The organism is Kosakonia sp. YIM B13588, assembly GCF_042788165.1.
Taxonomy (GTDB): Bacteria; Pseudomonadota; Gammaproteobacteria; order Enterobacterales; family Enterobacteriaceae; genus Kosakonia; species Kosakonia sacchari.
In genome coordinates this window covers 1-115343 of the sequence record NZ_JBHZPO010000007.1, presented here as the reverse complement: position 1 = coordinate 115343, position 115343 = coordinate 1, and the positions used below count along the sequence as shown (strand labels likewise).

Annotated in this window: 99 protein-coding genes and 5 pseudogenes (1 of these 104 running past the window's edge); 43 read left to right on the top strand and 61 right to left on the bottom strand. The window is 52.9% G+C overall.

Annotated elements, in window-relative coordinates:
* The 3 genes in view from betA to betI are tightly spaced (at most 26 nt apart) and all read right to left on the bottom strand, a layout consistent with a single transcriptional unit that may run on beyond the window.
* A protein-coding gene (betA, locus tag ACFX4U_RS13760; RefSeq protein ID WP_313506552.1) for a choline dehydrogenase crosses the window boundary here: on the bottom strand, positions 1-1542 show its 5' portion. The gene continues 138 nt to the left of window position 1, outside the view; 1542 of the gene's 1680 nt are visible here — the first part of the coding sequence; its start codon is at positions 1540-1542; its stop codon lies beyond the left edge, outside the window.
* Between the two features lie 26 nt (positions 1543-1568).
* Positions 1569-3041: a betaine-aldehyde dehydrogenase gene (gene betB, locus ACFX4U_RS13755; RefSeq protein WP_349350607.1), complete on the bottom strand. Its 1473-nt coding sequence runs from the start codon at positions 3039-3041 to the stop codon at positions 1569-1571.
* A 12-nt stretch (positions 3042-3053) separates the two neighbouring features.
* Positions 3054-3650, bottom strand: coding sequence for a transcriptional regulator BetI (gene betI / locus ACFX4U_RS13750; protein ID WP_044489591.1), 597 nt, complete (start codon positions 3648-3650; stop codon positions 3054-3056).
* A 239-nt stretch (positions 3651-3889) separates the two neighbouring features.
* Between betI and ACFX4U_RS13745 the strand changes: the two genes are divergently transcribed.
* A complete protein-coding gene (locus tag ACFX4U_RS13745) occupies positions 3890-5920 on the top strand; it encodes a choline transporter (protein ID WP_313506550.1) in 2031 nt (676 codons plus the stop codon).
* A 28-nt stretch (positions 5921-5948) separates the two neighbouring features.
* Here ACFX4U_RS13745 and ACFX4U_RS13740 read toward each other — a convergent pair whose 3' ends face one another.
* Entirely contained in the window at positions 5949-6539 is a 591-nt protein-coding gene (locus ACFX4U_RS13740; RefSeq protein WP_313506549.1) for a TetR/AcrR family transcriptional regulator, read from the bottom strand.
* A 205-nt stretch (positions 6540-6744) separates the two neighbouring features.
* Here ACFX4U_RS13740 and ACFX4U_RS13735 point away from each other — a divergent pair, with 205 nt between their 5' ends.
* Positions 6745-7434, top strand: coding sequence for an SDR family NAD(P)-dependent oxidoreductase (locus tag ACFX4U_RS13735; RefSeq protein WP_380218179.1), 690 nt, complete (start codon positions 6745-6747; stop codon positions 7432-7434).
* A 120-nt stretch (positions 7435-7554) separates the two neighbouring features.
* Here ACFX4U_RS13735 and ACFX4U_RS13730 read toward each other — a convergent pair whose 3' ends face one another.
* From ACFX4U_RS13730 to entC, 7 genes are all read right to left on the bottom strand, one after another.
* Positions 7555-7752, bottom strand: coding sequence for a YbdD/YjiX family protein (locus tag ACFX4U_RS13730; protein ID WP_017455812.1), 198 nt, complete (start codon positions 7750-7752; stop codon positions 7555-7557).
* Positions 7753-7772: 20 nt separating this feature from the next.
* Positions 7773-9878: a pyruvate/proton symporter CstA gene (gene cstA / locus ACFX4U_RS13725; protein ID WP_200551510.1), complete on the bottom strand. Its 2106-nt coding sequence runs from the start codon at positions 9876-9878 to the stop codon at positions 7773-7775.
* Positions 9879-10046: 168 nt separating this feature from the next.
* A complete protein-coding gene (gene entH, locus ACFX4U_RS13720) occupies positions 10047-10460 on the bottom strand; it encodes a proofreading thioesterase EntH (RefSeq protein ID WP_271064285.1) in 414 nt (137 codons plus the stop codon).
* Entirely contained in the window at positions 10461-11216 is a 756-nt protein-coding gene (gene entA / locus ACFX4U_RS13715) for a 2,3-dihydro-2,3-dihydroxybenzoate dehydrogenase EntA (protein ID WP_305736814.1), read from the bottom strand.
* Positions 11216-12067, bottom strand: coding sequence for an isochorismatase (locus ACFX4U_RS13710; RefSeq protein ID WP_313506547.1), 852 nt, complete (start codon positions 12065-12067; stop codon positions 11216-11218). The genes entA and ACFX4U_RS13710 overlap by 1 nt, the downstream gene beginning before the upstream one ends.
* A 10-nt stretch (positions 12068-12077) precedes the next feature.
* The gene (entE, locus tag ACFX4U_RS13705) at positions 12078-13688 is read right to left on the bottom strand and encodes a (2,3-dihydroxybenzoyl)adenylate synthase EntE (protein ID WP_313506546.1); all 1611 of its coding nucleotides are present in this window, start codon (positions 13686-13688) and stop codon (positions 12078-12080) included.
* A 9-nt stretch (positions 13689-13697) separates the two neighbouring features.
* Entirely contained in the window at positions 13698-14873 is a 1176-nt protein-coding gene (entC, locus tag ACFX4U_RS13700; RefSeq protein WP_305736817.1) for an isochorismate synthase EntC, read from the bottom strand.
* 186 nt (positions 14874-15059) lie between these two features.
* Here entC and fepB point away from each other — a divergent pair, with 186 nt between their 5' ends.
* Positions 15060-16019 carry a Fe2+-enterobactin ABC transporter substrate-binding protein gene (gene fepB / locus ACFX4U_RS13695; protein ID WP_313506545.1) on the top strand — a complete coding sequence of 320 codons (960 nt, stop codon included), beginning with the start codon at positions 15060-15062 and terminating at the stop codon, positions 16017-16019.
* Here fepB and entS read toward each other — a convergent pair whose 3' ends face one another.
* The gene (gene entS / locus ACFX4U_RS13690; RefSeq protein WP_313506543.1) at positions 16020-17261 is read right to left on the bottom strand and encodes an enterobactin transporter EntS; all 1242 of its coding nucleotides are present in this window, start codon (positions 17259-17261) and stop codon (positions 16020-16022) included.
* A gap of 112 nt (positions 17262-17373) precedes the next feature.
* Here entS and fepD point away from each other — a divergent pair, with 112 nt between their 5' ends.
* Genes fepD through fepC form a run of 3 tightly spaced genes read left to right on the top strand, consistent with a single transcriptional unit; the run spans position 17374 to position 20164 of the window.
* Positions 17374-18378 (top strand): Fe(3+)-siderophore ABC transporter permease, encoded by a 1005-nt coding sequence (gene fepD / locus ACFX4U_RS13685; RefSeq protein WP_313506542.1) that lies wholly within the window; start codon positions 17374-17376, stop codon positions 18376-18378.
* Positions 18375-19367, top strand: a complete 993-nt coding sequence (gene fepG / locus ACFX4U_RS13680; RefSeq protein WP_313506541.1) for an iron-enterobactin ABC transporter permease — start codon at positions 18375-18377, stop codon at positions 19365-19367. Before fepD ends, fepG begins: the two co-directional genes overlap by 4 nt.
* Positions 19364-20164, top strand: coding sequence for an iron-enterobactin ABC transporter ATP-binding protein (gene fepC / locus ACFX4U_RS13675; RefSeq protein WP_305736822.1), 801 nt, complete (start codon positions 19364-19366; stop codon positions 20162-20164). Before fepG ends, fepC begins: the two co-directional genes overlap by 4 nt.
* A 137-nt stretch (positions 20165-20301) precedes the next feature.
* On the opposite strand, the gene entF is transcribed toward fepC, so the two are convergent.
* The 3 genes from entF to fes are packed head-to-tail and all read right to left on the bottom strand — an operon-like array spanning position 20302 to position 25643.
* Positions 20302-24189 (bottom strand): enterobactin non-ribosomal peptide synthetase EntF, encoded by a 3888-nt coding sequence (entF, locus tag ACFX4U_RS13670; RefSeq protein ID WP_313506539.1) that lies wholly within the window; start codon positions 24187-24189, stop codon positions 20302-20304.
* Between the two features lie 10 nt (positions 24190-24199).
* Complete coding sequence (locus ACFX4U_RS13665) at positions 24200-24403, bottom strand: MbtH family NRPS accessory protein (protein ID WP_020456925.1); 204 nt, start codon at positions 24401-24403, stop codon at positions 24200-24202.
* A 28-nt stretch (positions 24404-24431) separates the two neighbouring features.
* Positions 24432-25643 carry an enterochelin esterase gene (gene fes / locus ACFX4U_RS13660; protein ID WP_313506537.1) on the bottom strand — a complete coding sequence of 404 codons (1212 nt, stop codon included), beginning with the start codon at positions 25641-25643 and terminating at the stop codon, positions 24432-24434.
* A 253-nt stretch (positions 25644-25896) separates the two neighbouring features.
* Between fes and ACFX4U_RS13655 the strand changes: the two genes are divergently transcribed.
* Complete coding sequence (locus tag ACFX4U_RS13655) at positions 25897-28170, top strand: TonB-dependent siderophore receptor (RefSeq protein WP_305736825.1); 2274 nt, start codon at positions 25897-25899, stop codon at positions 28168-28170.
* 159 nt (positions 28171-28329) lie between these two features.
* On the opposite strand, the gene ACFX4U_RS13650 is transcribed toward ACFX4U_RS13655, so the two are convergent.
* The 3 genes from ACFX4U_RS13650 to ACFX4U_RS13640 all read right to left on the bottom strand — a co-directional run bounded on the left by ACFX4U_RS13650 (position 28330) and on the right by ACFX4U_RS13640 (position 32503).
* Entirely contained in the window at positions 28330-30009 is a 1680-nt protein-coding gene (locus ACFX4U_RS13650; RefSeq protein ID WP_313506536.1) for a methyl-accepting chemotaxis protein, read from the bottom strand.
* 282 nt (positions 30010-30291) lie between these two features.
* Positions 30292-31005 (bottom strand): GNAT family protein, encoded by a 714-nt coding sequence (locus tag ACFX4U_RS13645; RefSeq protein WP_313506535.1) that lies wholly within the window; start codon positions 31003-31005, stop codon positions 30292-30294.
* A gap of 160 nt (positions 31006-31165) precedes the next feature.
* Entirely contained in the window at positions 31166-32503 is a 1338-nt protein-coding gene (locus tag ACFX4U_RS13640; protein WP_305736828.1) for an aspartate aminotransferase family protein, read from the bottom strand.
* A gap of 183 nt (positions 32504-32686) precedes the next feature.
* Between ACFX4U_RS13640 and ACFX4U_RS13635 the strand changes: the two genes are divergently transcribed.
* From ACFX4U_RS13635 to ACFX4U_RS13625, 3 genes are all read left to right on the top strand, one after another.
* Positions 32687-33451, top strand: coding sequence for an SDR family NAD(P)-dependent oxidoreductase (locus ACFX4U_RS13635; protein WP_313506533.1), 765 nt, complete (start codon positions 32687-32689; stop codon positions 33449-33451).
* A 597-nt stretch (positions 33452-34048) separates the two neighbouring features.
* Complete coding sequence (locus ACFX4U_RS13630; RefSeq protein ID WP_305736830.1) at positions 34049-35284, top strand: EAL and HDOD domain-containing protein; 1236 nt, start codon at positions 34049-34051, stop codon at positions 35282-35284.
* A 93-nt stretch (positions 35285-35377) separates the two neighbouring features.
* Positions 35378-35791, top strand: a complete 414-nt coding sequence (locus ACFX4U_RS13625) for a winged helix-turn-helix domain-containing protein (protein ID WP_313506532.1) — start codon at positions 35378-35380, stop codon at positions 35789-35791.
* Between the two features lie 10 nt (positions 35792-35801).
* Here ACFX4U_RS13625 and ACFX4U_RS13620 read toward each other — a convergent pair whose 3' ends face one another.
* Positions 35802-36692: a LysR family transcriptional regulator gene (locus ACFX4U_RS13620; protein WP_313506531.1), complete on the bottom strand. Its 891-nt coding sequence runs from the start codon at positions 36690-36692 to the stop codon at positions 35802-35804.
* A gap of 682 nt (positions 36693-37374) precedes the next feature.
* On the opposite strand from ACFX4U_RS13620, the gene ompC reads away from it, so the two are divergent.
* Entirely contained in the window at positions 37375-38502 is a 1128-nt protein-coding gene (gene ompC, locus ACFX4U_RS13615; protein ID WP_313506529.1) for a porin OmpC, read from the top strand.
* Positions 38503-38566: 64 nt separating this feature from the next.
* Here the strand turns inward: ompC and ACFX4U_RS13610 are convergent, their stop codons facing one another.
* From ACFX4U_RS13610 to ACFX4U_RS13595, 4 genes are all read right to left on the bottom strand, one after another.
* Positions 38567-38914: a helix-turn-helix domain-containing protein gene (locus ACFX4U_RS13610; protein WP_313506527.1), complete on the bottom strand. Its 348-nt coding sequence runs from the start codon at positions 38912-38914 to the stop codon at positions 38567-38569.
* A gap of 233 nt (positions 38915-39147) precedes the next feature.
* Positions 39148-39456 carry a YciI family protein gene (locus tag ACFX4U_RS13605; protein ID WP_313506526.1) on the bottom strand — a complete coding sequence of 103 codons (309 nt, stop codon included), beginning with the start codon at positions 39454-39456 and terminating at the stop codon, positions 39148-39150.
* A gap of 17 nt (positions 39457-39473) precedes the next feature.
* Entirely contained in the window at positions 39474-40100 is a 627-nt protein-coding gene (locus tag ACFX4U_RS13600; RefSeq protein WP_313506525.1) for an NAD(P)H-dependent oxidoreductase, read from the bottom strand.
* 27 nt (positions 40101-40127) lie between these two features.
* Positions 40128-40901 (bottom strand): alpha/beta hydrolase, encoded by a 774-nt coding sequence (locus ACFX4U_RS13595; protein WP_313506524.1) that lies wholly within the window; start codon positions 40899-40901, stop codon positions 40128-40130.
* Positions 40902-41030: 129 nt separating this feature from the next.
* Here ACFX4U_RS13595 and ACFX4U_RS13590 point away from each other — a divergent pair, with 129 nt between their 5' ends.
* The 3 genes from ACFX4U_RS13590 to ACFX4U_RS13580 all read left to right on the top strand — a co-directional run bounded on the left by ACFX4U_RS13590 (position 41031) and on the right by ACFX4U_RS13580 (position 43658).
* The gene (locus ACFX4U_RS13590; protein WP_313506523.1) at positions 41031-42011 is read left to right on the top strand and encodes a helix-turn-helix domain-containing protein; all 981 of its coding nucleotides are present in this window, start codon (positions 41031-41033) and stop codon (positions 42009-42011) included.
* 144 nt (positions 42012-42155) lie between these two features.
* Positions 42156-42794, top strand: a complete 639-nt coding sequence (locus tag ACFX4U_RS13585; protein ID WP_313506522.1) for a DsbA family protein — start codon at positions 42156-42158, stop codon at positions 42792-42794.
* Positions 42795-42806: 12 nt separating this feature from the next.
* Positions 42807-43658 carry a Vmh family MBL fold metallo-hydrolase gene (locus ACFX4U_RS13580; RefSeq protein ID WP_313506521.1) on the top strand — a complete coding sequence of 284 codons (852 nt, stop codon included), beginning with the start codon at positions 42807-42809 and terminating at the stop codon, positions 43656-43658.
* A 291-nt stretch (positions 43659-43949) separates the two neighbouring features.
* On the opposite strand, the gene yjbE is transcribed toward ACFX4U_RS13580, so the two are convergent.
* Complete coding sequence (yjbE, locus tag ACFX4U_RS13575; RefSeq protein WP_305736839.1) at positions 43950-44198, bottom strand: exopolysaccharide production protein YjbE; 249 nt, start codon at positions 44196-44198, stop codon at positions 43950-43952.
* Between the two features lie 304 nt (positions 44199-44502).
* Between yjbE and ACFX4U_RS13570 the strand changes: the two genes are divergently transcribed.
* Positions 44503-45069, top strand: coding sequence for a helix-turn-helix transcriptional regulator (locus ACFX4U_RS13570; RefSeq protein ID WP_313506520.1), 567 nt, complete (start codon positions 44503-44505; stop codon positions 45067-45069).
* A 471-nt stretch (positions 45070-45540) separates the two neighbouring features.
* Here the strand turns inward: ACFX4U_RS13570 and ACFX4U_RS13565 are convergent, their stop codons facing one another.
* On the bottom strand, positions 45541-46428 hold the full coding sequence (locus tag ACFX4U_RS13565; protein WP_313506519.1) for a LysR family transcriptional regulator: 888 nt from the start codon (positions 46426-46428) through the stop codon (positions 45541-45543).
* 1342 nt (positions 46429-47770) lie between these two features.
* Here ACFX4U_RS13565 and ACFX4U_RS13560 point away from each other — a divergent pair.
* The 3 genes from ACFX4U_RS13560 (at position 47771) to ACFX4U_RS13550 (ending at position 49107) form a co-directional block, all read left to right on the top strand.
* Positions 47771-48250, top strand: coding sequence for a hypothetical protein (locus ACFX4U_RS13560; protein ID WP_313506518.1), 480 nt, complete (start codon positions 47771-47773; stop codon positions 48248-48250).
* A 420-nt stretch (positions 48251-48670) separates the two neighbouring features.
* A complete protein-coding gene (locus ACFX4U_RS13555) occupies positions 48671-48904 on the top strand; it encodes a KTSC domain-containing protein (protein WP_200551465.1) in 234 nt (77 codons plus the stop codon).
* Positions 48905-49008: 104 nt separating this feature from the next.
* A complete protein-coding gene (locus ACFX4U_RS13550) occupies positions 49009-49107 on the top strand; it encodes a YoaK family small membrane protein (RefSeq protein WP_017455774.1) in 99 nt (32 codons plus the stop codon).
* Here the strand turns inward: ACFX4U_RS13550 and ACFX4U_RS13545 are convergent.
* Positions 49104-50345, bottom strand: a complete 1242-nt coding sequence (locus ACFX4U_RS13545) for an MFS transporter (protein ID WP_380218150.1) — start codon at positions 50343-50345, stop codon at positions 49104-49106. The two genes, ACFX4U_RS13550 and ACFX4U_RS13545, sit on opposite strands and share 4 nt — an antisense overlap.
* A gap of 200 nt (positions 50346-50545) precedes the next feature.
* Between ACFX4U_RS13545 and ACFX4U_RS13540 the strand changes: the two genes are divergently transcribed.
* Genes ACFX4U_RS13540 through ACFX4U_RS13530 form a run of 3 tightly spaced genes read left to right on the top strand, consistent with a single transcriptional unit; the run spans position 50546 to position 53348 of the window.
* Positions 50546-51556, top strand: coding sequence for an ABC transporter substrate-binding protein (locus ACFX4U_RS13540; RefSeq protein WP_313506516.1), 1011 nt, complete (start codon positions 50546-50548; stop codon positions 51554-51556).
* The gene (locus ACFX4U_RS13535; protein WP_313506515.1) at positions 51553-52593 is read left to right on the top strand and encodes an iron chelate uptake ABC transporter family permease subunit; all 1041 of its coding nucleotides are present in this window, start codon (positions 51553-51555) and stop codon (positions 52591-52593) included. The genes ACFX4U_RS13540 and ACFX4U_RS13535 overlap by 4 nt, the downstream gene beginning before the upstream one ends.
* On the top strand, positions 52590-53348 hold the full coding sequence (locus ACFX4U_RS13530) for an ABC transporter ATP-binding protein (protein ID WP_313506514.1): 759 nt from the start codon (positions 52590-52592) through the stop codon (positions 53346-53348). Before ACFX4U_RS13535 ends, ACFX4U_RS13530 begins: the two co-directional genes overlap by 4 nt.
* A gap of 45 nt (positions 53349-53393) precedes the next feature.
* Here ACFX4U_RS13530 and ACFX4U_RS13525 read toward each other — a convergent pair whose 3' ends face one another.
* Entirely contained in the window at positions 53394-53798 is a 405-nt protein-coding gene (locus tag ACFX4U_RS13525) for a hypothetical protein (RefSeq protein ID WP_313506513.1), read from the bottom strand.
* Between the two features lies 1 nt (position 53799).
* Complete coding sequence (locus ACFX4U_RS13520) at positions 53800-55101, bottom strand: hypothetical protein (protein ID WP_313506512.1); 1302 nt, start codon at positions 55099-55101, stop codon at positions 53800-53802.
* Positions 55102-55456: 355 nt separating this feature from the next.
* On the opposite strand from ACFX4U_RS13520, the gene ACFX4U_RS13515 reads away from it, so the two are divergent.
* On the top strand, positions 55457-56389 hold the full coding sequence (locus ACFX4U_RS13515) for a nucleoside recognition domain-containing protein (protein WP_313506511.1): 933 nt from the start codon (positions 55457-55459) through the stop codon (positions 56387-56389).
* A 40-nt stretch (positions 56390-56429) separates the two neighbouring features.
* Here the strand turns inward: ACFX4U_RS13515 and ACFX4U_RS13510 are convergent, their stop codons facing one another.
* Genes ACFX4U_RS13510 through ACFX4U_RS13490 form a run of 5 tightly spaced genes read right to left on the bottom strand, consistent with a single transcriptional unit; the run spans position 56430 to position 61719 of the window.
* Positions 56430-57944: an ABC transporter substrate-binding protein gene (locus ACFX4U_RS13510; RefSeq protein ID WP_313506510.1), complete on the bottom strand. Its 1515-nt coding sequence runs from the start codon at positions 57942-57944 to the stop codon at positions 56430-56432.
* Positions 57925-58962, bottom strand: coding sequence for an ABC transporter ATP-binding protein (locus ACFX4U_RS13505; protein ID WP_313506509.1), 1038 nt, complete (start codon positions 58960-58962; stop codon positions 57925-57927). Before ACFX4U_RS13505 ends, ACFX4U_RS13510 begins: the two co-directional genes overlap by 20 nt.
* Positions 58962-59942 (bottom strand): ABC transporter ATP-binding protein, encoded by a 981-nt coding sequence (locus tag ACFX4U_RS13500; protein WP_313506508.1) that lies wholly within the window; start codon positions 59940-59942, stop codon positions 58962-58964. The genes ACFX4U_RS13505 and ACFX4U_RS13500 overlap by 1 nt, the downstream gene beginning before the upstream one ends.
* Positions 59939-60784, bottom strand: coding sequence for an ABC transporter permease (locus ACFX4U_RS13495; RefSeq protein ID WP_017455763.1), 846 nt, complete (start codon positions 60782-60784; stop codon positions 59939-59941). The genes ACFX4U_RS13500 and ACFX4U_RS13495 overlap by 4 nt, the downstream gene beginning before the upstream one ends.
* Positions 60781-61719, bottom strand: coding sequence for an ABC transporter permease (locus ACFX4U_RS13490; protein WP_045508744.1), 939 nt, complete (start codon positions 61717-61719; stop codon positions 60781-60783). Before ACFX4U_RS13490 ends, ACFX4U_RS13495 begins: the two co-directional genes overlap by 4 nt.
* 265 nt (positions 61720-61984) lie before the next feature.
* On the opposite strand from ACFX4U_RS13490, the gene ACFX4U_RS13485 reads away from it, so the two are divergent.
* A complete protein-coding gene (locus ACFX4U_RS13485) occupies positions 61985-62740 on the top strand; it encodes a LuxR family transcriptional regulator (RefSeq protein ID WP_234455575.1) in 756 nt (251 codons plus the stop codon).
* 84 nt (positions 62741-62824) lie between these two features.
* Positions 62825-63718 (top strand): proline iminopeptidase-family hydrolase, encoded by an 894-nt coding sequence (locus tag ACFX4U_RS13480; RefSeq protein ID WP_313506507.1) that lies wholly within the window; start codon positions 62825-62827, stop codon positions 63716-63718.
* A 52-nt stretch (positions 63719-63770) separates the two neighbouring features.
* On the opposite strand, the gene ACFX4U_RS13475 is transcribed toward ACFX4U_RS13480, so the two are convergent.
* A complete protein-coding gene (locus ACFX4U_RS13475) occupies positions 63771-64307 on the bottom strand; it encodes a helix-turn-helix transcriptional regulator (RefSeq protein WP_305736855.1) in 537 nt (178 codons plus the stop codon).
* Positions 64308-65118: 811 nt separating this feature from the next.
* On the opposite strand from ACFX4U_RS13475, the gene ACFX4U_RS13470 reads away from it, so the two are divergent.
* From ACFX4U_RS13470 to ACFX4U_RS13455, 4 genes are all read left to right on the top strand, one after another.
* Positions 65119-65820, top strand: a complete 702-nt coding sequence (locus tag ACFX4U_RS13470; protein WP_200551450.1) for an oligogalacturonate-specific porin KdgM family protein — start codon at positions 65119-65121, stop codon at positions 65818-65820.
* Positions 65821-65893: 73 nt separating this feature from the next.
* Positions 65894-67603 (top strand): pectate lyase, encoded by a 1710-nt coding sequence (locus ACFX4U_RS13465; protein WP_313506505.1) that lies wholly within the window; start codon positions 65894-65896, stop codon positions 67601-67603.
* A gap of 575 nt (positions 67604-68178) precedes the next feature.
* Positions 68179-69843 carry a methyl-accepting chemotaxis protein gene (locus tag ACFX4U_RS13460; RefSeq protein ID WP_313506504.1) on the top strand — a complete coding sequence of 555 codons (1665 nt, stop codon included), beginning with the start codon at positions 68179-68181 and terminating at the stop codon, positions 69841-69843.
* A 162-nt stretch (positions 69844-70005) separates the two neighbouring features.
* Complete coding sequence (locus ACFX4U_RS13455; RefSeq protein ID WP_305736858.1) at positions 70006-70203, top strand: hypothetical protein; 198 nt, start codon at positions 70006-70008, stop codon at positions 70201-70203.
* 51 nt (positions 70204-70254) lie between these two features.
* Here ACFX4U_RS13455 and ACFX4U_RS13450 read toward each other — a convergent pair whose 3' ends face one another.
* The 6 genes and pseudogenes from ACFX4U_RS13450 to ACFX4U_RS13425 all read right to left on the bottom strand — a co-directional run bounded on the left by ACFX4U_RS13450 (position 70255) and on the right by ACFX4U_RS13425 (position 74960).
* Positions 70255-71346 (bottom strand): NADH:flavin oxidoreductase/NADH oxidase, encoded by a 1092-nt coding sequence (locus ACFX4U_RS13450; RefSeq protein ID WP_313506503.1) that lies wholly within the window; start codon positions 71344-71346, stop codon positions 70255-70257.
* A 158-nt stretch (positions 71347-71504) separates the two neighbouring features.
* Positions 71505-72320 (bottom strand): annotated as a pseudogene (locus tag ACFX4U_RS13445) (phosphate/phosphite/phosphonate ABC transporter substrate-binding protein); the annotation flags it as partial.
* Positions 72286-73251, bottom strand: a complete 966-nt coding sequence (locus ACFX4U_RS13440; RefSeq protein ID WP_305736861.1) for a fatty acid desaturase — start codon at positions 73249-73251, stop codon at positions 72286-72288. The pseudogene ACFX4U_RS13445 and the gene ACFX4U_RS13440, both read right to left, overlap by 35 nt.
* Positions 73252-73363: 112 nt before the next feature.
* The gene (locus ACFX4U_RS13435) at positions 73364-73747 is read right to left on the bottom strand and encodes a putative quinol monooxygenase (RefSeq protein WP_305736862.1); all 384 of its coding nucleotides are present in this window, start codon (positions 73745-73747) and stop codon (positions 73364-73366) included.
* Positions 73748-73790: 43 nt separating this feature from the next.
* Entirely contained in the window at positions 73791-74156 is a 366-nt protein-coding gene (locus ACFX4U_RS13430; protein ID WP_313506501.1) for a nuclear transport factor 2 family protein, read from the bottom strand.
* 54 nt (positions 74157-74210) lie between these two features.
* Complete coding sequence (locus ACFX4U_RS13425) at positions 74211-74960, bottom strand: glucose 1-dehydrogenase (protein WP_305736864.1); 750 nt, start codon at positions 74958-74960, stop codon at positions 74211-74213.
* 162 nt (positions 74961-75122) lie between these two features.
* Between ACFX4U_RS13425 and ACFX4U_RS13420 the strand changes: the two genes are divergently transcribed.
* The 5 genes from ACFX4U_RS13420 to ACFX4U_RS13400 all read left to right on the top strand — a co-directional run bounded on the left by ACFX4U_RS13420 (position 75123) and on the right by ACFX4U_RS13400 (position 81417).
* Positions 75123-76028, top strand: coding sequence for a LysR family transcriptional regulator (locus ACFX4U_RS13420; protein WP_313506500.1), 906 nt, complete (start codon positions 75123-75125; stop codon positions 76026-76028).
* A 386-nt stretch (positions 76029-76414) separates the two neighbouring features.
* The gene (locus ACFX4U_RS13415; protein ID WP_313506499.1) at positions 76415-78676 is read left to right on the top strand and encodes a TonB-dependent siderophore receptor; all 2262 of its coding nucleotides are present in this window, start codon (positions 76415-76417) and stop codon (positions 78674-78676) included.
* A gap of 795 nt (positions 78677-79471) precedes the next feature.
* Positions 79472-80410 (top strand): hypothetical protein, encoded by a 939-nt coding sequence (locus tag ACFX4U_RS13410; protein WP_313506498.1) that lies wholly within the window; start codon positions 79472-79474, stop codon positions 80408-80410.
* 9 nt (positions 80411-80419) lie between these two features.
* Positions 80420-80710 carry a hypothetical protein gene (locus ACFX4U_RS13405; RefSeq protein WP_200551438.1) on the top strand — a complete coding sequence of 97 codons (291 nt, stop codon included), beginning with the start codon at positions 80420-80422 and terminating at the stop codon, positions 80708-80710.
* Between the two features lie 302 nt (positions 80711-81012).
* A complete protein-coding gene (locus tag ACFX4U_RS13400) occupies positions 81013-81417 on the top strand; it encodes an H-NS family nucleoid-associated regulatory protein (RefSeq protein ID WP_017455745.1) in 405 nt (134 codons plus the stop codon).
* A 109-nt stretch (positions 81418-81526) separates the two neighbouring features.
* Here the strand turns inward: ACFX4U_RS13400 and ACFX4U_RS13395 are convergent, their stop codons facing one another.
* Positions 81527-83074, bottom strand: coding sequence for a carbohydrate porin (locus tag ACFX4U_RS13395; protein WP_313506497.1), 1548 nt, complete (start codon positions 83072-83074; stop codon positions 81527-81529).
* 237 nt (positions 83075-83311) lie between these two features.
* Positions 83312-85198, bottom strand: a complete 1887-nt coding sequence (locus tag ACFX4U_RS13390; RefSeq protein ID WP_313506496.1) for a beta-glucoside-specific PTS transporter subunit IIABC — start codon at positions 85196-85198, stop codon at positions 83312-83314.
* A 442-nt stretch (positions 85199-85640) separates the two neighbouring features.
* Here ACFX4U_RS13390 and ACFX4U_RS13385 point away from each other — a divergent pair, with 442 nt between their 5' ends.
* A complete protein-coding gene (locus ACFX4U_RS13385) occupies positions 85641-85826 on the top strand; it encodes a hypothetical protein (protein ID WP_313506495.1) in 186 nt (61 codons plus the stop codon).
* A 52-nt stretch (positions 85827-85878) separates the two neighbouring features.
* On the opposite strand, the gene ACFX4U_RS13380 is transcribed toward ACFX4U_RS13385, so the two are convergent.
* The 4 genes from ACFX4U_RS13380 to ACFX4U_RS13365 all read right to left on the bottom strand — a co-directional run bounded on the left by ACFX4U_RS13380 (position 85879) and on the right by ACFX4U_RS13365 (position 89748).
* Complete coding sequence (locus ACFX4U_RS13380) at positions 85879-87276, bottom strand: 6-phospho-beta-glucosidase (RefSeq protein ID WP_313506494.1); 1398 nt, start codon at positions 87274-87276, stop codon at positions 85879-85881.
* Between the two features lie 28 nt (positions 87277-87304).
* Complete coding sequence (gene licT, locus ACFX4U_RS13375) at positions 87305-88135, bottom strand: BglG family transcription antiterminator LicT (RefSeq protein WP_313506493.1); 831 nt, start codon at positions 88133-88135, stop codon at positions 87305-87307.
* A 369-nt stretch (positions 88136-88504) separates the two neighbouring features.
* Entirely contained in the window at positions 88505-89041 is a 537-nt protein-coding gene (locus tag ACFX4U_RS13370) for a FlhC family transcriptional regulator (protein WP_313506492.1), read from the bottom strand.
* A gap of 281 nt (positions 89042-89322) precedes the next feature.
* Positions 89323-89748, bottom strand: a complete 426-nt coding sequence (locus ACFX4U_RS13365) for a GNAT family N-acetyltransferase (protein WP_313506491.1) — start codon at positions 89746-89748, stop codon at positions 89323-89325.
* A 207-nt stretch (positions 89749-89955) separates the two neighbouring features.
* On the opposite strand from ACFX4U_RS13365, the gene ACFX4U_RS13360 reads away from it, so the two are divergent.
* A complete protein-coding gene (locus ACFX4U_RS13360) occupies positions 89956-90633 on the top strand; it encodes a hypothetical protein (RefSeq protein WP_305736875.1) in 678 nt (225 codons plus the stop codon).
* Positions 90634-90799: 166 nt separating this feature from the next.
* Complete coding sequence (locus ACFX4U_RS13355; RefSeq protein WP_313506490.1) at positions 90800-91729, top strand: LysR family transcriptional regulator; 930 nt, start codon at positions 90800-90802, stop codon at positions 91727-91729.
* Here ACFX4U_RS13355 and ACFX4U_RS13350 read toward each other — a convergent pair.
* From ACFX4U_RS13350 to ACFX4U_RS13325, 6 genes are all read right to left on the bottom strand, one after another.
* The gene (locus ACFX4U_RS13350; protein WP_313506489.1) at positions 91700-93178 is read right to left on the bottom strand and encodes a succinate CoA transferase; all 1479 of its coding nucleotides are present in this window, start codon (positions 93176-93178) and stop codon (positions 91700-91702) included. The two genes, ACFX4U_RS13355 and ACFX4U_RS13350, sit on opposite strands and share 30 nt — an antisense overlap.
* 15 nt (positions 93179-93193) lie before the next feature.
* Positions 93194-93979 (bottom strand): methylmalonyl-CoA decarboxylase, encoded by a 786-nt coding sequence (scpB, locus tag ACFX4U_RS13345; protein ID WP_313506488.1) that lies wholly within the window; start codon positions 93977-93979, stop codon positions 93194-93196.
* A 12-nt stretch (positions 93980-93991) separates the two neighbouring features.
* Entirely contained in the window at positions 93992-94990 is a 999-nt protein-coding gene (gene meaB, locus ACFX4U_RS13340) for a methylmalonyl Co-A mutase-associated GTPase MeaB (protein ID WP_313506487.1), read from the bottom strand.
* Complete coding sequence (gene scpA / locus ACFX4U_RS13335; RefSeq protein WP_313506486.1) at positions 94983-97127, bottom strand: methylmalonyl-CoA mutase; 2145 nt, start codon at positions 97125-97127, stop codon at positions 94983-94985. Before scpA ends, meaB begins: the two co-directional genes overlap by 8 nt.
* A gap of 165 nt (positions 97128-97292) precedes the next feature.
* Positions 97293-97490 carry a hypothetical protein gene (locus ACFX4U_RS13330; RefSeq protein WP_305736880.1) on the bottom strand — a complete coding sequence of 66 codons (198 nt, stop codon included), beginning with the start codon at positions 97488-97490 and terminating at the stop codon, positions 97293-97295.
* Positions 97491-97641: 151 nt separating this feature from the next.
* A complete protein-coding gene (locus tag ACFX4U_RS13325) occupies positions 97642-97866 on the bottom strand; it encodes a hypothetical protein (protein WP_200551424.1) in 225 nt (74 codons plus the stop codon).
* Positions 97867-98799: 933 nt separating this feature from the next.
* On the opposite strand from ACFX4U_RS13325, the gene ACFX4U_RS13320 reads away from it, so the two are divergent.
* The 4 genes from ACFX4U_RS13320 (at position 98800) to ACFX4U_RS13305 (ending at position 101319) form a co-directional block, all read left to right on the top strand.
* Complete coding sequence (locus ACFX4U_RS13320) at positions 98800-99267, top strand: Hsp20 family protein (protein WP_305736881.1); 468 nt, start codon at positions 98800-98802, stop codon at positions 99265-99267.
* 271 nt (positions 99268-99538) lie between these two features.
* Positions 99539-99709: a YnfU family zinc-binding protein gene (locus ACFX4U_RS13315; RefSeq protein WP_216848957.1), complete on the top strand. Its 171-nt coding sequence runs from the start codon at positions 99539-99541 to the stop codon at positions 99707-99709.
* A gap of 542 nt (positions 99710-100251) precedes the next feature.
* Positions 100252-100578: an anti-adapter protein IraP gene (iraP, locus tag ACFX4U_RS13310; RefSeq protein ID WP_017455729.1), complete on the top strand. Its 327-nt coding sequence runs from the start codon at positions 100252-100254 to the stop codon at positions 100576-100578.
* A 510-nt stretch (positions 100579-101088) separates the two neighbouring features.
* Positions 101089-101319: a hypothetical protein gene (locus ACFX4U_RS13305; protein ID WP_086871229.1), complete on the top strand. Its 231-nt coding sequence runs from the start codon at positions 101089-101091 to the stop codon at positions 101317-101319.
* A gap of 610 nt (positions 101320-101929) precedes the next feature.
* On the opposite strand, the pseudogene ACFX4U_RS13300 reads toward ACFX4U_RS13305, so the two are convergent.
* The 3 pseudogenes from ACFX4U_RS13300 to ACFX4U_RS13290 form a co-directional block, all read right to left on the bottom strand.
* Positions 101930-102218, bottom strand: a pseudogene (locus ACFX4U_RS13300) (IS3 family transposase); the annotation flags it as partial.
* 351 nt (positions 102219-102569) lie between these two features.
* Positions 102570-102686 (bottom strand): annotated as a pseudogene (locus tag ACFX4U_RS13295) (transposase); the annotation flags it as partial.
* Positions 102683-102925 (bottom strand): annotated as a pseudogene (locus ACFX4U_RS13290) (ArdC-like ssDNA-binding domain-containing protein); the annotation flags it as partial. The pseudogenes ACFX4U_RS13290 and ACFX4U_RS13295, both read right to left, overlap by 4 nt.
* Before the next feature lie 643 nt (positions 102926-103568).
* On the opposite strand from ACFX4U_RS13290, the gene ACFX4U_RS13285 reads away from it, so the two are divergent.
* Together ACFX4U_RS13285 and ACFX4U_RS13280 are read left to right on the top strand one after the other, a co-directional pair.
* A complete protein-coding gene (locus tag ACFX4U_RS13285; RefSeq protein WP_380218163.1) occupies positions 103569-104222 on the top strand; it encodes a hypothetical protein in 654 nt (217 codons plus the stop codon).
* Complete coding sequence (locus ACFX4U_RS13280; protein WP_380218165.1) at positions 104219-105475, top strand: hypothetical protein; 1257 nt, start codon at positions 104219-104221, stop codon at positions 105473-105475. The genes ACFX4U_RS13285 and ACFX4U_RS13280 overlap by 4 nt, the downstream gene beginning before the upstream one ends.
* A 126-nt stretch (positions 105476-105601) precedes the next feature.
* Here ACFX4U_RS13280 and ACFX4U_RS13275 read toward each other — a convergent pair whose 3' ends face one another.
* The 4 genes from ACFX4U_RS13275 to ACFX4U_RS13260 all read right to left on the bottom strand — a co-directional run bounded on the left by ACFX4U_RS13275 (position 105602) and on the right by ACFX4U_RS13260 (position 109536).
* Complete coding sequence (locus ACFX4U_RS13275) at positions 105602-106579, bottom strand: hypothetical protein (protein ID WP_380218167.1); 978 nt, start codon at positions 106577-106579, stop codon at positions 105602-105604.
* Entirely contained in the window at positions 106576-107685 is a 1110-nt protein-coding gene (locus ACFX4U_RS13270) for a DUF3696 domain-containing protein (RefSeq protein WP_380218169.1), read from the bottom strand. Before ACFX4U_RS13270 ends, ACFX4U_RS13275 begins: the two co-directional genes overlap by 4 nt.
* The gene (locus ACFX4U_RS13265; RefSeq protein ID WP_380218171.1) at positions 107678-108805 is read right to left on the bottom strand and encodes a DUF262 domain-containing protein; all 1128 of its coding nucleotides are present in this window, start codon (positions 108803-108805) and stop codon (positions 107678-107680) included. Before ACFX4U_RS13265 ends, ACFX4U_RS13270 begins: the two co-directional genes overlap by 8 nt.
* A gap of 128 nt (positions 108806-108933) precedes the next feature.
* A complete protein-coding gene (locus ACFX4U_RS13260; protein WP_380218173.1) occupies positions 108934-109536 on the bottom strand; it encodes a site-specific integrase in 603 nt (200 codons plus the stop codon).
* 285 nt (positions 109537-109821) lie between these two features.
* On the opposite strand from ACFX4U_RS13260, the gene ACFX4U_RS13255 reads away from it, so the two are divergent.
* Positions 109822-110850, top strand: coding sequence for a hypothetical protein (locus ACFX4U_RS13255; protein ID WP_380218175.1), 1029 nt, complete (start codon positions 109822-109824; stop codon positions 110848-110850).
* A 227-nt stretch (positions 110851-111077) separates the two neighbouring features.
* On the opposite strand, the gene ACFX4U_RS13250 is transcribed toward ACFX4U_RS13255, so the two are convergent.
* Together ACFX4U_RS13250 and ACFX4U_RS13245 are read right to left on the bottom strand one after the other, a co-directional pair.
* Positions 111078-114701, bottom strand: a complete 3624-nt coding sequence (locus ACFX4U_RS13250) for an AAA domain-containing protein (RefSeq protein WP_380218181.1) — start codon at positions 114699-114701, stop codon at positions 111078-111080.
* Positions 114702-115031: 330 nt separating this feature from the next.
* A pseudogene (locus ACFX4U_RS13245) lies at positions 115032-115343 on the bottom strand (hypothetical protein); the annotation flags it as partial.

Genomic DNA, 115343 nt, shown 5'->3' with positions numbered 1-115343 from the left:
ACCGGTGATGATCAGCGGCATGATCGAGGCATCCACCACGCGCAAGGCTTCCAGCCCGTGAACACGCCCTTCGCCATCGACCACCGCCATCTCATCGCTGCCCATTTTGCAGGTGCCGCACGGGTGATACGCGGTTTCCGCATGGTTACGCACAAACTCATCCAGTTGCTCATCGCTCTGGCACTCAATGCCCGGGCTGATTTCCCGCCCGCGATATTTGTCCAGCGCCGGTTGGTTGATGATTTGCCGGGTAATGCGGATCGCATCGCGGAACTCGTGCCAGTCCTGCTCATGGGCCATGTAATTAAACTGAATGGCCGGATGCTGGCGCGGATCGCGCGATTTCAGGCGCACAAAACCCCGGCTTGGCGAACGCATAGAGCCCACGTGGCACTGGAAGCCGTGCGCTTCAACCGCATTTGAGCCGTTGTAGTTAATCGCCACTGGCAGGAAGTGGTACTGAATATTCGGCCAGGCGAACTCCTCGCGGCTGCGGATAAACCCACCGCCCTCAAACTGGTTGCTGGCACCAATGCCGGTGCCGTTAAACAGCCACTCCGCACCGATTTTCGGCTGGTTCCACCACTTCAGCGCCGGATAGAGCGACACCGGCTCTTTGCACTCATATTGCAGGTACATTTCCAGGTGATCCTGCAAGTTTTCGCCCACGCCCGGTAAATCATGCACCAGCGGAATATCAAACTGTTTGAGCAGCTCAGCGGCACCGACGCCGGAGCGCTGCAAAATTTGCGGTGAAGCAATCGCCCCAGCGCAGAGCAGCACTTCCCGGCGCGCATGCACTTCATGCAGCGTGTCGCTGGAACCGTGCAAATAGGCCACGCCAGTCGCGCGTTTGCCGTCGAACAGAATGCGATCGGTGGTGGCATGAGTAATGATTTTCAGGTTCGGCCGCGTTTTCGCCATGTCGAGATAGCCGCGCGCGGTGCTGGAGCGGCGGCCTTTCGGCGTGACAAAGCGATCCATTGGACCAAAACCTTCCTGCTGATAGCCGTTAAGATCGTCAGTGCGTGGGTAACCGGCCTGTACGCCCGCCTCGATCATCGCGGCAAATAACGGATTATTGCCCGGTTTGCAGGTGGTGATGCTAACCGGCCCGTCGCCGCCGTGGTAACCGTTGGCGCCGATATCGCGCGTTTCCGATTTACGGTAATAGGGTAAACAATCCAGATAGGTCCAGCGCTCAAGACCCGGCTGCTGCGCCCAGTTGTCGAGATCCATCGCGTTGCCGCGTACGTAGCACATGCCGTTAATCAGCGATGAGCCGCCCAGCCCTTTACCGCGCCCGCACTCCATGCGGCGATTATTCATGTGCGGCTCAGGTTCCGTTTCATAGGCCCAGTTGTAGCGTTTCCCCTGCAAAGGGTAAGCCAGCGCCGCAGGCATCTGCGTACGAAAATCAAAACGGTAATCGGGACCGCCCGCTTCCAGCAGCAGGACATTCACATCGCTGTCTTCGGTCAGTCTTGTTGCCAAAACGTTCCCTGCGGATCCGGCTCCAATGATGATGTAATCAAATTCCATTCGTCGCTCCTCAGGTTAAAACTTTTTCAAAATACGGACTGAAAACGGCTCAGCTCGAGCTGGACGGATTTGACCTGCGTATAGTTTTGCAGCGTCATCAGGCCATTTTCGCGCCCGACACCGGAGTGCTTGTAGCCGCCCACCGGCATTTCGGCAGCGGATTCGCCCCAGGTGTTGATCCAGCAGATACCCGCTTCAATCTGGTGAATGACGCGGTGCGCGCGGTTAAGATCCTGCGTCACCACCCCCGCCGCCAGGCCGTAATCGGTAGCATTGGCGCGGCGCACCGCTTCCTCTTCGCGCTCATAGGTCAGAATCGACATCACCGGGCCGAAGATCTCTTCGCGCACGATGGTCATCTCGTCGCGGCAATCGGTAAATACAGTGGGTTCTACCCACGCACCGTGGTCAAACTCATCGCCGGTCAGACGCTTACCGCCGCACAGCAGGCGTGCGCCTTCGTTGATGCCGCTTTCGATATAACGCATCACGTTGTCGCGGTGCGCGAAGCTGACCAGCGGCCCGAAATTGGTGTTCAGATCGTTGACATCACCGGCTTTAATGCGCGCCACGCGCTCAACAATTTTCGCTTCGAATGCGGTCTGCAAGGCCGCCGGAATAAACACGCGCGTGCCGTTGGTACACACCTGGCCGGAGCTGTAGAAGTTCGCCATCATGGCGATATCGGCGGCGAGATCGAGATCGGCGTCGTCAAAGATAATCAGCGGCGATTTCCCGCCCAGCTCCATGGTCACCTCTTTCAGCGTCGAGCCAGCCGCATTCGCCATCACTTTCTTACCGCTGGCAACGCCGCCGGTGAAAGAGACTTTGTCGATGCCCGGATGGTCAGTCAGCAACTGTCCTGTTACCGCGCCGCTGCCGTTCAGCACGTTAAATACGCCATCGGGAACGCCCGCTTGGCTGTAAATCTCCGCCAGTTTCAGCGCGGTGAGCGGTGTGACTTCGCTCGGTTTGAAGATCATCGCGTTTCCGGCCGCCAGCGCAGGGGCGGATTTCCACAGCGCAATCTGAATCGGGTAGTTCCACGCGCCAATCCCGGCCACCACGCCAAGCGGCTCGCGGCGGGTGTAGACAAATGAGGTTTCACGCAGCGGAATTTGCTGACCTTCAAGCGAGGGGATAAGCCCCGCGTAATACTCCAGCACATCCGCACCGGTGACGATATCGACGGCCTGGGTTTCACTCAGCGGTTTACCGGTGTCCAGCGTTTCCAGCGCCGCCAGTTCATCATTGCGTTCACGCAGAATATCCACGGCGCGGCGCAGAATCCGCGAGCGCTCCATGGCGGTCATCGCGGCCCAGATTTTCTGTCCTTTTTGCGCGCTGGCAACGGCGCGATCGACATCGGCCTGCCCGGCTTCGTGCACCTCGGCCAGCACCTCGCCGGTCGCCGGGTTGATGGTCTGGAATCTGTTACCCGCCGCAGCCGGGACGTATTGACCATGGATATAGAGCTGCTGTTCTGCGAATCGGGACATACTTCCTCCTTCTCAGTGATTCGTCGCGCCAGCCAGTTGCTGGCGAATGAATTGGGTGGTGAGCGTTCTGGCAATGTCCAGGTTAAAGGGCTTGCCGCTCAGCGCCGCGCGGAGCCAGAGGCCATCGATCAACGAGGCAAGGCCATGCGCCGCCAGCCGTGCCTGTTCACGCGGCAGATCGCGGCGAAACTCCGCCGCCAGCGTGGAAAACAGCCGGCGGCTGCTAACGCGCTCCAGGCGACCAAGCTGCGGCTGATGCATGCTGCTGGCCCAGAAATCGAGCCAGGCTTTCATCGCCGCGCTGTGCACCTGGCTGTCGTCAAAATTGCCTTCGACAATCGCCAGCAAACGCGTTTCGGTACTGGCCTGCGCGAGCGGTTTTAATCGCTGTGCCACGGCGTCGCGCAACTGGCGGGTGATATCGCGCATGGTCGCTTCCAGCAGACCATTTTTGTCCCTGAAGTAGTGGCTGATGATGCCGGTCGATACGCCAGCGCGGCGCGCAATCTGCGCAATCGTGGCATCGTTAATGCCCACTTCGTTAATGGTACTCAGTGTCGCATCAATCAGCTGCCGACGGCGTATCGGCTGCATTCCCACCTTTGGCATGGCTCCATCTCCACCACAATGTAAGGGCCTTATTTAATCTTTTTTTGATTGCACGTTCAATATAAAAAAGGATTTTGTTAGGATACTGTGCTTCAATTGTTAAAAAAACGAAGCAGGAATGTGTAAGCTGAACACGGCGAAACAAACCGCGAGAAAAGAGAGGAACAAGCGCGATAAAACAACCTATGTTATTAAGTTAATCTTTTGAAAAATTACAGGAAATTAACCAGAGGTAACCGATGATTAATCCACCTGCCAGTGAAAAAGACAGAATCAATCCCGTGGTGTTTTACACCTCTGCCGGACTGATTCTGACATTTTCACTGGTCACCATTTTGTATAGCGATTTTGCCGCTGCCTGGATCCAGACTACCGTTAACTGGGTGTCATCCACTTTTGGCTGGTATTACATGCTGGCCGCGACGCTGTATATCGTCTTTGTGGTCTATATGGCCTGCTCACGCTACGGCGCCATCAAACTCGGGCCGGAGCAGTCCAAGCCGGAGTTCAGTTTGCTGAGCTGGTCGGCGATGCTGTTTGCCGCCGGGATCGGTATTGATTTGATGTTTTTCTCCGTGGCGGAGCCGGTCACGCAGTATATGCAGCCACCGGAAGGCGCAGGCCAAACGATGGAAGCCGCGCGTCAGGCAATGGTATGGACACTGTTCCACTACGGTTTAACCGGCTGGTCGATGTATGCGCTGATGGGCATTGCGCTGGGCTACTTCAGCTATCGCTATAACCTGCCGCTCACTATTCGTTCGGCGCTGTATCCTATTTTCGGCAAACGCATTAACGGCCCGATTGGTCACACGGTGGATATTGCTGCGGTGATCGGCACCATTTTTGGTATCGCGACCACGCTCGGCATTGGCGTGGTACAGCTGAATTACGGTTTAAAAGTGCTGTTCGATGTGCCGGAAGGACTAACCGCGCAGATGGCGCTGATTGTGCTGTCGGTAGTGATCGCCACCATTTCGGTCACCTCCGGTGTGGATAAAGGTATTCGCATCCTGTCGGAGCTGAACGTAGCGCTGGCGCTCGGGCTGATCCTGTTCGTGCTGTTTATGGGCAAGACCGATTTCCTGCTCAACGCGCTGGTGCTCAACGTGGGGGATTACATCAACCGCTTTATGGGCATGACGCTCAATACCTTTGCGTTTGATCGCCCGACGCAGTGGATGAACAGCTGGACGCTCTTTTTCTGGGCCTGGTGGGTCGCGTGGTCGCCGTTTGTCGGGCTGTTCCTCGCGCGAATTTCCCGTGGGCGCACTATTCGCGAGTTCGTGCTCGGCACGCTGATCATTCCGTTTACCTTCACCCTGCTGTGGTTGTCGGTGTTTGGTAACGCCGCGCTGTATGAAATCATTCACGGAGATGCGGGGTTCGCCCAGGAGGTTATCTCCCATGCCGAACGCGGTTTCTACAGCCTGCTGGCGCAGTATCCGGCGTTTAAACTCAGCGCTTCTGTCGCCACCATTACCGGCCTGCTGTTTTATGTCACCTCGGCGGATTCCGGCTCGCTGGTGCTGGGCAATTTCACCTCGAAGCTGAAAGATATCAATAGCGATGCGCCAAACTGGCTGCGGATTTTCTGGTCGGTCGCCATCGGTGTACTGACTATGGGCATGCTGATGACCAATGGTATTTCCGCGCTGCAAAATACCACTGTGATCATGGGCTTGCCGTTCAGTTTTGTGATCTTCTTTATTATGGCCGGGCTGTATAAATCGCTGAAGGTGGAAGATCACCGCCGCGCCAGCGCCAGCCGCGAAACCGCACCTTATATTCCGGCGAGCAACGATCGCCTGAGCTGGAAAAAACGCCTCTCGCGGCTGATGAATTATCCGGGCACGCATTACACCCGGCAGATGATGGAAACGGTGATTTACCCGGCGATGCAGGATGTGGCGAAAGAGCTGGAACTGCGCGGTGGACGCGTATCGCTTGAGAATGTCGCGCCGGAGGAAGGCCAGCCGCTGGGCTACCTGGATCTGCGCGTTCACCTCGGTGAGGAGCAAGATTTTGTCTATCAGGTGTGGCCGCAGCAATACTCCGTACCCGGCTTTACCTACCGCGCACGCAGCGGGAAATCGCACTACTTCCGGCTGGAAACCTTCCTGCTGGAGGGCAGCCAGGGCAATGATTTGATGGATTACAACAAAGAACAGGTGATCATCGACATACTGGATCAGTACGAGCGCCACCTGAACTTTATCCATCTGCACCGCGAAGCGCCGGGCAATAACATCGTCTTTCCTCAGCCATAAACAAACGGGCCACTTCGGTGGCCTATTTTTACGACACAGGCCAGAGTCCCATTGCCATACGCGCAATGCCGAGCAGCGTTTCCCGGCTCGCGCCGTCGCGTGCCTGAATCGACATCCCCTGCTGAATGCTGACGTATAACCGGGTCAGCGCGTCGATATCGGTGGTCTCAGGTAACTCGCCGCGCTGCTGCGCCTCGCTCAGGCGCGCTTTTAGCTGCGCAATCCCGCCATTACGCAACTGACGAACCCGCTCGCCCAACCGTTCATGGCCTTCGCTGGCAACCGCGGACAGCGTCACCATGCAGCCGTGCGGCAAATCACAGCGGGTTAATACGTCTGCCGATCGCTCCAGCCACTGAGCAATGGCTTTTTTCGGCGATGACTCACTTGCCATATCACCCCAGATTGCTGGTGCAACGCACTGTTCGTAGTGTTGCAACACCTCATCGTAGAGATCTTCTTTACTGCCGAACGCCGCGTATAAGCTCGGCGATTTAATGCCCATCGCCTCATACAGATCGTTCATGGATGTGGCGGTGTACCCCTTCTGCCAGAAGAGTTTCATCGCTTTATTCAACGCCTCGGTACGGTCGAATTCCCGTGGTCTTCCCCGGCTCACTTTCGCCTCCTCGCATTTTGTGCTGATCGGTATATTAATAACATTGACGAATGTATGGAAGCCTGTTTATTTTAATTATGTATCAATCGACACATAATTCAGGAGCCACCATGTCAAATTCACTTGCAGGAAAACGCGCGCTGGTCACCGGCGCGAGCCGGGGTCTGGGAAAAGCCATCGCCTTAACGCTGGCGCGAGCCGGGGTCTGGGAAAAGCCATCGCCTTAACGCTGGCGCGGGAAGGGGCGGATGTCGCCATCACCTGGGAAAAATCCGCCGATAAAGCACAAGCTGTTGTGGACGCAATCCGCGCGCTGGGGCGTAACGCCGTGGCGATCCAGGCTAATAGCGCCGAGCCACAGGCTGCCCGCGCCGCCGTTGATCAAACCGTGCAGCAACTCGGCGGGCTGGATATTCTGGTCAATAACGCCGGGATCGCGCGCGGCGGCCAGTTAGAAGCGATGTCGCAGGAGGATATCGATGCGATGATCGACGTGAATATTCGCGGCGTGGTCTACTCAACGCAGGCGGCGATTGCCCATCTGCCGGACGGCGGGCGCATTATCAATATCGGCAGTTGCCTTTCCGATCGCGTGCCGTTTAAAGATATCGCCATTTATTCGATGACAAAATCCGCGCTGAACTCGTTAACGCGTGGGCTGGCGCGGGATTTGGGCCCACGTGGCATTACCGTGAACATGGTTAAACCCGGTTCAACGGACAGCGATATGAACCCGGCGGATGGCGAAGGCGCGGACGAGCAGCGTCGTATGATTGCGCTCGGGCATTACGGTGAAGCGCAGGATATTGCCGAAGCGGTCGCTTTCCTCGCCAGCCCGGCGGCGAAGCAGATTACCGGTGCGGATATTGTTGTTGATGGCGGCACCAACGCCTGATCCCGACGTAAATAACTGGCTTAAAGCTGAAAGCTTTCCGGAAGCACCAGCCTGGATGAGGGTTTTCTGTAGATAAAGAAAAGCGGCGCTATGAGCGCCGCTTTTTGAGCAAGACGAGTGTTAACAGCAGCGTGCGCCACCTTTCCCGCCGTAGCGCGCATCCTGGCGCTCGCGGAAAAACTCTTCATAGGTCATCGGCGTCTGCTCCGGGTGCGTCACGCGCATATGCTCGACATAGTTGTCGTAATCCGGAACGCCAATCATCATTTTCGCCGCCTGGCCTAAATACTTCCCGGCTTTTGAAAGCGTATCGAACATAATTCCTCCGCGTTACGCGATTAATGCACACCTTTTGCCTGGCCGACAATCTGCTCAACGTCGCCCGGCATTTCCTGGTACGGCGTCTCGTTCGCTGTCGGTTGATCCTCTTTCAGCGCCGCCAGCGCGGTTTTCAGCGAGTAGAACGCCAGTACCACCACCACGACCATAAAGAAGATGGTTAAACCGGCATCGAGGCGGTTGTTAAACACCAGTTGCGCCAGTTGAGACTGGGTATACTGCGCCGGAATATTGCCGCTGTCGATCATCGCCTGGAACTTGTTGGCGATGGCCAGGAAGCCGACTTTCGCATCCGGGCTAAAGGCTTTTTGCCAGCCTGCGGTGAGCGTACAAACCAGCAGCCAGGCGGTTGGTAGCAGTGCCACCCACGCGTAACGCTGGCGTTTCATCTTGAACAGCACCACCGCACACAGCATCAGCGCCATGCCCGCCAGCATCTGGTTGGCAATGCCAAACAGCGGCCACAGGGTATTTATGCCGCCGAGCGGATCGACCACGCCCTGGTGCAGGAAGTAGCCCCACGCCAGCACACACAAGCCGGTTGCCAGCAGGTTAGCAGGCAGCGATTCCGTGCGTTTGAGGTTCGGTGAAATGACACCGAGCAAATCCTGCAACATAAAGCGCGCTGCGCGTGTCCCGGCATCGACCGCCGTCAGAATAAACAGCGCCTCAAACAGAATGGCAAAGTGATACCAGAACGAGACATCCATCAGGCCGCCGAGCGCACCGTGCAGGATATAAGCCATGCCCACCGCCAGCGTCGGTGCGCCGCCCGCGCGGGAAATGATCGACTGCTCGCCCACTTCGCTGGCAATCTGCCTGAGCGCATCCGGGGTGATACTAAAGCCCCAGCCGCTCACTACTTGCGCCGCCGACGCGACTACATCGGTGGTGCCAGCAGGCGCTAATACCGCCATCGGGCTGTTCATCGCGAAGTAGACGCCCGGATCGATAATGCATGCGGACACCAGCGCCATGATCGCCACGAATGACTCCATCAGCATGCCGCCGTAACCGATAAAGCAAGCCTGCCCTTCACTGGCGAGCATCTTCGGCGTGGTGCCGGAGGAAATCAGCGCATGGAAGCCGGAAACCGCGCCACAGGCGATGGTAATAAACAGGAACGGGAACAAGTTACCGGTCCACACCGGGCCAGTCCCATCGACAAACTTGGTCAGCGCAGGCATGGTCAGCGTCGGGCGCATGATCAGAATGCCAATCGCCAGGCCAATAATGGTGCCGATTTTCAGGAAAGTAGAGAGGTAATCACGCGGTGCCAGTAGCAGCCACACCGGCAGCACCGAGGCGACAAAACCGTAGCCCACCAGCATCCACGTTAGCTGTACACCGGTGAAATCAAAGTACGGTGCAATCGCCGGGTTTGCCGCCACCCAGCCGCCAGAAATAATGGCGAACACCAGCAGCACCAGGCCAATCACCGACACTTCGCCAATCCGCCCGGGGCGCAGATAACGAATGTAGATACCCATAAAAATCGCCAGCGGAATGGTAAAGGCGACGGTGTAAGTTCCCCACGGGCTGTGGGTCAGCGCTTTGACGACAATCATCGCCAGCACTGCGAGGATAATCACCATGATCATAAAGGTCGCCACCAGCGCAATCACGCCAACGGTCGGCCCCATCTCCGCTTTCACCATCTCACCAAGCGAACGCCCGTCGCGACGGGTGGAGATAAACAGCACCATAAAATCCTGCACCGCACCGGCAAGCACTACGCCTGCGAGGATCCAGATCATGCCCGGCAAATACCCCATCTGCGCCGCCAGCACCGGCCCCACCAGCGGACCTGCACCAGCAATCGCCGCAAAATGGTGACCGAATAGCACTTTTTTGTCTGTCGGCACGTAATCAAGACCATCGTTGTAGCGCACCGCCGGAGTCATGCGCGTCGGATCAACCTGCAGCACATTTTTGGCGATATAGAGGCCGTAAAAACGGTAAGCGATAAGGTAGATACAGACCGCGGCAACCACTATCCACAGTGCGTTGATCTGCTCGCCACGATTAAGCGCGATATAGCCGAGGGCAAATGCGCCAACCAGCGACAGCACGCCCCAAATAAGGTATTTCCCTGAGTTGTTCATAGCGGGTATCCGTTGAGAGACAGAGAGATGTTACATTTTGTATCTATATCAACTCGCGGGTTTTAACAACTTTGAAACATGGGAAATTTGCCCTGCCACCAGGCATTTACCTGATTGTGTTAACGGGATCGCAAGATTGCGCCCTCTCCCGCTACGGAGAGGGCGAAACTACCCCAGCACCGCCGTGCTGAGACGACAGGTGCAGCAGCGTCGGCCTTGTTCGTCAAACACCACAATTTCCCAGCTCTGGTTCTGCCGACCAAGATGCAGCGGCTGGCAAACACCGCGCACTTTGCCCTGTGAAACAGGACGGTGATGGGTGGCGTTTAATTCCGTGCCCACCACGCACTGGCCGTCGCGGGTCATCAGATAACCCGCCATCGACCCCAGCGTTTCCGCCAGCGCCGCCGAGGCACCACCGTGCAGCAGACCAAACGGTTGATGCGTGCGGCTGTCTACCGGCATTTCCGCTTCAAGGAAATCATCACCGATGCGGGTGTAAACCATGGCAAGGTGCGCCACCAGCGTGTTTTCGCTGGTCGCGTTCAGTTCATCAAGGGTTAAATGACGTTTCCAGATCATCTACGCCCCCAGCGTCGAGCCGCCATCCACCACGATATCCTGTAATGTGATATGGCTTGCCAGATCGGAAGCGAGGAACAAAATGGTGTTCGCCACTTCCTGCGGACGGGCGATTTTCCCCAGCGGAATGCCGAGCTTGAACTGCTCGCCGAAACCGCGAATGCGCTGCTGTTCAGCGTCATCGCTTACCCACAGCAAACGCTGCATGTCGGTGTCGGTCGATCCCGGAGAGACAATGTTACAGCGCACATGGCTTGCCGCCAGCTCAAGACCGACGGTGAGTGCCAGGCTTTTCAGCGCCGCTTTCGATGCACCATACGCGCTCATGCCGATACGCGGTGTGTGCGCCGCGTCGGATGCGACGGTGACAATCGCCCCGCTCTGCTGACGGCGAAATTGCGCCATCGTCTGCTGAAAAAGATTAAACGCGCCGCCAACGTTAATGGCGAAGGTGTTGTGCCAGGCTTGCGCTGTCAGTTCGTCGGTGGCGCCCATATGTAAAACCCCGGCGGCGTTCACCAGCACGTCCAGCACTTCGCATTGCGCCAGCACGCGCTGGCAAACTGCCTGCACTTGTCCGGCGTCGGCAACGTCCAGCACTTCGCAGGTGAAAGGGTAATCCGTGCCACCAAAGGCCAGATCGAAACCAGTCACGTGTGCGCCCGCCTCGACGAAGGCTTTCGCCGTGGCATAACCGATGCCTTTACCGGCACCGGTCACCCAGACAACTTTGCCAGTAAAATCCAGGCTGGCCATTATTTCACCTCACGTGAAAGCAGCGCCCACCAGGCATCAATGGTCGGGTTTTTCGCCAGCATCACAAAGTCGATATCGCCATGTATTTTGCGCCAGCGCGCGGCGAGCGCCATCATGCGCACCGAATCGAGGCCGTAGTCGATGAGATTCTCGTCATCTAATGGTTCGTCGGATTCATCCAGCAACGGCAGGATCAGCGCGCGTAATGCCGCTTTGCTGCCCGGCACAGGCAGTAATTCTTGCGTCATCACCACGCGACCAGCACGCCCGGCGACATATTTCAGCGACATCAAATGCTCTTCACGGCTGAAATCCGCCAGCGCGTCGGCGACCATAAACGGTTTGATATCGCGCATAAACGCATCGGTGGCGGTGGTCATGCAGCCAATGTGTGAATAAACGCCGGTGATCAGCAACTGGTTACGGCCGGTCTCTTTGAGCATCTGCTCCAGCGGCGAGCGGTGAAAAGCGCTGTAGCGCCACTTCACCAGCACGGTGTCGGCCTCATCCGGCGCGAGTTGTGCAACAATTTTTTGCTGTTCCGGCGAGCGGGTTAAGCCCGGCCCCCACATATCGTTGAGCAGCGCCCGGTCTTCATCGTTCTGCTCTTTCGGCTGCGCGGTGTAGTAAACCGGGATAGCGTTTTGCTTGCAGAAATCGCGCAGTGCGGCGATGTTCGCCACCACTTGCTGCATCATCGGGCAGTTTTCACCCCAGAAGTTAACAAAGTAATCCTGCATATCGTGGATCAGCAGCGCCGCACGTTCTGGCTCAAACGGCCAGCTCACTTTGTTTTGCGGAATATCGGCCGCGCCTGGCAGCGCGTAGCCCTGTAATTTTGGAATCGCCATCTTCTCTCCTTTACGCGGTTGCGCGCTGCGCTAACCACTGGCGTAACTGTTTTTTATCAACCTTACCCACCGGCGTCAGCGGCAGTGCGTCCACGCACTCCACGCGATCCGGCAGTTTGAACTCGGCAACGCCCTGCTCGCGCAGGAAGCGGCGGATTGCCACCGCGCGTAGCGGCGCTTTCACGACCAGGTAAGCGCAGCTTTTTTCACCCAGCAGGCTGTCTTCCATGCTGACCAGCGCGGCGTGGATCACCGCCTCATGGCGCAGCAGCAGGTTTTCGATCTCCTCGGCGGCAATCTTCTCGCCGCCGCGGTTGATCTGATCTTTTTCACGCCCCTGCACGGTAATATAGCCCTGCTCGTCTACCGAAATCAGATCGCCGGAGCAGTAAAAACCGTTTTCATCGAAGGCGCTGGCATTGTGTTCCGGGCTGTTAAAGTAGCCGCGAAAGGTGTATGGGCCGCGCGTCATCAGGCGGCCAACATGGCCTGGCGGCAGCAGATTGCCGTTTTCATCCGCCACCCACACTTCATCATCCGGACACATCGGGCGACCTTGCGTGTTGATAATGCGGTCAAAGGGATCGTCCAGACGGGTGTAGTTCACCAGCCCTTCCGCCATACCGAATACCTGCTGCAACTGGCAGCCGATCTCCGCCGGAATACGCGCCGCAAGCGTTGCCGATAAACGCGCCCCGCCAACCTGCAACAGCCGCAGCGAGGCGAGTTGCGCATTGCTGCTCCACTCGGCAATCGCCTGTAACCACAGGCTTACCGCCGGCGGCACCAGCGCGGTAACGTTAATCTGGTGTTTTTCAATCAGCGGGAAGCAGAGCGTGGCGCTCGGATCGGCAGCCAGCACCACGCAGCCTTCGGCGTGGAAGACGCCAAGCGCGCCGGGTGAACTCATCGGGTAGTTGTGCGCCGCAGGCAGCGCGCAGAGATAGCGGGTTTGCGCGTTAAATCCGCAGATCTCGTTACTGCGCACAATGCTGTAGTAGTAATCATTGTGCGTGCGCGGAATGAGCTTTGGCGTGCCGGTACTGCCGCCGGAAAGCTGGAAAAACGCCACTTCATCGGCGGGCGTTGGCGTGGCGATAAAATTATCTGCCGGGCGGGCAATGGCGTTTTCCAGCGCCTGCTCGCCGCTGTCGCCGCGCAGCAGTACGGTGCGCACCGACGGGTGCTGTGCAACAAACGCAGTGAGGAAATGGTCATTCTCAAACAGCGCGTGCGCGCGATCGGCAATCAGCAGCGTCGGTGCGATTTGCGTGGCATAAGCGTTCAGTTCACTACGTTGATGGCTGAACAACGCATTCACTGGTGCCACGCCGATTTTCAGCAACGCAAAAAAGGTGATGTAGAACTCGCTGACGTTGCCCAATTGCACCAGCGCGGTTTCCCCGCGCTTGATGCCCTGCGCCTGTAACGCCGAGGCCAGATTGTCTGAGGCAGCGTTGAGCTGGCGGTAACTGTAGCGCCGTTCACCGTCAATCACCGCTGTGGCGTCGCTGTGCGCGTGACGGGTTAAAATATCGGTCAGCGGTAAATCCTGCCAGTAGCCCTTTTCACGGTAACGCTCTGCAAACTCGTGCGGCCAGCGGGTAAAAGGAATGGTCATGGTTGATCCTCAGTGCAAACCAAATGCGTTCAGCATGGTGGTCAGCTTGACGCCGGTTTCGCGCCACTCTGAAAGCGGCGAAGAGGCCGGAACAATCCCGGCACCGGCGAACAGCCGAACGTGGTTATCGTGAAGCCGCGCGCAGCGAATAGTGACCACCCACTCGCCGTTACCCTCGGCGTCGCACCAGCCAACGATGCCGCCAAACAGCTCACGGTTGAATGGCTCCAGCTCGGCAATCACCTGTTTCGCCACCTGGTGCGGGAAGCCACTCAGCGCAGGCGTCGGGTGCAGCAGGCAGGCCAGCGTCAGCGCGTTTTCCCCGGCTAATGCAGTGCCGGTGATCGGTGTGGCCAGGTGCCATAACGTTGGAGTGGTGACCAGTTGCGGTGATTCCGGCAACGTCAGAGTTTGGCTGCGCGGTTGCAGCACGTTTTTCATCGCCTGCGTCACCAGTTCGTGTTCGTGCCGGTCTTTTTCCGAAGCCAGCAGCTTGTTACCCGCTTCGCGATCGAGAATGTCGTCCGGTTGACGGCGAGCGGAACCGGCTAACGGCAGAGAACTGAAGTGCTCCTGCTCTTTACGCAGCAACAATTCCGGGCTTGCGCCCAGCAGCACGCCGCCATCCGGCAGCGGAACGTGGAAGTTGAAACTGGCCGGGTTCTGGGCAATCAGGCGCTCCAGCAGTACGCCGCTGTCGATACGGCTGTCGGTGGTTAACTCAATCAGACGTGAGAGCACCACTTTGTCGACTTCCGGCGTGGCGGTGCGGGCGGCGGCGTTCGCCACCATCTGCATAAACGTCTCCTGCGGCGGGATCGCCTGCTGCGCCGTGACGTTCGGCATCGCGCCGCTGGTGAAATAGCGTGCAGATCGCTGTTTCTCCGGGCGGGAGAAGGTTTGCCAGGTATGCGGGATAAACAGCGCAGACGGCTGCGTGGTATCGAACGGGATCGCCCCCACCATCACCGGGCGGGCAATGCCCTGCGCTTTCGCATCGGCAAAGGCTTGTACCAGCTTTTGCTGGAAAGCACTGTCGGGCGCATCGCCGCCCGCGGCAGGCTCGCAGAGACGCGCCACGCACCCGGAGGTGGTGAAACTGCGGTACGGCGACATAAAGAAAAACTGATCTGCGGCCAGCGTATTCACAGACTGCCGGGTTTCCTCAGCCAGGGACGTATCCATATCATCCTCCAACAATGATAAATGAACTAAGAATGATTATCATTTGTGTTTTGTCGCAGTAAGATAAAAAGTTATGCCCCGCTCTGTCAACAGCAGATTCGTCGCCCGCAGCGCTAATGCTTGCATCTGCTTCATTCAACGATGAAAATGAGAAGCATTAACCTCAACAAAAACAGGAAACGCGTTGTGAGATTCTCTTTATGGAGCCGTAAGCCCTTAGTGTTTTTGAGTATTTTTGTTTTAGGACTAACCTCAGCCATCGCCGCCGACTGGCCTCGCCAGGTAACCGACAGCCACGGAACACACGCCCTTACCAGCAAGCCGCTGCGAATTGTTTCCACCAGCGTGACGCTCACCGGTTCGCTACTGGCGATTGACGCGCCGGTTATCGCCAGCGGCGCGACCACGCCAAATAACCGTTTCGCCGACGAGCAGGGTTTTCTGCGCCAGTGGGGCGACATCGCCAGACAGCGCAACGTCGCGCGTCTCTACATCGGCGAACCCAACGCTGAAGCCGTTGCCGCGCAGATGCCGGATTTAATCCTGATCAGCGCCACCGGCGGCGACTCCGCGTTGCCGCTGTATGATCAGCTATCGACCATCGCCCCGACGCTTATCATCAACTACGATGACAAAAGCTGGCAGGCGTTGTTAACGCAGCTTGGCGAAATCACTGGTCACGAAAAAGAGGCGGCGGCGCGTATCAGCCAGTTCAATCAACAGCTTGCTGAGGTTAAAGCGCGGATGAAACTGCCACCGCAGCCGGTCACCGCGCTGGTTTATACTCCGGCGGCGCACGGCGCTAATCTGTGGACTGAAGAGTCCGCGCAGGGAAAATTGATGCAGCAGCTGGGCTTCGCCCTCGCGCCGTTACCGGCGAATCTGCACACCAGCCAGAGCCAGGGGAAACGTCATGACATCGTTCAGTTAGGCGGCGAGAACCTGGCCGCCGGGCTGAATGGTGAAGCGCTGTTCCTGTTTGCCAGCGACCAGAAAGACGCGGATGCGCTCAGCCAGAACCCATTACTGGCGCACCTGCCTGCGGTGCAAAACCACCGCGTGTACGCGCTGGGTGCGGAAACGTTCCGCCTTGATTACTACAGCGCCACTCGTGTATTACAACGTTTGTCGGCGCTGTTTGGTTAATCAGGCTTCCGCGGCGGGCTGCGCCTGGCGAAAACGCCGCAGTTCGCCGAGCACCATCACCAGCAACACGCCCACTATCGCCAGCACAAAACCGCTGATGCTCGCCGACGAAACCGGCGTCATCATCGACGCCATCGCGCCAAGCAGCGCCGCGCCGATGGCGTCGCCCGTAACGTTTTGCGCCGTCCATAAACCGTTAATTCGCCCAAGCATCGCTTCCGGGGTTTGCGTTTGCAGCAACGTGTATTGCAGCAGCGAACTTACCGCCGTCAGCCAGCCGCACAGCGCCAGAAACAGCACGCCCAGCGCCCAGACGGGCATCAGGCTGAATAAACCGATGGCGATAAACGCGCCAACGGATGCCAGCAGCATAATCACGCCGGGGCGTTCGCTGTGCGCCAGCTTGCCGCTGGTTAACGCGCCAATGGCCGCACCGAGCGGCAGCGCGGCATACAGCAAGCCAATTTCGGCCGCCGACATGTTCCAGCTTATCGCCAGCGCCGGGTAGAGCACGCGCACCGCGCTTGCCATCGTCAATAGCCCGCCAAGCAGCGCGATGCCGCCAATCAATGGGTTATGCAGTAAAAATTGCAGGGCGGTAAGGAGCGATTTCAGCGGGTGCTCGCGCGGTTGTGGCGGTGGCGGTAATGCAGGCAGGCTCAGTAACGGCAACAGGGTGATAAACGTGCCCGCCGCTGCCAGCCCGTAGTTCCACGCCACGCCGCCGGTCGCCAGCAGCAAACCGCCGCACATTGGCGAAATAACGGAACCCAGCCGCACCGTCAGCATGGTAATTGCGCCGGCATGCATTAGGTTTTCACGCCCGACCAACGCGGGTGTCGCCGCCAGCAGCGCCGTTACGCCCAGTGCGCCGAAAAAACCATCCCACAAACCGAGCAGATAAATTGCCAGCAGCGAAGGCGCCGGCAACAACGCATTCAGATACAGGCCGATAAAACCGACACCGCAAGTGGAACGCGCCAGCAGAATCAGTTTTTTGCGCTCAAATCGATCCGCCAGAACACCGCCAAACATCAGGCCGATGAACATGGCGCTGCCGGTCAGCGTGACGGCAAGGCCAACTTGCCAGCTGGAGTGGGTCATCGCCTGGATTTGTACCGGCACCGCCACGCCCAATAAACCCAGCGAGAGAATCGAGATAAAACGCGCCAGAAATACCGCGCGAAAAGCCGGATGCGTACGCAGCAGACTCAGGTTCAACAGCCAGGATTGTTGCTTCATTCCAATGCCTTAAATACACACTTTCTATGTCCATTCGCAGGCTGCGCATGGTAACATATCAAAACAAGATCGATAACGATAATTACTATCATTATCAAATTTGGGACGTTTTATGTCGTGTTCTGCTTTCCCGGCGCGCCCCGTTGCCCTCGCCGGGTTATTGATATTGCTGATTGTCGCCGTTGCACTCAGCCTGTTTGTTGGCGCAAAACCCCTGCCCGCCGCGGTTGTCATTGACGCCCTGACTGGGGTCTGCCAGAGCGCGGACTGCACCATCATCAACGATGCACGTTTGCCGCGTACGCTGGCAGGTTTACTCGCGGGCGGCGCGCTGGGGATTGCCGGCGCGTTAATGCAAACCCTCACGCGAAATCCGCTCGCCGATCCAGGCCTGCTCGGCGTTAACGCCGGTGCCAGCTTCGCCATTGTGCTCGGCGCGGCGCTGCTGGGCGCGGTCACGCCCGTAGAACAACTGCTGCTCGCCTTTTGTGGCGCGCTGGCGGCGTCGCTGCTGGTCGCCTTTACCGGCAGTCAGGGCGGCGGGCAGCTCAGCCCGGTTCGCCTGACGCTGGCGGGCGTGGCGCTGGCGGCGGTGCTGGAAGGGTTATCGAGCGGCATTTCGTTGCTTAACGCCGACGTTTACGACCAGTTGCGCTTCTGGCAGGCCGGTTCGCTGGATATCCGCACCCTGCAAACGCTAAAAATTGTCCTTATTCCGGTGCTGCTGGCAGCGCTCATCGCATTGATGCTGAGCCGTGCGCTGAACAGTCTGAGCCTCGGCAGCGACACCGCTACGGCGCTGGGCAGCCGCGTGGCGCGCACGCAGTTGCTCGGTTTAGTGGTGATTACGGTGCTGTGCGGCAGCGCGACGGCGGTTGTCGGCCCGATTGCCTTTATCGGCCTGATGATGCCGCACATGGCACGCTGGCTGGTGGGCGCGGATCACCGCTGGTCACTGCCGGTCACGTTGATTGCCACCCCTGCCCTGCTGTTGTTTGCCGATATCCTTGGCCGACTGCTGGTGCCGGGCGAACTGCGGGTTTCCGTGGTCAGTGCCTTTATCGGCGCGCCGGTATTGATTGTACTGGTGCGTCGCGCGCGCGGAGGTGGCTTATGATGGCGCCTTCCCGCCGCCTGCTCGGCAGTTGCTTGCTCATGGTTATTGCCGCGTTGCTTTTAGCTACCTGGGGTTTACGCAGCGGCGCGGTGACGCTGGCGTTTTCACAGGTGCTTGACGCGCTCACTGGCGACGCGCCGCGCGCAATGCAACTGGTCGTAATGGAGTGGCGCTTGCCGCGCGTGCTGATGGCGCTGCTGATAGGCGCAGCGCTTGGCGTGAGTGGCGCGATTTTCCAGTCGCTGATGCGCAACCCGCTCGGCAGCCCGGATGTGATGGGTTTTAACACCGGCGCGTGGAGCGGTGTGCTGGTAGCGATGGTGCTGTTTGGTCAGCATCTGGCCGCTATCGCGCTGGCGGCGATGGCGGGCGGTCTGCTGACCTCGCTGGTGGTCTGGCTGCTGGCCTGGCGCAACGGCATTGAGACATTCCGCTTGATCATTGTCGGTATTGGCGTGCGCGCGATGCTGGTGGCGTTTAATACCTGGCTGCTATTGCATGCCTCGCTGGAAACGGCGCTCTCCGCCGGGCTGTGGAACGCCGGGTCACTCAATGGCCTGACCTGGGTGAAAACCGTCCCTTCCGCACCGATCATGCTGGTGATGTTTCTTTTTGCCGCGCTGCTGGCACGCCGTATGCGGTTGCTGGAAATGGGCGATGACAGCGCCTGTGCGCTTGGCGTTAGCGTTGAGCGTTCACGTCTGATGCTGATGCTGGTGGCCGTCGCACTCACCGCCGCCGCAACCGCGCTGGCGGGGCCGATTTCGTTTATTGCGCTGGTCGCACCGCATATCGCCCGCCGGGTCAGTGCCACCGCACGCTGGGGGTTAACCCAGTCCGCACTGTGCGGCGCGGTGTTGTTATTGCTGGCAGATATGATTGCCCAGCGCGGTTTTACACCTTATCAGTTGCCGGTCGGCGTGGTGACCGTCAGCCTGGGCGGTATTTACCTTATCGCCTTGTTAATTCAGGAGTCTCGTAAGAAATGACCGATTTATCTGCCCGTTTGCGCGGCGAAGCGCTCACCCTTGGCTACGGCAAAAAAGTGGTGGCCGAACGCTTAAGCGTGGCGATCCCCGACGGCCATTTCACCGCCATTATCGGCCCTAACGGCTGTGGTAAATCCACTTTGCTGCGCACGCTGAGCCGCCTGATGACGCCCGCACAAGGCCATGTTTATCTGGATGGCGAGCAGATCCAGCGCTATGCCAGCAAAGAGGTGGCGCGCCGTATAGGGTTGCTTGCGCAAAACGCCACCACGCCTGGCGATATCACCGTGCAGGAATTGGTCGCGCGTGGGCGTTATCCACACCAGCCGCTGTTCACCCGCTGGCGCAAAGAAGATGACGACGCCGTGCAACGCGCGATGCGGGCAACCGGGGTGGAAAGCCTGGCCACGCAGAGCGTCGATACGCTCTCCGGCGGGCAACGTCAGCGTGCATGGATCGCCATGGTGCTGGCGCAAGAGACGGCAATCATGCTGCTTGATGAGCCGACAACATGGCTGGATATCAGCTATCAGATCGACTTGCTGGAACTGTTAAGTGAGTTAAACCGCGAACAGGGCTATACGCTGGCGGCAGTGCTGCATGATTTGAATCAGGCTTGCCGCTACGCCACGCATTTGATTGCGCTGCGCGACGGTAAAATCGTGGCGCAGGGCGCACCAAAAGAGATTGTGACCGCAGATCTGATTGAAGCGGTGTATGGCATGCGCTGTATGATCATCGACGATCCCATCGCCCATACCCCGCTGGTGGTGCCGCTCGGGCGTAGCGGCAGATAAATGCATTGCGGGTGATGTTTACCCGATATTTATTGTGGTGACGGTTTTGCTTCGTTCACCCGCTATTTTCTGGCTTCAGCAGTTCCCCGCGCAAAACAGGATAAAGGGGCGCGCGCCCCTTATAAACGCTGAAATATCTATTCCCCCAATACTTCCCTTAGCACCGGGCCAATGCGCTCAAACGCCTGCGGCGAGATAATCTCCACGTGAGCGCAATCCTGACGGTAAACCTCCAGTTCGCGAACCCACGGTGCCCAGGCGGTGTGCGGATCGGTGCCTGCGGGTAACGTGCGCTCGGCAACAAACAGCGTGGCTTTGCCGTCAAACGGCAGGCTGTGGGCGGTGGTCAGCAAGCGAACCGCATCGGCATAGTTGCCCTCGATAACCGAGAATAGCTCACCGGAGGCTTGCCCCTGCTGCGCGGCGAGAAACGCTTGCCGCTCACGTTCTATCTCTGCCAGCACTTCTGGCTCCAAGCCGTTCGCCTCTTTTTCTGCCCAGTTTTGCGTTTCCGGCGGCCAGGTATCGAGCAGCCCGAGGAACGCCACCGCCTCGCCCCGCTGCCGCAGACGCGCGGCAATGCCCTGAGCCAGCGTTCCACCGAGCGAATAACCCAACAGGTAATACGGCCCGTGCGGCTGCTGCGCCAGCAGCGTCGCCAGGTGTTGTTCACAAGCCTCATCTAACGTGGCAGCCTGTTGCAACGGCCCATCCGGTCGTGGTGACTGAATACCGATGATCGACCAGCGCGGCGCAAGGTGACGGGCGAGCACGCTAAACTGCCAGGCAAAACCGGACGCCGGATGGAAGCAAAACAGGGTTGGCCCGTCGCTCTCGCGCAGGGGCAGCAACGTTTCCAGCCCCAGCCGCCCGGCCTGTTCCGCCGAAAGCGCTTGTTCAAGCAACGCGGCGAGTTTTTCTACCGTGGAAGCCACCATGATTTGTCCGGGCGTAACCTGCCGTTCGCACTCGCGGCTCAGTTGCGCCGCCAGCCGCATTGCCAGCAACGAATGTCCGCCGAGCGCGAAGAAATCCGCCTGCGCGTCGTTCACTTCGCACCCGAGCAAACCGGAAAATGCCTGCGCCACTACCGTTTCCAAACCCGCGTTGAGCGGACGACCGCCCTGCTGCACCGCCAGTTCCGGCAGCGGTAACGCTTTTCTGTCGAGCTTACCGTTGGCGCTCAGCGGCAGCACGTCCAGTTGCACCAGCAACACCGGCACCATATGCGGCGGCAGTTGCTCACGCAATTGCCCCAGCAGCGCCGTCGCATCCAGCGGCTGCCCGGAGGCAGAAACCACATAACCGACTAACTGACGCGCATCGCCGCCGCTGGCGGCAGCCTGATTGAAGACACAGGCATGCGCCACGGCCTGAGCCACGTCTGGCAGCGCCAGCATGGCACGATCAATTTCGCCTAACTCAATGCGCTGACCGCGAATTTTCAACTGATCGTCGCTGCGCCCGAGGTATTCAACCGCGCCGTTTTCCAGCCAGCGCGCAACATCGCCGGTGCGATACATGCGCTCACCTGCGGCAAACGGATCGGCGATAAAGCGGCTGGCGGTAAGATCCGGTCGGCCAAGGTAGCCCTGCGCCAGCTGGATACCGGTGAGGTAGAGATCGCCCGCCACGCCCGGCGGCACCGGGCGCATCATCGCGTCCAGAATGCGCAGCCCGGTGTTCCATACCGGAAAACCAATCGGCACGCTGTTGCCGCGCACACCTGCCAGCGCCTCGCCATATGCCGGATACCAGCTTACGTCAACAGCCGCTTCCGTCGGGCCGTATAAGTTATGCAGCGGCGCGCCGGTCAGCTGCTGCCATTCGCGACAGAGATCGGCAGGCAGCGCTTCTCCACTGCAGAACACCTGTTTTAGCGTGCGGCAACTGCGCTTTGCGCTTTCCGGCGTGAGCGAGGCGACAAACGCAGCCAACATCGACGGCACAAAGTGCGTGGTCGTCACGCCGTAATGGGTAAAGAAGTCCTGCAACGCTTGCGGATCGCGGTGTGCATCCGGTTCTGCCATTACCAGCTTTGCCCCGACGATAAACGGCCACCAGAACTCCCACACCGATACGTCAAAACTGCACGGCGTTTTCTGCGCCACCACATCCTGCGCAGTGAGCGGATAACTCTCTTGCATCCACAGCAGTCGGTTGACGATGGCGGTTTGCCCGACCATCACCCCTTTTGGCCGACCAGTGGAGCCAGAGGTGAAAATGATGTACGCGGTATGCTCCGCACGTGCCAGATTGAGCGCGTCGCTGCCGTGGGTTTCCAGCGGGGCTTCGTAGCAGAAATGGCGAAGCGCGGGAATATCGCTAAAGCGCGCCAGTTGATTCTGCGCGGTGATCAGCAATCGCGGTTTGGCATCTTCGAGCATCATTTTCAGCCGCTCATCCGGGTAACCGGTATCCAGCGGCAGCCAGGCAGCACCTGCTTCGACAATACCGTGCAGCGCCAGCGTCAGGAATACCGAGCGCGGCAGCGCCACCGCCACGCTGTCGCCGGGCTGTACGCCAAGCTGGCGAAGCTGGTGCGCCAGCGCCACGACCTGCTCGCGCATTTCGCGATAGCTGAATTGCCACTGCGCATCCGCCAGCGCGGGCGCATCCGGGGTTGTCGCCGCCTGCGCAGCGACCAGCGCGCTTAACGTGGTGGTCGGCAGCACCTTGCCGGTATCGTTAATGTCTGCCAGCCGCTGCGCTTCTGGTGATAAGAGCAACTCAGCATCGCCGCAGCGCAATTGCGGATTTTCGGCAAATTGCGTGAGCAGATGCGCCAGGCGCTCGACGTGCGTTTTTAATGTGGATTCATCATAACGGCTGCGGTTCGCCAGCACTTCCAGCGACAACTCGCCCTCTTCGTGCGGGAACAGGGCGATTTCCAGATCGTTAACCGGCCCGGTCGCCAGCGTGTGCGTAGTGCCTTTAATGCCGTCAACATCCAGCAGGTAATCAAACATTTTGACGTTAAACACCGGACCGAACAGCGGTTCGTCGCCCGCCGCACGCCCGGCGTCACGCACAATTTGTTCGGCGTCATAACGCTGGTGGCGACGCATCGCTTTCAGGCTGCCTGCAAGCGTCGTTGCCAGCCCGGAGAGCGTTTGTGTGCCATCCAGATGAATGCCCAGCGGCAGCACGTTGAGTACCGGCCCGGTGGCGGTTAACGCCGCTGAGCCCATACGGCGCATAAAGATAAACCCGGCGGCATAATCGGTGCGTCCGCACAACCGACCAAGCCACAGTGCGGCCAGCGCCAGCGCCAGATCGGCGGGTGAATTGTGGCTAAAAGCCTGGGTTAAGCGGCGAAATGCCCCGGTATCCATCGCCACGTTGAGACGTAAAATATCGGTTGTTGCCGCACGCCCCGGCAATGGCGTATCGGAAAGCGAAACCGGAGAGGGCAACGCGCTGCGCTGCTGTGCCCAAAAAGCGCGGTCACGTTGCCAGGCGTCACTTTCGCGGTAGCGCTGGTACTCTTCCACCACCTCGGCAAACGGCGTAAAGGGCGTTGTCGGTGTTGCCTCACCGCGTCGCCAGGCGCTGTAAATGGCAGCAATCTGGCGGGTAATAGCCGGGAAACTGAAGCCATCAACCAGTAAATGGTGATAACGCTGATACCAGTACCAGTGCTGCTCGCCCACGCGTAACAGTTGGTGGTAAACCAGCGGATTGCCGCTCTCCACGCGCAGGTTTTGCGCCAGGTCGGCCTGCATCATCTGTAATGCAGTAGCGTGCGGTTCGCGGCTGTCACGCAGATCGACGATTTCCGGCAGGGTAAAAACAGGCGCCTCGTCAACCCACTGCCACACTTCGCCGTTTTCCTCCTCAAAGCGCATGCGCAGCGTATCGGCCTGCGACAAACCGCTGGCAATCGCCTGTGCCAACAGCGCGGCGTCAATATCACCTCTCAGTTCGACATAGTGCGCCACGCTCCAGGCATTGGGCAGCGTTGAGAGTTTTTCCGCCATCCAGATCCCCGGCTGCGCGGCGACCAGCGGTAAACGTTGGGTCATTTTCCGCTCCTCATTGCGCATGGTGCGCCGGGGTCAATGTTTGCCAGTTTGCCGCCAGCCAGGCGTTGCAGTCGTCCTGCGGTTGTGGCTCGCACACCACGTTCCAGCCCGCAGGAAGCGCGCACTGCGCGGGCCACAGGCTGAACTGCCGCCGGGTATTTTGCAGAATATAAAATTGCCCTTGCGGGTTATCGAAGGGGTTGGTGAATTCCATAGCAAACTCCTGTCGTAAAAAGGCGCGATTAACGGGCGCGGGTAAGCGGCTGCCAGAGGGTGATAAGCCCGGAGGTCAGCCCGCCGCGCCAGCAAAGCGCATCGTGTCCGCCGTCAACCTGACGCCAGAAAACCGACTGCTGTGTGCGTTGTAACAGGGGAAAAAGCGCCTCGTTGGCGCGAAAAATAAGCGGTTCGCGCACCCCGGCCTCCAGCACAATGCGCAGGCCCTGCGGGTTCAACTCACCATTTTTAAGTTGTTCGATAATGATGCCGTCACGCTCGCCGCCGCGATGCGGCCACCAGAACGATCCGGACTGGCTCAACACGCAGCCAAACCGCTGCGGCCAGTGCAGCGCGGCATAAAGTGACGACAGGCCGCCAAAACTCTGCCCGGCCACCACGGTGCGATCCGCGTTATCGCTGAACGGCGCGATGGCACGGACCTGCGGCAATAACTCGTCTTGTACCGCCAGCCAGAAATCGGCATTGCACGGCAGCTCCCGGCTGCGGTGGGTGTTATCAATCACATCAATCAGCACGTACACCGCGTCCGGCAGTTGCCCGGCGGTGGTTAATGCAGCCAGCGCAGGCCATACCGGCATGCTTTGCGCCCAAAATTGCCCGTCGAGCAGGATCGCCAGCGGGCGTTCAGCGCTATCGCTATTGCCGGTGGTGTAAACCCAGACGCGGCGCGTGTTGTTCAGGCGCGCGCTGCGCCATTGCAGGCGCTGCGGTTCGTTGAACGGAGTTTCGGTTTCGCGCCAGCCCGGCTGTAACGGCGCATCGGGCATTTCCAGCGCCGAAACGGGATGACCGCGCCCGCCGCGCCAGCTTTGCGGATTGAGCGGATCGGCAATCGCCCGCGCCAGTAATTTGCGCCATCCTTCCCGCAGCGCGGTGCGATCCGGCGGCGTAATCGTGAAAACGTCGGCGGAAAAATCGTCGCTGTTTTGCGAAGGAATGAAGCAGTAGCTGCCGCGCCAGCTGGCGGCAAGGGTGGTTTTCCAGCACCAGACATCGGTTCCGGCAATGCGCGTCAGCGATTGCGGCGTCGATTTTTGATGGTGATCGGTCACGCCGGTAATGTAGATCCATACCCGGCGCACGCGCGAAGTGGCTTCTGTCCCGGCGGGATCGCGCCACCAGAACGTGACCGCATAATTTCCCTGCGCGTTTTTGACCCATTCGGGCCCCTGTTTTGACTCCCACCAGGCATCACTTCCCGTTGTTGACGTCACGGCTTTAACCTCAAATATGCTGTGGAAATTTTTGCTTGCAGATCAAAAAATATCGATAATATTATTGATAACTATTTTCATTTGCAATAGCGTATTGGCGCGCTGTGGGAAGCGCGTCTTTCACTTAAAACGGCCGCCGTGGGCGAATTTTCTCAGGACTGAGCGCCTCGCTACGAGCTGGCTTCATCATGCCGCCTCCTCTCCCCCTGGGAAAGGACTTGCCGGGGATGCGGCGACGAAATGCAGGTAAAAAATGAATAACAAAATCAAGTCCCTGGCCGTTCTGGTCAATCTGGGAATCTACGGTGTTGCTGTGCCAGCGTTCGCGGCAGAAACCCGCGCCACCTCTGGCGAAGAGACGATTGTTGTCACGGCGGAGCAGCAAAACTTGCAGGCACCGGGCGTTTCCACCATCACGGCAGACGAAATTCGTAAGAACCCGCCTTCCCGTGATGTCTCCGAAATTATCCGTACCATGCCGGGCGTGAACTTGACCGGTAACGCCACCAGCGGTCAGCGCGGGAACAATCGCCAGATCGACATTCGCGGCATGGGCCCGGAAAACACCCTGATTCTGGTGGATGGTAAACCGGTCACCAGCCGTAACTCCGTGCGCCTTGGCTGGCGCGGCGAGCGCGATAGCCGTGGCGACACCAACTGGGTGCCGCCGGAAATGATCGAACGTATCGAAGTGATTCGCGGCCCGGCGGCGGCGCGTTACGGTAACGGCGCGGCAGGCGGCGTGGTGAATATCATCACCAAAAAAAATAACACGGACGAATGGCACGGCTCGTGGAATACCTATTTCAACGCGCCGGAACACAAAGATGAAGGTTCAACCAAACGCACCAACTTCAGCCTGAGCGGCCCGCTCGGCGGCGATGTTAGCTTCCGCCTGTACGGCAACCTGGCCAAAACCCAGGCCGACGCACAGGACATCAACAAAGATCACCAGTCCGAACGCACCGGCACTTACGCCAACACCGTCGTTGCCGGGCGTGAAGGTTCGATCAACAAAGACATTACTGGCGTCGTGCGCTGGGATTTTGCCCCGATGCAGGCACTGGAGTTCCAGGCCGGTTACAGCCGCCAGGGTAACCTCTACGCGGGTGATACGCAGAACACCAACAACGACAGCACCACCAATAACTACGTCAATGATAACTATGGCAAAGAGACCAACCGTCTTTATCGCCAGAACTACTCGGCGACCTGGACCGGCGGCTGGGATAACGGCGTTACCACTAACAATTGGGTGCGTTATGAACACACCCGTAACTCGCGCATCCCGGAAGGGCTGGCGGGCGGTACGGAAGGCCTGTTCAACGCGCAAAAATTCTCTGATATCGACTACAGCGATCTGTTGCTGCACAGCGAAGCAAGCGTACCATTTGAGCTGCTGTTCAAGCAGAACCTGACGCTCGGCGCAGAGTGGGATCACCAGAGCATGAAAGATTCCACCTCGAATACCCAGACTTTTATGGGCGGCAATATTCCGGGTTACAGCAGCACCGGCCGTAGCCCCTATTCCGATGCGGATATCTTCTCGGTATTTGCCGAAGACAACATTGAGCTGACCGACAGCACTATGCTGACCCCGGCGCTGCGCTTTGACCACCACACCATCGTCGGCAATAACTGGAGCCCGTCGCTGAACTTGTCTCAGGGCCTCGGCGATGACTTCACCCTGAAAATGGGTATCGCCCGCGCTTACAAAGCACCGAGCCTGTACCAGACCAACCCGAACTACATTCTTTACAGCCGTGGTCAGGGTTGCTACGCGGTCACCGTAGATGCCAATGGCAGAGACATCGGCTGCTATCTGCAAGGTAACGACGATCTGAAAGCGGAAAACAGCATCAACAAAGAGATTGGTCTGGAGTTCAAACGTGACGGCTGGCTGGCGGGTGTCACCTGGTTCCGTAACGACTACCGCAACAAGATTGAGTCTGGCTACGCGCCGGTTGGACAAACCTCTATCAAGAGCGGCAATTCAAACCTGAACACCTATATCTACCAGTGGGATAACGTGCCGAAAGCGGTGGTGGAAGGGTTAGAAGGTGCATTGAATGTGCCGGTAAGCGAGACAGTAAACTGGACCAACAATGTCACTTACATGCTGCAAAGCAAAAATAAAACTACCGGCGAACGGCTGTCGATCATTCCTGAATACACCTGGAACTCGACGCTGAGCTGGCAGGTTACCCAGGATGTTTCGCTGCAATCGACCTTTACCTGGTACGGTAAACAGCAGCCGAAAAAATATGACTACAAAGGTAACCGCGTGACCGGTTCCGCCACCAACGAAGTGAGCCCGTACAGCATCGTTGGCCTGAGCGGCACCTGGGATGTGACCAAAAACGTCAGCCTGACGGGCGGTGTCAGCAACGTGTTCGACAAACGTCACTGGCGCGAAGGTAACGCGCAAACTACCGGCGGCGGCGCAAACTGGATGTACGGCGCAGGTGCTGCAACGTATAACGAGTCGGGTCGCACCTGGTATATGGGCGTAAACACCCGCTTCTAAGCATCAACCGCCCTCTCCCCAACGGAAGACTCCCCACTTCCCATGGGGAGAGGGGCGCTTGCCTTATCAAAAGAGGGCAGAATGAAGACGGCACGCCACCTGTACGGTTCGCGTGCCGGATTTATCTATTGCCGGGACAATGCGTCCGGGCAGAGGTTATCAGAATGCTTCCCAGTCATGTTCTGGCGCTTTGCTGCCGCCGGCCAAAGCAGGTCGGCGCAAGGCTTTCCCCGCTTTTGGCACAGCTGCTGACGGTTTGCCAGTAGCCCCCTGCTCTGTATCACCCGGCAGTTTAAACACCGATACAATCTCGGTTAACTGGTAGGCCTGCTGCTCCAGCGAACCGGAGGTAGCAGAGGACTCTTCCACCAGCGCGGCGTTTTGCTGCGTGACGCTGTCCATTTGTGAAATCGCCGTGCCGACCTGACCAATCCCTTTGCTCTGCTCGATAGACGCCGAGGCGATCTCGCCCATGATATCCGTCACGCTGGTGACCGAACGCAAAATGTTATCCATCGATTCGCTGGTCAGCGTCACCTGGTCGAAACCGTTGTTGACGTTCGTTACTGACTCATCGATCAAGGTTTTGATCTCTTTTGCCGCACCGGCGCTGCGCTGCGCGAGGTTACGCACTTCGCTGGCGACCACCGCGAAACCACGACCTTGCTCACCGGCACGCGCCGCTTCGACGGCAGCGTTAAGTGCCAGAATGTTAGTCTGGAAAGCGATACTGTCGATGACGTTAATGATGTCGGTGATTTTCTGCGAGCTGCTGGTGATGTTTTTCATGCTGGCAATGACCGCCTGTACGCGCTCTTCGCCTTTATTCACTGCGGCTGACGCCGTTTTTGCAAGCGAGCTTGCTTCGCTGGCGTTATCGGCGTTCTGTTTGACCACCGCGCTCAGCTCTTCCATGCTGGCGGCGGTTTGCGTCAGCGCGGCGGCCTGCTCTTCCGTGCGCGAAGAGAGATCGGTGTTACCGGACGCGATTTCGCTCGCCCCCTGGTAAATTTCCCCGGCGCTGTTACGGATCTGCGTGACGGTTTGCACCCAGTTGTTCTGCATGGTTTCCAGGTAGGGGATCAGTTGCCCCACTTCGTTGTTACCCAGATCTTTTGTCGGCTTATCCAGCTTGCCCACCGACAGCACCTGCAAGTGCTGTTTTACCCACTCCAGCGAGCGCGCAAGGCACAGCGCCAGGTAGCGCTCGGACATCACCAGCATCGCCAGACCAATAATCATGGCAACGATGATGATGGTGCGCGTCAGGGAAACCCAGCTGGCAATACGCGCGTTAGCGGCAGATTTCAGGTCATGAATTTCTTGGTTATACGCCACGATCGCCTGCGAAAAACCGCTGCGCAGCGGGCTGAATTGCGCCTTCGACAGTTGGTTATAGCTTTCAACGTTGTTGGCTTTAATGGCGGCGAACATCGGCGTAATCGCCTGGTTAAACAGGTTCAAGGAGCTGTTATAGATATTATCGATGGCCTCGGTGCTGATATTCGCATGGTCGGTCACTTTGAACTGATTCAGACCGTTTTGCAGAAAATCGATATCTTTGCCGATACGATCGATCATTTGTTGGTAGTTTTGCGCATCGTTATTGGCCTGGAAAACCAGCGCGCGGTCCATCAGCAATTTGACCTGGTAGTAGCGATCACTGGCGTTGTTGATGATGTCGCCGTTAATTTGCTGAACGTTGGTAAGTTCCACTTCATCGGTTAAGGCGCTCAACGCATGTAACGAATAAAACGAGACACCGCCCCAGAGCAAAGTGAAAATGACCAGGATCGCCAGCATCGCGACCTTGATTTTTAAATTTCGAATAAAGTGCATAAAAACCCCGGTAAATAGTTGTGAAATAACGTTTTAAAGCAGCGATCTCCTCGCTGTCATAAACCCCATCGGCTGAGTCTCCGGGTTAATTAAGAATAAAAAGAAGTAAGGCAATAACCTTTTTATTGAAATGGTGATAACACGTAGTTTACCGTGGCTTAACTTTTTAAACGGACGTAAAGTGATAATTTGGCAGTCGTTTACATCGGTAAAAGATGTCGTATTGCGTGGCCCGAGGAAGAGGGAAAGCGAGGGCATCGGCGGATACCGATGCCATGTTTATTAAGGTGATAAGGGAGCAAAGAAGGTGCTGAGTTTTTGTTTTTGCCTGCCCTGTTCGTCAAAATTACTGGCCGCCAGCCAGGCGGAAATCGCCGCGTCACGCTGCGGCCATTCGATATCCAGCATCGATAAATAGTCGGTATCGCGGTTGCGTCCTTTGCGCACCATATGCTGGCGGAAACGCCCTTCCCAGCTAAAACCGAGACGTTCGGCGGCGCGGCGGGAAGCGACGTTGAGCACATCACATTTCCACTCCACGCGGCGGTAGCTGCAGGCAAACGCGTGGCGCAGCATCAACCAGATGGCTTCTGTCCCCAGCACGCTGTTTTTCATGCGCGGTGACCAGGTGACGTGGCCGATTTCCACCGAGCCATTTTGTGTGTTGATGGCAAGCCAGGCGACAACGCCGAGCGCCTCACCGCTGGCACACTCCACCACGGCGAAAGGCGCGACAGTGGTGTCGATCATTTTCCCCACCACCCACTGCGCCATGCTGTCCACGGTTTGTGGGCGCTCACCCGCCAGCCATGTCCAGTCGCTCTCGTTTTCCGCCTGAGAATACGCACGCAGAAGATCGTGCGTGTGTACCCTGGCGTCAAGCGGTTCCAGCCGACAGTATTGTCCGTGCAACACGCTGCGCGGCAGCGGCTGGACGCCGTGCCACTGCGGCAACCTGTCACCGACGGTTTGACCATAATGATTCAATTCCGGCACTTTTTTCTCCCAGGCAAAAAAGTTAAATAGAAAAAGAGAGTTTTAGCAGCAGTTAAGCCCGGAATATAGTGCCTAAAATTGGGGGGAAAGTGTCAAAAAATGTCTTTGAAATCAGAGGACTGACCAGATTTGGCACCAGAATAGTCTGATGCCTTTACACTTACTGACTAAAGTGGCCAAATTGAGCCAAAACCTGGTCAAAAATGGCCATTCCTTGCTGGACTTCTTTCGCGCTCATTATGCAAGGTGGCACCACATGAATGCGGTTTTCGACAACAAAAGTCAACATTCCGGCCCCGGTTAGCGCCGCCTTAATCGCTGCCATCTCTGCCGCGGCTAAAGGCGTTTTGGTTTTACGGTTGCTCACCAGTTCCAGCGCCTGGAACATGCCGCGACCACGCACTTCGCCAATCAGTGGATGTTTTGCTGCCAGTGCCTCCAGCGCAGGGCGCAGAACGCCGTTGCCGACATCTGCCGCATTCTGCACCACGTTCTCCTCTTTCATCGCATCAAGCGTGGCGATAATCGCCGCCATCGCCAGCGGATGCCCGGAGTACGTTAGCCCACCGGCGAAGAAGTGGTCGTCAAAATAGTGAGCGATAGGCGCGGAAATCAGCACGCCGCCCGCCGGCACATAACCCGCATTCACCCCTTTGGCGAAGGTGACCAGATCCGGCACGATGCCATCTTGTTCGAAAGCGAACCAGCTACCGGTACGGCCAAAACCGGCCATCACTTCATCGAGGATCAGCACAATGCCGAACTCATCTGCCAGCGCGCGCACGCCTTGCATATACCCGGCTGGCGGCACCAGAATGCCGGCTGTGCCAGGAATAGACTCCAGCAGGATCGCCGCAATCGACGACGGCCCTTCACACTCAATCATGCGGCGCAGATGTGCCAGTGCGCGCTCGCACTCTTCGGCTTCGCTGGTGGCATTAAATTCGCTGCGATACAGGTACGGGTTAAAGAAGTGAACATGCCCGCGAGAATATTCATTTGGCACACGCCGCCAGTCGCCGGTCGCCGCAATGGCGCTGCCGGTGTTACCGTGATAAGAGCGATAGGCAGAGAAAATTTTGTCACGCCCGGTGTACAACCGTGCCATGCGAATGGCGTTTTCGTTGGCATCCGCCCCGGCGTTGGTGAAAAAGACTTTGCTGAAGCCTTCCGGCGCCAACTCAACAATGCGTTTTGCCGCTTCGCCGCGCGCCAGATTGGCAGTGGCCGGGGCAATGGTTACCAGCGTTTCCAGCTGCGCTTTCATCGCCGCCAGCACGCGGGGATGTTGATAACCAATATTGACGTTCACTAACTGGCTGCTGAAATCGAGGTAGCGGTTACCGTCGTAATCCCACAGCTCGCAGCCTTTCGCCCCGGCAATCACCATCGGGTTGAGGTTGCCCTGCATCGACCATGAATGAAACACATATGACCGGTCCAGTTGACGCACGTCATCGTTCGTTATCGCCATCTCGTTGTGAAGTGCCAGTTTCATGCCAGATCCTCTCATGCCGTTGTTGTTGTCTGCATCATGCTGCGCGCCATAAAGAGGCGGGTAGAGCCAGTCGGCTTCGCGGGATGTGACACCGTGTCACATGTCAGTGGCGTAACTGGCACTGTCTGGCAGGCGTGAGGATTTTTATAGTGGCGCAATAACCCTGCACAGGAGAAGAGAACAATGGCAGCGAAAAATGTGGTGTTCATTACGGGCGCAACATCCGGATTTGGCGAAGCGGCGGCACAGGTTTTTGCCGACGCCGGATGGGCGCTGGTATTGAGCGGGCGTAGGCTTACGCGTCTGGAAAACCTAAAAGAACGACTGCATGACAAAGTGCCGGTACACATTATTGAACTGGATGTACGCGATAACGCCGCAGTAAAAAAAGCGGTGGCCGAACTGCCTGCGCAATTTGCCGATATCACAACGCTTATCAATAACGCCGGGCTGGCGCTCGCCCCGCAACCCGCCCAGAAAGTGGAGTTGCAGGACTGGCAAACGATGATCGACACCAATGTCACCGGGCTGGTAAATGTGACACACGCGCTGCTGCCCACGCTGATTGCGCATGGTGCGGGGGCATCGATTATCAATATTGGCTCTATCGCCGGGCAGTGGCCCTACCCGGGCAGCCATGTGTATGGCGCGACCAAAGCCTTTGTGAAGCAATTTAGCTACAACCTGCGCTGCGATTTACAGGGAACGGGCGTGCGGGTAACCGATCTTGCGCCGGGAATTGCCGAAACGGAATTTACGCTGGTACGCACCAAAGGCGACAAAGCGGCGTCTGATAATTTGTATCGCGGCACGACGCCGCTCAGCGCGCAGGATATTGCCGGGCAGATGTTCTACATCGCCACCCTGCCGGATCATATGAATATTAACCGTGTAGAAGTGATGCCGGTGCGCCAGGCCTGGCAGCCGTTTGCCATCGACCGGGATTAAACCTGGGTTATACGAAGCCACAAAATAAAACGCCCCGGCATAAATGCCGGGGCCTGCTTTTATTCTTTTTTCCTGGGTGTTTAATCGTTTTACCCCGCCCGGCGCTTATCTCCGGCACTCACTCTTTTAGGTGGCGTTAGCTCTTTATGGGGTGAGACCACAATAGTCCATCGGAATGTTCTTAACAATAGCCCTTTCGTTGCAATTTTCGGTTTTTTGATGCTGGTCATAATTTGCCGGAGCTTCGCGCAAACCCGCGTGACGGCGGTCACTCGTCAGCAAGGGATGACAATTTGCGTGCCGAAAAAAACAGGCGAAGCGTGACGCGTATCGCGATGCGAGCGCAAAATTGATGAATTTTTCGCCGCAGTTGTCGATAAAAGAGGCAATGCGTTATGATTGCGCCATTCTGAATTTGACTTAAATCCTTCAGACGTTTACAAAAGATACTGCCTTCCTTAAGTCCGACTTGCGTCTTTCCTGTTTTCGTCCAGGCTTCCATTTTACCCTGCGTAAAAATGGCGCGGATTGACCGGTTCAGATTTGCGTTTTACCGACTATTTTAAGATTTGCAGGCATCTGTAAGTGGAGTATCGCATGTTCTCTTTTGTCGCCCGGCAGGCGATTTTTGATGCAAATATGAACACAGTCGGTTACGAGTTGTTGTTCAGAGACAGTATGACGAACCGGTTTCCCGACGTTACGCCGGAGTACGCCACTGCCCAAATTATTGTCGAACAGTTTCTCGGCGCGCCGCTGGGCCGCCTGAAAGAGTACAGCGCGATCTTCGTTAACTTCCCCTATGAACTGCTGGTGCAGGGAATGGCGGAAACCTTGCCAAAAGACCGCGTGATTGTGGAAATCCTCGAAACCGCCAAACCCACGCCTCAGTTGCTCAACACGGTAAAAAAACTCTCTGCGCAAGGTTTTCGCATCGCACTCGATGACTTCGCGTTAGGCGACACCTGGAACGCCTTTTTACCTTATATCAGCATCATCAAATTCGACGTGCGGGAAAATACGCCCGACGAGATAAGCGGCTATATCAATGACAAAGCCCATTTGCTGAATGACACGATATTTCTTGCCGAAAAGGTGGAAACCCAGGAAGAGTACGAGTGTTTTCGCAATATGGGCTGCACGCTTTTTCAGGGGCATTTTTTCAGCAAGCCGGTGATCCACTCAGCCAATAAACTGTTTCAGAATCAGGAAATCACCTTAAAACTGATGAAAGAGGTGAATGCCGACTCGCCGGATTTTGGCCGAATCGAAGCCCTGCTGAAACAGGATCTGGCGCTGTCGTTTAAGATCATGCGCTATGCACAAAATATTGTGTTCAACGCGCGCGGGATTAAAAACTTCCGCAGCCAGTCGTTAAAGGACGTTATTTTTTACCTTGGCACCAACGAGTTACGCCGCTTTGTGCTGGTTTCCTGCCTGACCTCGGTCAACAAAGTAAAGACCGACGACATTTACTACCAGAGCCTGATCCGCGCCAAATTTTGCGAGCTGGCCTCGGCGCACTCCATCAGCCGTCACTCCGCCGATGACGCGTTTATCGTCGGTCTGTTTTCGCAGCTCGACAGCATTTTTGAAATGCCGATGGCAGATTTGTTAAGCCAGATTGATATCTCCGCCAGCGTAATGATGGCGCTAAAAGAGCAAAAAGGGCCGCTCTACCCTTATCTGCAACTGATTGAGCTGTACGAAAATCACAACTGGGAAGAGGTTAGCGCGCTCGGTCATCGGCTGGGTTTTAACCGCAGCATGGTGGCGGAATTGATTAAAGCCGCCACCAAATGGACCAACGCTATCCCGTCAAACGTCAGCTGATCATTTCAGTTTTCGCGCCAGACAGCCGATTTAATCAGTAGGTGTATTTACACCCCTGTTTTGGTTCACTCGGCTGATCACTGGACGCGCATCATGGAAAAGTTAACGGTATATGGATATCGCCTCGGTAACGAATATCAGGTGGAATTTGTGCCTTATAAGCAAAGTCTGACGACCTGCGCGATCCCCGGTAGCTGCACCTATTTACGTAACACCATGAACAACCTGTTGACCTATCTGCTGGCACATGCCGTGGGGAATATTGTGGCCGACAAAACGCTGCAGATTCAGGTATGGGAAAATAACGGATTGAGTTGCTCAAGCCAGCGGCTGTGGCAAGTGATGAACAATCTGAAGCGTAAACTGGCGGTATTCGGTTTGTCCGATGATTTTATTCTGCGCGTAGCCGGGAAAGGGTATCTTATTCCGCCGGAAAAGGTGCTGACGCTTTATTGCCGGGAGACGTTTTTTCAGCAACACATTGCGGTTGATTATCCCATCCTGTAAAGCCAGACAATTAAGCGTAACGCAGCGCGTCAATCAATAAGGTAAACGCGGCAGTGTGCTGTTTGCGGCTGGGATAATAGAGGTAATAGCCGGGGAACGGTTCACACCAGTCGTCAAGCACCGTTGCAAGTTTGCCTTCGTTAACCGCCTGCGCCACGCAATCTTCCGGTACCAGCGCCAGCCCCATACCGCTGGTTGCCGCTTCGATTCTGGAAGCCAGATTATTAAAGGTTAATTGCCCTTCCACGCGCACGCGCATTGGCTGACTGTCTTTGGAAAACTCCCAGGCATACAGCCCGCCGAGCGTCGGCAGGCGCATATTAATACAGTTGTGCTGCTGTAAATCATGCGGCGTTTGCGGTTTACCATGGCGGGAAAAATAACCCGGCGAGCCAACCACCACCATGCGCCAGTCGGGGCCAATTCGCACCGCGACCATATCCCTGGCAACCTGTTCACCAAGGCGAATGCCGGCGTCGTAGCGCTCGCTGACAATATCCGTCAGGGTATTATCGATGGTTAATTCTACTTTCACGTCAGGGTAAGCCTCTAAAAAAGGCTTGATGGCTGGCCATACCGTAGAATGCAACGCGTGCTCGCCAAGCGTGATGCGAATATTGCCGGCAACGCGATCGCGCATATCGGTTAAGGCAATCAGCTCTTCCTCAATCTCTTTAAAGCGCGGGCCAATGCTATTAATTAATGCCTCGCCTGCATCGGTGGGTGCGACACTGCGCGTGGTACGGGTAAGCAGACGAATTTGCAGACGCTCTTCCAGCCCGCGAATAGCATGGCTGAGCGCCGATTGCGAGACGCCTAATTTTGCTGCCGCACGAGTAAAACTGCGTTCACGGGCCACCACAATTAAATAGAAGAGATCGTTAAAATTATCTTTCAGCATTTCTGCCTCATTCCCAAACCTTGAAAATAGCGTTTATGCTACACTTTGGCTGCATTTAAATATATGTCTATAATTCACTAATCCCGCAACCAAAGGGCTCTGATTGTGAAGCAGATCACCTCTGTTTATGTTAATAAACGCCAGAGTCATTCTTTTTAATGAATTGCACTCATAGCCACAATGAGCCCTATCACTTAATCGATACGCTTTATTATTCGCCACGCATAAAAGCGCTGCAGCTCCATAAAAATTCACCATGCAGCAGCGGCAGATATTTAATAATTAATCACCTGCCACTCTCACCTGTTTAAAGCAACTACTTAATCAACCTGCATATTTAATCGCACATTTCGCCAATAAAAGCCGGGGGAATTACCCCCCGGATAGAGAAAAAAGTAACAGTAGACACAAAAAATGCAATGAGGTTAATAAAGCGTCTTAACGGTAACCGATCAAATGAGGGTTGATATTAGCGATCTGTGCGATTAAAAATAGCCCCGGAAAAAGTTCCAGCCGATATTTGTCAATATGTGCTAAAACGAATTTAAATATTTACACCACAAGAACTCAGGTGATAAACAATATCTTACAACCTGAATAATCCATGAGCCACTCTCATAAGTGGCAATGTATTCTTGTTGTTATTAAAAAACACAGTGGCAAACATCAAGGGTTTATTTATATGAAAATCTCTCAACTGAGTCTTTTCGTCTCTGCTGCGGTACTGTGCTCGTCAGTACAGGCGGCGGAAATATATAATAAAGACGGTAATAAGTTAGACTTATATGGTTTGGTATCAGCAGAACATTATTTTTCTGATAACACCGGCTGGGATGGCGACCAGACTTATATGCGTCTTGGCTTTCGCGGTGAAACACAAATTAACGACCAACTGACCGGCTACGGCCAGTGGCAGATGCATATTGACGCCAATAAATCGGAAGGTGATACCAATACGCCACGCACGCGTTATGGCTTCGCCGGTTTAAAATTCGCCAATTACGGTTCAGTGGATTATGGCCGTAACAAAGGTGTTTTATATGACTCCCTCGGTTATACCGATATGCAGCCAGAATTCGATGGCATGACATACGGTTCTGACCAATTTATGTTTAGCCGTGGCAGCGGCATGCTGACCTACCGTAATACGGATTTCTTCGGTCTGGTTGACGGCCTGAATTTCTCCCTGCAATACCAGGGTAAAAATGATGGCGGCGGCGAATCCGGTGCCGGTCGAAATGTATTACGTCAAAACGGCGACGGCTACGGCTTATCCGTGGAATATAACATTGGCGCGGGCGTAAGCGTTGTCGGTGCCATGACCAGCGCCAAACGTACCGAAGAACAAAATACCGCTACCAATATTCTCGGTGATGGCGATCGCGCCGAAGCCTATTCTGGCGCGATTAAATATGACGCCAACAATATCTATCTGGCGGCGATGTTTACTCAGGCTTATAACGCTTCGCGTTTTGGCAGTGCTTCCGATACGACAACCGCCTACGGCTACGCCAACGAATCGCAGATTTTTGAAGCGTACGCCAGTTACCAGTTCGATTTTGGCTTGCAGCCATTCGTGGCGTATAACGCGCTGAAAGGTAAGAATATTGGCAGCAACAGCGCGGGCGATAAATATGGCGATCAGGACATCGAAAAATATGTCGATCTCGGTGCCACGTACTACTTCAACAAGAACTTCAACATGTTTGTTGATTATAAAATCAACCTGATTGATGAAGATAAATTCACCACCGCCGCCGGCATCAACACTGATGACGTAGTGGCTGTGGGTATGGTTTACCAGTTCTAAACCAGTAAAAAGGCGGCACAGGCCGCCTTTTATTCATCTTCATTCTCCGCACGTTTTCCTTTCATCACGCCCATTTTCCCTGGCGCTGCTGCTGACGTCGCCAGACGCCAGGCGGCATCTGATATTTGCGCGTAAAGGTGCGTGTAAAGGTCTGCTGCGAGTCATAACCGTATTTGGTGGAGATAGCCATAATCGACTGCTCAGTCGCCAGCAGTTCATGCGCGGCGCTTTCCAGCTTTTTCTCGCGGATATAAATCCCGAGCGGTATCTGGATTACTTGCTGGAACAAACGCTGAAGATGCCATTTCGAATACCCCGCCCGCGTGGCGACATCCTCGATCCGCAGCGGCCTTTCAAGGTTATCGTCAATCCATTGCTGGATCTCAAGAATTACCGCGTGTTGCATACCCATGGTTGAAACCTCCTTGAGAACAGGAGCATCCACCTTAGCGGAGTGATACTTACGCAAACATGACGCGAAAATAATAATTTTGTCAGAAATGTCCGTTCTGCAATGCCAAATGGTATGCAGAGTGTGGATCTCTCGTCGCGGGGAAAGATGTCTGCGCGTACCCCTCATGAACGACCCGCAATGCAAAAGGGGGCGGTTGAGCGCTGCCTCCCCTGCACCGACTTTCATTCAGACTATAGCGCTTTTGCCTCTCCTGCCCATTCACGCAGGAAATGCGTGGAGCAAATAGCAGGCTCGATAACCGCAATATCGACGCTGACCAGGCCAAATTTCACAAAAGGATCGCGTTCTATTTCGTTTTCCAGGCTCTGGCTGTCGCTGGCCGTCGCCAGGATAAATCCACCCGGTTTATTTTGCAGAGGTCCGGCGAAAATAACATGACCTTTTTTGATCATCTCCCCAAGCCACAGTTTATGCGCATCAACATATGCGCCAAGGATATCGGGTTCACTACCGTAATTAAGCGTTATCGCATATAACATAATCCATTCCCCGCAGGTTAATTTAATGGCAGCGCAGCAATAATATTACTGATAGCCGATCGCGCGGCGGCAATTTGCTGGTTTTTTATATCATCACCTTTCGAGGTACCTTCTGCGCGGATAATATGAAGAGCGTCAATACCCAGGAAACTAAAAAACGCACGCAGATATTTTTCCTGGAAATCCATGCCATCAAAAGGTGGTTGTAAATAAAAGCCGCCGCGCGCCGAAATAATCAATACCTGTTTTCCCTCCGCCAGCCCGACCGGCCCGGTGGCGGTGTACTGAAAGGTTTTTCCCGGTTGCGCAAGTCTGTCCAGCCAGGCTTTTAACTGGCTGGAAACAGAGAAGTTATACATGGGTGCCGCGATAACAATCAGGTCATGGGCCAGGAATTCATCAACCAGTTGCTGTGAAATCTGGTGCTCCGGGTGCCTGTCACTTGCCGGTTGGCTACCGGCAACAACCCGGAATCCGGCGGCGATATCTGCGGTTAAATGGCTTACTTCGTCGCGAACCACATCGCGATAGGTTATTTCTGCTTGCGGATAATGGGCTTTTATTTCCCGTATAACGTCAGCGGAAAGTGCGCGCGTGACGGAATAGTCACCCGAAATACTGGAATCAATATGCAGAATCTTCATGATGCTCTCCGACAATAAACACAATAGTTATTTAAAGGACTTAGCGGCAGTATCGATAAATTTCGCTACGGCATCGGGTTGCGAAACCATAGATAAATGTGAACTGTTAACGCTATATATGGTGGCGTGGATATGTCTGGCTATTTTCTCCTGAACGGCAGGTAACAAAGCATGATCATTTTCAGTAAGCAAATACCAACTGGGTTTATTTTCCCAGGCGGCATGGGTAATTTTTCCCTGAAATGCCGTGAGCGCGATCGGTTGTGAAACCGCAGCCAGCGCCTGGACATTCTCGGGTGAGATATCGTTCGCCATCACCTGTTGAAACTGGCTGGCATCATCTAACCACACCAGCCCTTGTGCATCCGGCGTTAACCCACTCATTGGCGCGTTAAGCCGTGCCAGTAAATCCGTCACGGATTCCCCCGTTGCCGGTGCCAGCGCCGAAAGGTAGACCAGCCCCCGTACGCGGCTGTTATTGCCGGCCTGGCTGATAACGGCACCGGCCCACGAATGACCGACCAGCAGCACATCGCCATGCTGGCGTGCCAGCACACGCTCGGTGGCGGCGACATCATCATCCAGCGAGGTCAGCGGGTTTTGCACCGCCGAAACGTGGTAGCCCATCTTTTGTAAACGCCCGGTCACGGCGGCCCAACTGGAGCCGTCCGCAAACGCGCCGTGAACCAGCACAATATTTTTAATCGGCTGTGCGACAGCTTGCGCCGACATCACGCTCAACATGGCCGCACATGACGCCGCCGTGATAAACCGTTTTCCTGTGCGAAAAGCGTTCCGCATGTTCTCTCCCGCCACGTATTGATGAAGTGATAAACACAATGCGGAGAGTGTAATCGGGGCAATCTGGCGTGGTAAGATGGCGAACTTGACATTAAACAGGCAAAACCAGACATAACACGGAGAACCAAAATGCAGATAGCGATAGTCGCCACCGCAGGTAGCATGATGTCTGCGATTACCGGGCTTGCGGATATGTTCTGGATAACCAACCAGCTTCTGCCTGCCAGCACTGAAGCCAGCCGGTTCAGGATCGCCATTGTCAGCCCTGACGGGAAACCGGTCGCGGACGCGCAAGGTCGGGCGATTGCGGTGGATGGCGCGTTTGCCAGCATCAGCGCGCCCGATGTGATTCTGGCCTGCGGCATGGCGCTCGGCGGCAATAAACTGCCAGCGGCAACCAGCCCGGAAGCTGTAGCGTGGTTGCGTCAACAGCATCAGCGCGGCGCAAAAATTGGCGGTGCCTGCGCCGGGGGGTATCTGCTGGGTGATGCCGGGTTGCTGGATGGCAGAGAGTGCGCCACCACGTGGTGGCTGTATCCCACTTTTCGCGCCCGCTATCCGCGCGCCAAAATGGTGTGGGGAAAAGCGTTAATCGAAGAGCGCAACGTGATAACCACCGGCGGACCGCTGTCGTGGGTGGATTTGGCGCTGCACATTATTCGCCAGCATGCCGGGGACGAGGTGGCCAGAATGGCAGCGGATATGACCGTTGCCGACAGCCAGCCACTCTCCCAGCAAATCTACGCGCCGCGCGGCTTTTTAAACACCATTGATCCGCTGTTACTGCGCGCCGAGCAGCTTATCCGCTATGAAAACCCGGCCATCACCGTCGAAGAACTCGCCAGCGCGTTGAACCTCAGCCCGCGCACCCTGCACCGAAAACTGGCCGATTTAACCCACGAAAGCCCGAAACATTTTATTACGCGTGTACGCATTGAATCAGCCTGCCTGCTGCTTGAAAACCCGTCGGCCAATATCAGGCACGTCGCTGCCGCGTGTGGCTATACGGAAGACACGGCGTTTCGCAAAGCCTTTAACCAACTCATCAACATGACGCCAGCGCAGTACAAGATCTGGGCCGCCGCACGAAACACTAAGCACGGGCATTAACGCCACGCCATTACGGTATTTTTCTGTCGTCATGGCGTGGTTATCTGATCGTTTTACGAAACGCTGCATGTCCGGTTACGGGAATTCTCTTCTGCGCCAGTGCGCCTACAATGGGCGGCACCTGCACAACAAGAGAGAATAACCATGGCATTTCAGGCTGGACTGTACTGGATAATCGATCCGCTCTGCGGCTGGAGTTATGGCGCACTGCCGCTGATTAACCGCACGGCTGAACACTTCACTGAACGACAACATATTTTGCCCGGTGGCCTGTTTATCGACGCGCAGCGCCGCCGGCTGGACGCCGACTGGCTCGCTCATGTGCATGAACATGATGATCGAATCGCGAAATTAACCGGTATGCCGTTTGGCCGTGCTTATAAAGAAGATCTACTTGCCCGCGATGGATTGCTGCTCGATTCGCTGCCTGCCACTCGCGGCTTGTTAGCCGTACAGCAATTTGGCGAACCGGCCAACGCGCTGTGCTTTCTGAATGCCATTCAGACAGCCTGGTATCGTGATGGCCGTGATATCACCCGCGATGAGGTAGTCAACGCGGTGATTCAGCACGCCACCGGCCAGCCTGTTGTCAACGGCCAGGTGGCGGAAAGCGAAGCCCGCGCCGCTATTCAATATGGCCGTATGGTGATGGCACAAGCCGCCGGGGCAGGTTTCCCCAGCGCGGTATTGGTGCAGGAAGATGGCCGTTACACACTGCTTCCGGTTGGCCAGTATTACGGCAACCCGGATGCATTTATGGCGCTCGTAAAAACATATCGTTAAAGGAATTCCACCATGAACCGTAAAATACCCGGCGTATTGCTGATGCTCGCCAGCGCCTCTTCTGTTGCCGCACCGTTACAATTGCAGGTTTACAACCCGCAGGAAAAGGCGATTTTCGCCGTCTCATCCACGCTGGTTTCCGGCCCTACGGAAGCGATTTTGTTTGATGCGCAATTCAGCGTCAAAGATGGCGAAAAACTGGTGGAGATGATCAAAGCCAGCGGCAAAACGCTCAAGCAAGTGGTGATCACCTCCGGCGATCCGGATTTCTATTTTGGCCTTGAACCGATCGTTAAAGCCTGGCCGCAGGTCAAGGTGGTTGCCTCACCTGAGGTGGTGAAACATATCGAAGCGACAAAAGAGGCCAAGCTGGCGTACTGGGGGCCGCAGATGAAGGACGGCGCGCCGCACATGTTAACCGTACCGACAGCGACCACGGCAACACACTTTACTATCGATGGTGAAACGCTGGAGCTGCGCCATCCGCAAAGCTATGCGGCTTATGTCTGGATCCCGGCGAATAAAGCCATTCTCGGCGGTACGGCGATTTCCAGCGGCATTCACGTCTGGAGCGCCGACACGCAAACCCCGGCTGCACGTGCGCAGTGGCGTGAAGTGCTGAGTGAAATGCAACACCTGAAGCCGCAGCAGGTGATCCCCGGTCATTATCTGGGAGCGCGCCCCGTCGGTGACCAGGCCATTACGTTTACCCTTAATTATCTCGATACCTTCGAGCAGGCACTGAAAGCGAATAAAACTTCTGCGGGCGTTATTAAAGCAATGACCGCCGCTTATCCGAACCTGGCAGAAGCGGGTTCACTGGAACTGAGCGCAAAAGTGAATACCGGCGAGATGAAGTGGTGATCGCCACACGTAGCACGTTGTTTATGCATCAGAATTTACCCATCACCTGCGTTATGGTTCCATTCGAGCCAGGCTCGGCATACTGAATTAAACGCAGCGCCATGAACAAAATCAGGGGGGACCTCTGCGTCCCCCTGATCAATTCCCACCGCTCCCGCTGAACCTTCGATTGCCGATCTGCTGTCGGCTCGCATCGGCATGATGCGTCCCCTCACACCTTCCGGTGCGATCGGGCATTCCGTTTTAAACCCTCAAAGACCCTGGCGTGGCGAATTTTAAAAAGCGTCACCGTTAATTGGCAGGCGCTGTCGTCGTGGTGGTGCTGGTCGAGGTATTACTTCCGTCATTTCCTCCACCCATTGATAATAAAAGCAACCCCGTTACAGCGGTAACAACCGCCACGCCGGTGACGGCTGAACTGCCAACTGCATATTCCGCTGCATTCTCCCCGGCGGCTTTTCCTTCTTCTGCAGGCGCTGCGTAACAAATTTCAGAAATAACAAATACGAAAGCGATAATAATGTATTTTAAAAGCACCATAACCCTGTCCTCATATTTATTTTGGGATCACCAGCACTTTAAATCGCCGTCACAAAAGTGGATCGCAAAATAGGACATTCCTCGACAATATGAAAACAAATGGGAGATTCCTCAGCGGAACCAAATTATCTCATCGGATCCACACTTCACTTAAAAATAAAAATAAGACAATCCTCAGTTAACAATTTTTTAGCAGTATGATAGAGATCAAAGAAGACATAGAAGAGCACAACAAAGGATTGAGAAAAATTTCAAACTTGCAAATTTTACACACGCACATCCAGACGCTCCAGGAGGGTGTAATATGGAAAGAAAAATAGATGTCATATTATGCAAAATCACCTGTTCTTATACCAAAAAAGGCATCACTCAATTAGTTAATGAAATCAGAAACGGCAGTGGTTTGCACATTGGAATTAACTTTACAGCACCTTATTCTGGCCGGGGAACATTAGTGGTGACCAAAGGTAATTTCATACCCTTTACGTTGGCACATACACCAATGATTGTGATACCTGATAAAGTTCCGGTCAGTGTTTTAATGGACATATTAACCGAATTTGTTTACGGAAGAGTCAGCCAGCATGTTAAGACGATTCGTCTTGGAAAGCGCGAAATTGCGATTCTTAAGGAGATGATTTACGAAAAAAGTGATGAGGAAATTTCCACGCTATTAAACATCAACAAAAAAACCGTGTCATCGCATAAGGACAACATAAAAAAGAAAATCTCCGCGAGTACAAAGATTGACATTTTTTATGCGTTTAGCATTTTTTCCTTTACCGACTCCACATTAAATGAGAGTACGAGTGAAGATCCACTTTTTATGCCGCCGGGCGAGCAAATAAATAGAATGGTCGCTTACGGCTAAGAAAGAAAAATAACCACAACACTCAGCAAAATAAAAACCAGGACGCAATTTGAAATTGCCTTTTTATCCCGTGGATAAAAAGGCAATTCACATTAAATGTCGTTAAGTCTTTTTGCCGTATTTACGCGATTGACCCACTTTTCTTGAGCGTACAAGTCGAAAGTGCCTGTAAAAAGAATACGCGATAACGATCAGCAGCACGCCTATCAAGGCCAGGTTCATCATCACCATTTTAGTTTCACTCACAACGGGCGGGCTTTCATTTAACCGATAAATAACTGCAGCCGTCAATAGCTGACCAAAAAATAAGACTGGCCTCAACCGCACAAATAATTAAATGCTAATGATGAGATTAAACCTAAGAAAAACAATGGCACTGCCGCGCATTGCCAGCACGAGTACGCGACACCGCAATTATATTTAGATTTTTCATCGTTATTACGCGGCGAATTCCCCACATAAAATGGCTATTTATTCTGTCGCGCCGGCTAACTGCTGGCGGATAGCATCAATAAACAACCGCAGCGCGGCGTGTTGATGTTCGCGAGACTGGTACAGGCCATAAATACCCAGTCGTTGCGGTTCGAGATCGGGTAATACCCTGACCAGTTGGCCATTATTCAACGCTTCCTGCGCTTCCCGTTCCGGCACCAGCGCCAGCCCGCACCCGGCAATCGCCGCATCACGCAGCACCGCGGAGATCCCCGCGCTCAGATTACCGTTCGCCATCACTTCCCACTTGTTTTGTGCGCTGTCGGTAAAGTGCCATGACTGCCCGGCGAAACCGCTGTAGTGCAGACAATTGTGGTGCTCAAGCTCATGCACCGTGCGCGGTGTACCGTGCAAGCGTAGGTAATCCGCCGATGCGCAAAGCACAGAGCGGCACTCGCCCAGACGCGTGGCTATCGCGCCTGCTTCCGGGTTATTGGTGATGCGAATCGCCAAATCAATGCGTTCGCCAATCAGGTTGACCGGGTGGTTTCCCACTTCAACTTCGATTCTTAACGCCGGGTAACGCGCCAGAAAACCCGGCAGCACCGGTCCGATAATGTGGCTGGCCGTGAAGTGGGCGCAAGCAACGCGCAATGTGCCGGAGGGCGTTTCCCGCGTCGATTGCCCTTCAATATCACTAAACAGCGGCGCGAGTTGCCGCGTCTTTTGTAACGTATTTTCCCCGGCAGGAGTCAGCGTCAGGCGGCGAGACGAACGGTGAATAAGCCGGGCACCCGCCCATTTTTCCATTTCATCAAGGTAGCGGCTGACCATCGGGCGAGAAATGCCCAGCGCCCGCGAAGCGGCGCTCAAACTTCCCAGCTCGCAGATGCGATTAAACACCACCACCGCCATCACTCTGTCCATCTGTTCACCTGTTCGATTTGCGAAACTGAAGCGCATTGTTTCAGAAATACGCCTGGCAAAATAGCCTTTCGCCGATGCCTTGTGTTTTGAGTTGACTGCTTTTCGTGTAAGTCCGGGTGCTGTGACGCGTCACGTGATCATGAAATGGCTGTCATGCCGAAAGAGGCGCATGGAGCCCGGCGCTTTGCTGCTTCTATTTTCAACCAACAGCGCCATTCCTGCGCACCCGATGTTACTCATCGGTATTCTTCGCTTTACGACACGTTCGCACCTGCAATTTATGCATAAAGTTTACAGGCGGTGTGCCGTTAGTCATATCGGTGGGCCAATGCTGTGGCAATGCAAATACATTAATGTGCTTTGAGCGGGAAACCGTGGATGAGAAAATGATACGAAAACTCTTGTTACTGCTGTCAGTTTTATCGATTGGCTATTACTCATACTCTACGGTGATGGCAGATTTACCCTTCACGTACCAGGTGCAGAATATCGTTACAATAGTCATGTGCTCGGTGTTTGCAGTGCTGTTATTTTCATCAAATAATAACGAAATAAAGGTTTTACTAAACCGTTATTATTCCTCGTTCAGGCCAAATGAAATTAGTAATAACTATAACTACATGCTTTTATTCTGTTTCATGTTTCTCTCTTATGCGCACTATTATCTTTCCAGCCTGCTCTGTAGGTTAATACTGGATGTAATAGTAAAAATCGGCTCACTGGACACCTTGTTGACGATCGATGTTTACACCGCACTGTTATTTTCAGCTAACTGTCTATTATTTGTGGTTTATGCAATCCCTGTTGTGCATGCATTTATAAAGCTGCGCGCTGAAAAGGTTACCGTAGTTTCTCCCCCTCACGACGAATAAAAGACCTTCAGTGCAAAGATGAATGCTTTTTCCCAAAAAAGACTGGCGCGAGTTCGCCAGCGTTTTTTAGGTTGACTGAACACCTGAAAAATTAATTTTCACTTTTTATTCAGATGGTTAGATGCATCATAAGAGAGTGAGTTCTATTCATTTCCTCCATACTAAGGACAGATGTGATCGATCAGGTCGACACGTTAAACGCCCCGGATAAAAGGTCTACGCCAAAAACCCGATTTGTTTTTTTATTTCTACCGTTATCTTTAAGGCGTTATCGGATGATAATGCGGTAGCGAGTAATATTTAAATCACCATCAAAATGCGTTGTTATAAATATGACGTCACTATGCATACCGTATATCACCAATGTGAAGCGCACTGTCTTTTTAATTTTGCCTGCACATCCGATAAAGCAAAACTAAACAACAGCACAGCACGGTAAACATCTATCGTAATCATGAGGAGATAAAGAGATGCCATCTGTTTATTATCGCGGCGATAGCCGCGTCATTTCTGAAATAGAAAAAACCGGGTTCCAGCCGCGCATTGAATCGTGCCGGGGGCGAACGCCAGCTCAGGCTATTGCTTATATTCAGCAGCTTATTGTCACCAACGGTTTTAAAAGCCTCGCGGATATTGGTGGTTATATCATAAGTAATGCCAAAGGAGATTCTGTCTCAACCTCATGTATCGAAGATGGCGCATCTTATGGCACACATAAATATCGCATCACCGCCCCGAAGAGTGCGCTGTTTTTTGAATTTAATCTTGATGGCAGTGTGGGGGCACAACTGCCCGATCAAGGGCATATGTATGGACGCAAGCCGTACTATATTTTGACCAACGTGAACCCTGATTTAAGCCAATACGTTATCGTTGGTACCAGAACGGCCACGCAGGAAGCCACCTTTTTTACGGATATACCCAGCGACTGGATCTCGCCACTCAGCTAACCGGATCGTCTGCCCCTGTTCGTCGCGAAAAACGTGCCCTCCAGTTTAGTGAGGGCACTGTTTAACGCGTGGATTTATCCATGACATCACTGAACCGGTTATTCCCTTTTCGTTAACGCGCGTCATGGCGTTTTACGCACCGGTTTGCCGCGCTGAACGGTGTAAAGTGCATTTCACCTGCCCTCTTCCCGATCGGCCGAACGGCTACAGTCATGCGGTGAAACGGCCTGTCTGCATCTGATTCACGCGGCAAAATGACGCGCAATGCACATCCCGTTCTGTACCTGACACACCGTTTTAATAAACGCAGGGTAAACAGCACTGCGCTAAATCCCTGGTCGCAGTGTAAATTTTCCGCGCCGGCTGCCGATAGCAATAGCAGAAGTGCCACTTTGACATTGACGTTGAGCAGAACACATTATGAAAAGACATCCCCTTTCCTGCCGCGCGCTGCGCGCCGCCGGATACGATCCAAACTCCAGCGTACTTGAGCTTGAACACAGCAACGGCCGGGTTGAGCAATATCTTGGCGTGCCGCCCAAAACCTGGCAGGCATTTTTGATGAGCCACGAGCAGGAACACTATTTCCGCGAGCACATCGCCAATAGCTACCTGAAAATTACCGTCGAGCAGGCAAATCACAGCCGTTTTTGACCGCTGAGGAAGTAATTTTTTGCCCGCGTTTGTGCTAACGTTGTCTGCCCGCAGACGATGCGGTTTGGTGCGTGCTCATGCTGGCGACAGCGTAACGAGGTGTTATGAGAATTGGTATTGCGTTTCCTATCCTGGTTTTTATTGTCGCCGTCGCCTTTCTGACGTGGTTTATCGCTGGCGGTTACGCCACGCCAGGCAGCTAACGCCCGGCGTGTTGTGCCATCGGGCGGCAGATAAATATCATGGCCAGTGCGCTGAGCAACGGGATCAGCGCCAGCCACAGCCAGGCGACACTCGCCGCCGCAGAAGGCGTCAACGCGTTATCCAGTGGCCCGCCTAACAGGAAATTACCCACCAGCACCGTCACGCCCCCCATCGACGCCAGTGCGCCATAATGCGCGCCAAGATTCTGGTTATCGGCAAACCACGGCACCAGATCTTTTCCCACCGGAACAATCAACATTTGCCCGAGCGTTAACAGCGTTACCATGCAGGCGGCTGGCACGTAACGCTGCCAGTTTTCCGGCGCGGGTGTCGCGGCAAACAGCGCGACGCTGATAAACGACGCGGCCAGTAGCGCAAACCCCAGCGGCAACATGCGCGCCGCGCCAACACGGCGGGCAAGTCGCGCCAGCGGCATCTGTAACGTGATGATGAGCACCGACGCCAGCATAAAGAGCGGGCCGAGGGTTTTCTCGCTGCTGCCCGAGCGGCTCAGTTCAACCGGCAACGCCAGATAAAGCTGGTTATAGCTGAACAGATAGGCGCTGTAGGCCACCATAAACGCGACAAAACGCGGTTTGCGAAAGGTTTTCCACCACGGCAGCACATGCAGCGTTTCCGTTTTCCCGTTGCCGCCCGGCAGACAGAAAAAGAGCACCAGCAGTGCCACCACAAATACGCCCGCCCCGGCCAACGCCACGCGCTGAAAACCAAAACCGGCCAGCAGCGAACCCAGTAGCGGCCCAAGCACCGTGCCCAACTCGCCGCAAATGGCGAACAGCGCGAACCACTCCGCGCGGCTGCGCTTTCCCGCTTTTTCGCTCTGCGTGCCCGCTTTCGCCAGCAGCGCTTCGATGGACGGAGAAAACAGCGCCCCGCCAACACCGGTTAAACAGGCACCCAGCACCACCGGCAGCAACTCTCCGCCAAACGCCAGCAGCAGATACCCGCTGATACGCACCACGCAGCCGCACAGAATAATAATTCTTGCGCCAAAACGGTCGGACAGCGCGCCGCCTAATAAAAACATTCCCTGCTGCGAGAAAGTGCGCAGACCGATGATCAAGCCGATTAACGAACCGGAAAGCAGCAAATCGTCGCGCAAATAGATCGCCAGAAACGGCACCACGGCATAAAAACCGATATTAAAAATCAGTTGGCTCCCCGCGAGCAGGTACGGCGATGTCACTTTCGACGGGGCAGAAATTTGGGCAGGCATGAAGGATCCAAGTCAGCAAAACGCGCAAGGGTCTTTAATACCGGGGAAATTTCCTGCTGGCAACTCTCTTTAATCCCGCAATTTAAACAAGGTTTTCATAGGTAATTCCCCATATTGACAAGGCTCATGCCGCTCGGTATAAGAGCCGCCATAAGAATGATTTGCATTTACAAAACTAATCCTTTCTCAAGGTCATGATGATGCCAATATTTAAAAAATCGTTGTTTGCACTGGGGATGTTGTTTGCGGGTTCAGCACTGGCGCAAGCCACCCATTATCCGCTGACCATTGAAAACTGCGGTGTGCAGGTCACGTTCGACAAAGCGCCGCAGCGCGTGGTGGCGCTGGGGCAAAACACGGCGGAAATCATGTTGCTGCTCGGCTTGCAGGACAAAATGGTTGCCAGCGCGTTCTGGCCGACCAAAGTGCTGCCGCAGCTGGCCGCGCAAAATGCCAAAGTGAAAGTGCTGACGGCCGAGATCCCAACGCTTGAGTCGATCATTGCCCAGGAGCCAGATTTCGTGGTCGCCCAGTTGCCGATCCTGCTGGGACCGGACAGCAAAGTGGCGAAGCGCGAAGATTTGTCCGCCATTGGCGCAAACAGTTACCTCTCGCCAGGCGTCTGTGCAACCAAACAGGATAACGGCGATATTTACGGCAGCCGCCATACCTTGTGGAACCCGTCGCTGCTGTACAAAGAGATCAGCGATCTGGCCGAAATTTTCGACGTACAGGATCGCGGCGAAAAGCTGATTGCCGGGTTCAAACAGCGTGAAGACGCGCTGCGCAGCACGTTCGGCCACGGCAAGAAAAACCTGTCGTTTGTCTTCTGGTTCTCCAGCGCGTCGCCCTCGGCGGACGCCTATGTCGGCGGCAAGAACAGCGCTTCCGGTTATATCGCCAACCTGCTGGGCGGGCACAGCGCTATCACCTCGGAAAGCGAGTGGCCGACGCTCAGCTGGGAAAGCATTATTGCTTCTAACCCGGACGTGATTGTTGTCTCGAGCCTCGATCGCAACCGCTGGGCGCTGGACAGCGCGGAAGAGAAGATCAAATTCCTGAAAAGCGATCCGGCGGTCAGCCAGCTTGAGGCGGTGAAAAAAGGCCATATCGTGGTGATGGATGGCCAGGCGATGAACCCAACTATCCGCACGTTCTACGGCGCAGAACAAGTGGGCGCGCAACTGGAGAAGCTGGGGCTGGATAAATGACCACGCCCTCACCGGCTGCGCTTAAAAAAGCGCAGCACGCGGTACTCTTGCTGTTATCGCTGGTGCTGCTCGGGCTGGTGATTGCCGTCAGCGTTGGCGTTGGCGAACTGGCGATTCCGCTCAGAACCACCTTTTACGCCGTCAGCAATAAACTGGGGCTGACCAGTGAGCCGCTGAACCGCATCCATGAAACGGTGATTTGGGATTTCCGCCTAAGCCGCGCGCTGGTTGCCGCCTGCTGCGGCGCCGGGTTAGCGATTTGCGGCGCGGTGCTGCAAAGCCTGCTGAAAAACGCGCTGGCAGAACCTTATGTGCTGGGCGTGTCCGCCGGGGCATCCACCGGCGCGGTGTCGGTAGTGGTGTTAGGTCTTGGCGCGGGCGCGGTGTCGCTCTCCGCCGGGGCATTTGTTGGCGCGTTTGCCGCCTTTTTGTTTGTCGCCGTGTTAACCAACGGCGCGCGCGGCGGCAATGAACGCACCATTCTCGCCGGGGTCGCGGCTTCCCAGCTTTTCAACGCTATCACCGCATATAGCATCAGCACTTCCGCCAGCGCCCAGCAAGCGCGGGATGTGATGTTCTGGCTGCTGGGCAGTTTCAGCGGCGTGCGCTGGCCGGAATTCCAGTTGGTGTTGGTCGTCGTCATCATTGGCCTGCTGGCGTGCCTGTATCACGCCAAAGCGCTGGACGCCTTTACCTTTGGCGATGACGCTGCCGCTTCGCTGGGTATTCCGGTAGGCGCGGTACGCTTGATTCTCTTTTCCGTTACCGCGCTCATCACCGCCACCATTGTCAGCATGGCCGGTTCCATTGGCTTTGTGGGTCTCGTGGTGCCGCATGTGATGCGCTATTTCATTGGGCCGCTGCACCGCCAGTTACTGGTGGCGTGTGCGATGGCCGGTGCGATTTTGATGGTGCTGGCGGATATTGCCTCGCGCACGCTGATTGCGCCGCAAAGCCTGCCGGTTGGCGTGGTCACCGCGCTGGTAGGTGTGCCGTTCTTCGCGGTTATTCTCTATCGCTCAAGGAGATTCGCATGAGTATCAGCGCCAAAAATCTCTGCTGGCGGGCAGGGAAAAAAACCATCGTCGATAACGTTTCGCTTGAGGTAGCAAAAGGCCAGACGCTGGGCCTGTTGGGGCCGAATGGTTCAGGGAAATCCTCGCTGCTGCGTATTCTCGCCGGGCTGCGCCGCCCGGATGACGGTAGCGTGATGCTGGATGGTCGCGATGTCGCAACGCTGAGAAAAAAAGCGCTGGCGCAGCGGGTGGCGTTTGTTGAGCAGCATGCGGCGACGGAAGCCAATATTCGCGTGCGCGATGTGGTGAAGCTGGGGCGCATTCCGCACCACTCGCCGTTTAGCCCGTGGTCGCACAGTGATGATGAGATAGTCACGGCGGCGCTTGAGCGCGTGGGCATGCTGGAACACAGCGAGCAGGGCTGGCAAAGCCTCTCCGGCGGCGAACGCCAGCGGGTGCATATTGCCCGCGCGCTGGCGCAAGCGCCGAGCGAGATTTTGCTCGACGAACCCACCAACCATCTCGACATCCATCATCAAATGCAGTTAATGCGCCTGATAAGCGAACTGCCGGTGACCAGCATTGTCGCAATTCATGATCTAAACCACGCGGCCATGTTCTGCGATGCGCTGATCGTGATGCAAAAAGGGCAGATTGTGGCGCGTGGCACGCCGGACGACGTGCTCACGGAAGCGATGTTATCCGAGGTATTTCAGGTACGGGCGCGCATTGAGATCTCACCCGATCACGGCAAAAAGCATATTCACTTTTTGTGAAAAGCTTTGCGCCAGAACGTAGCACTGTTCTGGCGCAAAACAGGCTTACAGATCGATAACGTTGCGGCTGTCCTGCAATGTCGCATGTAACGATTTCAGCGATACCACTGAAGATTGCTGGGTGATAGCCACAATCGCGCCTAATGATTTATCTAACAGTTCCAGATTGTTCGTTTCCAGCGCCTTATCCAGCACGGCAAACGTCTGGGTAAGCGAGGTCTGGCGCAGCGCGAAATCCTGATTCAACGCCTCCAATAGCACCTCTTTCTGCGCCTGAATACGCGCAATTTGCACTTCTGTTTCCCTGGTGATTTGATGGCGAGCCGTTTCCTGCTCCGCACGGTATTTTTGTAAATCACGCCAGGCGTCAAAAATCTCTTTCGCCGCCGATGCCGCTTGTAACGGCGACGCTTTTGCCGCCACTTTCGAGGCGTTAAACAGTGCTTTCATATTATGCCCACCAGAATAAATACGCTGCGTAGCCCATCAGGGCCAGAATGCCCGTCCCTACCAGACCTGAGCTGTCAAAATTAAACAGACGACCTAACGCCCCGGAAAAGCCGGTGAAACTAAACAAAAAAGCGACAAGCGAGGTGTAAGTCCACTCAATGCTGTGCAGGTAATATCCCAGCGCGCCAAAAAGAAGGCACAGCACCATCCACAGCAGAAACGAAGGTTCATCATCGGCAGTGGCTTTGCGCCGCTGGCTGTCAGCCAGCCAAAAATAGAGCGCGCTCTGCTCGCCAGGTGCGAGAGACGAGACATCGCTGACCGTTGTCAGTGGTGCATTTGCAGCAATCAGGTTCGTCACCAGCGTATTCACACGCTCCTCGGTAAAGGCCTGCGCATGGGAAACCACCTTCACGGATTCCGGCGTCGGGCTATTTTGATCGTCGACCAGACGTATCGCCAGCAACTGTTTCATCGCCTTTACCAGCAGCACGGTCTGGAGCTTCAGGAAAACGACACGTTCGTGCGCAACGTTAGCTGACAGCGCCTGATCCAGCATCTGGTAACTTGTCTTCAGGCGCTGTGCAATGCCTTCAATGGTCGAGGCATACAGCGAAATATGCTGGTTAATGGCCTGTGCCACTTCGATCACCGCATTGATTTTTGCCACTTCCTTGTTAACCGCACTGCGATATTCATACGCTTCGGTCAGCTTTTTTTCCGCATTCTGGCTGTATTTCATCATCGCGAAAATGGCGACCGGTGCCAGCACAATGCCGCCCAGTACCATGGTGCCACCGGCGATCCCTGCGCCGCCGGCAGAAAGCGCGCCGCCGCCAAACCAGGCCAGCGTGGCGTTACTGGCAGCTGCGCCAGAAAGCGAGGCGATCGCCGTGCCGGTAGACGCCGCGCCAAACGTCGAAACCGCGCTCATTGAGCCAAGCGCGAGCGCTGCGCCGGTCGCTGTCCCTTTCACTCCGGTGCCAATGATTTCGGTCATTTTTACCGACTGGGTTTGCAACTGCGGCGCGTCGTAGCGGGCAAAATTATCTAACACATCCTGCGAGACTTTGGTCTCCAGCCGGTTAACTTTTTGGCATTTTTCCAGTACGGACAAGGCATCCGGGATAATGTCATCCGCGTAGCGTTGCTTTTGATCGAGCAATGTGTTGATGAGCGTTGACGATGCATTTCTGGCGTCTTCCAGCCCTTCTTCCGCCAGCCGCGCTTTAAAACGCGCATCCACCACAATCTCTTCAGCTTCTTTTTTTTGCTTATGTGCTTTAAAAATATTCAGTCCCATCGGCAACCTCGAAAGAATCCTGTTCCGCCCTATGCATGAAACTACGTTCCAGAAAACGTTATCGGCACCGTGAGACGATCGTTAAGTGAAATTTTCTTTGCGCTCAAATGGATAATTTTGCCACCCAGATTTTTGGCCTGATTTCGGCTGTTTTACTCAGTGTGACGAAGTTATATTTTTCGTTTTCAGCAGGATGCCATCTTTCATGCTGGTTTATCGCGGTTTCTGGTAAATCATGGCGCACGGAAAAACTCGTCGGTGAAGGAAGAAAATAAGTAAATACAATGGGGTGAAAGCGGCGGTCAAACCGTTGCCGGGTGTACTATATCGGTGAAAACATTCACCGGAGTCAGTAATGAATATCATTGAAATCATCATGTCGGCGGGCAAGGTTTCTGTAGATGTTGCGTTGTACACCTTGCTGCCCATCATGGTGGTGATGCTCATCATGATGAAATACCTGGAAGAGAAAGGTGTTTTAGATGGCATCGTGCGCCTCACCTCCCCCGTGCTGAAACCTTTTGGTATCAGCGGAATGGGGATTTTCGCCCTTATCCAGCTCAACTTTGTTAGTTTCGCCGCCCCTCTCGCCGCCCTGGCGATTATGGAAAGAAGAGGCACCTCCGACCGCCATCTCGCCGCCACGCTGGCGATGTTATTCGCGATGGGACAGGCCAACGTCTTTTATCCGCTCACGCCGTTCGGCCTGCACTGGGGAATGGCGATTGTGATTTCGCTTATCGGCGGGCTTGCTGCCTCCACGCTGACCTATTATGTGTCGGGACGAAAACTCTCCGCTGCCAGCCTGCGCGACGAAGAGGGCGAATTACACAAAGATAAACCGCGCGCGGGTTTGATTGCGGTGATTAACGGTGCCGGGGCAGATGCCATCCGTTTGTCGCTGGGGTCGCTGCCAATGCTGCTGCTGTCGTTAACGGTGGTGGGATTATTGAAAGCCGCAGGCGTGGTGGAAGCCTTAACCACGCTGCTCACGCCGCTGCTGTCGTTTTTCCATATTTCCACGGTGTATGTGTTGCTGGCGTTAACCAAATGTCTGGCGGGCGGGACGGCCTATTTTGGCGTGGCGTCCGAAATGGTGCAGCACGGGCAGTTAACGGCTGAGCAAATTAACGCCTCAGCAGGTTTTCTGGTGCAGACGCTGGACTTGCCCGGTATCGGCATCTTTCTCGGCATCGCCAGCCGCTATGTGCGCCTGTTCCGCTTTGCGCTGCCAGGCGCGATTGTCGGGATACTGGTGCGCACCGTCTTGCATACGGTGATGTTTTAAGCGTACGCCGGGTGACGCAATGCGCACCCGGCAGCCTGTTCTAGTTTTTTACTGTATCTTCGAGGAAGAAACGTCCCAGCGGATTCTGATAGAAACCTTCAATATTCTTCCGCGTCACATTACGGTATGGGCTGTAGTAGAGATCGATCCAGTTAACATCAGCTTTCGCCATTTTTTGCAGCTCGATATACATCTGTTCGCGTTTTTTCGCGTCCATTTCGACACGCGCCGCTGCCACCAGTGCTTTCACTTTGTCGTTCTTATAACGCGTCATGTAGTTCATATTCGTGTCATGACCGAGCACAAACGTGGTCTTCTGATCCGGGTCGAGAATGTCGTTGGTCCAGTACATCACCGAAATATCGTACTCACCCGCCACCAGCATATCCCAGCTCTGGCTGGGGTCAACTTTCTGCAAGTTCACCTTCACGCCCGCTTTCGCCAGCTGCTGCTGCAGTAAAATGGCGATTTGCTCATCCACTTCATCCCCGGCGTTAACCACATAATTCAGCGTCAGATCGCCCGCGCCCGCCGCTTTCAGCATCTGTTTCGCTTTTTCTGGATCGTAGGGGCGACGCAGATTGTCGTTGTAGTGATAGAGCGCACCGGCCGGAATATAGGAATTCGCCACCTGGCCATAACCAAAGGTCACGGTTTTGACAATCGCGTCTTTATCGATGGCAAAATCCAGCGCCTGGCGCACTTCCACTTTGCCGAGCGCGCCGTGCGAATGGTTGATAAGCAGATGATCTTCGCGGGTTGACGGATCCAGCTCCACTTTCAGGTTGCTGTCTTTTTGCAGCGAGGCAATGCGTGAGAACGGCACCGTCAGCGCGGCATCCAGTTCGCCGGCCTGCACTTTCAACATGCGCGTGTTGTCATCCGGGATAGTCAGCCAGTCCACTTCATCAAGGCTGACATTTTTTGCTTGCCAGTAATTCGGGTTCTTCACCAGCACGATTTTCTCGCCGCGCACCCACTCTTTTACGCTGAACGCGCCGGAACCGACCGGTTTTTCTGCAAAGGTTTCTTCGCCTTCGCTTTTCAGCGCTTTCTCGGAGATCACCGACGCATTCGGCAACGCCAGTTGCGACAGGAACGGCGCAGACGGCGATTTCAGCGTCACCACCAGCGTGCGCGCATCCGGCGCTTCGGCTTTATCAATAATGCTGTACGAGTCGCGCCAGAGCGATCCTTCATCACTACGAATGCGCAGCAGGCTGAAGGCGGCATCGCTGGCGCTAACCGGCGTGCCATCAGAGAATTTGGTATCGCGGATTTTAAAGGTGTAGACCTTGCCATCCGGGGAAATGGTCCAGCTTTCTGCCACGCCCGGTTCCAGTTTGGTGCCGGTTTTATCAACGCGCACCAGCGGATCAAAAACGTTGGAAAAGACCCAGTTATCCGCGTTCTGCGCCGATTTGATCGGATCAAACGTGGTGCTGTCTTCCCGACGACCAATCGTCAGAACGCCAGCCGCCTGCGCCATTTCACTGACCACACTGAGCGCCAGAAAAACGCTGGCTGCCAACAACTTAACTTGCTTGTGCTTCATCAAAGGATCCCTCAGTCAAAGGAAAAACACTCTTCTCGCCTGCGTGCGTCAGCACACAGGTCCAGGCGTGATCGGCAATCTGCCGGGTCGGGGGTAATGCGCCGGTGCGGCACTGCACCTGCGCGTAAGGGCAGCGCGGATGAAAGGCGCAACCTTGTGGAATGGCAACCGGGCTCGGCGGCTCACCCGCGAGCGTCTCCTGCGGCAACGGTTTATCCGGGTCGATTTCCGGGATGGCGGAGACCAGCGCGGCGGTATAGGGGTGGCACGGATGAGTAAAGACGGCTTCTGCGGGGCCTTCTTCGACGATCCGCCCGAGATACATCACTGCGACCCGATCGCACAGGCGGCGCACAATCGCCAGATCGTGGGCGATAAACAGGATCGCCAGCCCCATTTTTTCGCGCAGATCCATCAGTAAATTGACGATCTGCCCCTGAATGGAGACATCCAGCGCCGCCACGCACTCGTCGGCGACGATCAACCGGGGTTCGATCGCCAGCGCCCGCGCAATACCCGCCCGCTGGCACTGACCGCCGCTCAGTTGACCAGGTTTGGCTGCAGCGTGTTCCGGGCGCAAGCCGACCAACGTCAGCAGCTCTTCAACGCGTGCGCTAATCCGGTTGCGCGGCACCTTCTGATGGACGCGCAGCACTTCGCTGATACTCTCACCTATTGTCTGGCGGGGGTTAAGCGAGGCGAACGGATCCTGAAAAATCATCGCCGTTTGCAGGCGCAGCCGTGCGATGTCGCTTTTCAGACCGTGAGTAACGCGGTGACCGTCGAAACGCACTTCACCATCAGTGATCTTTTCAAGCTGCAACAGCGCCCGCCCCAGCGTACTTTTGCCGCTGCCGGATTCGCCCACTAATCCCAGCGTTTCACCCGCGTGGATTTTGAGCGTCACCTGGTTTACCGCGTGGACCACGCGTTTTTTGCTGAGCAGCCCGCCGGAAACCGGAAACGTTACCGAGACGTTATCCGCTTCCAGCAAAGGCCAGTTTGCCGGTGTCGACATTATCCCTCCCGCTGAGTCAGTGGCTGTAAGGCGTGATGGCACGCCGCCGCGTGCGTCAGGCTGTCGCGCCCGAACAGTAACGAAGGCTGCTGCTGGCATGCGCTGCTCGCTTGCGGGCAACGTGGATGAAAGCGGCAACCGGTCGGGAAGCTCCCCGCCAGCGGCGGTTGCCCGTTAATGGTAACCAGCCGTCCCTGCCCGCCTTCGCTGGAGGGCTGGCAATCAATCAACCCGCGCGTGTACGGGTGCAGCGGCTGCGCCAGCACTTCGCGCTTGCCGCCCACTTCACATAAACGCCCGCCGTACATCACCGCAATGCGATCGCAGGTTTGCGCCACCACGCCAAGATCGTGGGTGATCATCACCACCGCCAGGCCTAACTGCTCGCGCAGCGTGCTGAGCAAACGCAGGATCTGCATCTGCACGGTGACATCCAGCGCGGTGGTCGGCTCATCGGCAATCAGCAGCGACGGTTCCGGTGCCAGCGCCACGGCAATCATCGCGCGCTGGCGCATACCGCCGGAAAATTCGTGCGGATAGTTGTTAATGCGGTTTTGCGGATCGGGAATGCCCACCTGGCGCAGCAGCTCTTTGGCATCCTCTTTTGCCTGCCGACGGTTAACGCCGAAATGCAGGCGGCGGCTTTCAGCAATCTGCTCACCAATGGTCATGACCGGGTTTAAGTGGCTGGCCGGGTTCTGGAAAATCATGCCTATTTCCCGTCCGCGTACCGCCGACATCTGCGCTTCGCTGAGCATTAACAGATCGCGCCCGCCAAACCACACTTCTCCGCCACTAATCGTCAATCCCTGGCCCGGTAGAAGGCGCATTAACGCCCGGCAGGTCACGGTTTTTCCGGAACCGCTCTCGCCCACCAGCCCCAGCATTTCCCCGGCCTGCAGCCGGAAAGAGACCTTATCCACCAGCGCGCAATCATCCCCACGGGAAATGGTCAATTGCGAGACGTTTAGTAAGCTCATACGCGCGCTCCCAGTTTGTCGCCAAGACCATCCGCCAGCAGACTGAAGCCCATTGCCAGCAGGACAATTGCCAGCCCCGGAAAGGTGGTTATCCACCAGGCGGTGGTGATAAAACTCTGGCCTTCCGCCACCATCACGCCCCATTCGGCTGTCGGCGGTTGTACGCCGAGACCGAGGTAGCTCACCGCCGCGCCGTTTAACAGCACCAGCACACAATCCGACATGGAAAACACCAGTGCGCCGGTCATGGCGTTAGGCAGCAAGTGGCGAAACAGAATGCGAGCATGACCATAGCCAAGGCTGCGCGCCGCCAGCACAAAATCACGCTGCTTGAGAGTTAAGACCTGCGCCCGCACCAGCCGGGCGTAAGAGACCCAGCCGACCATCGCCATCGCGATGTAAAAGCTGCCAAGACCCGGCCCGAGAATGGCAATAATCGCCAGCATCAATACCAGAAACGGGAACGCCAGCACGATGTCGATAATGCGCATAATCAGCGCATCCACCGCGCCGCCGAGGTAACCCGACAGCGCACCGAGTGTGGTGCCGAGCAGAAACGGAAAGATAACGCCCAGCAGGCAGATTTGCAGATCCACCCGCGCGCCCCACAGCACACGAGAGAAGATGTCGCGGCCAAAGTTGTCCGTGCCAAACAGATGTGCGCCTCCCGGTGGCAGCAAGCTGGCGGTCGCATCCTGGGTGATCGGATCAAACGGTGCCAGCCACGGGGCGAATAACGCGACGCACAGCCACAAGCCAACAATCAACAACCCAACGCCCAGGGCATGCTGCTGTGGAATCGCGCGGCGACGTAACACGGTCAGTACGCTGATGGCGCTCATAGTTTCACCCTCGGATCCAGCGCCACCGTCAGTATGTCGGCCAGCAAGTTGACGGCGACCGTGGCAAGGGCAAACACCATCACCACACCCTGCACCACCATGTAGTCACGGCTGAAAATCGCTTTTACCAGCAGTTGCCCCAGTCCCGGAATGGCAAACACGCTTTCAATCACCACCGTACTGCCAATCAACCAGCCGATATTCACCGCCAGCAGGTTTAGCGTCGGCACCAGCGAGTTGGGTAACACATGTCGCCAGAAGATGCGGTTTTCCCGCTGCCCGCGCGCTCTGGCGGCCATTACGTAATCGCTGCTCATCTCCATCAGCAGGCTGGCGCGCAGGTTGCGGATCAGCACCGCCGACAGCGCCAGCGCGACGGTCAGACACGGCAGCACCATGTGGTGCAACTGGTCGGCAAAATCGCTGCCGTAACCGGAAACCGGGAACCAGCCCAGCACCACGCTAAAAACAATGATCATCATGATGCCCAGCCAGAAGGCGGGGAAACCGAGGCCGGCGGTGGTGAACAGGCGAATAAGCTGGTCGGCGATACGCCCACGCTGACGCGCCGCCAGCGCTGCCAACGGCACCGTAAAGATGACTGCCAACAGCACGCTGCCAAGCACCAGCCACAAAGTAGGTTCAAGGCGGGAGTTAATCAGTTTTAGGGTATCGATGCGGTAGACGATCGATTTTCCCAGCTCTCCCTGCACCAGATTGCGCAGAAAGTAGCCATACTGTACCCACAGGGGTTCATCCAGCCCGAATTGCGCACGGATCCGCGCCAGTGCCGCTGGCGTGCTACGCACACCAAGCAGGATGCGCGCCGGATCGCCGGGGATCGCGCGCACCATCGCAAAGGTGATGATGCTTATTCCCAACAGTACCGGCAGTAGCTGCAATGGCCGGAATAACAGAAAACGGTAACGGTGCATCAGCATTCTCCTGTGGTGCATGCGGGGTCGTAAGGTTAAAAAAACGCCTCGCGATGGTGCGCCACTCCCCTGGTTATCTGCGCCCGGCCTTGTTTGTCGGGCGTTTTCTTTACGCTAGCGGCATCCATGGAGGCTGGGTAGTTAGCAAAAATACTAGTTTTGCCTCTCCCGCGTGACGGCACCGGAATTGCATGCCTTCCTTACGCTATGGGAGATGTCTGCACAAAGCGTGCCCGTGGCGTGGCACCGTCAACCATGAGGGGGAATGATGCGAATAAACATTGAAAACCCTGCTGCTGCTAATGCCAGCAGGCTTGAGGAGGCGTTTGCCGGGCTATTTACCCAGACGCAGGCGCTGGGTTTTGATGCGGTGATTTATGACTACACACCGGTTCCGCGCTCGCTGGAAGGGGCGCTTATTACCCCGTCTCTGCTGGAGATGCGTAACGTGCCGGAGGATATGCGTCGCTTGTGGTGCGAGCGCGGTTACTACCAGGTCGACCCGGTGCAGCACTTCGCACTGGAGAGCTGCGCGCCGTTTGTCTGGTCTTATCAACGCCCGGACAGTGGGGCGCTGCATGGCAGGCTGGATGATAACGCCCAGGAAGTGACGCATTACATGCGCGACCACAATATGCCCTGCGGTGCCACAGTGCCGTTGCATTTGCCGCACGGCGGGTTTGTCACTCTGACCGGCATTGTCGCCAGCCAGCAGCAAGCGCGCGATATCAGCGACACGCTGGCGCAATTAACTTTTATCGCCCACCGCTTTCAGGAGTCTGCCTTCCCGCTGTTTGACGCCTCAATGCTCACGTGCCGCCATGTCAAATTGAGCAACCGCGAGCGCGAGTGCCTGGCGTGGTCAGCCGAAGGATTAACAGCGAAAGAGATTGCCCGTAAGCTGCACCGCTCGGTGGCAACCGTGACGCTGCATCTGAATACGGCAGCAAAAAAACTTGGCGCGACCAACCGCGTACAGGCGGTGGTACGGGCGCTGCACTACCGTCTGCTCGACAGCTAATAACTAGCAATTTTGCTAGTGTTCAGCGCCGCCTTCGGCGTTCTACCCTGAAAGCCAGTTCACTTAACAGGGTAGACGTCAACTATGTATACCATTCGCGAAGGCTACGTTCCCTTCCGGGAGTATCAGACCTGGTTTCGCATCTGCGGCGATCTGCAAAACGGGCAGACGCCGCTGGTGGTGGCCCACGGCGGCCCCGGCTGCACCCATGATTACGTTGATGCGTTCAAAGATATCGTTGAAACCGGACGGGCGGTGATCCACTATGATCAAGTGGGTAATGGCCGTTCAACCCATCTGCCGGATAAAAGCCCCGATTTCTGGCAACCCGGCCTTTTTCTTGATGAGCTCAACCATCTGCTGCAAGCGCTGGAAATTGCCGACAACTACGCGCTGCTCGGCCAGTCCTGGGGCGGCATGCTGGCGGCAGAACATGCGGTGACACAGCCGCAGGGGCTGAAAGCGATGGTGATCGCCAACTCACCGGCCTCGATGGCACTGTGGCTGGAGGGTGCGGCGAAACTGCGCGCGCAGTTACCGCCGGATGTGCAGGACACGTTGTTAACCCACGAGGCTGCGGGCACGGTGGATAGCGCAGAGTATAAAGCGGCAAGCCAGGTATTTTATCAGCGCCATGTGTGCCGGCTCGACCCGTGGCCTGCGGAGGTGCAACGCACCTTTGACGCCATGGAGGCTGATCCTACCGTTTACCACGCGATGAATGGCCCCACCGAATTCCATGTCATTGGCAGTATGAAAAACTGGACGATTATCGACCGGTTAAAGCAAGTGCGCGTGCCAACCTTGTTGATTTCCGGGCGTTACGACGAAGCCACGCCGGAAGTGGTGCAACCCTTCAAAGACCATATTACCGGGGCGCAGTGGGTGATTTTTGAATCCTCAAGCCACATGCCCCACGTCGAAGAGCGGCCGTTGTGCATGAAGACCGTCAGCGACTTTTTACTGGCCACATGCTGAGGCTGTTTGCCCACACCAGGTTGTGTTGTTAAGCGCCGGCCAGGCGCTTTTTTTATGCGCGCATTGCGGTGTAGAGCGAACAAAGCGCCTGCAAACTTTTGGTGCCGGTGCGCTTCATTAACCCGTTGCGCTGCACGCTGACGGTGGTCGGGCTGACGCCGCGAATGCGGGCGATATCCTCCACCGAATATCCGCGCAGCAGCAGGCGCATAATTTGCTGTTCGGCGGTGGTGAATTTAAACGCGCCGTGGCTGTAACCCGGCTGCTGATTCTGTGCAGACAACAAGCTCATCACTTCCAGTGCCTGACGCAACTCTTCGACGCGTAACCTTTCGGCCAGACAGAGTTTCACAAGGCCCGGGAAAAGTAGCGACAGCGAGTCAAAATGGCGTTCTGAGGAGATAAAAATAGAGTAGTGCGCGGGCGGACGGGAGAAAAACAGCGAGTACATTTCCATGATGTCCATTCCCGAGGTGACATATATGGCGGGTTCACCACTGCAAAAACGGCTACCCTTTTCCCTGCTAAGTTGTCTGAGTATTTTCTCAATACCATAAATGAAAAGGCGATCCTTCCCGTAGATAGTCATGTAGGTACTCCAGAGGGTAATGTTTTATTATTTTCCTCTCCGCTAACGGAGGCATGGTCTTTTTTCCTGAATGTGCGGGATGTGTTCAGTCAGATCAAGCGTGACGCTGGCTCGTTTAATGTTTGTTTAGTTTGCGACAACATAAATCACCTGATTTTCCTTTCCGTACTCTCCCTGATGCACCCAGTGTATTGCATTTTGTGTCGAATGTTCGCCTTTTATTCCAGGAATAAATTTATTCCGCTATTTATTTACCGCACTAAAGCGTACGAAACCACATACATACACCCTTGTATGTAGTTAACTTATTCATTTGATTTTAAATGATTTTATTCAATTAAGATTATCTTTATAACCGGCAAAATATTAATTTTCATTCTACTTTTAAATGTTCGATCTCAGTCTCAAAACACTATTTCAAAATGTGTAAAAGTCCGTTCCACTTGATAGAATGAAGATATCTTGATGCAGACAAAACCGTATTTTGTGTGGTGAATCCCCCTAAGCGGAGGGGTCATGCTGATATGAGGTTATTCTCAATAAAGTTTCATTTTTATGGACGGATTGAGGCGATTGGCACTCAATTCACCGGGAGGCACCCGGCACCACACGCCACTTTAAAAGTAACGTTAGCGTTGCTGTTGTTATCAATAATAACGGCTTCGAAACTATATACGGCATAATTATTATGCTTGCTAATTATATCAATTTGCACTGAGAGTGAATTAACCATTCCTCTTTAAATTAAAACTATCTGCATTTTTCGCAGAGAACATCTTGTACCTTTTGACTATAAATAATAGGGGATATTATGTTGCGCACTTTGTTATTAGTTACTGTACCTTTTATCAGTATTGCCGCCCAGGCGGTAACATTTGATTATCGTCATGAATTAAATGATAGCGGCGGTAATAACCACAAAGATCGTTTATTAATGTCGCACCGTTTTGCTAACGGTTTTGGCTTATCGCTGGAAGGCAAATGGAAAGGTTCGCAAAATAAAGATAAGGCGTACCACGAGACGGTAAGTAATGGTACTGAAGTGGTGGCCAGCTACGTCTATAAAATTAACCCCACCTTCCAGATTGAGCCGGGTTTCTCACTCGACAGTAGCTCCACGGCGAACAACTATCGCCCGTACCTGCGCGGTAAAGTGAACTTGAGCAATGACGTTGGCGCAACGCTGCGCTACCGCCCGTACTTCAAACGTAACTCCAACAATATCGGCACGGCAAAAGACACCAGCGAAAACGGCTATAACCTCACTGCCGCCGTATCGTGGAAAATTTTCGGTGATTACCAACTCGATTACGAACTGGATTACAAACACGCCACATCCGCTGGCGTGCTGATTGCAGATAATGAAAACTACGACTGGACGCACGATCTCAAACTGACATATAAACTTGATAAAAACTGGTCGCCGTATATTGCCGTGGGCAACGTTTCCGGCAGCAAATATACCGATGAGCGTCAGACCCGTTATCGTGTCGGTGTGAAATATAATTTCTAATAAATAATTGCAGGGTAGCAAACATAAATAAGGGTTTCGGCAGAAATCCTTATTTTTATCTAAGAGGCGAATAATGAAACTGTCAAAAATAGCACTGGCGGTCAGTCTTCTCGGTATCTTCTCCTGCACGGCATTTGCGCAGGAGAGCGCACGTCTTAGCAGCGTAAAAGCGTTTGCCGACACGGTCATCGATAAAGCCGGCGACAAATACCACAGCAACGTGCCGCTGCTGGCGGATGGTGTTGATCCGCGCACCGGTAAGCAGATGGAGTGGGTCTTTCCGGACGGAAAAACGGCGGTGCTGTCGAACTTCTCCGCACAGCAGAATCTGATGCGCGTGCTGGTTGGCCTGAGCAACCTGACGGGAGATGCGAAATATAAAAAGCGGGCGGAAGATAATGTCCGTTACTACTTCCAGCACTACCAGGACAAAAGCGGGTTGCTGATATGGGGCGGGCACCGTTTTATCGATCTGAAAACGCTTGAACCACAAGGCCCAAGCGAAAAAGAGATGGTCCATGAACTGAAAAATGCGTATCCCTGGTACGACTTGATGTTTGCCGTGGATAAACCGGCAACCGCCCGCTTTATCCGCGCGTTCTGGAACGCCCATGTGTACGACTGGAAAATCCTTGAAACCAGCCGCCACGGCGAATACGGCAAAGAGATGGGCAAACTGTGGGCCAGCCACTTTGAACAGCAACCGCCGTTCTTCGCCACCAAAGGGCTGAGCTTTCTTAACGCCGGCAATGACTTAATTTATTCTGCTTCACTGTTGTATCAATACGATGGTGAAAAAGGCGCGCTCACCTGGGCGAAGCGGTTGGCGGAGCAGTATGTATTGCCACGCGATAAAAAGACCGGGCTGGGCGTTTATCAGTTTACGCAAGCGCTGAAACGCGCCGAAACCACCGACGACACGGATACCAACTCGAAGTATGGCGATCGCGCCCAGCGTCAGTTTGGCCCGGAATTTGGCCCCGACGCGCTGGAAGGCAATATGATGCTCAAAGGCCGCACCAGCACGCTCTACTCCGAAAACGCCCTGATGCAGTTAGCGCTGGCAAAATCGCTGGGCGCGGATGGCAACGACATCAAAAAGTGGACGCTTGATGGCCTGAAAGCCTTTGCGCATTACGCCTATGATGAGAAAACCAACACCTTCCGCCCGATGCTGGCAAACGGCACCGACTTGTCGAACTACACGCTGCCGCGCGACGGTTATTACGGCAAGAAAGGCACCGTGTTAAAGCCTTATCCGGCGGGGAATGAATTCCTGCTCTCTTATGCCCGCGCCTGGACACTGGCACCGGACGCAGAGATGTGGAAAGTGGCGCGCGGCATTGCCAAAGGCCAGGGGCTGGGTGATATCGGTGAGCCGGGCGGCAAAAACAGTAAGCTGGATCTGAACACCAAAAACAGCGAGCCGTATGCCATTTTTGCGCTGATCGATCTCTGGCAATCTACCGGCGATAAAGGGTACCTGACGCTGGCCGATAAAGTAGCGGACAATATTCTGGCGACGAAACGACTGAATAACTTTTTCATCGATGATCCCCAGTATATTTATGCCAATGTCGACAATATCGCGCCTTATGCCCTGCTGGCGCTGGAAGCGGCCATGCGCGGTAAACTCGATGCGGTTGCGCCATTTATCAACGGCGCGGGCTTTACCGAAGGCGCGTATCTGCTGGCCGATGGCACCGTGCGCTACTCCACCCGCGATGATGAGTTGTTCATGCTAAAACCGGGTGAGCAGTTGAAACCTAACGGTAAAAAGTAAGCCCCTCACCTCTCACGGCGCACCCGTGGGAGGTTTTCCTGCGCCTTGTTTTGCCCTTAGCCAACGCCTGGAAAATCTGGCGCGTGGTCGATATCAGCGATAATTTCGAACAAAAGTGTATTAATCACCGCAAAGCCGGATATATCAATCCGGCATTTCTCTTGCGTATTATTAGCACGCAATTTTATTTAACGCAGATTAAATAAGATAGCGACCTTATTATCCGGCCACTAAGAAATAACCATCAAATTGAATTTAATAAGACTTAATTCAAATTAAATATTGGTAGTCGATAGAAATAACCTTTTCAAGTAATTGCTGAAAAATAATAGACGACTATTATGAATTCAGATAGCTTATGTGATCGAAGTTCAGGAATAATATCTTGCACTCTGATTAATTATATTTAAGTTGATTGATATCAACATCCATAAAATAGAACATCTTTTCAAAAAGTTAAAAGACCGTTTTATTAACGCCAATCGCGTTCTGGTCAGAATGTCATGGAGGGTGAAATAGCCAGAGAGCTGGGCCAATGCCAACCTGAGGGTAATTTCTATTACCGGGGAAACAACATGAAAATACTTCGCGACATAACTATCCGCAAAATGCTGATCATCATTTTATCGCTTTTCAGCATTATTTGGGGACTGGCAACCGTCCTGACATTTCACAATTTTTCAACCATTGACCAATTACTGACGCAAAACGCGGGGCAAAAAAATGTCTACGCCTTGTTGGTGAAAGGAAACGATCAATATTTCCGCACCGTAACCCGTATGCTGCGCGCCATGGATTACCAGCAAACCGGTGATGACGAAAATGCGAATAAAACCTTCGCCTCCGCTGAAAAAGCACTGGCCATTACCCAGGATATGCTGGCGAAGTTTCGCGCCAGCCAGCACCCAGGTGTCGATAGCGAAGTGGTTGCCGCCATGATCCGCGACTGGGACGCGCTGCTCAACAACGGCATTGTGCCAATGCTGAATGCCGCCAAAAATAAACAACCGGATACCTTTCGCGACTTATTTCGTAAAACCTATCCCCCGCTGAGCGTGCAGTTTGGCACAACGGCGGAAAAATACACGCAAGCGATCCAGTCCAACGATTTACTGGATCAAACTCAGGAACAGGTGATTTTTAATAAATACGTGCTCGCCGCCGCCTTAATTGCCGGTATCTTCACGCTGTTTCTCACCGACCGCTACCTGGTGAATTTCCTCGTCAAACCGCTGCGCATGATCCAGACACATATGGAAACCATGGCCGCCGGTAAACTGAATCACGAATTGCACGAATTTGGTCGTAACTGTGCGGGCCAGTTGATTCCTTTCATCCGCACCATGCAGGAGAGTTTGAGAAACACGGTGGAAACTATCCAGGAGAGTTCTACCAGTATTTACCGCAGCACGAATGAGATCAGAGAAGGCAACGAAGAGCTTTCCGGGCGTACCGATCAGCAAGCCGCCGCGCTGCAACAGACCGCCGCCAGCATGGAAGAGCTTACCTCAACCGTGCGTAACAACGCGGAGAACGTGCGTGAAGCCCGTAAACTGACGGAAAACGCGCAGCACACCGCACAAAAAGGCGGCGAAATTACCGCGACCGTGGTGAAAACCATGCACGGAATTTCCGAAAGCTCGCAGAAAATTGCTGACATTACTAACGTTATCAACAGCATTTCGTTCCAGACCAACCTGCTGGCGCTGAACGCGGCGGTTGAAGCGGCGCGCGCCGGGGAGCAAGGCCGTGGATTTGCCGTGGTCGCCAGTGAAGTACGAGCGCTGGCAAGCCGCAGTGCGCAGGCGGCAAAAGAGATCGAAACGCTGATCCATGAATCCGTCTCCCGCGTAAAAACGGGAGCCGAACAGGTTCAGGAAGCCGGTGGCGCCATGTCGGTGATTATCAACTCCATTGAGCATGTGAATAAATTAATGACGGAGATTTCCGTCGCCTCCGATGAACAAAGCCGTGGTATTGACCAGATTGGCCAGGCAATGACCGAAATGGACGGCGTAACACAACAAAACGCCGTGCTGGTGCAGGAAGCGAAAGCTAACGCCGTCTCGCTGGAAAAAGAGGCTGAGCGGCTGAATAAAACCATCGCCATGTTTGATTCTGGCGTGAAGGAGAACCGCCGTGGCGCGCAGCCAGGCAGAAGCACGTTACGCCAGTCGCCGCAGTTGGCGCTGGCTGCCTCATCAACAGGTGAGAGCCGCGATAACTGGCAATCTTTCTAAGTAAATTTCTGCCCTTTCACCAGGCCCGAGGCTTCACGTTTCGGGCTTTTTTTATTTGTATTACAAACACCTAATGCATTTATCACGCTGTGATTTTGATAAATGGCGGAAATATATCTGTGTGCTAAATTTCTCTGTAGACCAATCGGGGAGGGATAACGCATGAAGTTCAATGATGAGCACACGGGACTCATTGGATTAGCCATTGGCGCGGCCGTGATCGGACTTGTTTCAGAACGCAAAGCCATTAACCGTGACAGCATCGTGCAGGAGATTGAACGGCAGGGCAGAAACCGAGGCGATGGCGTAGAAGAAGAGGTATTCTTCGAAGCGGCAGAGTTGGTGCGAAAAGGCGTTTAGCGGGTCAATCGCGGTGAGCCTGGCGAAACGACAAGCTCACCGATTCATGCGTTATTTAACCGTTCCTTTCACACCGTGCGGTTCGGCGCGGCGATACTGCGGCGCGATATGTACCGCACCGTGTAAGGCAGCGGCGGCATGCCACGGCCAGCGTGGATCGTAGAGCGCACCTCTTGCCAGCGCGATAAGATCGGCCTCCCCTTGCTGCAAAATTTCTTCTGCATGCTGTGGCTCGGTAATCAGCCCCACGGCGATAACCGGCATATTGGTCTGCTGGCGCAGCGCTTTGGCAAACGGCACCTGATAACCCGCCGTCACCTTAATACTTTGCAACGGTGAAAGCCCACCGCTGGAGACGTGAACATATGCGCCGCCCTGGGCTTCAATTTTTTTCGTCAGTACTACCGATTGCTCCAGATCCCATCCGCCTTCTACCCAGTCAGTCGCCGAAATGCGAATGCCTACGGCAACGGAAGCCGGTACCGCTTCACGCACGGCGCTAAACACCTCTTGCGTGAAACGCAGGCGATTTTCAAGGCTACCGCCATACTCGTCGCTGCGCTGGTTGGAGAGCGGCGAGAGGAACTGATGCAGCAAATAACCGTGCGCCGCGTGGATTTCAATCACCTCAATCCCCAGCGCCACCGCACGCAAGGCGCTGTCGACAAACGCCTGTTTAACCCGCGCCAAATCTTGTTTTGTCATTTCAAGCGGCGGACGTTCAGCCGGGTCGTGCGCCAGCGCGGAGGCTGAGATCGTTTGCCAGCCACCCTCTTGAGGCGAAAGCTGTTTCCCGCCAAGCCAGGGCGCGCTGACCGACGCTTTACGGCCTGCATGCCCAAGCTGGATGCCGATTTTCACCTGCGAGTACTGGCGAATATCGTCCAGCACCACGCGCAGCGCCTGCTCGGTTTCGTCATCCCACAGGCCGAGATCCTGCGGTGAAATTCGCCCTTGTGGCTCAACGGCAGTGGCTTCGATAATCAGCAGCCCCGCCCCGGAGAGCGCCAGGTTACCTAAATGAATGCGATGCCAGGCAGTCGCTTTCCCTTCTTCGGCGGAGTACTGGCACATCGGGGCGATAACGATGCGGTTATCCAGCACAACGTCGCCAATATTAACTTCTGTGAATAACTGACTCATATCTCATCCTTTTCCGGTTTCGCAAAGGGCACTCCCGGACGGCAACAGTGTGAATGGTTTGCATGACTTTCAGCCAAATTTCCGGGCTTGTCTTTGGCGGCACGTGCCCTTTTCACGGCATTTACCTTTGATAACATAATGAAATGACTACCGAATTGTAGCTGCGTGACGCCGCGTGCTGCGGCCTCATCCCGCCATCTCAACAACAAAGCATAGTCCTGTCGCGTGGTCACGCTAAAACCACCAATCAATGTCGCGGCACAGGTTTCGCGAAAACGCGCGTCGCTGACCAGTTGCTGCAACGCCTCTCTTATTGATGCGAGCGTGGCGGCGCTGCTCCGTTGCGACGTGATCAACGGCAGCCCCGGTGCTAACGGGCTTTGCGCTATCACACGCAGCCCGCGCAACAGGGAAGGTTCGTGGTGTTGCAATAAGGCGAACGTTACACAGTCGATGGCGGCGATATCCGCCGTACGGTTGTGCAGCGCTACCAGCGATTGCCGGTGGCTGCCGCTGAAATGGGGAGCATCAGCGAAAAATCGCCCGTCGCCCGCAAGCTGCGAAACCATGTAACGCAGCACGTTATAACCTGATTGCGAATCGACGGAATTACACACCGCGCGACGACCGCGAAAATCCTCCAGCGAAGTCGAGCGTTCCTCATTACGCGTCACCAGCAGGCTGCGATAGCGAAAACCTTCACAGCCCGGCGCAAGGTAGTGGAAGCAGCCAACCAGTTGCACATCCGGTAGTTGCGTTACCAGCGGATAGCCACAGGTCTGGCTGAGCAGCAAATCGTCACGCCGCCAGTGGGCAAGCAGGTCGCTTTGCGGCCAAATCAGCTGCGCCGGAAGCCCGCGCTCCGCCAGAAGTTCGCATAATGCCTGGCCCAGCGCGGCTGTTTCTGGCGGCGCGACGTTATACATCGGCAGGGCAATGTTATTCACTGCGTACTTTGCTTGCGGGGTGTGCATTGACCTCTACCGGGGTAAAGAAAAACTGCCGTAACCATTCACTATAGCCGCGCACCAGAAACCCGCTATTGCGTTGCTGATACGCCGCTTTGTCGCGCAGGTAAACCGTTCGCAATCCGTACCACGGCACAGCGGGCAGATCATGATGCACGGAGTGGTAGTTGAGGTTAAGAAACAGCAGACGCCACGGCCACGCGGCTTCGTTGATCACCGAACGCGCTAACGGATCGTCTGCTGCGCGGTGTTCGAGAAAAGAGCGCACTTTGGTGATAGCCAGCGCCGGGTAGCTGACCACCAGCACAAACCAGATAACGGAAAACTCACAATGGCTTATCCAGGCAAAAGTCACGACCAACAGCGCACCGTGTACCAGCCACATCAGCATGGCTTTGCCTTGCCGCAAGCGAAATGCCGCCACCATTCCCGCCAGCAAATGCGCAATATCCAGCGCCGGAGCCAGCAATAAACGGCCTGCAAAGGTATTACGCAACTGAATTAGTTTTCGCTGCCAGCGCGTCAGTCGATGCCAGTGTTGGGTGGAAAAATAGTAGGATTCCGGATCATCTTCCGGCAGCGTCAGTAAGTGCGTGCGGTGGTGAGCCAGGTGCGAATCGCGATAAATACCGTATGGATACCACACCGCCAGCGGCATTAACCCCAGCAGTTGGTTAAACCAGGCCCAGCGCGTAGGATGCCCGTGGATCAGCTCATGTTGTACCGATAAATACCAGGTGGTGAAGAGGATCAGAAGCGCGGTTGCCGGCAATAAACCGAGCATTTTCCAGTGCGCGAGCGTGCTGAACCAACCGCCATACACCGTAACAATCACCAGCCAGGTAGGCAGCTCGCTGCGCCACAGCCAGCTGCGCGATAACCGCCTGACAGCGGCTCGCTGTTGTTCATCTAAATAGACCGCGCTGCTTTTCGCCATTCACGTGTGACTCCCCGCATTCTCATATCGCCACGATGTGAGAGAACGCCGGAAATAACAAAGTATTTAAATGGCTTAGCTATTGAGGAAAAACACTTAGCGCGGCGGCGGCTCAGGCCACTTTGCCGCGCGGATCATCAACGTGTTGCAGGGCAACATCGTAGCGAACACCCTGGCGGTTAAGGATGCGCACATTTTTAACTACCGTCGCCAGGGCCTGCAGAAAGGTTGTCGCGTTTTCATGGCGCTGGTAGGCGGCTTCATCTTTCCAGCCTTCCACCAGGTGAAAGGCGTTGGCATCGGTCAAATCCTGCGCGAAAGCATAATAGATACAGCCCGGCAGTTTGCGTGCCGCCGCCATTTCCGCCACCACGGCATCAATAAAGGTTTTCCTGTCCTCAGGATGGACACGATAGTAAGCGCTAACAACGATACCTGTAGCAGGCAGTTTGTTATGGTCGGCGCTGGAAAAACGCAGGTTTGCAGGTGTGTTCATAATGATTCCTCAATGGGCAGTGAATGATGCAGCTTACCGACCATTACGGCGTGTTGATAAATACCCAAAGGCTGGCAAGACGACCGTCGCGCACGGTGAAAATATCCTCACCGCGTATCAAGTTCGGGTTCTCCTGTGGACCATAACCCCAGGTGACACGCCCTAAACCGTGGTTCCATGTCACCGGAACGGGGGTGAAGGAAAACCCCGGATGCTCACCTTGTACGCGAGCAATCAGTGCGGCGACGTTCTGAAAGCCAGTGGCCACATCGGCATAATCCGCAACGAAAAAATCGTCGGTATAGACATCGGAAAATGTGGCGACCTGTTGTTCAGGGTGTGCGCCATTCCAGATAACAAAATGTTTGTCGATCAGCTGCTGAGCGACCAAAAGCGCGGACATGCTCATGTTCTGCTCCTGCGTTGCGGGCTGGCACAACGACGGCCAGCCCGGCGTGGTGAATTAGATTTGCGCCATGCCGCCATCGACGAACAGCTCAGCACCATTGATAAAGCTGGAAGCGTCCGAAGCGAGAAACGCCACGACTTTGCCAATCTCTTGCGGTTCACCCAAACGGCCCAACGGAACCTGGGCTGCCAGCGCGTCGAACAAGCCCTGGCGATGCTCATCCGGCACCAGTTCACCTAAACCCGGCGTGCGGATTGGGCCTGGGCTAACCACGTTAACGCGGATACCGCGCCCTTGCAGATCGAGCGCCCATGAACGGGCAAAGTTACGCACCGCCGCTTTACTGGCGCTGTAAACGCTGAAACTGGCGGTTCCTTTCACCGATGTCGTCGAGCCGGTGAGAATGATTGAAGCGTTGTTCACCAGCAGCGGGAGCGCTTTTTGCACGGTAAACAGCACGCCGCGCACGTTGGTGGCGAAAATGCGGTCAAAATGTTCTTCGGTAATCGCCCCCAGCGGCAGCATGTCGCCGCCACCGGCGTTGGCAAACAGGATGTCGAGCCGCCCGGCGCTTTTCGCAATCTGGGCAAAGACGGCATCGAGATCCGCCATCACCGAGGCATCGGCGCGAATGCCCGTGGCGCTGGAACCAATACGTTCAACCGCCGCGTCCAGTTCTGCCTGGCGACGACCGGTAATAAAGACGCGCGCCCCCTGCTCTGCCAGCTCTTGTGCGGTTGCCAGACCAATGCCGCTTGTCCCGCCAGTCACCAGTGCGATTTTGCCATTCAGTTGTGTGCTCATGTTGTATTCCTCGGTTCAGTTAAGGGATGTGCCTGCGGCAAATTCGTTTGCCATCTCAGGTATGGCGCTACTCTACCTTTCACGTTTTTATTGAAAAATACCGAAAAATGAAAATGACTATTCACCACTGTGTATAATCATCACAGCAACGGAGGAACTGGCATGGATCAATTACTGGCGATACGCGCTTTCGCCCGCGTGGTTGAAGCGGGGAACTTTACCCGGGCGGCGGATTCACTGGAGATGCCCAACGCGACATTGAGCAAGCTGGTGCAGGAACTGGAAGCGCACCTGGGTGTGCGGTTATTGCAGCGCACCACCCGCCGCGTGACGGTTACGCCGGAAGGGCGCGACTATTATGAAAAAACGACCCGTATTCTGCGCGATCTCGAAGATGTCGACGGTTCGTTCAATGCCGCACGCGGTACGCCAGGCGGGCAGCTTCGCGTCGATATTGGTGGCTCCACGGCGAAAGATGTGCTGATCCCCGCCCTGCCGGATTTTCTGGCGCGTTATCCGGACATTCGTCTTGATTTGGGCGTTGCCGATCGCCCGGTGGATCTGATTAGCGACAATGTGGATTGCGTGATCCGTGGCGGGCCGCTGGATAGCTCCTCGCTGATTGCCCGCCGTATTGGTTCTGCCACGCTTATCACCTGCGCAACGCCGGAATATTTGAAAACATTCGGTACGCCGGCCTACCCGGAGGAGCTTAAAAACGGCCACCGGCTGGTCAGCTACCTCTCGCCACAAACCGGCCGGGCGTTTCCGTTGCGCTTTGAGCGCGATGGCGAGAAAACCGAAATTAAAGTGGCGCACCGGATTGGTATTAATGAGAGCAATGCGCATCTCGCTGCCGGGATGGCGGGGCTGGGGATTATCCAGACCTTCAGCTATTCACTCGGTGCGGCGCTACAAGCGGGCACGCTGGTGGAGATCCTGCGCCCGTGGCGGCCAGAGCCGTACCCTTTTCATGTGGTGTATCCACAAAACCGCCACGTTACGCATCGTCTGCGCGTGTTCATTGACTGGCTGCTGGAGATATTTCCCCAGCGGGTGGGAAAATAACCGCAAAATAAGCCTGAACAGATAAATGGCATAGGGTAAACATCGTGGAAACAATATGAACGCAATGGGGATTTACGGTGATTTTGCATGTACGTCATTTATATTTCATGGCGTAAATGCCAGACAAAAACAATCCCAAGATATTGATTATAAATAAAAAACCATTTTATCCAGATGTGAATCATTCTCAACTTGATAACAGATCCCGTTTCCACTACCGTCAGCCCGACATGATTATATTGCAGAGGCTCTGCTAATCCCGTCATGTAAATAACCTCTCTCGCGTTCACTCTTTTTACTGGCGTAAATAATAGCCGTGGCTGCACGCGGCCTCGCTACGCCTGAAAAATGAGGAGCGAGCAAAAAAAGAAAACAGGGAAAATGGCATGAAACACACTTCGCATTACTCGCTGACCATGCTGGTTCACGTGGCGCTGTGGGGGCTGACGCTTCCGGCGTATGCCGCACAGACCAGCACGACATCTGACAATGCGCCACAGGACACCGCCGCCGCGCAAAATGAAGACACGCTGGTGGTCACTGCGGCGAAACAGACGTTGCAGGCCTCGGGGGTTTCCACTATCACCGCCGGGGAGATCCGCAAGCATCCACCAGCACGCGATGTCTCGGAACTGATCCGCACACAGCCAGGCGTGAACCTGACCGGTAACTCCACCAGCGGCCAACGCGGTAATAACCGGCAGATCGATATTCGCGGCATGGGCCCCGAAAACACCCTGATACTGGTGGATGGCAAACCGGTGACCAGCCGCAATTCCGTACGTTATGGCTGGCGTGGCGATCGCGATAGCCGTGGTGACAGCAGTTGGGTACCGGCAGAGATGATCGATCATATTGATGTGATTCGCGGCCCGGCAGCGGCGCGCTATGGCAATGGCGCGATGGGCGGTGTGGTCAACATCGTGACTAAACCCACTTCTGATGCGTGGCACGGCTCATGGAATACCTATCTGAACGCGCCGCAACACCGCAAAGAGGGGTCAACCAAACGCACCAATTTCAGCCTTAACGGCTCCCTTTCGGATACGGTCAGTTTTAACCTGTGGGGCAACCTGAGCAAAACCCAGGCTGACGCGCAGGATATCAACGCAGGCCACGAAGCCGCGCGCACGGGTACGTATGCCGGATCGTACCCGGCCGGTCGCGAAGGGGTCGTCAATAAAGATATTCACGGCAAAGTGCGCTGGGAATTCGCGCCAATGCAGGCGCTGGAATTTGAATCCGGCTATAGCCGCCAGGGCAATCTCTACGCGGGCGATACGCAAAACACCAACACCAGCACGCTGGTAAAAAGCAAATATGGTGAAGAGACCAATCGCCTTTATCGCCAGACCTATGTAGTGACATGGACCGGCGGCTGGGACAACGGTGTCACGACCAACACTTATGCGCAGTATGAACATACGCGTAATTCGCGGATGAGCGAGGGACTGGCGGGCGGCACAGAGGGCATTTTCTCCAGCGATAAATTTGCCGATATTGATCTCGCTGATGTGTTGCTGCACAGCGAGGTGAATATTCCATTTACCCTGGCGGTGGAGCAAAACCTGACGCTGGGAACCGAGTGGAACCAGCAGCGAATGAAAGATGGTGTCTCCACCACCCAGTCGCTCTCCTATGGTTCAATAGACGGCATCAGCAGCACCGACCGCAGCCCGTATAGCAGCGCGGAGATTTTCTCACTATTTGCCGAAGACAATCTGGCACTGACCGAAAGCACGATGTTGACGCCAGCGCTGCGCTTCGATCATCACAGTATTGTGGGTAATAACTGGAGCCCATCGCTGAACCTGTCGCAAGTGCTTGCCGAAGACTGGACGTTGAAACTGGGGATCGCCCGCGCCTATAAAGCGCCGAATCTCTATCAGCTTAACCCGAACTACATCCTCTACAGCAACGGCCAGGGGTGTTACGCCAGTAGCGCCGCCTGTTATCTGATGGGTAACAGCGACCTGAAAGCAGAAACCAGCGTCAACAAAGAGATTGGCATCGAATATAAGCACAACGGCTTCCAGGGCGGTATCACGTACTTTCGCAACGATTACCGCAACAAGATTGAATCCGGCTATTCTGCCGTTGGCACCGCCAGCAATGGCACGACGAATATTTACCAGTGGCAGAACGTGCCTAAAGCACTGGTGGAGGGGCTGGAAGGTACGCTGAATGTGCCGGTTAGCGAAACCATTAACTGGACCAATAATATGACGTGGATGCTGCAAAGTAAGAACAAAACCACCGGCGACCGTTTGTCAGTTATTCCGCAGTTTACGCTGAATTCCGCTCTGGAGTGGCAGGTGCGCGAGGATCTCTCGTTGCAAGGCACCTTTACCTGGTATGGTCGTCAGAAGCCGAAACGCTTTAACTATAAAGGTGAATCCGTCTCTGGCAGCGAGTTGAACGAAGTGAGCCCTTACAGCGTTGTCGGTCTGAGTTCAACCTGGACGGTGAATAAAAACCTGAGCCTGACCAGCGGCGTGGATAACCTCTTCGATAACCGTCACTACCGCGCGGGCAATGCGCAAACCACGGGTAACTCGACTACCGGCGCCTGGTTATATGGCGCGGGAGCGCAAACGTATAACGAGTCCGGGCGAACATTCTATGTCAGTGTGAATACGCACTTCTGATATCTGACATATACATAAAGCCTGGTGGCGATGTGTTTACCAGGCTGATGCCATGCCGCAACCCATCGGTGGCGGCTTCTCTTTTTTTAATGCTTGCGCGTTATATCTTCTGACAAAATCTCCATGACTTGCGCATATTGCTTTCACCTTCAGGGGCTACGATTAGCGCCGTTGACGTTGATGGAAATGAATTCCGCCAGTGCTCAACAGTGGTGCAATGCCACTCTTCGTTAAGTCGTACCTCTCCCCCCTTCCATTTCCCAACCGCCTGCGCGCGGTGGAGGGGGGACTCCACTGTTTCAGGCGTCGCGAAGGTGTTATCGCTATCATTCATCGCTATGCTATGCATGAAGGTCTTTTTACTCGTTCAACTCCACCCGTGAATTAAAATCCTGTCGCTGAATACAGCGCCACGCTATTTAACCGACTGCCGCATCGTTTATTCCCGGTGTCTTTATTTCCGCAAACAAACTACGGTCATATGCTTTTGGGGTGCGAAGCACACAAGATGCATAAGCTCCTGGGCGTGACCCGAGCTTTTTCACCATCAACTAAATAGCCGCATTAGATTTATCTGCAAGTGGCGAAACAGGTTTCACAACCCTTAAAAATTGCGCAGTGAAAATGGCTTCTCTGCTGCGCCGATATCCATTCTTCCTCCATCCTTTCATCATAATTAAATGTGATCCTGCCGCTTCATTCGGCTTATGGTGCGCAGATTCTCTTTACTTAAGAAACGACTCATAACCAAAGCCAGCAACCGCGCCCTTTGCTCTCTCTTTTAGACGAAATGTCATGTTGAAAAAATGCAAAATTATCGCTGGTTACGTGTCTTCTCCTTTTAGGCTTCACGCCATATGCGCATATAAAATCAACACCATTCATTCTGCCGGGCAACAGCGTGCCGACGCGCTGCTTCCTGAGTTTATAAAAACCAGAGCAGAAGCCATAGCCGCCAATATGGTACGAATCCGCATTATTGTTAACCAAACGGTTAGTAAGAAAATAGCGCGAAACCAGTGGCAATTACGCGCTCCGGCTTCGGGGTGGAAAGTTAGCGCCGCCCGGGAATACTCACAACAAAAACGGCAAGCGAACAGTGAAACGTTGCCCAATGATTATCGCAACCGCGGTTATGCGCGTTTTGTCATTAATTCCGTTCAGGTTAGTCTGATGCCGGATAAACAGCAGTTAAATATCGCCAAACGTGAGCGCTACCAGACGACTAACACGGTTATCAACAGCGTACTGACTCACTACCGCCAGTACGAAAGTAAAACCCATAGCAGCGCAGCTAACGCCCGCGTGGAAATGAATATCAGAACATTGTCCGGTAAATATGGCGACGCCTGGCGGCAGGGAAATACACAACGGGAAAGTGCGGTGTCACAAAATGCATGCCGCGATCGCACCGGCTATTTTGAACCCGCGGAGAACCCAATATCCCAGGCTCTGGTTGTAAGGTTCAGTTTTACACCGCCCCAAAACGCAACAGCAGACCGCTTTAGCCTATTCGTTATTACACAGTTATCGCGCTGCAATTCATGTCGCCGCGCGTTTTCTCGCAAGCTGAATCCTTTAAAAAATAGGGTCGCGTTAAGGCCAGGCAGTTTCAGTTTAATATCAGAAAAACCCGCTAACAGGATAAAACCCGCCTCCCATCATTTATGCGACACGCTGTGTGCGCCGCAACGCGCGATATCCAGCAACGCAATTATTACTGTATGTAATTAAAAGATGAGTATGAAAAAGAAACCACAACTGACGGTCAACAAGGTGGATTTTTATGACTTTCGATATGAACTGGAGCGTGCCGTGCTTGCCACCAATCGAGAATATTCTCAACAATGCCTGACGCGGGCAAAATTCCTTAGCTACTTATTGTGTAGGAACCTGAGCCATCAATATGTGGTCATGTTTAATGAAACATTTAGCAGTGCTGAAATTGCCGCTTGCGCTAACGCAAATCAAAAAGAAAAAACGCGCCAGTTCAGAGATAACTTTTACCGTTTGAAACAGGCGCTATACCTGTAATGACTCTTTGTTAAGAAAAATCTGCCTCTGGCAAGCGAAAGTCAATGCAAAGATATAGGTTATTTCATGATGAACAAGCGGCATTTACTAACGATTCCGATAAAAATAACCCTTAAATTCTGTGGCTTTTTTAATGCCGCATTGTTACTAAATTACCCTTAGCGAGATACCTACAAAGTCATAGGGTTGCAAAATCACATATATATTTGCTAAAACCTATAATTCCATATTGATTTTTATGTCGTTATCACTAAAAATTAATTCCGATAGATTATTCATTTTTCCGCACACGGAGTGACGCTATGTCAGAAGCACTTAAATCACTTAATAACATTCGCACCCTGCGAGTTCAGGCCCGTGAGCTTACCCTTGAAGCTCTTGAAGAGATGCTTGAAAAACTGTCAGTTGTTGTTGAAGAACGTCGTGAAGAAGAATCTTCTCTACGTAAAGAACAAGAAGAGAAAGAAGCCAAGCTGGCTGCGTTTCGTCAAAAACTGCTGGATGAAGGTATCGATCCAACCGAACTTTTATCCTCGCTGAAAGGACAAACGACGAAATCAAAATCTGTTCGTGCACCGCGCCCTGCCAAATATAAGTATATTGATGAAGACGGCACGGAAAAAAGCTGGACCGGCCAGGGCCGCACACCGAAAGTGATTGCCAAAGCACTGGAAGACGGTAAAAAACTGGAAGATTTTGCCATCTAAAAATAAAGGGTTTGTCTTTATCCCACCCTGCATTTTTATCGCTTTCTAACGCAACATCTGCATGCGTTATTGTTCCCCGCCACCCCGGCGGGGATTCTGTTTTTGTTGTTCAAAAGACCACTTCAGCCTGCACACCAAAACTTATTTGATAATCCTTACCGTCGTTAAAGGTCTGGCTATCGATCTCATGCTCTAACGCTTTCAGGTAAGTACTATAGAGACGAAGTTCCGGTCGGGAATTAAGAATGCTGGTATCCACTTTATACACCTGCGCCAGCGTCACCTTATAACCAGATTCATCCGATGTGGAATTATTGACGCGATTTTTCTGCGTGAAATACCCCAATTCCAGCGCCGTCTGCATGTTTTGATTCCAGATCCATGACGGACGAATAACCGCACGCGCGGTGGTAAAGTCCGTATGCGCGCCGGTATATGTCGAGTAAAGATCGTGGCCGCGACCATACACCAGCGCATGCGCCATGATTAACTTCTCACCCAGATAGAACTCCCCCTGATCCACTAACCGCCAGCCAATACCGCCGCTGTGAATACCGTAGTAAGAACTGTTGTAATCAAAATCCGGATTGGCGCTGGAAATATTCATGAACTGGCTGGCAAGGGAGTTATTTGCCACTTGCAGCGTCAATTCGTTTGAGCCTTTCAGAATGGGATTACGCAAAATCGCCTGTCCAAGCCATGAGGATTTCACCTGATAATAATCATTATCCGCCTGCGCTTTTTTCTGCTCATCCGTCTGGTTAGCAAACGCATATTTCGCCCCCAGCTCCAGCGTCATATTTTCGCTGACAGGAAGATTCTTGTAGCGAACTTCCGCGATATTGACGTTAACCTGCGTGGTATCGCTACAGCTGGAAGAACCTGCCGCACACACCGTACTGTAGTTATCAATATCATTACGCGTTATTGCCATACTGAGTGCGCCAACCGGCAGCTTCCAGTTTTCTATCCCAACGCCTGCACCAGAAAGTGTGCGATTGCTTTTCCAGTCCAGTAGCTGAATTTCATACTGTGGCAGCGTATGTTTCCCTACCCAGACCGACGCCTCTGGCGCAAAAGGAAGCAGCCCGTTGCCTTCCACATAGAGTTTACTCAGTTTGCCCATACCGCCGCCGGACATCCCTTTTTCAAAGGATTCATTGCTCTGGGTTAACCCGAGATCGCCCTCAAATTGCACATTCGCCCAAATAGCTTTGTCGCCATCACGCCATGCTCGTTTCTTTAATGACAAGTTATACCAACCGTCATATTCGTTACCAAAACGCCCAAGCGATCCCACTGCCCAGGATTTTGGTCCGCCATTGGTGGTGGTTGCCCAACCCGAGCGGAAATAACCGGAATATTTAAAGCCGGTATCATCCTGCACATACTGGCTTATTTTTTTCAGTGTCCCTGCCGACAGCTCCGGCTCCGTTTTAACCTGCGCGGCCGTAGCCTGAACCGTCGCATTAGATTGCGCCGTAGGCGCGGCTGATGAAGCAACGTTGCGTAGCTGCGCGTGCTCTTTTTCTTCATAGGCTTGCAGTTTCTGCTGCGTAACGCGCAACTGCGCTTCCAGCGCCGCCATGCGTTGTTCAAGCGTTAGCGGCTGCGCCATTACCCCGCTACTTGCGCCGTAACAGGATAATAACGCCACGGCAATACACCTCTTTTTAGAAATTATGTTGTTCACCTTCATGAGTTCCCCTCGGTATTACCCCCAGAAAACAAAAAGACCCGCAACCGACGGAAAATACTCCGTCAGTTGCAGGTCTCGCCTGAATAAAATCAGTAACGTCCTGTGGGGGTAGATCAATTAACGCATAAATACGTTTTTAATAGGTTGCGGCGACAACCGCCCCCGCCGCAAATAGCTTCCCGCTGACAGCGAGAGTTACACCAATAGCGCCATTACCGGCTCGCCAAAGCGGGAATGGGATTTATCGCTAATGTGTAATTCGCGCCAGGCTTCGCTGTTGGTGATGACCACTGGCGTCACCGTGTCATAACCCGCCTGTTTAATTTCATTGAGATCGAAGGTCAGCAGAAGCTGGCCTTTTTTGATTTCATCGCCTTCGTTCACCTGCATATGGAAATATTGCCCATCCAGTTGCACGGTATTAATCCCGACGTGGATCAGTATTTCCGCGCCCGCCGTGGAGCGAATGCCAATAGCATGGCCGCTGGCGAAGGTGCTGGCAATATGGCCGTCGACCGGGGAATAAACTCGTCCTTCATCAGGAATAATGGCAAAACCCGGCCCGACAACGCCTGTCGAAAAGACCTTATCATCCACTTCAGCCAGCGGGATTAACGCGCCGGAAACCGGTGCAGTAATCTGCTCAGGAGCCAGCGCAGCGGTTTTCGGCATCACCGGTTGATGTGCGGTATGCTCTTTTTCACCCGCAGATGCGTGAGATATCGCTTGTACGGAAGGTTCGTCAAAACCAACGATTAGCGTAAGCACCAGGCTGCCAATAAACGCCACGCCGCAGCCAATAAGAAAACCGATAAAACCGTCGCCGTAGAAAATAGGCAGCGTCAGCAGCCCCGGCATGCCCATTGAAATCGCCGAGCTTTTGGCATACCCAACCACCGCACCGCCAAAGGCCGCCGCGATCACCGCGCAGATAAACGGTTTTTTCAGTTTCAAGGTGACGCCGTAGACACCCGGCTCGGTAATGCCGAACAACGAAGCGATAAAGGTACTGCCCGCCAGTGCTTTCAGCTTTTTATCTTTCGCGCACAGCATCACCGCCAGCAACGCACCGGACTGGGCGAAAACCGAGGGGCTGGAGGCGGCTTTAAGAAAGCTGTGTCCCATCACCGAAATGTCGTTGATAAAAACGGTAACAAAGCCCCAGTGCACGCCGAAAATCACCAACACCTGCCAGGCGGCAGCCATCAGCGCGCTGGCAATAATCGGGTTGAAACCGTAAATCGAAACAAATAAAGAGGCGACAACCTCACTGATCGAAATACCAATCGGCCCGATGGTCATTAACGTCAGCGGCACCATCAACGTCAGCAGGAAAAACGGCGTCAGAATATTGCGCACGCTTTCATGAATATGACGGTTGAGAAAGCGCTCTATTATCGACATCAGCCAGACGCTGAAAATAATCGGGATCACCGAGCCGGTATATTTCATCATCACCACCGGCAGGCCAAAAAAACTCACCGGCTGACCGCCATCAAATAACCCTTGAATGCTGGGGTAAATGAGCGCTCCCGCGATCGACACGGCAACAAAGATATTGGTTTCAAATTTACGCGCAGAGGTGATGGCTAACAGCATCGGCAGAAAATAGAACAGGCTGTCGGATGCGGCATGCAAAATAATATAGGTGCTCTCTTTATTGCTCAGCCACCCGGCGGCCAGCACAATCGCCAGCGCGCCTTTTAGCACACCGGCTGCGGCCATCGCGCCTAATAATGGCGTGAAAATCCCGGCCACCAAATCGATCAAACGCCCTAACAGCGAGGCTGTATTTTGCGCCGGTTCCGCAGGCTGTTTCTTCTTATCATCCTCCAGTAATCCGGAGATGGTACCAAACGCGCGGAACACGTCTGGCACGCGGTTGCCAATCACCACCTGTAACTGGCCTGAACCATTCACCACGGTAATGACGCCGTCCAGCGCGTCGAGTTCGGCCAACCGCACTTTGCTGTTATCGATGATTTTAAAGCGTAAACGCGTCGCGCAATGCACCAGCGTCGTAACGTTGCTCTCTCCACCTACCAGCTGCAGAATATTTTCTGCCAGTACTTTGTTATTCATAATGAGACTTCCCGTTTCACAAACGACAGTAATAATCAGATCACCCTGGTGTTGCCTGCATCCGCTGGCCAGCTGGAAAAAAGCAAAAAAAAACCTGGATAAAATAGTGTGTAAACACACTGCTTTATCCAGGTCTCGCCCAGAATTTCTCTGGTGACGTCCTTAACTAACGCCCTCTTTCTAACAAGCCGCGCAGGCAATTACCACCGCAAATGATCAATTTGTGAAAATCATCACGCAAATAGCGTTAACCCGGAATTGAACAGGCAGGCAAATACAGAACCCCGGTCACATTTATCAATATTATGCGTTGCCTGCCTGAACGACTCTTTTTATAACCATGCCCACAGGACGTTACACCTCCTTTTGGCGAAACCTGCTTTCCGTTGCTCCGCCAGGCAACGGAAAGCAGGTTTTTGTTTTTTAAGATAGGGAAAACGCCATGTCACTTCCAAAAACGCTATTAAGCACGTTACTGGCGCCTGGGAATAGTGACTCACTTGGTGCCAGCTTTACCGCACCGCAAGTCAAAACCGCGACGCCATTCCACATCATTTTGCAGGTGCAGGATGACGGCATGCCGTCACTTTTCGCTTACCGCCGCGCGATTGTCACCGTGACGCCATAAACGACAAATGCCGGATGGGCGTAAGCCACATCCGGCATAGTTTGCACTCACATTACGGCGCTAACGTTTCCCCATTACTGCTGATCACATCGCGATACCAGAAGAAGCTTTTCTTACGCCGACGCGCCAGCGTGCCATTCCCGGCATCGTCGCGATCCACATAGATAAAGCCATAGCGTTTCGACATCTGCGCGGTTCCGGCGCTGACTAGATCAATCGGCCCCCAACTGGTATACCCCAGCAGTTCCACGCCATCTTCAATCGCCTCTCTGACCTGCACCAAATGCGCCTGCAAATACTGGATGCGGTAATCATCTTCAATCGAGCCATCCGCAGCGGGGACATCCTTCGCCCCCAGCCCGTTCTCCACAATAAACAGCGGCTTCTGGTAACGATCGTGCAGTTCATTGAGCAAAAATCGCAGCCCTTGCGGGTCTATCTGCCAGCCCCACTCGGAGCTTTCAAGATGCGGGTTGGGGATCATGCGCATAATATTGGTGCGCGAGCTTTGATAGAGCTCCGGCTGTGCGGCAGCGCAACCGCTCATGTAATAACTGAACGAGATAAAATCGACCGTCTCTTGCAGATCCTGTTCATCCTGCCCGGTGATATTGAGCGAAATGTTATTTTCGCGGAAAAAGCGGCCAATCCACGCCGGATAAGCACCACGCGCCTGAACATCGCCAAAAAAAAGCCAGTCGCGATTTACCCGCTGCGATTGCAGTACATCTTCCGGTTTGCAGGTGATCGGATAACGAATGCCACCCAGCAACATGCTGCCGATTTTGGCATCCGGGATGATTTCATGGCAGGCTTTTACCGCGCGGGCGCTCGCCACCAGTTGATGATGAATGGCCTGATAGATCTCCTGCTTACTTCGCTCACCCGCAAGCCCAACGCCGGTAAACGGCGCATGCAATGCCATGTTGATTTCGTTAAACGTCAGCCAGTATTTCACTTTATCGCGATAGCGGGTAAAGAGCGTGCGCGCGTAGCGCTCGAACAGGTCGATTACCTTCCGGCTGCTCCAGCCATCATAGTTTTTCACCAACCCGTAAGGCATTTCGTAGTGTGAAAGCGTGATCAACGGCTGGATGCCATAGCGTGCCATTTCATCAAACAGCCGGTCGTAAAAAGCCAGCCCCTCTTCGTTTGGTGCGCTTTCATCGCCATTTGGGTAGATGCGCGTCCAGGCAATCGAGGTGCGCAATACTTTAAAACCCATCTCAGCAAATAACTGAATATCTTCCGGATAACGGTGGTAAAAATCGATGGCCATATCTTTGATACCGGTGCTGTTCGCGTCACGTTCAACGACATTACCGTGTATTCCCTGCGGTTGCAGATCGGAAGTGGAAACGCCTTTTCCTCCCTCGTTCCATGCGCCTTCGACCTGGTTTGCGGCGACCGAGCCACCCCACAGAAAACCTTCGGGAAATCTCATTTGCATAGTTACTTTCTCCTTTATCTTGCCGCCGTTAACCACCGCTCAGGCGATTGATATGGATCGTCAGGAACATCACTTCGTCGGTGGTGAGCTGGCACTGGTAATTTTTTTCAACATAATCATTAACTTTCATCGCGCAGGCATAGGCAGCCGGCATCATACTGGTGATGCCCTGATAGATGCTGTCGTCGCCGTGCGCGACGGTATTGCGGTTCAACAAACGCAGTGCGAAAAATTTGAGGTGTGTGATAAGCCGCTGATAATTTAGCGACTCTTCGTCATAGGTCAGGTGCAGATCGTATTTCAGGATTGTCAGCACATCTTTAATGATGGTGGCACTCTGCATGGTGCTTTGCATGTCACTGTTATTCCTGGCGTTCGCCAGATGCAGTGCGATAAACCCGGCTTCATCCTCCGGCAGGCTAATGCCGAGTTTACTGTTGATAAGCTGCAATGCCTCAAGCCCCACCGCATATTCCTGGGCATAAAAACGTTTAATGTCCCACAGCAAAAAGTTCTTAATCACCAGTCCGTTGGCTTGCCGCTGGATAGCAAAATTTAAATGATCGCTTAACGCCAGGAACAGCGTGTCCTGCACTGTGATCGCCAACCGCTGCTGGGCCAGCGCAATGATCTGCTGTGTGACAGCCAGATAAGGGGGCGGAATTTCCGCCAGTAGTTGCGAAAAGACGTCCGCCAGTCCTTCCGACTTTTTGACGAACTGGCTTTCAATCTGGCTGTTGTCGACCTTATCGCCCGGTCTTTTGCCAAAACCAATGCCCCGCCCAATCGCCACGATCTCTTCTTGCTGCGCATTGGTGAGCAGGACAGCGTTGTTGCTGAGTATTTTTTCTACTTTCATTTTCAGCTTTCTCACTGTTTAACCCAGATGTTCTTCCCGGAGGAGTACGCCCGAAAAAAAAGCAAAAAAAAACCTGACTCCATTGCCGCCACGCAAGGCAACAATGGAATCAGGTTTCGCTCAGTTTTCTTCTGATTACGCCCTGGGAACTCTTATAACGAATCAGACGAGGCGGCTCAAGCCTTCAAAACGGGAACTGTGATGATAATCATGGATGTGTGATCAGTGTCCTGCAAACCGTGCAATCCATTGCAGGGTTGTACATGTATTTTTTGCTACTGGTGGAAATATTTTACCGGGAACATTGACATACAGCAGAGGAAATAATGTTGAATTCGAATCCTTTATCTATATAAATGCTATCAAAAATTAATCGCTAAGCTGTTGCGTTTTATTTAATAAATAAGAATTATTCCGACTCGCTAAACAGGCTTGCTTTAATAAACCGGATTCTAATTGCAAACCAGGTTCAAAACACAACTGATATATATATTTTTCCAGCAAAGAAGGCGCGGATTGCTCGCCAAAACAGCATGCAGGTTCGCACCCATCGCTACAGGCAAGGCACTTCTCATAAGCCTCGATTAATACCCAGCCCTGAACCAGCGTCAACACCGGAGCAGACTGCAACTCCAGCAGACAATCACTGACATAGAGCGAGTAAGCTTCAAGGGCTGTGCGGCTTGTCGCCTCAGTGTCATGCTTTTTTAGTAACCGCCATATCCGACCAAAATGACGGACGTGTATCCGGTGAGTATGATCCAAAAACCACGCTTTCGTGAAGGGAGATCTGCTGTAAGTATGCTTATCTCCTTCATTATCAGCGAATATATTGCAGACGCCCCTGTTCGCTAAAAATAATACCAGAGACATCTTTTGCAGTTCAGAAATATAAGATTTATTCATTGCTTCACAAAAGAATATAAGAATTTACTGTAGCACCCATAATCAATAATACATTTTACATGAAAGTTTGCCACAAACATTTCAATGATACTTAATAAAAATTTGTTACCCGTATCCCAAAAACAATACTTAAATAAAATGCAAACTAATGTTTTCTTAATAAATAGACTTAAAGCGGAACAAACGAGTAGAGTTTGTACAAACCTGCATGAATGAGAGGGTTATTGTACAGGCATTCGGCGAATGCCCGTGATGACCGAAAGGCGGTTCGCTTGAGCCTCTTAAAGCTGCTTGCGCAGGAAAACCCGGCTGGTTCCCTCAGGCAGACAATCGATACGACCAAACTCTTGCCAACCGTTCTTTTTATAAAACTCTGGAGCCTGGAAACTGATGGTGTAAAGGAAACCGGAGATGCAGCCGCGCTTTCGCCCTTCCTCTTCAAACTGCCGCAGTAGTGTTTCGCCAAGACGTTGCCCACGAAGCGCTGGCGGAAGATAAACCAGATCAATAAACAGCAGCCCCAGTGAAGTACGGCCAATCATCCCGCCAATGACTTCACCGGTATTCGCATCTTTAACCAGTACACTCAAAGGCTTACGATCGCTTATACCGGTGATCTCATCATTAAAGGCATTCAGGCCTTGTTCCACCGGGAAAAAATTGGCCGCGACTGCCTGATCTGAAACGCTGACCACATAATTTGCCATGCCTTTCTCCACACGAAAGCACTCATAGATTCCTTGATTTGCACCAATAAAGATGAAAATTCAGTGCTAAATCCCCGCTAAAGCTTATTTAAATCATGCCGTTATCTTAACTAACCACTTTTTGCTCAAGTCAGGCCCCCGGCGTATTCACTAACAGAACCGGTCCGCTGGATTAAACGTTGTAAACGGAAAAAAGAAGGAAAAAAAGTGAAAATTAAAGCATTAGCGCTCAGCGTACTCTCTGTAGCCCTGCTGGCAGGATGTGCGGGAACCAGTACGCACCCGGTAAAAGCCACCAACGGTACAACACTTGAGGTTGCCACCATTTTTAGCCCACTTGAAATGAATAACAATCGCTACCCGGATGTGAAACTGCGTGAAGTGAGCCCCGCCCATGCTGGCACCGGCATGGGGCTTTCGTTACTCAGCGCAGCACTTGGCGGCGGAGCAGGCAGTGGTGATGCCTTTGATAAAAATAGCTATAAAGGCAACGCGATAGATTCCATGCCGGAACCGACATCGCGCTATTTAAGCCCAAAAGCTGAAGTGAAAATTCGCGAATGGCTCGATAAACAGGGCGGTAATTATGTCTACAAACAGCCGCTGTATATCGCAGCAGCGCAGTGGTCGCTGGTATATACAGATATGTCTGCGGGAAACAGTAATTATGATCTGGCCTACCGCGTGCTGTTCTATAAACGCGCAGAAGATGGCAATGTGCTGAGCGCTTTTGTGAGAGCAGAATGTGCGCCAGCGGTGAAAACCGCGCCGCTGGCCGACTGGCGGGCGAATAATTACCAAAAAGTGACGCAAGAAACGCAGAAAATGATGGATGCGTGTCTGCTTGAACTGGAAAACCAGTTGCCACGACTGCTGAAGAAATAATCTGAAAAAGCCGCAAATAACTGCGGCTTTTCTTCCACTCTGCATTGATGCCTCTGGTTCGTGCCAGACAGCAGTGCTATACCATTGCTGGCAGCAATAAATAGCATGCTAATGATGACACGGATGGCCATACGTATCGGTTATTGAGTCAGAGAGGGATTTTCAGATGAGCAACTCTATTTTTATTTCCAAAAGAATGCGCAACTTCATTTTACTGGCGCAGACGAAAAGCATTGCCAGAGCGGCAGAAAAAATACACATGACCGCGTCGCCGTTTGGCAAAAGTATTGTCTCGCTGGAAGAGCAGATTGGTTATCCGCTCTTTACCCGCAAAGATAACAGTATCCGTTTGAATAAAGCCGGGCAGGAGCTTTATCAGAAACTTTTCCCGGTTTATGAGCGCTTATCAGCAATTGAAAATGAGCTTCACTCTTCCGCCCTGCGCTCACACAAAATCGTTATTGGCGTCGACAACACCTATCCGACCATCATTTTCGATCAACTGCTAAGCCTGGGGGATAAATATGACAATATCAGCACGCAGGCCGTCGAATTCAGTGACAACGGCGTGATTGATGACCTGCTTGGCCACCAGCTTGATTTTATTATTTCTCCCCAGCAGGTTTCCCCGCGTGTTCTGGGTCTGGAGAACCTCGCTGCCACCGAGTTGCCTCCGCTGCGTCTGGGATTTTTAGTTTCCCGACGCTATGAGCAAAAACAGCCACAGGAGCTACTGCGTGAACTCCCGTGGTTGCAGATGCGTTTTCAGAACCGCGCGAATTTTGAAGCCATGCTCGATTCTCACATGCGCCCTTGCGGGATCCACCCAACCGTTATCTACCGGGCCTACAGTTTTATGGCGAAAATCAGCGCGGTGGAACGCGGGCAGTTTCTTACCGTGATCCCCTATTTCGCCTGGCATCTGGTTAACCCCACCACATTGCGATATTTCGATGCGCCAAACGGACCGATGTATATGCAGGAATACCTGTATTCGTTGAAAAACCATCGGCACACCGCCGAAGTCTGTCAGTACATTAATGACGATCGCGACGATTCGTGCAATTTAGCCGAGCATCGATCCTGTGTGCAGTAAATTCGTGTGCAATTCGAATACGCGACTAAGATCGTGATGAAGATGCCCGCCTGGAGCCGTTTCCAGATAGCGATGAAGGTAATCCCGATAGAGTGGGTGTGCGCAATTATCAATAATGGTGCGGGCGCGCTCAATTGGCGACAACCCGCGCAGATCGGCGATGCCCTGCTCCGTAATGATCACTTTGACACTATGCTCGCTGTGATCAACGTGGCTGCACATCGGCACAATGGAAGAAATTTTTCCTTCTTTGGCAATCGAGGGCGCCATGAATACCGACAAATAAGCATTACGCTCAAAGTCTCCGCTGCCACCAATCCCGTTCATCAGGTTAGCGCCCGCGACGTGCGTTGAATTGGCGTGTCCGTAAATATCAAACTCCAGCCCGACATTTAGCGCTATGACCCCAAGACGGCGGATAATTTCCGGGTTATTGGAAATCTCCTGCGGTCGCAAAACAATACGCCCGGCGAAAAAATCCATGTTGTCGTATATGTTACGCAGCGTCTTGTCGGAAACGGTCAGGCTGGATGCGCTGACACCGAGGATTTTTCCTGCGGCAAGTAAATGCGCTACCGACTCCTGCAACACTTCGGAGTACATCATAAATGCCGGGATGTCGGGGCTTTCCCCGAGCCGCGCCATCACGGCATTATTGATATTGCCCACGCCGCTTTGTAACGGCAGAAACTCGCGCGGAATACGCCCCTGCGCCATTTCTTGCAGCAGAAACGTCACTACGTTGTCGGCAATTTGCTGGCAGACAGGTTTTGCGCCATCCAGCACGTTACCGGCATCCGGTAATTCAGTATCCACCACCGCCACAATCTTTTTGGGTTCCACCTGAACATAGTGCAGGCCAATCCTGTCCAACGCACTAAAAATAGCGACACTGTGGCGATACGGCGGCGCGCCGGGCGTGGCGATATCGGCGAGTTCAGCCACCCGCGGGCTGTGGTAGTGATTAAGCTCAATGATGATTTTTTTCGCTTTTCTAAGCCAGGTCGGCGCGTTGCCAATCCCGCTGGAAAGCCATATTTTGCCATCGGATGTCAACGCAGAGGCTTCGATCACCGCGATATCAATATCGCCAAAAAAACCGTAGTTCACCATCTGGGCAACTTCACTCAAATGCAGATCAACAAACTTAATTTGCCCCTGATTGATTTTTTGTCGCATTCCCGTTGCGGACTGATACGGCGCGCGCCAACTGACCGCGTCCGCCTCCGATAACGCATCATCAGCCGCCGCGCTAATGGACGCGCCGGTCAGCAAACGGATTTGAAAAGGTTGCTGCAGTAGATGTAGCTCCCGTGCCCAACGTGCGATGGCGGCGGGAAGCGCTTTGGGCGAACCTGCTGCAGTAAAACCACTAAAAGCCACCATCTCATCGTGCTGGATGATTTCTGCCGCTTCGTCGGCGCTCATCCGGGGCCAGGGTTGTTTCATTATCGTCTCCGTTAATCAGCGCCCAAGAAAGTTTGGCTTACGTTTTTCCATAAACGCGCTCATCCCTTCCTGATAATCCCGGCTGTCATAAACGGCGCGACGCATACCCTGAATACGTTCAAACTCGTCCGAATTCATGGTATGTGCTTCGCCAAGCACGCGTAGCTCTTCTTTAATTACCGCGATGGCAAGCGGTGCTTTCTCCGAGATCTGATGCGCCATCTGCAAGGTGAAATCTTCCAGCTCGCTGGCGTCGACAACATGGTTCAAAATGCCAACTTCCCGCGCCCGCTGCGCCGTGATGGGTGCCGCAGTGAAAATCAGCTCTTTAACGATATGGAACCCGGCGTCGCGCGTCAGGTTATGGATACCGACCAGGTTATAAGGAACACCGAGATTAACGGGCGTCATAGAGAAGGTTGAAGAACTGGCGGCAATAATGAGATCGGAACTCATGATCATTTCAAAAGCCCCTCCCCAGACGCTGCCTTCCACCATGGATATCACGGGCTTCGGGTATTTTTGAATCATGCGGGTAATCTGGCGTAGCGGGTCGTCATAAGAGAGAGGATCGCGCCGCCCTGAGGGTAACTCGTGTATATCATGCCCGGCGGAGAAGACTTTCGCGCCATGCGGCGCGCGCAGGATCACGCAACGGATCTCCGGTTTGTTAAGATCCTCCAGCGCCCGCATCAAATCATCAATAAACACCTTGCTAAGCGCGTTAAGTTTGCGTGCGTAATTAAATTCGATAACAGCCACTTTTTGCATAATGGTTACAACCACATACTCGTACGACATATCAATTCCTTTTTACTGTGCAAAATAGTGATGCTGAAGGTATTCACGGATGTGCTGTAAGCCCGTGCGCGGCGCTTGTTGATGATTTTTCACCTCATCAAGCGTTTGGTTAAAATCTTCACGGAAAGCGCGGTGGGCATAAAGCTGGCGCATCGCCTCTTCTTCCACCTGTTTTCGTAGCCACGTCACCGTCTGCTGCTGACGCAATAACGGGAGATGACCACTTTTTGTCATCACATCGTAAAAAAGAACAATTGCCTGCCAGACATCCTCTATGCCACGCTTTTCCAGTGCGCTACAGCTCAACACCGCTGGTCGCCACTGCGGATATTTGCGATGAACGATAGCAAGCGCGCTGTCGTAAATTTGCCGGGCAATGGCGACTGCCGCGCGGTTGTTGCCATCATCTTTATTGATAACAATGATATCGGCCATTTCCATGATGCCTTTTTTGATGCCCTGCAACTCATCGCCACCACCGGCGATTTGCAGTGAAACGAAGCAATCGACAATGCTTGCGACCTCCGTTTCAGACTGGCCAACACCCACCGTTTCCACTATCACCACATCGTAACTAGCGGCTTCGCACAGCAATATCAATTCACCGACGTGCGGACTGATACCGCCTGTAGCACCGCCGGAAGGCACCGGCCTAATAAATGCCGCGTCGGCTCTGGCCAGTTCCGTCATACGGGTTTTATCACCCAATAAACTGCCGCCGCTGAGTGGGCTGCTGGGATCGACCGCAATAACCGCTACTCGTTTTCCCAGGCCAACGAGTAGCATGCCGAAGATGTTGAGAAAGGTACTTTTCCCGGCACCGGGTGTACCGGTGATGCCAATACATATTGCCCTTCCCGTCGCTGGCAAAATCGTGTCCAGCAATTGTTGGCTCAACATTTGATGTCGTGAAAGCTGGCTTTCCACCAGCGTCATGGCCTGAGCGAGCGCGACACGATCCCCCGCCCGCAAGCGACGGATTGATTCATCAAGGGTTTGTGCATTAATCATGGCGCTGGCTAATCCGCATCAGCACATCGCGCACACTTTCAAGCATCGGTGTACCAGGGCCATAAATCGCTGCCACGCCACGTTCACGCAGGAAGTCATAATCCTGTGGCGGGATCACGCCGCCAGCAATGACACAAATATCCTCACGGCCATATTTCCTTAATTCGTTAATCAATTCAGGAATCAGCGTCTTATGACCTGCTGCCAGCGACGATGCGCCAACAACATGCACATCATTTTCCACGGCCAGCCGGGCAATCTCTTGCGGTGTGGAGAACATAGGGCTGAGATCGACATCAAAACCCACATCGGAGTATGCGCTGGCTATGACTTTTGCCCCCCGGTCGTGCCCATCCTGCCCCATTTTCGCAATCAAAATGCGCGGGCGACGACCATGCTCAGCAAGAAAGTGTTGCGTTTGCGTAATGATGGCGTCGAATTCAGCCGCCGCTTCGCTGTCCTGCTGATAGCTTTGCGTGATCACCCCCGTAACGCATTGGCTGGGAACCAGGTAACGGTCAAACGCCGCTTCCAGCGCACTGGAAATCTCGCCAAGCGTCGCGCGCAATCGTGCGGCATGAATCGCCGCAGCAAGCAAATTTTCGTTGTGTTGGGCGGCATGGGTCAGCGCGGACAACGCATCGTGAACGGCAGCGGAATCACGCGTGGCGCGGATCTGCTCAAGTGCGGCGATTTGCTCGTTACGCACCTTCACATTGTCGATTTCCAGTACCGGCGTTACCGCTTCTTTATCGAGCTTGTATTTATTAACACCGACAATAGTGCGTTTCCCCTGGTCGATAAGCGATTGCTCGCGCGCGGAGGCCTCCTCAATCATGCGTTTTGGCAGCCCAGATTCGATAGCCTTCGCCATCCCTCCGGCATCATCGATCTGGCGGATAATTGCCCGCGCCTCTTTTATGATTTGATCGGTCAGAGATTCAACATAATAGGAGCCTCCGAGCGGATCGACGGTACGACAAATCTCCGCCTCTTCCTGCAAGATAATTTGCGTGTTACGCGCAATACGCGCCGAAAAATCCGTTGGTAGCCCCAGCGCTTCATCAAACGCATTGGTGTGCAGAGATTGGGTACCGCCAAGCGTCGCCGCCAGCGCTTCAATAGTGGTGCGAACAATGTTGTTGTAGGGATCCTGTTCCGTCAGGCTCCAGCCGGATGTCTGGCAATGAGTGCGCAGCGCCAGCGACTTCGGATTGGTCGCGCCAAACCCACTAACGGCTTCACTCCATAAATAACGGGCGGCGCGCAGCATGGCGACATTCATAAACAGATCCATGTCTATACCGAAGAAGAAAGAGAGGCGCGGCGCGAAGTCATCAATTTTCAGGCCTGCGGAGAGCGCGGCTTTTATATAATCAATGCCGTCCGCAAGGGTAAACGCGACTTGTTGAATACAGTTAGCACCCGCTTCTCCCATATGGTAACCGCTGATGCTAATAGTATTAAATTGCGGCATATTGGCAGAGCACCAGGCAATAATATCGGCAATAATCCGCATTGATGGCTTAGGTGGGTAAATATAAGTATTGCGGCAGAGATACTCTTTTAAAATATCATTCTGAATAGTACCGGTTAATTTTTCAGGAGAAACACCCTGTTCTTCCGCTGCAACAATATAAAACGCCATGATAGGTAAAACCGCACCATTCATCGTCATCGATACCGACATTTTATCCAGCGGAATACTGTTGAAGAGTATTTTCATATCTTCCACGGTATCGATAGCGACCCCCGCTTTTCCTACATCGCCCGACACGCGCGGGTTATCCGAGTCATATCCCCGGTGAGTTGGCAGATCAAATGCAACGGAAAGCCCTTTCTGCCCGGCGGCGAGATTACGCCGGTAAAACGCGTTCGACTCTCTGGCGGTTGAAAACCCGGCGTACTGGCGTATCGTCCACGGTTGGGCGGTATACATTGTGGCGCGCGGCCCGCGAGTATAAGGCGGAAACCCCGGTAGCGTTCCGGTGATTTCCAGCGCGTTCAGATCGTCAGGAGTATATAAAGGCTTAATCGCAATGCCCTCTGGCGTCAGTTTGACCAGCGACTCAACGCTTTTTCCCTTACGGCTGAGCTCTTTATTCGCGACTTTTCGCCAGTCAGTCATTGTAGCCATACATATCTCCGTTATTCCAAATCAATAACTCACTGGGCAGAAATAGTAATTTCCACTATCAGCGTTGTCGCCAGCAAAAAAAGACCTGCAGCAATTCATTTTTTGCCGCAGGTTATATTCTGATTTTTATCACGCACTAATTAATAGAGCGGGAACGTCGCTTATTTAATATTTATTGGAAACAAATCGTTCAATTTTTTCCTGTACATGCTCATCAGGATTTTCTGCAATATCGCCAGCGACATGCCGTATATAGTGATTTTGCCCGGAAAGTTGTGGGAAAGCGGGTGCCGCCGAACTGGCAGTAGAGGCGAACGTTAAAAGCAGAAAAAACCAGGCCACGCTTAACTTTTTTCCCATCATGCCTATACCTTTCAAGAGAGAGTCAACAGGCAACATACTGAGAGAGAAAGCGTCAGTAAGTGTCAGGGATGTTCAAACCTGTCCCGGTAGTTGTAATCAGTCGTGGGAAATGAAGCCAGAGGAAACAAAAAACCGCCCTCAGGCGGTAGGTTTACAGGTCAGATTCTAACGCATCCTGAATCGCATCGGCGAGGGTGGCGACCTCTTGCGAAACGTTACGTAAATCCATCTGGCTACGAATGCCCGAATTGGCCGTGGTTGCAGAAACTGCCGCCTTTGAAATTTCCAGCGCTGCCTGTACAGCTAATAAGCGCTTTCTGTTTTCTACCGCCTCATCCCCTGTCGCCCCATCAAGATCAAAATACCCTTCTAACATTACCTTCTCCTTCGGGTTTACCAGCAAAGACCAAGCATACACAGTTGAGCGAGAGGATGAAAACGTAAACGCGTTGCGAGCCGCCTCGTAAAACGACGTTATGGCGAGTATTTGAAATACACAGTAGGCGCGCGTTAAAAGGAATTATCGGGCGGGAGAGAGGATTTTTCAGTGAGCTTAGTGAAAAGATACGTGTCGAGTGGCCGCAAAAAATGAGGATAAAGAGTGCGATTACAACGCCGGTGAGTGTGCCGGTTATCCATTTGCTCTTTATGCCGGTTAAGAAGAAACATTTATAACATTAAGCGATAGCTAAAATCCGGGCAAAAAAAACCGCTCGGACAGAGCGGCAGAAGAACATCACCAGGGAAAATAGGGTTAACGATGATAGCGCGTTAACTATAGTTACTTTCTGTCGCTCTGCCAGTTCAAAAACCATTAATTAAACCAATCACATAGAGAGCCCACACCTATCAGAAATCGATTACAAATGAGAATAATCTCATTGCCAGTAAAGTAATAATTAGCAAACTAATAAACGTAACGAATATGCATTTGCATCCCTCAGGAGCAGCCCGGATTTCCTATTCCTGAGGGTCTTTTCTTAACAACGTTAATTATTCCCCTTTCCATTGAAATGAAATAGGTTATATCCTGCTGAACGACCCACTCTGTGGCTAATGTAAAAAGCCGAGCGGCAGGTGTACGTTTGCATTGACAGTTTCTTTTCCCTTCATATTACAGGCTCGTTATTTCCTGCATCCCAGCAGCCATTTCATGTGTACTCAACCACGCAGTTCGCCACTTCGATACAGGCAAAATTTTTTTATTTGTGGACTTGAAAAATGTGTTGAAGGAATTATTTATATAAGCGGACAAGCAAAGCTTGCCTTTAAGTTGAACTTTTGAATTGATTATTCAGGAGGTTAAGTTATGGCACTCAAAACCTTGTCAGCACTCCCCGGTTTTACTGACTCTGTTTTTGCTGACCGTTTCAATCGTATCGACCGGCTTTTCAGCCAGTTAACTGGCGACTCTCCGGTGGCATCATTACCTGCTTATGACCTGAAAAAAGTCGATGCAAGCAATTATCAGCTACACGTAAGCGTCCCCGGCTGGAAAGAAGACGAACTCGAAATCGAGACCGTCGGCGGGGTACTAAATGTTTCCGGTAAACGCGCGGAAAATGAAGCCCATGATGAGCAGGGCTGGATATACAAAGGTATTCGCCGCGCGGATTTCCGTCTGAGCTTTTCGCTTCCGGAACATACAAAAGTGAGCAACGCAAAACTTGAAAATGGCATATTGCTGGTGTCCATTTATCAGGAAATTCCCGAGAGCGAAAAACCGCGTAAGATTGCCATTGAAAATACGCAAAAAGCCATTGAACATCAGGCTTGATAGCTTTTCCTCTTCCTCTACGGCCCGCGCATGCGGGCCTTTTTCTTATCCTGTTCCTGATACGCTGCCTTACCGACACGTATAAACGCGAAGAGATGCTTTTCGCAGAATGAGTAACCAGCTGGACGTAGTTGGAATTCATTACTGTGACACCCCCATCATCAAGCGGCAAAATGAAAAAGCCACACGATTCAGGCGCGGTGAAAAGGATTACGGGCAAAATGCTCAGGGATAGTGTATGGTTGCAGGCCATTTATCAGGATAATACTCTATGCCACAACGCAAAGACTCAAAAAACAATCGCAACTTCCTCACCAAATGCACCTGCCCTCACTGTTCACAACAGTCAGAACACAGCTTCTCCCGAGTCCAGAAAGGCGCCGCGTTAATGTGCCCGCACTGCAGTAAAATCTTCCATCAGGACAAAGCCGCTTTCGCTTAAAACCGAGCTATGTTGAGAAACCGGTCGAAATATCAAGGCCGGTTATCGAACTGGGCGTTCCTGACAATGAACGCCACGGCAAATATTTCGACCTGAATCACGCCAGCATAATTGTTCTTAAGTAACCGTTGATCAGCATGCGAAGAAGGATTGCCTGGGTAAAGCCGCAGAACTGCCCTAACACTTCAGCAACCGTTCAGTCGTTACCCTCATCAACGGTGAAGGTCACAAGCTGACACCGAAAAAATCATCAGTCAGCACCGATCACAAACACCTCGCTCATTTTAAGGCACATAGAATGTGCTTTTAATGGTGTGGCCTCAGCCGTAATAACCCCACATCAATGGCTGGCGAACGGCTGTGATTGCCATGCGCACTCAGTCCAATGTCAAGAAATCTATAAATATCAATGTATTCAGCCATAAGCTTGTCCAGTCTGATGCTGAAAGGATGTATAACCACAACAAAACTATTGATCCTTCATTATAGAAATCTCGACCATAATATATTCAGGGGTGATGCGGCTAATAACAGGGGCACTTATGAAAAACTTAATACTCGGTGTGATTGCAAAAATCTCGAAAATGGATGCGGAAGCCAAGCTACTTGCAGCCAAAGTGGAAGCTCAGTCTTTACTTATCGGGGCGTTGATGCTGACACTTGGCAAAAACGGTGGCATGAATGAAATGCTTGATAATGTAAAAAAAGCGATTAACGCAGCGCTTGATGCGGCTGATATTCCGCTGAAATCAGATGCAGAACTACTTATGAATGAATTTAACAATCTTATTCAGTTAACTCAGTTGCTTGAAACAAACGACGCTGAAATTGATATAGAAGCGTTAAAGGGCGCGTCCGATAAAATTTGACGCAATGCGGTTATTAATCATAAGGCTGGAAAGGTAAACATCCGGCCTTTTATTTGCGCGGCTACCGTACCATCTCTTTACCCTAAAGTTTGTCATGAATCCAATGCACGACAGGGTCAGCCACAATGCATAAAGCCTGCATATGACCCGCTTTTTCATTGCCACCCGGCAGCGAAGCCACTCAATCAGTTGGTAGCATAGATCCCTTGCGATCAGTGAATCGATGGCTGATGTTTCGATTCGCTCGCGGAGAGTGAAATCATCCCACAGAGCAGGCTCAGCATGTCTGCGCTGGAAACATCGAACATGTCAATGGTGATGCAATCTTGCCGTCTGGCATCAATCCAGGCTGATACGCCGTCCTAATGTTATCCCGATCCGGTTTGGCCCTGGCGCCACTGGTTTTATTTGCCTAACTGAACGATATTAAATATTCACATCACACCGATATTCGCGACAGAACATTTCTTGTTTGTCGGTGAGCACCACAGTATTTCTTAAGGAGAGGTTATGAAGCCAGTAGAAGACGCGATTAATGACCTGCAGTGTCGTGCTTTAGCGTATGAAATCATTTTTCAGTCCATTTGCTCAGAGTTGCCGCAAGTGTTCATCGAGAAAGCCGTAGAGAACATTGAGCTTAACTTCAAAGCATTTGAATCTGGCACGCATTCTGAAGCAGGGAAAGCAAAGCTCGAAGCGGCGAAAGCTATTGCCTCAAGGATTATAGGAGCAAAGATTTAACCTCTCTCCCAGACGTGCTCCTGAAGTGGAGGGGAAGTCATCATCATTTCTCCTCCACTTTTTCCATTGCTTCGTTGTCGCGGTTGTTATGGTCAGAAAAGTGGGCGCGCGCACCCAAAGGCAGGGAAAAGGCCTGATGCTTCACTCACCCGACAGTTCTGAAAATGAACGTCCACGATAGTCGCGCATGGCAGTCTGAACGCCATCTAGCATTTCCAATTTGATACCTTAGACATATAGACGAACGGGTTAATACAGTCCGGGGTTCCGCTAGCTGTTATTCGGAAAATGGAGGGATGGGAAAGTAGCCATAAAGGCGAGCCGTGTTGAGATTTATACCTGGCCCGTTACCTGACCTTGCATCGTGACGGGTTTTTCTTTATTTGCTTCTAACTCGTTGATTCGTAATGGTCCCTACAGGATTCGAATAGATGACCTTTTCCCTTTGTTATTACTAGTTTTTTATTTGTTCGAAAAACGTCGGAGCCCCCAATTAGGCCCCCAAACACATTTCGCTGAGAACTTAAGCGATTTCGAATCGGTAGAATTGTAGCTACTAATTACCTTACCGCCAACATCCTAAGATAATGTCTGCTGACGATGTCGTTCATCGAAATATTGCAATGCTTTCGAGAATACGCATGACCTGAACACCTAGAATCCAGAATGCAGTGGTGATCATCAGGAGCTTTTTAGTAAAATAATCCATACAGGTCAGACAATTAATCCGTCGGCCGCTGACGAGTGCATCCATGGCAAAATCCATCGACCAGGTCAGGTTCGGTGCATCCGGGTGCAGAAGTGGAAGCCGCTCAGTCACCAGCCCCTTAGCGACGCCGTCTGCGTTTTACCCTCAGGCTATTAAGATGATAAATGCGGTATACCCGCTTGTCGTCTAATCAGTCAATATCAGGATCAGATGGAGTCTTTGTTGTCTACATAGTCATTTTTTCGATGTTACAACATGTTGCAAGACGTCGTCTTCATTCCTGTGTGATGTCCGCAAGGCTTTCACCCTGCAAAGCGAGTCCCGAAATTGAAGTTTAAGACGATCTCTGTTTGATTTGATTATGATTTTTTACTTTTTAATTTACCGCACTAAACTGCCAATTATAAAAATACCTTAATTTTCAAATGATTATAATCAATGTTGTGAATTTTCTAGCCAGAGCAACAATAACTTTTTTATAGCCCATTCTTTACCGTAGTCCATTTGCTCATATGGTCAGACTTGTATCAGTGCCATAACAGGTCAATAGGCAGGATGCTGCTTCGTAGATAAGTGTGCGCGTCATTCTGTTGCCCTGTTTTGAAATTCCCCCATTCCTGTCTACCTCACCAGATTGGTACTTTTTGGGCGTTAAGCCGCGCCGATGGCGTAGTTGGAAGGTAAACCGGACATTCCCGTTACGCGCTGCCACGGACACGCCCAGGGCTTAATGCCTGTTTCCAGTGTGCTAATGATGCTATCGGTGACGGTCTGATAAATGTCGGTTTTGGTTTTAGAAAATTTCGTTTTTGAGGAGCCTGGCTGGTCCAGCTGGGATACGCTGGTCGCCGCTGAGGTGTTAGTGGCGCTGGTCTGGGTATGCAGGAAAATAGACATGTTTTTTCTCCGTCAGTGGTGTGATTTTCGTCTTCGTATCGCCTGGCGGTTCGCTTTCCGGGCGTCGTTCCGGCCAGCAAGGGGCGCAGAATGCGTTCACTTCACCCTTGCAGGACTGGTTGTACCGGGAAACGATTAACCGGAAGCGAATACGGGAACGGAACGCACACGGAAGAAAAATCTGCCACTGCATAGCCGGGCGTAGCTCTCCTTGCTCCGCAGCGGTGAAAAGTAGATTGGTAGTAAATGAGTCGGGGATTGGTACTGACAGGAACTTCTTGTTGGCACCGAGATCTCAAAGATGTATGGAAGTAAAGAGGATCTATTGATCAGGAAACTAAACTGGATGCTGATTTTACAGACGCAGGGGAAAGATACTGCAATGGGTAAGCAATAGTAAAAGGAGCGGATACAGCAATCCAAGCCATATGTACCTTAACCTCTGTCAGGATATTCATTTATCTCTTTGTTTTATTCGTGAGCTGTCCGTAAAATAAACATCGTCGGCATTAAAATCACTGCGCAGACAGTACCCGAGGTCAAAGTTAGCTCAAGTGGTGGCAGCACAGCAGCGAAGTATAAGGATAAACGTCTAAACAGGTCTGTGATGCGATTCGTCACGAAATTAGTGGGGCAGAATGGTATGAAACATTCAATTTCAACTAGTAATGGCTACGTCTACCGGGATGCACTCCGCCTTTTGTTCATTTTAGTAAGGGGAAGTGAGCCCCTAGGACAACCTACCGATGGCTGGGATCGCGTATTTTTAGGAGAAAAACGTGCGCTGGCCATTGATTTCTGGCTTCGCTATCCAGACTACCTCGCAGACCAACTACTAAATATATACTCACAGACTCTCGATATATCGGTTCTTGACGCCGCTAAACATATTTTCGATGAGGATGAGCCAGACATTCGTCTTGTCAGAATGATTCGCTGGCGCAGAGGGGCCTTTGACAATTTGCAAACATCATTGGCGGTGTTAGGGTACAGAGGGCTCGCTCGTTCAATGAAACGCAAGCTACCAACTGGCCATTATCAGTATGAATATTTGACCGGCTCTCTGGCTCGCTCTTTCTTAAATGAAGCTATCGCTGAATATCCAGAGCTTTCTTGGTATGAAAAGCAAACTCAACTTGCACTTTTAGTAGCAAAAAATAAGAGCGGAAGCGCACTAAAAGATATGCATTACGCAGAGGATGAATATGCCACAACACCATATGGAGTAACCATCCCCTCTATTAAAGATCGTGTATTAAAACGGATATCAAATATTAGTGAACAGGAGCCAGCATGACTGAAAAAAACACCTGCATAAGCATCAAGGAATGGCATGCGGCTATTACAAAACGAGCGGGTTCAGAGCCTGAGAAAGTGATATCTATTCTTGAAGAACTGAAAATTCGACCAAGACCGGTTCTGCCACGCGCTCGAACACTGAATTTGTTATCCATTCAAATGACGGGGAAAAAGTGTGAAAAAAACCAAGAAACACCGTTTTCATTTGAGTGGTCTGGGCTCTCAGATGGACTATGGGCTCTCCTGTCAGAGGGAAATTTCAAAGGGAAATCCAGCACGTTAGCTGTATTTCGTGCTGCTATACAAGGAAGATTTCCAGGTAAAATCAAGCTCGATGTCTGGAGCTGGATTGCTAATCTAAAAATACAGTTCAAAATCGACGATACCTCCTATGAGATTGAATTGCAAAAACAGCCCACAGAAACCGACGAGAATAAGGCAAAGGCTTCACTGGTTCGCATTATTGGCAATATAGCGCTCCCGCTCTATAAAGGTTTGGCTGGAGAGGGTCTGCGTATAGCTATCGAAAATGTTTTTATGGATGAACTCGGGTTTGACCATTTTCATGCTTATAGGTCTAATAAAAATACGGTAGTAGAACACGGCTGGACCGCACTTTCCTCGGCACTATTCGTGACTGGACCAGGACCGGCCATATTCGGGGATCATACCGAGGATGGCCTTCCATTGCGCCTGATCCAGATGTTTATAGGTTTGCCTTGGGTGTCCACCTATACAGCTATTTCTACTGCCTTAAAGAAAGCCAAAAGTGAATACGATAAAACTCAAAGCAGTAATCTGGCGGATAACTTTAAGGTTTCTGAACGAATTAAATCCCTGCAAGAAGAAAAAAAGAAAAAGGAATTCGAACTATCTCAATTACCCGATCGTAACCACATACGAAAAGAGCTCAGTTCTTTAGATTACAAATTAACGCTAGAACAAGAGAAAATCATAACATTACGAAATGAATTTAATAAAGCCCAAGCTCTTGTTCAGGATTCTACAGTTGCTCATGCCGAAGCACGGCGAATGTTACAGCAAGCCAAGGATGAGGCTGCTGCTGGTTATGTTTTCCGCAAACTTCAACCTGTTTGCTGTCCTGCGTGCGAAGCAAAACTGCAACTAGACCGTTTCTCTACCCATATTCTTCAGGCATGTGGTGACCTGCTCCCCGTTGAACAACACAGATTGTTCCACACCTGGACACAGAAGGAATTCATGCTCGGCAAGGTCTGTAGTGAGCGATGAGCGGACATTGCTAACACCCTTTTGAGTGAACTAATAGGGGCTGGTCATAACGGGTATAGCGTTTTCCAAGTGCGCAAGGCTTTGCCATACAGAATGGAGCTAAGTTATTCATTAATCTCCTTCAATTCACAAAGTTAAATGCGGCCCTAAATACGCCACATATATCCGCTGATTTACTGCGTCAGCATAAAAATGTAGGCGGTAACCGTCAGGTAGTTTTACATGATTCTCGCAATAGACCTGCCGTCCATCATCTAACCAAAATATGCGCTCTTTCTTCTTTTTGGGAGCATTATTTACACTGTCCGATTCACCGCTAACTTCAGCTGCCAAACCCAAATCTCTTAAATACTCATGACGGTACTCTACATACTCACCTGAAAGCCATTTCTCACTAAACGACTCCAGCACATTTAGCGCATCTCGCGCCTTGAACAAGACATCTTGCCTAGCAGACCAACCTTGTAGACTTGTACCAATTTGATTTGACAATAAAGTGAGATGAGGAAACAAATCTGCTCTTTTCAGCCAGATATCCTTAGCGGAACTTAACAACGCATTACGACGTTGTTTGAGTTCATCACCATGCACACCCAAGCTCGCAGAATCACTCAGATTTAAAATCGTTTCATCCCTTTGATCTGGTATTGCATCAAGCTCGAAAACCCATACTTTAAAATGGCTATTTGTCCAAGCAGCCAAAGCCGTAAAACTGGCAAGAAAAGTTTCAAAATAAAACGCTGCTAATAGCACCGGTTTACCTGAATCTTCCCCTGGCAAGCCAACTTCTAATACATCACCAAAACTTTCAATATCCACGGTTTCAAAGAGAGGCTGTTTCGTTTCAAGAGACTTTAGAAATCGGCACCAATCCGCAAGTTCTGCTACTTTGCTTGCAGAGGCAAGCCAATTGCGCACAAAGTATCCGTTAGCCAGCTCCAGCCCCATTAGCGACTTGTCTTGATCTTCATCGACTAGCAAAATTTTCAGCCCAGCAGTTCGGCAAACCTTAAGAACAGTAAAGAAAGCCAATAGTCCTTCATCTGCATCCTCTTTGCTGGCAAATGGCAAAGAGTGATGGTTCAACACAATTCCATTATTCATAACAGATGATCCAACTCCTTATCCCATTGGTCAAAGAAGCCTTCCGGCCAGCAGTCTATTCGTCCCTCATCATCAATATTGGGGTACATGACTTCTGAGGCGTGAATGGAGTTATGAACATCTCGCTGCAAGAAAAAGACTTTGACATCGTTAGCTGCAACCACTTTCTGCTTCACCGCAACCCGTATGCCGTTGAGAAAATGATCAGAATGAGATTCAACGATTAATTGCACGCCATTATTGGCAGCAATAGAACACAATTTACCCATCAAGGATTGCCCAGCGGGGTGCAAGTGTGATTCTGGGTTTTCAATAATCAGCAAATCACCTTTTGCCGCACTTAGTATACTGGTTACGACAGGTAACACATAACTTAATCCAAACCCCACATTCTGTGGTTTAAAGTCTTCGGTTGTGTCTTTCCCTTGGTTAAAAGAGTAACTAAGGCTCACCGAATTAAACTGAGGCTGCGCCACTGCTTTGATTTTTAACCCGGGCGTAATATCCGACATCCATGCTTCAATATTAGAAAGCAAAGTCCCTGAAACAGCCTTTTGATGGCGTAACGCTTCTATTTCCAAGTCTTTAGCGCCATTAACCGCAATAAAATGAACCGCAAATTCACCATGATGGCCAAGCGATTTTAAATCACGAATATGAAACTCAGACAACTGGTGATGACTTTGCGGACCTAACCTATCGGCACATAAATACTGAAAATTAGAGTTAAATAAGCTTAGCGATTCTGGATCACCCTCAATACCCGATTTACGCAGCGGCAGCAGATCTGAGTCATGTTGATAATCAAACTCAAACCGTGTTGGCTGTTCTTTCTCGAGCCATTTAATGGTAAAAATAATCTCTTCTTGTTCACTAAAACTAGAGAGCGCGTCTTTACCCGTACCGATATTGACATAATCACCATTTAACAGCAAACCCTTGGTTTTAAGGGTATTGCGTTCATAAGACTGCCTTAAAAGCAATAAGCTTTGCACAAGCGTTGATTTTCCCATGCCATTAAGGCCTGAGAATAGATTCAGATTACCCAGTGGAAAACTAGCATTTAACAAGGTCTTAAAGTTTTGGATATTAATAAACTCAATCATTAAGCATCTCTTTAATCAACGCGTTGACTTTTTCGTAGCGTATTTCCACATGCTCTTTTCGCTGAGTGGAATAGCTAATAACATTAATAAACTCGGCATCTTCCAATAACGTCTGTACCTTTTCTTTAAACTTTGGTTGATTATAAACCAAGCGGCTAAACTCGTTTTCAGTTAATTTCACCAACATAACCATCCAGACTTCAAATAGTGTTGCATTTTTTGACCGTCTTCTTGATGCAGGATTTTTTTCAAACCCCTTTTCTCCTAACAGCTGGTAACAACGCTCTATTGCAGTTGAATACCTAGCTTTAAACTCTGCACGGTAGACATCATCGCCTTTTTTGATGTCTTCCATGGCTTTATCTAAAAACGAGGAAATTTCCTTTTTGTTTTTAGGGTCTAAATAATCAAAGCGATGGAATGCCCAGAATCGCAATACCAGTTCCTGATCCTTCATACGTTTGGAAAGGTCACCTAGCATGGCTTTCGAGCATGCTGAATTGGCTAACTCTTCGAGCAATTCTCTGTCTCGTGGCTTAGCGAGCGCATTACGGATCTCTTGATTATTTAGAGTTAAGCCGCCTGTATTGATCCGGCGAAACACCGAATACTTAACATCCTCAGGCGTACCCGGCTTAATCATGTACACAGTAACAGGGCATTCTTCAATACGGCGCTGATATTGACGATGCAATTTATCGAAGGTTTTACCATTGAGGTCTGTTAAGAATTCCAGCCCATTGAGACGAAGCTTTTTATCTAACACAAACTTGCGAATCGTAGATAACCGCTGTAAACCATCCACAATTAGCCAATTATTTTCATCGGACGCATCAAAGTAGAAAGCCGGTAACGGGAACCGAATCAAAATGGATTCGATTAACCGGCTCATCTTGCGGTTATCCCATAACTCCGCATGACGCTGAAAATCGGTATTCATGTCGATCTCATTGTGCTGAATTCGCTTAATCAAGGCATCCAACGACTTCGGTTCAACGACGATATCAATATCGGTCGGGTTGAACGGGTGCATCACCTCATCAAGCAGTTCCGGCTCTTCATCTTCCGTACCTGGCGCAACCAATTCTTCATCAAGCTCGGTTTCTTGATAATCAACCATGTGCTTCCCCTTTTATTAATCGTGTCTTACCCGTAAGCAACTCTTGTATCATACCTTGTTTGATTTGGCGGATTCTACCTAGCTACTACCGCTTTTGGCACAGGGCTGCTGTTGCAGCCCTGACAAACTTAGACTTCGATCGATTCAGAGATCTCTAATGCATCATCGACTTCAATGCCCAGATAACGGACTGTGCTTTCCAGTTTCTTATGGCCCAACAGAAGTTGGATCACCCGGAGATTCTTGGTTTTCTTGTAGATTAGGTAAGGTTTTGTTCTTCTCATGGAATGTGTGCTGTAAAGCGAATCTTCGAGACCAAGCTTTTCTACCCATCCATGAAAAATTCGGTTGTATTGCCGGGTTGATATGGGCTGGTTAGTTCCGACTCGAGACCGAAACAAGAAGTCTTTACTATGCAAATTGCCAAGCTTTATCAATGCAGCAACAGCTTCTCTTGTCCCTTTGGTTATCTCAAATTGCACAGGGCTACCGGTTTTCTGTTGCAACACCGTAGCTCTGCTTGAAACAGAGCTACCATATGCAACATCAGATACTTTGAGTTTGACCAGATCACAGCCTCGTAGCTTACTGTCCAAGGCCATATTGAACAGAGCTAAATCGCGCGTTTTACCTTCTAGTTCAAGTCGGATTCGTATCCCCCACATATGAGATATCTGAAGTGGTCTTTTTTGGCCGATGATACGGTCTTTGTTCCACGGTGACGTGTTCATACTCAAATCTCCTGCAATGTGGGAGATTTGAGTATGGTTGTCCCTAATGAGCGATCTGCGGACATCCTGTGGACCAGGTTTCTAGCCCGACTGCGCTAACCGGCAGCTCCGGTATGCTTTTTTCGGCCTTTGGGGCTGTCGGCAGGGGCCTGATGGCTTAGTTGAGACTAAAGATGTAGGGATGCCAACTAAGGAATTATGAAAATATCAGGGCAGCAATGGTTTGCGAACCGTCTGCTACTGAATCTATAGTTAGGTGATTTTTTTAACGTGATAGGGCGTTTTATGACTCGCGGAAACTTTGATTTTATAAACTCTAACGTGGCCTACTCAGAATCCGATAAGTCATGGTGGATAGATCTCATAAACACCGATTGCATTTGGTATGATATGATGATTAATCCTCCCGATGATATCAGAACAAATAAGATAATAAAAAACTATCTCAGCACCATCGAGAAACATGTGAGGGAAAACTGTGAAAAGAGATTTGTTTATTTCTTAGGTTCAAGAAAGAAAGTGAGGTTTTCAACCAAGAGGAAGCCTAGGTATAACCCTTTCACAAAAAATGTAGTATTCACTCTGTTGATTGGCAAAGAAGAACGAAAGTTTCGTGTAAAATATTTCTTTCGCAAGCTTACGCAGGATGGGGAAATAAAGATAACGCCAAATATTAGAGTAACTGAAAAGTTTCTCTACATTGAACATGAAGATGGCAATTCATTTGTGATTTCAGTCCATGACTTCGTGAAAGAAAATTACATCGATTTAGGCATCCATACTGAAGTGCATTACGTAGGATATACACGTCATCCGCATAGACGTCCTGTTGATTTCATTCACCGTGGCTTATCGAAGATGCTGTATAGTGTTTCAAATGACGATAATGATTTTTTTGTTTATTTTAGTTTGTTTAATCCAAGAGTTATATCTCTGAATAATAACTACAATATAATGTTTAATATTTCAAACTCTCAATTGGATGAGATTGAAGTTGATAATGAAGGTAGGATTATTGAAAACTGCTTCATACGCTACTTTGACCCTAAGCTTCAAGATGATGACAAGGAAAGCAAAAGGTCAGATTTAAATAAAATGTTTATGGATTTAGTGAAAAATAAAAAAATTAAAAAAATATCTGTAAATTTTCAATATGAAATGGACAATGAGTACTTCTGCTTTTACTCTAAAGTTGTCCCACCGCAAACTGATCATTTCTTTGTGCTGGATTTCGCTGATGACAAGGTCAATATTGATAGGGACCAGGATATGACGACTCAGATGGCATTATACATGGGAGATTATAATTATTAATCTTTTCGCCTGATACCCACTCAAACTCTGTTTTGTCGCATCCATTACGGATTGATATTAATATTCAGGGGTAAGGGCTATCAGCGAAATGCATACTCTGCAGACTGGTCATGAAATACTGTTGTTAGCTACATCCGCTTCTGGCACACAGCTGTCGGCCCGTTACGGAGATAAGTTGAAGATTAGCCGCGATGCACCCTCAACAGCGAGGGTCGCCTCGGAGATTGTTAGGTTGATTGCGCCAATTGCCGCTGCAAGACCTGCAGGCTAGTTCCCGCCCCTGCCCATGCTGCAGCAGAGCCGATCACATATAGGTTTTGCTTGGCGCGTGAGACGGCTACATTGATTATGTTTGGCGGGCTTGCCGCCCACTGACGCGCCCTTTGTTGGCTAGCTTTCGGTGCACCCAGCAACAGGATGACCGTGTCCGCCTCTCGACCCTGGAACGTGTGGATCGTGCCTATACGATCGCGGCTCCACTCATCTAATTTTACGCCGAACGCCCGCAGCAGATCAGTCTCAATGTCGAGACGCCGACGCATGTTCTGCTCCACGATCTTGAATGGTGTGATGATAAAGACGTCCGGATTTGTAATGCCCGATGCAGCCAAATCTTTGAGCAACTGCACAACCGTGTCGCCCTCGTCAGGGCACCACTTTGTCTCGGCATCGCCATTGACGTCGATCCAGCGAGATCGCCCCAACACCGAGCCGATAGGTCCAGGCCTTTTGGGCCCGACAACATGGACCATCTGCCCGGCATAGGCGATGGAGTTAGAGACATCGAACATTGGGTTCTGACAGCGCCTGTGAACGAGGAGTGGTAGCCCGACTTCTCGATCACCTACGTCCATGACGAAGGTGGATTTGAAGCGCGATGCCTGATCAGCAAGGGTCTGCGTAGATGCTGCGGGAGCAGACCATTCGATTTGGTCAATGTCGAAGAACTTGCAGATTTCGGCATTCAGCTTTTCAGGAAGTGAAACCACAGGTGGGATTTGCAACGGGTCGCCTACCACGATGGAGCGCTTTGCCCGCATGATAGCTCCAACTGCTGCCTGAGGAACGGCCTGGCCCGCTTCATCAACCAGAAGCCAGCCAATACTCTCTGGTGGCAGATCCCCGAACATCGTCCGAACAGAGGCGAACGTCGTGGACACAGTCGGCACAACCATGAAAAGGCTCGACCAAAGATCGGGGAGAAGTTCACGGTGAGCGGGGGATTTGAAGGCACCAGCCACCATGCCCGACATCAATAGCCCAAGATTGTGTTGCAAGCGGCTGGCAGAAGCATCGATGAATGTTTTATGCACAGCGAGGGCGGCGGCGAACAGATCCTCACGCAGGCGATGAACCTCGTCGGGGAGCCATGGCGCAGTCAGGTGGATAGCCTCGTGCTCGCGCTCGAAGAATCTCTCATCAACGACCCTGTCTCCCATGCGGTTTCGTGCCAGTGCCTCGGTTGCCTTCAATTTCGAGACCGCCTGACATCTGCTGGAAATTTCCTGGTCGAGTTGTTGCAACTGGGACTGAGCATTGCTCCACTCAGTCCTTGCAATCTCCAGGGCATCGTCCGTATCCTTCGCAAGTAAGACTGATTGCTGCAAGGTTGCCGAGAGCTTCTGCAGTGTCGATCTCCACGATTTCCAGGTCGCAGTCCCGAACAAGCGGGAGAAGAACCCAGGACGGCCAGCAAGATGGCTATCGAGCAAGGTCTTGTCCTGCTCGATCTGCGACTTTGCCTTCTCATGCTCCCGATGGCAGGATTCAGCAATCTGGTGTGCCTGTCCGACGGCTTCATTCAGGCTCGGGCGACGCTGTTTCAGCCTTTGAAGTTCGGTGGTAGCTCCCTTGAGCGCCCGGATATCACGGCGCATCCCTTCGATGCTGGCGATTTCGGCGTCTACCGTCTCCTTAAGCTTAAGGAATGCGGTTCGCGCTTTCCGCCAGGCCGCAGCAGCGTCCGCTTCGTTGGTGCTGGGCCGCTCATTGACGACCACGCTGGGCATCACGCGATCAATGATTGCTCCAGTTCGTTCGTCCTTGATCTCACGCATAACGTTTATGCCGCGAGCTGCTTTCAGGTAGGTAAGGAAACCACCGTCCTCATTCCACCAGAAACCTTGCTGGAACGCGCCTCGGTTGCTGCTCTTACCGAGTGCAGCGGCGATCAATCCCCAGGTTTCGATAGGATCGGAGAGGGTGTCTCCCTCGGCTTCGAAATAGCCAGCGCGTTTAGGGTTCGCGATCAGATCGCTGATGGATCGGAAGTAGGCGCTCTGTTCATGGCGACCATTGGCTTCCTTGAGGGGAAGTTCTTTGCTGACGTTTTCGACCGCTTTATTATTGGAGGACGCTACGACGATCTCATGGCCCTTCAAGGATGCATGTAACCTGTAGAAGTGCAGGAAGGCATTGGCGCCGAATGCCAGCTTCTCGCCTGTTGTGGAAAAGGCATCCTGAGGCTTGTCGAAGCCGGACATCGCCGTAGCCCGATCGAGAATACAACCAACGACGATATCCCGCAGAAGAGTGGTCTTTCCGGTACCCGGTGGCCCATTGACGCCGATGATACCTGGTGCATCATTCAGCTCAGCACGCGCCGCATTCACGGCTGCCTGTTGAAGCAGCACCAATGGATGGCCGCCTTTCGAAGGCCAACGAGCCTGCGGCATGAGCGACGGTGCGACGAACGGCTCAACTGCTGAAATGGGCGACAGCACGTCGATTTTCTCGTCAGGCCTGCCAATTCCCATGTAACGCCGCAAACCGGTTCCGGCCTTGCCTGTCTCGATCAATTTGGCTGCTTCACCGAGATCTTCAAGATAGAAGGAATTCAGTAACGAAGGTTCAGGCGGCGCCTTGGCCTTGAAATGATGAAACACCTTAATCGCGAATGTGGGTGGCTCAACCAAATGCTCGGGTACACCGAATTGAGACACAAGCCATTCGTAAGCGTTAAGAACGACATCCAAATCGATCGGTATGGGTTCTCCATCCTCGTTGTGGCGGCGAACCATTCGATCCAGATGCTCGATAATGCGCGGCTCAATATTCGGCCAATTCCCTAAGCTCCCAAGCTTCAGATCGAGAGCCGGCTTGAGTGCCCAGGCAAAACTGGAAACGGCGATGCCTTTGTCCTCAAGCACATAACCTTCCTTGTCGATCAGGATCGAGCCGATGGCCGCTTTCTTACCGTCCGGGCGTGAACGCTCCTCATCCTCGCCAAAAACCTTGACCAGTTCGTCCGTCGCCTTGTCGAGAGCGATGGCGCCGAGGACAACCTCGAAATAAAGCTTATGGTTGGGCTTGCTGCGGGCATTTGGTCCCCACGGAACGCCTCGCTCCAATAGAGCAATCCTGGAGCGGTCGCCGGTTGCCATATCTTCTGGGCGCTTATAGCCTTGAGGCGACAGCGCCTCGAGGGCTGTCCATGCTGCCAGTATCGCGCGCGTATCATTCGCCTTACCTGTTGGAGAGAAAGACGGGAGCGGACCCAGGTCGATTTTGTCGTTGCCGAATGGCTGTCGCATGGCAGAGTCTGGGCTAGTCTTCGGTTGCAGTTGCAATACCGCTGCAGGCGCATCGCGGGGCGCAACCTGGGAAGATTGCGTGGACGGTGAATCGGGATGACGCGCTGATGGACTGGAACCTGACATGGAGACCACGCTGCGACCGCTAAGTGCGGTTAGGGCTTGCTCGATTTTTGTCGTCAGCGTCCGCGCTTTGGCCGTGTTGCGGAAGGTCAGCTCGTTCAACAGCCGTTCAAGTTCACTGGCATTGTTGCGCGACCGCTCAAAGATTGCTTCGAGATCGAAGATTGATTTTTGCGCATACTGCCTTGTCGTCATTTCTTTCTGCTGCTCCATAATCTCATCAGTGGATGAGATTTTATGCTAATTAGTTTGATTTCTTAAACTGTTAACTTCCGCTCTTGGCACGGAGCGGAAATGCCAGTAGGACTTTGGGGGCCGCTGTGAGCGCTCGGCGGAAGCTGGCAACGGTTCTGACCAATGATGATGGAATTGCTAAAATCGCGGTGCGTTAATCAGCGGGGAGCAAGTCATGATAGCTGGAGAGAATTTTTTCATATCGACCTCGTGATTGTGGGTGAAAGTCACCCACAATCGGTTGTGTGATTCTCTATTCGAGATATAGTGCTCGAACATACATGTTTGATTCTATTCTCTTATTCGTGCATGTGGAGGGCAGTGTGTCATTTCACTGTGTTGCCAATGTAGAACGCCTGATCCTTTGGGCTTGATGCTATATGCCCCGTCAAATTCGGCATCTGACTGAATTACATAGGCTGTGATATCGAATCGCTTCAGACCGTGCTGCGCGCGTAAATTTATCAAGTCACTCCAGGTTATAACGCCATGCTCTTTCAGTTCGTTATCTAGCAACGTCACAATGGATGCAGGGATTTGGTAATCCTCGACCTGACGAAGCGTATGCCGAAGACTCATGACTAACCAACCCCATCCACGGGC

Bases quoted from the DNA above. Each gene is read 5' to 3' on its own strand.
- ACFX4U_RS13425 (WP_305736864.1), bottom strand. From the start codon at position 74,960: ATGAGCACACAACTGAATGGCAAAATCGCACTGGTGACTGGCGGGACA.
- cstA (WP_200551510.1), bottom strand. From the start codon at position 9,878: ATGAACAACTCAGGGAAATACCTTATTTGGGGCGTGCTGTCGCTGGTT.
- ACFX4U_RS13605 (WP_313506526.1), bottom strand. From the start codon at position 39,456: ATGTTATATGCGATAACGCTTAATTACGGTAGTGAACCCGATATCCTT.
- ACFX4U_RS13405 (WP_200551438.1), top strand. From the start codon at position 80,420: ATGAAAAAGAAACCACAACTGACGGTCAACAAGGTGGATTTTTATGAC.
- ACFX4U_RS13610 (WP_313506527.1), bottom strand. From the start codon at position 38,914: ATGGGTATGCAACACGCGGTAATTCTTGAGATCCAGCAATGGATTGAC.
- ACFX4U_RS13315 (WP_216848957.1), top strand. From the start codon at position 99,539: ATGCCACAACGCAAAGACTCAAAAAACAATCGCAACTTCCTCACCAAA.
- ACFX4U_RS13250 (WP_380218181.1), bottom strand. From the start codon at position 114,701: ATGACGACAAGGCAGTATGCGCAAAAATCAATCTTCGATCTCGAAGCA.
- ACFX4U_RS13565 (WP_313506519.1), bottom strand. From the start codon at position 46,428: ATGGACAGAGTGATGGCGGTGGTGGTGTTTAATCGCATCTGCGAGCTG.
- ACFX4U_RS13365 (WP_313506491.1), bottom strand. From the start codon at position 89,748: ATGGCAAATTATGTGGTCAGCGTTTCAGATCAGGCAGTCGCGGCCAAT.
- ACFX4U_RS13370 (WP_313506492.1), bottom strand. From the start codon at position 89,041: ATGAATAAATCTTATATTTCTGAACTGCAAAAGATGTCTCTGGTATTA.
- ACFX4U_RS13465 (WP_313506505.1), top strand. From the start codon at position 65,894: ATGAAACTGTCAAAAATAGCACTGGCGGTCAGTCTTCTCGGTATCTTC.
- ACFX4U_RS13655 (WP_305736825.1), top strand. From the start codon at position 25,897: ATGAATAACAAAATCAAGTCCCTGGCCGTTCTGGTCAATCTGGGAATC.
- ACFX4U_RS13410 (WP_313506498.1), top strand. From the start codon at position 79,472: ATGTTGAAAAAATGCAAAATTATCGCTGGTTACGTGTCTTCTCCTTTT.
- ACFX4U_RS13350 (WP_313506489.1), bottom strand. From the start codon at position 93,178: ATGAAACAACCCTGGCCCCGGATGAGCGCCGACGAAGCGGCAGAAATC.
- ACFX4U_RS13710 (WP_313506547.1), bottom strand. From the start codon at position 12,067: ATGGCGATTCCAAAATTACAGGGCTACGCGCTGCCAGGCGCGGCCGAT.
- meaB (WP_313506487.1), bottom strand. From the start codon at position 94,990: ATGATTAATGCACAAACCCTTGATGAATCAATCCGTCGCTTGCGGGCG.
- yjbE (WP_305736839.1), bottom strand. From the start codon at position 44,198: ATGGTGCTTTTAAAATACATTATTATCGCTTTCGTATTTGTTATTTCT.
- entE (WP_313506546.1), bottom strand. From the start codon at position 13,688: ATGACCATTCCTTTTACCCGCTGGCCGCACGAGTTTGCAGAGCGTTAC.
- ACFX4U_RS13280 (WP_380218165.1), top strand. From the start codon at position 104,219: ATGACTGAAAAAAACACCTGCATAAGCATCAAGGAATGGCATGCGGCT.
- ACFX4U_RS13595 (WP_313506524.1), bottom strand. From the start codon at position 40,901: ATGCGGAACGCTTTTCGCACAGGAAAACGGTTTATCACGGCGGCGTCA.
- ACFX4U_RS13355 (WP_313506490.1), top strand. From the start codon at position 90,800: ATGAGCAACTCTATTTTTATTTCCAAAAGAATGCGCAACTTCATTTTA.
- ACFX4U_RS13320 (WP_305736881.1), top strand. From the start codon at position 98,800: ATGGCACTCAAAACCTTGTCAGCACTCCCCGGTTTTACTGACTCTGTT.
- ACFX4U_RS13490 (WP_045508744.1), bottom strand. From the start codon at position 61,719: ATGCACCGTTACCGTTTTCTGTTATTCCGGCCATTGCAGCTACTGCCG.
- ACFX4U_RS13255 (WP_380218175.1), top strand. From the start codon at position 109,822: ATGACTCGCGGAAACTTTGATTTTATAAACTCTAACGTGGCCTACTCA.
- ACFX4U_RS13650 (WP_313506536.1), bottom strand. From the start codon at position 30,009: ATGCACTTTATTCGAAATTTAAAAATCAAGGTCGCGATGCTGGCGATC.
- ACFX4U_RS13480 (WP_313506507.1), top strand. From the start codon at position 62,825: ATGTATACCATTCGCGAAGGCTACGTTCCCTTCCGGGAGTATCAGACC.
- ACFX4U_RS13570 (WP_313506520.1), top strand. From the start codon at position 44,503: ATGGAAAGAAAAATAGATGTCATATTATGCAAAATCACCTGTTCTTAT.
- ACFX4U_RS13495 (WP_017455763.1), bottom strand. From the start codon at position 60,784: ATGAGCGCCATCAGCGTACTGACCGTGTTACGTCGCCGCGCGATTCCA.
- betI (WP_044489591.1), bottom strand. From the start codon at position 3,650: ATGCCAAAGGTGGGAATGCAGCCGATACGCCGTCGGCAGCTGATTGAT.
- ACFX4U_RS13585 (WP_313506522.1), top strand. From the start codon at position 42,156: ATGGCATTTCAGGCTGGACTGTACTGGATAATCGATCCGCTCTGCGGC.
- entH (WP_271064285.1), bottom strand. From the start codon at position 10,460: ATGATCTGGAAACGTCATTTAACCCTTGATGAACTGAACGCGACCAGC.
- ACFX4U_RS13590 (WP_313506523.1), top strand. From the start codon at position 41,031: ATGCAGATAGCGATAGTCGCCACCGCAGGTAGCATGATGTCTGCGATT.
- fepD (WP_313506542.1), top strand. From the start codon at position 17,374: ATGTCGTGTTCTGCTTTCCCGGCGCGCCCCGTTGCCCTCGCCGGGTTA.
- ACFX4U_RS13455 (WP_305736858.1), top strand. From the start codon at position 70,006: ATGAAGTTCAATGATGAGCACACGGGACTCATTGGATTAGCCATTGGC.
- ACFX4U_RS13510 (WP_313506510.1), bottom strand. From the start codon at position 57,944: ATGAAGCACAAGCAAGTTAAGTTGTTGGCAGCCAGCGTTTTTCTGGCG.
- ACFX4U_RS13540 (WP_313506516.1), top strand. From the start codon at position 50,546: ATGCCAATATTTAAAAAATCGTTGTTTGCACTGGGGATGTTGTTTGCG.
- ACFX4U_RS13560 (WP_313506518.1), top strand. From the start codon at position 47,771: ATGCCATCTGTTTATTATCGCGGCGATAGCCGCGTCATTTCTGAAATA.
- ACFX4U_RS13520 (WP_313506512.1), bottom strand. From the start codon at position 55,101: ATGGGACTGAATATTTTTAAAGCACATAAGCAAAAAAAAGAAGCTGAA.
- entS (WP_313506543.1), bottom strand. From the start codon at position 17,261: ATGAAGCAACAATCCTGGCTGTTGAACCTGAGTCTGCTGCGTACGCAT.
- entA (WP_305736814.1), bottom strand. From the start codon at position 11,216: ATGGCCAGCCTGGATTTTACTGGCAAAGTTGTCTGGGTGACCGGTGCC.
- ACFX4U_RS13460 (WP_313506504.1), top strand. From the start codon at position 68,179: ATGAAAATACTTCGCGACATAACTATCCGCAAAATGCTGATCATCATT.
- ACFX4U_RS13430 (WP_313506501.1), bottom strand. From the start codon at position 74,156: ATGAGCATGTCCGCGCTTTTGGTCGCTCAGCAGCTGATCGACAAACAT.
- ACFX4U_RS13500 (WP_313506508.1), bottom strand. From the start codon at position 59,942: ATGAGCTTACTAAACGTCTCGCAATTGACCATTTCCCGTGGGGATGAT.
- ACFX4U_RS13260 (WP_380218173.1), bottom strand. From the start codon at position 109,536: ATGAACACGTCACCGTGGAACAAAGACCGTATCATCGGCCAAAAAAGA.
- ACFX4U_RS13390 (WP_313506496.1), bottom strand. From the start codon at position 85,198: ATGAATAACAAAGTACTGGCAGAAAATATTCTGCAGCTGGTAGGTGGA.
- ACFX4U_RS13275 (WP_380218167.1), bottom strand. From the start codon at position 106,579: ATGAATAATGGAATTGTGTTGAACCATCACTCTTTGCCATTTGCCAGC.
- ACFX4U_RS13415 (WP_313506499.1), top strand. From the start codon at position 76,415: ATGAAACACACTTCGCATTACTCGCTGACCATGCTGGTTCACGTGGCG.
- ACFX4U_RS13665 (WP_020456925.1), bottom strand. From the start codon at position 24,403: ATGGAATTCACCAACCCCTTCGATAACCCGCAAGGGCAATTTTATATT.
- ACFX4U_RS13730 (WP_017455812.1), bottom strand. From the start codon at position 7,752: ATGTTCGATACGCTTTCAAAAGCCGGGAAGTATTTAGGCCAGGCGGCG.
- iraP (WP_017455729.1), top strand. From the start codon at position 100,252: ATGAAAAACTTAATACTCGGTGTGATTGCAAAAATCTCGAAAATGGAT.
- ACFX4U_RS13525 (WP_313506513.1), bottom strand. From the start codon at position 53,798: ATGAAAGCACTGTTTAACGCCTCGAAAGTGGCGGCAAAAGCGTCGCCG.
- ACFX4U_RS13745 (WP_313506550.1), top strand. From the start codon at position 3,890: ATGATTAATCCACCTGCCAGTGAAAAAGACAGAATCAATCCCGTGGTG.
- scpA (WP_313506486.1), bottom strand. From the start codon at position 97,127: ATGGCTACAATGACTGACTGGCGAAAAGTCGCGAATAAAGAGCTCAGC.
- ACFX4U_RS13555 (WP_200551465.1), top strand. From the start codon at position 48,671: ATGAAAAGACATCCCCTTTCCTGCCGCGCGCTGCGCGCCGCCGGATAC.
- ACFX4U_RS13515 (WP_313506511.1), top strand. From the start codon at position 55,457: ATGAATATCATTGAAATCATCATGTCGGCGGGCAAGGTTTCTGTAGAT.
- ACFX4U_RS13385 (WP_313506495.1), top strand. From the start codon at position 85,641: ATGTCACTTCCAAAAACGCTATTAAGCACGTTACTGGCGCCTGGGAAT.
- ACFX4U_RS13550 (WP_017455774.1), top strand. From the start codon at position 49,009: ATGAGAATTGGTATTGCGTTTCCTATCCTGGTTTTTATTGTCGCCGTC.
- ACFX4U_RS13625 (WP_313506532.1), top strand. From the start codon at position 35,378: ATGGAAAAGTTAACGGTATATGGATATCGCCTCGGTAACGAATATCAG.
- scpB (WP_313506488.1), bottom strand. From the start codon at position 93,979: ATGTCGTACGAGTATGTGGTTGTAACCATTATGCAAAAAGTGGCTGTT.
- ACFX4U_RS13600 (WP_313506525.1), bottom strand. From the start codon at position 40,100: ATGAAGATTCTGCATATTGATTCCAGTATTTCGGGTGACTATTCCGTC.
- ACFX4U_RS13505 (WP_313506509.1), bottom strand. From the start codon at position 58,962: ATGTCGACACCGGCAAACTGGCCTTTGCTGGAAGCGGATAACGTCTCG.
- ACFX4U_RS13530 (WP_313506514.1), top strand. From the start codon at position 52,590: ATGAGTATCAGCGCCAAAAATCTCTGCTGGCGGGCAGGGAAAAAAACC.
- ACFX4U_RS13285 (WP_380218163.1), top strand. From the start codon at position 103,569: ATGAAACATTCAATTTCAACTAGTAATGGCTACGTCTACCGGGATGCA.
- ACFX4U_RS13485 (WP_234455575.1), top strand. From the start codon at position 61,985: ATGATGCGAATAAACATTGAAAACCCTGCTGCTGCTAATGCCAGCAGG.
- ACFX4U_RS13635 (WP_313506533.1), top strand. From the start codon at position 32,687: ATGGCAGCGAAAAATGTGGTGTTCATTACGGGCGCAACATCCGGATTT.
- ACFX4U_RS13330 (WP_305736880.1), bottom strand. From the start codon at position 97,490: ATGATGGGAAAAAAGTTAAGCGTGGCCTGGTTTTTTCTGCTTTTAACG.
- ACFX4U_RS13305 (WP_086871229.1), top strand. From the start codon at position 101,089: ATGAAGCCAGTAGAAGACGCGATTAATGACCTGCAGTGTCGTGCTTTA.
- ACFX4U_RS13270 (WP_380218169.1), bottom strand. From the start codon at position 107,685: ATGATTGAGTTTATTAATATCCAAAACTTTAAGACCTTGTTAAATGCT.
- ACFX4U_RS13535 (WP_313506515.1), top strand. From the start codon at position 51,553: ATGACCACGCCCTCACCGGCTGCGCTTAAAAAAGCGCAGCACGCGGTA.
- betB (WP_349350607.1), bottom strand. From the start codon at position 3,041: ATGTCCCGATTCGCAGAACAGCAGCTCTATATCCATGGTCAATACGTC.
- ACFX4U_RS13620 (WP_313506531.1), bottom strand. From the start codon at position 36,692: ATGCTGAAAGATAATTTTAACGATCTCTTCTATTTAATTGTGGTGGCC.
- ACFX4U_RS13325 (WP_200551424.1), bottom strand. From the start codon at position 97,866: ATGTTAGAAGGGTATTTTGATCTTGATGGGGCGACAGGGGATGAGGCG.
- fepC (WP_305736822.1), top strand. From the start codon at position 19,364: ATGACCGATTTATCTGCCCGTTTGCGCGGCGAAGCGCTCACCCTTGGC.
- ACFX4U_RS13450 (WP_313506503.1), bottom strand. From the start codon at position 71,346: ATGAGTCAGTTATTCACAGAAGTTAATATTGGCGACGTTGTGCTGGAT.
- ACFX4U_RS13630 (WP_305736830.1), top strand. From the start codon at position 34,049: ATGTTCTCTTTTGTCGCCCGGCAGGCGATTTTTGATGCAAATATGAAC.
- ACFX4U_RS13475 (WP_305736855.1), bottom strand. From the start codon at position 64,307: ATGACTATCTACGGGAAGGATCGCCTTTTCATTTATGGTATTGAGAAA.
- ACFX4U_RS13265 (WP_380218171.1), bottom strand. From the start codon at position 108,805: ATGGTTGATTATCAAGAAACCGAGCTTGATGAAGAATTGGTTGCGCCA.
- ACFX4U_RS13545 (WP_380218150.1), bottom strand. From the start codon at position 50,345: ATGCCTGCCCAAATTTCTGCCCCGTCGAAAGTGACATCGCCGTACCTG.
- ACFX4U_RS13470 (WP_200551450.1), top strand. From the start codon at position 65,119: ATGTTGCGCACTTTGTTATTAGTTACTGTACCTTTTATCAGTATTGCC.
- licT (WP_313506493.1), bottom strand. From the start codon at position 88,135: ATGAAAGTAGAAAAAATACTCAGCAACAACGCTGTCCTGCTCACCAAT.
- ACFX4U_RS13580 (WP_313506521.1), top strand. From the start codon at position 42,807: ATGAACCGTAAAATACCCGGCGTATTGCTGATGCTCGCCAGCGCCTCT.
- ACFX4U_RS13440 (WP_305736861.1), bottom strand. From the start codon at position 73,251: ATGGCGAAAAGCAGCGCGGTCTATTTAGATGAACAACAGCGAGCCGCT.
- ACFX4U_RS13380 (WP_313506494.1), bottom strand. From the start codon at position 87,276: ATGCAAATGAGATTTCCCGAAGGTTTTCTGTGGGGTGGCTCGGTCGCC.
- fepG (WP_313506541.1), top strand. From the start codon at position 18,375: ATGATGGCGCCTTCCCGCCGCCTGCTCGGCAGTTGCTTGCTCATGGTT.
- ACFX4U_RS13400 (WP_017455745.1), top strand. From the start codon at position 81,013: ATGTCAGAAGCACTTAAATCACTTAATAACATTCGCACCCTGCGAGTT.
- entF (WP_313506539.1), bottom strand. From the start codon at position 24,189: ATGACCCAACGTTTACCGCTGGTCGCCGCGCAGCCGGGGATCTGGATG.
- ompC (WP_313506529.1), top strand. From the start codon at position 37,375: ATGAAAATCTCTCAACTGAGTCTTTTCGTCTCTGCTGCGGTACTGTGC.
- ACFX4U_RS13435 (WP_305736862.1), bottom strand. From the start codon at position 73,747: ATGAACACACCTGCAAACCTGCGTTTTTCCAGCGCCGACCATAACAAA.
- ACFX4U_RS13420 (WP_313506500.1), top strand. From the start codon at position 75,123: ATGGATCAATTACTGGCGATACGCGCTTTCGCCCGCGTGGTTGAAGCG.
- ACFX4U_RS13640 (WP_305736828.1), bottom strand. From the start codon at position 32,503: ATGAAACTGGCACTTCACAACGAGATGGCGATAACGAACGATGACGTG.
- entC (WP_305736817.1), bottom strand. From the start codon at position 14,873: ATGGATACGTCCCTGGCTGAGGAAACCCGGCAGTCTGTGAATACGCTG.